Annotated in this window: 92 protein-coding genes and 3 pseudogenes; 51 read left to right on the forward strand and 44 right to left on the reverse strand. The window is 63.8% G+C overall.

The annotated features are described in order from the left end of the window. Nucleotides 1-148: 148 nt before the first annotated feature. Nucleotides 149-933: pseudogene (locus tag MnOB_RS24400) on the reverse strand (SDR family oxidoreductase). A 191-nt stretch (nt 934-1124) separates the two neighbouring features. Continuing rightward, complete coding sequence (locus MnOB_RS24405) at nt 1125-1376, reverse strand: hypothetical protein (RefSeq protein WP_077527058.1); 252 nt, start codon at nt 1374-1376, stop codon at nt 1125-1127. 220 nt (nt 1377-1596) lie between these two features. On the opposite strand from MnOB_RS24405, the gene MnOB_RS24410 reads away from it, so the two are divergent. From MnOB_RS24410 to MnOB_RS24430, 5 genes are all read left to right on the forward strand, one after another. Beyond that, a complete protein-coding gene (locus MnOB_RS24410) occupies nt 1597-2844 on the forward strand; it encodes an MFS transporter (protein ID WP_077527060.1) in 1248 nt (415 codons plus the stop codon). Nucleotides 2845-2983: 139 nt separating this feature from the next. Further along, nucleotides 2984-3967: a helix-turn-helix transcriptional regulator gene (locus MnOB_RS24415; protein WP_077527061.1), complete on the forward strand. Its 984-nt coding sequence runs from the start codon at nt 2984-2986 to the stop codon at nt 3965-3967. Between the two features lie 105 nt (nt 3968-4072). Continuing rightward, nucleotides 4073-4945, forward strand: a complete 873-nt coding sequence (locus MnOB_RS24420) for a transporter (RefSeq protein ID WP_077527062.1) — start codon at nt 4073-4075, stop codon at nt 4943-4945. A gap of 16 nt (nt 4946-4961) precedes the next feature. Beyond that, complete coding sequence (locus MnOB_RS24425) at nt 4962-6119, forward strand: MFS transporter (protein ID WP_077527063.1); 1158 nt, start codon at nt 4962-4964, stop codon at nt 6117-6119. A 16-nt stretch (nt 6120-6135) separates the two neighbouring features. Continuing rightward, a complete protein-coding gene (locus MnOB_RS24430; RefSeq protein WP_077527064.1) occupies nt 6136-7254 on the forward strand; it encodes a class II histone deacetylase in 1119 nt (372 codons plus the stop codon). A gap of 348 nt (nt 7255-7602) precedes the next feature. On the opposite strand, the gene hpaA is transcribed toward MnOB_RS24430, so the two are convergent. Next, nucleotides 7603-8520 (reverse strand): 4-hydroxyphenylacetate catabolism regulatory protein HpaA, encoded by a 918-nt coding sequence (gene hpaA, locus MnOB_RS24435; protein ID WP_077527065.1) that lies wholly within the window; start codon nt 8518-8520, stop codon nt 7603-7605. Nucleotides 8521-8688: 168 nt separating this feature from the next. On the opposite strand from hpaA, the gene MnOB_RS24440 reads away from it, so the two are divergent. The 8 genes from MnOB_RS24440 (at nt 8689) to hpaI (ending at nt 16080) form a co-directional block, all read left to right on the forward strand. Further along, nucleotides 8689-9348, forward strand: coding sequence for a fumarylacetoacetate hydrolase family protein (locus tag MnOB_RS24440; RefSeq protein ID WP_077527066.1), 660 nt, complete (start codon nt 8689-8691; stop codon nt 9346-9348). Between the two features lie 10 nt (nt 9349-9358). After that, nucleotides 9359-10132, forward strand: a complete 774-nt coding sequence (locus MnOB_RS24445; protein ID WP_077527067.1) for a fumarylacetoacetate hydrolase family protein — start codon at nt 9359-9361, stop codon at nt 10130-10132. Between the two features lie 5 nt (nt 10133-10137). Continuing rightward, on the forward strand, nt 10138-11598 hold the full coding sequence (gene hpaE, locus MnOB_RS24450; protein WP_077527184.1) for a 5-carboxymethyl-2-hydroxymuconate semialdehyde dehydrogenase: 1461 nt from the start codon (nt 10138-10140) through the stop codon (nt 11596-11598). Nucleotides 11599-11689: 91 nt separating this feature from the next. Further along, entirely contained in the window at nt 11690-12613 is a 924-nt protein-coding gene (hpaD, locus tag MnOB_RS24455) for a 3,4-dihydroxyphenylacetate 2,3-dioxygenase (protein ID WP_077527068.1), read from the forward strand. 11 nt (nt 12614-12624) lie between these two features. Beyond that, nucleotides 12625-13017: a 5-carboxymethyl-2-hydroxymuconate Delta-isomerase gene (locus MnOB_RS24460; RefSeq protein WP_077527069.1), complete on the forward strand. Its 393-nt coding sequence runs from the start codon at nt 12625-12627 to the stop codon at nt 13015-13017. Between the two features lie 47 nt (nt 13018-13064). After that, nucleotides 13065-14375 (forward strand): MFS transporter, encoded by a 1311-nt coding sequence (locus tag MnOB_RS24465; protein ID WP_077527070.1) that lies wholly within the window; start codon nt 13065-13067, stop codon nt 14373-14375. A gap of 11 nt (nt 14376-14386) precedes the next feature. Beyond that, nucleotides 14387-15190, forward strand: coding sequence for a 2-oxo-hept-4-ene-1,7-dioate hydratase (gene hpaH / locus MnOB_RS24470; RefSeq protein ID WP_077527071.1), 804 nt, complete (start codon nt 14387-14389; stop codon nt 15188-15190). Nucleotides 15191-15276: 86 nt separating this feature from the next. Further along, complete coding sequence (gene hpaI / locus MnOB_RS24475; protein WP_077527073.1) at nt 15277-16080, forward strand: 4-hydroxy-2-oxoheptanedioate aldolase; 804 nt, start codon at nt 15277-15279, stop codon at nt 16078-16080. Between the two features lie 259 nt (nt 16081-16339). Here hpaI and MnOB_RS24480 read toward each other — a convergent pair whose 3' ends face one another. From MnOB_RS24480 to MnOB_RS24500, 5 genes are all read right to left on the reverse strand, one after another. After that, on the reverse strand, nt 16340-17278 hold the full coding sequence (locus MnOB_RS24480; protein ID WP_077527075.1) for a p-hydroxyphenylacetate 3-hydroxylase reductase component: 939 nt from the start codon (nt 17276-17278) through the stop codon (nt 16340-16342). Between the two features lie 86 nt (nt 17279-17364). Continuing rightward, nucleotides 17365-18534: a p-hydroxyphenylacetate 3-hydroxylase oxygenase component gene (locus tag MnOB_RS24485; RefSeq protein WP_077527077.1), complete on the reverse strand. Its 1170-nt coding sequence runs from the start codon at nt 18532-18534 to the stop codon at nt 17365-17367. 233 nt (nt 18535-18767) lie between these two features. Beyond that, complete coding sequence (hpaR, locus tag MnOB_RS24490; RefSeq protein WP_077527079.1) at nt 18768-19190, reverse strand: homoprotocatechuate degradation operon regulator HpaR; 423 nt, start codon at nt 19188-19190, stop codon at nt 18768-18770. Between the two features lie 117 nt (nt 19191-19307). After that, complete coding sequence (locus MnOB_RS24495; RefSeq protein ID WP_077527081.1) at nt 19308-20414, reverse strand: polyamine ABC transporter substrate-binding protein; 1107 nt, start codon at nt 20412-20414, stop codon at nt 19308-19310. Nucleotides 20415-20486: 72 nt separating this feature from the next. Then, a complete protein-coding gene (locus MnOB_RS24500; RefSeq protein WP_077527083.1) occupies nt 20487-21302 on the reverse strand; it encodes a carbon-nitrogen hydrolase family protein in 816 nt (271 codons plus the stop codon). A gap of 132 nt (nt 21303-21434) precedes the next feature. Between MnOB_RS24500 and MnOB_RS24505 the strand changes: the two genes are divergently transcribed. Continuing rightward, nucleotides 21435-22223, forward strand: coding sequence for a helix-turn-helix transcriptional regulator (locus MnOB_RS24505; protein WP_077527084.1), 789 nt, complete (start codon nt 21435-21437; stop codon nt 22221-22223). Nucleotides 22224-22399: 176 nt separating this feature from the next. On the opposite strand, the gene MnOB_RS24510 is transcribed toward MnOB_RS24505, so the two are convergent. From MnOB_RS24510 to MnOB_RS24530, 5 genes are all read right to left on the reverse strand, one after another. Beyond that, nucleotides 22400-22663, reverse strand: a complete 264-nt coding sequence (locus MnOB_RS24510; protein ID WP_077527086.1) for a DUF2790 domain-containing protein — start codon at nt 22661-22663, stop codon at nt 22400-22402. A 179-nt stretch (nt 22664-22842) separates the two neighbouring features. Next, a complete protein-coding gene (locus MnOB_RS24515) occupies nt 22843-23754 on the reverse strand; it encodes an efflux RND transporter periplasmic adaptor subunit (protein ID WP_077527088.1) in 912 nt (303 codons plus the stop codon). A 7-nt stretch (nt 23755-23761) separates the two neighbouring features. Further along, nucleotides 23762-23962 carry a DUF1656 domain-containing protein gene (locus MnOB_RS24520; RefSeq protein WP_077527090.1) on the reverse strand — a complete coding sequence of 67 codons (201 nt, stop codon included), beginning with the start codon at nt 23960-23962 and terminating at the stop codon, nt 23762-23764. Beyond that, nucleotides 23952-26189: an FUSC family protein gene (locus MnOB_RS24525; RefSeq protein WP_077527092.1), complete on the reverse strand. Its 2238-nt coding sequence runs from the start codon at nt 26187-26189 to the stop codon at nt 23952-23954. The genes MnOB_RS24520 and MnOB_RS24525 overlap by 11 nt, the downstream gene beginning before the upstream one ends. Before the next feature lie 9 nt (nt 26190-26198). After that, complete coding sequence (locus MnOB_RS24530; protein WP_077527094.1) at nt 26199-27707, reverse strand: efflux transporter outer membrane subunit; 1509 nt, start codon at nt 27705-27707, stop codon at nt 26199-26201. A gap of 178 nt (nt 27708-27885) precedes the next feature. Here MnOB_RS24530 and MnOB_RS24535 point away from each other — a divergent pair, with 178 nt between their 5' ends. After that, nucleotides 27886-28836 carry a LysR family transcriptional regulator gene (locus tag MnOB_RS24535; protein WP_077527096.1) on the forward strand — a complete coding sequence of 317 codons (951 nt, stop codon included), beginning with the start codon at nt 27886-27888 and terminating at the stop codon, nt 28834-28836. Between the two features lie 329 nt (nt 28837-29165). On the opposite strand, the gene MnOB_RS24540 is transcribed toward MnOB_RS24535, so the two are convergent. From MnOB_RS24540 to fadD2, 7 genes and pseudogenes are all read right to left on the reverse strand, one after another. Continuing rightward, complete coding sequence (locus tag MnOB_RS24540; RefSeq protein ID WP_077527098.1) at nt 29166-29702, reverse strand: DUF3087 domain-containing protein; 537 nt, start codon at nt 29700-29702, stop codon at nt 29166-29168. Further along, entirely contained in the window at nt 29702-33730 is a 4029-nt protein-coding gene (gene hrpA / locus MnOB_RS24545) for an ATP-dependent RNA helicase HrpA (RefSeq protein ID WP_077527100.1), read from the reverse strand. The genes MnOB_RS24540 and hrpA overlap by 1 nt, the downstream gene beginning before the upstream one ends. 146 nt (nt 33731-33876) lie before the next feature. Beyond that, entirely contained in the window at nt 33877-34938 is a 1062-nt protein-coding gene (locus MnOB_RS24550) for an HlyD family secretion protein (protein WP_077527102.1), read from the reverse strand. A gap of 12 nt (nt 34939-34950) precedes the next feature. After that, nucleotides 34951-36483, reverse strand: a complete 1533-nt coding sequence (locus MnOB_RS24555) for an MFS transporter (RefSeq protein WP_077527104.1) — start codon at nt 36481-36483, stop codon at nt 34951-34953. A 151-nt stretch (nt 36484-36634) separates the two neighbouring features. Beyond that, nucleotides 36635-37059 (reverse strand): annotated as a pseudogene (locus tag MnOB_RS29445) (LysR family transcriptional regulator). A 119-nt stretch (nt 37060-37178) separates the two neighbouring features. Continuing rightward, the gene (gene fadD1, locus MnOB_RS24565; RefSeq protein ID WP_077527105.1) at nt 37179-38885 is read right to left on the reverse strand and encodes a long-chain-fatty-acid--CoA ligase FadD1; all 1707 of its coding nucleotides are present in this window, start codon (nt 38883-38885) and stop codon (nt 37179-37181) included. A gap of 356 nt (nt 38886-39241) precedes the next feature. Continuing rightward, a complete protein-coding gene (gene fadD2, locus MnOB_RS24570; RefSeq protein WP_077527106.1) occupies nt 39242-40930 on the reverse strand; it encodes a long-chain-fatty-acid--CoA ligase FadD2 in 1689 nt (562 codons plus the stop codon). Between the two features lie 185 nt (nt 40931-41115). On the opposite strand from fadD2, the gene MnOB_RS24575 reads away from it, so the two are divergent. The 3 genes from MnOB_RS24575 (at nt 41116) to MnOB_RS24585 (ending at nt 43344) form a co-directional block, all read left to right on the forward strand. Then, entirely contained in the window at nt 41116-41853 is a 738-nt protein-coding gene (locus MnOB_RS24575; protein WP_077527107.1) for a substrate-binding periplasmic protein, read from the forward strand. A 64-nt stretch (nt 41854-41917) separates the two neighbouring features. After that, the gene (locus MnOB_RS24580; RefSeq protein WP_077527108.1) at nt 41918-42877 is read left to right on the forward strand and encodes an alpha/beta hydrolase; all 960 of its coding nucleotides are present in this window, start codon (nt 41918-41920) and stop codon (nt 42875-42877) included. Continuing rightward, nucleotides 42874-43344, forward strand: a complete 471-nt coding sequence (locus tag MnOB_RS24585; RefSeq protein ID WP_077527109.1) for a MaoC family dehydratase — start codon at nt 42874-42876, stop codon at nt 43342-43344. Before MnOB_RS24580 ends, MnOB_RS24585 begins: the two co-directional genes overlap by 4 nt. Before the next feature lie 286 nt (nt 43345-43630). Here MnOB_RS24585 and MnOB_RS24590 read toward each other — a convergent pair whose 3' ends face one another. The 3 genes from MnOB_RS24590 to MnOB_RS24600 are packed head-to-tail and all read right to left on the reverse strand — an operon-like array spanning nt 43631 to nt 46678. Beyond that, a complete protein-coding gene (locus tag MnOB_RS24590) occupies nt 43631-44485 on the reverse strand; it encodes an efflux RND transporter periplasmic adaptor subunit (RefSeq protein WP_077527110.1) in 855 nt (284 codons plus the stop codon). Between the two features lie 11 nt (nt 44486-44496). Then, nucleotides 44497-44703, reverse strand: coding sequence for a DUF1656 domain-containing protein (locus tag MnOB_RS24595; RefSeq protein ID WP_077527111.1), 207 nt, complete (start codon nt 44701-44703; stop codon nt 44497-44499). Continuing rightward, the gene (locus MnOB_RS24600) at nt 44690-46678 is read right to left on the reverse strand and encodes an FUSC family protein (protein WP_077527112.1); all 1989 of its coding nucleotides are present in this window, start codon (nt 46676-46678) and stop codon (nt 44690-44692) included. The genes MnOB_RS24595 and MnOB_RS24600 overlap by 14 nt, the downstream gene beginning before the upstream one ends. A gap of 119 nt (nt 46679-46797) precedes the next feature. Between MnOB_RS24600 and MnOB_RS24605 the strand changes: the two genes are divergently transcribed. From MnOB_RS24605 to MnOB_RS24620, 4 genes are read left to right on the forward strand one after another with little or no spacing between them, the layout of a single operon-like run. After that, nucleotides 46798-47445: a TetR/AcrR family transcriptional regulator gene (locus tag MnOB_RS24605; protein ID WP_077527114.1), complete on the forward strand. Its 648-nt coding sequence runs from the start codon at nt 46798-46800 to the stop codon at nt 47443-47445. Next, entirely contained in the window at nt 47442-48401 is a 960-nt protein-coding gene (locus tag MnOB_RS24610; RefSeq protein ID WP_077527116.1) for an HlyD family secretion protein, read from the forward strand. Before MnOB_RS24605 ends, MnOB_RS24610 begins: the two co-directional genes overlap by 4 nt. Beyond that, on the forward strand, nt 48391-49338 hold the full coding sequence (locus tag MnOB_RS24615) for an ABC transporter ATP-binding protein (protein ID WP_199824593.1): 948 nt from the start codon (nt 48391-48393) through the stop codon (nt 49336-49338). Before MnOB_RS24610 ends, MnOB_RS24615 begins: the two co-directional genes overlap by 11 nt. Next, entirely contained in the window at nt 49335-50414 is a 1080-nt protein-coding gene (locus tag MnOB_RS24620; RefSeq protein ID WP_077527117.1) for an ABC transporter permease, read from the forward strand. Before MnOB_RS24615 ends, MnOB_RS24620 begins: the two co-directional genes overlap by 4 nt. A 213-nt stretch (nt 50415-50627) precedes the next feature. On the opposite strand, the gene MnOB_RS24625 is transcribed toward MnOB_RS24620, so the two are convergent. From MnOB_RS24625 to MnOB_RS24650, 6 genes are all read right to left on the reverse strand, one after another. Further along, complete coding sequence (locus tag MnOB_RS24625; protein WP_077527118.1) at nt 50628-51758, reverse strand: TIGR03364 family FAD-dependent oxidoreductase; 1131 nt, start codon at nt 51756-51758, stop codon at nt 50628-50630. A 98-nt stretch (nt 51759-51856) separates the two neighbouring features. Continuing rightward, nucleotides 51857-52876, reverse strand: coding sequence for a putative 2-aminoethylphosphonate ABC transporter substrate-binding protein (locus MnOB_RS24630; RefSeq protein ID WP_077527119.1), 1020 nt, complete (start codon nt 52874-52876; stop codon nt 51857-51859). 41 nt (nt 52877-52917) lie between these two features. Continuing rightward, complete coding sequence (locus tag MnOB_RS24635) at nt 52918-54639, reverse strand: putative 2-aminoethylphosphonate ABC transporter permease subunit (protein ID WP_077527120.1); 1722 nt, start codon at nt 54637-54639, stop codon at nt 52918-52920. Between the two features lies 1 nt (nt 54640). Beyond that, nucleotides 54641-55702: a putative 2-aminoethylphosphonate ABC transporter ATP-binding protein gene (locus MnOB_RS24640; RefSeq protein ID WP_077527121.1), complete on the reverse strand. Its 1062-nt coding sequence runs from the start codon at nt 55700-55702 to the stop codon at nt 54641-54643. A 221-nt stretch (nt 55703-55923) separates the two neighbouring features. Continuing rightward, nucleotides 55924-56784: a LysR family transcriptional regulator gene (locus tag MnOB_RS24645; RefSeq protein WP_077527122.1), complete on the reverse strand. Its 861-nt coding sequence runs from the start codon at nt 56782-56784 to the stop codon at nt 55924-55926. A gap of 114 nt (nt 56785-56898) precedes the next feature. Continuing rightward, nucleotides 56899-57906: a GlxA family transcriptional regulator gene (locus tag MnOB_RS24650; protein ID WP_077527123.1), complete on the reverse strand. Its 1008-nt coding sequence runs from the start codon at nt 57904-57906 to the stop codon at nt 56899-56901. 99 nt (nt 57907-58005) lie between these two features. Here MnOB_RS24650 and MnOB_RS24655 point away from each other — a divergent pair, with 99 nt between their 5' ends. Then, the gene (locus tag MnOB_RS24655; RefSeq protein ID WP_077527124.1) at nt 58006-58617 is read left to right on the forward strand and encodes a LysE family translocator; all 612 of its coding nucleotides are present in this window, start codon (nt 58006-58008) and stop codon (nt 58615-58617) included. 46 nt (nt 58618-58663) lie between these two features. Here the strand turns inward: MnOB_RS24655 and MnOB_RS29400 are convergent, their stop codons facing one another. The 3 genes from MnOB_RS29400 to MnOB_RS24665 all read right to left on the reverse strand — a co-directional run bounded on the left by MnOB_RS29400 (nt 58664) and on the right by MnOB_RS24665 (nt 61358). Further along, a complete protein-coding gene (locus tag MnOB_RS29400; protein ID WP_256873260.1) occupies nt 58664-58798 on the reverse strand; it encodes a hypothetical protein in 135 nt (44 codons plus the stop codon). A 215-nt stretch (nt 58799-59013) separates the two neighbouring features. Then, the gene (locus MnOB_RS24660; RefSeq protein ID WP_077527125.1) at nt 59014-60507 is read right to left on the reverse strand and encodes a Ppx/GppA phosphatase family protein; all 1494 of its coding nucleotides are present in this window, start codon (nt 60505-60507) and stop codon (nt 59014-59016) included. 83 nt (nt 60508-60590) lie between these two features. Further along, nucleotides 60591-61358 carry a CYTH domain-containing protein gene (locus MnOB_RS24665; RefSeq protein ID WP_077527127.1) on the reverse strand — a complete coding sequence of 256 codons (768 nt, stop codon included), beginning with the start codon at nt 61356-61358 and terminating at the stop codon, nt 60591-60593. Nucleotides 61359-61812: 454 nt separating this feature from the next. Here MnOB_RS24665 and MnOB_RS28940 point away from each other — a divergent pair, with 454 nt between their 5' ends. From MnOB_RS28940 to MnOB_RS24675, 3 genes are read left to right on the forward strand one after another with little or no spacing between them, the layout of a single operon-like run. Then, nucleotides 61813-61950, forward strand: coding sequence for a hypothetical protein (locus MnOB_RS28940; protein WP_158713853.1), 138 nt, complete (start codon nt 61813-61815; stop codon nt 61948-61950). A gap of 12 nt (nt 61951-61962) precedes the next feature. Continuing rightward, nucleotides 61963-62172 (forward strand): hypothetical protein, encoded by a 210-nt coding sequence (locus MnOB_RS28945; RefSeq protein ID WP_158713854.1) that lies wholly within the window; start codon nt 61963-61965, stop codon nt 62170-62172. Between the two features lie 44 nt (nt 62173-62216). Beyond that, nucleotides 62217-66269 carry a glycosyl hydrolase family 28-related protein gene (locus MnOB_RS24675; RefSeq protein ID WP_077527130.1) on the forward strand — a complete coding sequence of 1351 codons (4053 nt, stop codon included), beginning with the start codon at nt 62217-62219 and terminating at the stop codon, nt 66267-66269. 76 nt (nt 66270-66345) lie between these two features. Here the strand turns inward: MnOB_RS24675 and MnOB_RS24680 are convergent, their stop codons facing one another. Continuing rightward, nucleotides 66346-66744, reverse strand: coding sequence for a LysR substrate-binding domain-containing protein (locus tag MnOB_RS24680; RefSeq protein WP_371580299.1), 399 nt, complete (start codon nt 66742-66744; stop codon nt 66346-66348). 168 nt (nt 66745-66912) lie between these two features. Here MnOB_RS24680 and MnOB_RS24685 point away from each other — a divergent pair, with 168 nt between their 5' ends. Together MnOB_RS24685 and MnOB_RS24690 are read left to right on the forward strand one after the other, a co-directional pair. Then, the gene (locus MnOB_RS24685) at nt 66913-67893 is read left to right on the forward strand and encodes an IS5 family transposase (RefSeq protein WP_077527132.1); all 981 of its coding nucleotides are present in this window, start codon (nt 66913-66915) and stop codon (nt 67891-67893) included. Between the two features lie 662 nt (nt 67894-68555). Then, complete coding sequence (locus tag MnOB_RS24690; protein ID WP_077527134.1) at nt 68556-69167, forward strand: recombinase family protein; 612 nt, start codon at nt 68556-68558, stop codon at nt 69165-69167. Nucleotides 69168-69282: 115 nt separating this feature from the next. Here the strand turns inward: MnOB_RS24690 and MnOB_RS24695 are convergent, their stop codons facing one another. Both MnOB_RS24695 and MnOB_RS24700 read right to left on the reverse strand, forming a co-directional pair. Further along, nucleotides 69283-69861, reverse strand: a complete 579-nt coding sequence (locus MnOB_RS24695; RefSeq protein WP_077527136.1) for an SCO family protein — start codon at nt 69859-69861, stop codon at nt 69283-69285. A gap of 10 nt (nt 69862-69871) precedes the next feature. Continuing rightward, complete coding sequence (locus MnOB_RS24700) at nt 69872-70381, reverse strand: copper chaperone PCu(A)C (RefSeq protein WP_234358324.1); 510 nt, start codon at nt 70379-70381, stop codon at nt 69872-69874. A gap of 230 nt (nt 70382-70611) precedes the next feature. On the opposite strand from MnOB_RS24700, the gene MnOB_RS24705 reads away from it, so the two are divergent. The 8 genes from MnOB_RS24705 to MnOB_RS24740 all read left to right on the forward strand — a co-directional run bounded on the left by MnOB_RS24705 (nt 70612) and on the right by MnOB_RS24740 (nt 80069). Next, nucleotides 70612-71223 carry a TlpA family protein disulfide reductase gene (locus MnOB_RS24705; RefSeq protein WP_077527138.1) on the forward strand — a complete coding sequence of 204 codons (612 nt, stop codon included), beginning with the start codon at nt 70612-70614 and terminating at the stop codon, nt 71221-71223. A 6-nt stretch (nt 71224-71229) separates the two neighbouring features. After that, nucleotides 71230-71973, forward strand: a complete 744-nt coding sequence (locus MnOB_RS24710; RefSeq protein ID WP_077527140.1) for a cytochrome c biogenesis CcdA family protein — start codon at nt 71230-71232, stop codon at nt 71971-71973. 284 nt (nt 71974-72257) lie between these two features. Beyond that, on the forward strand, nt 72258-72599 hold the full coding sequence (locus tag MnOB_RS24715; RefSeq protein WP_077527142.1) for a hypothetical protein: 342 nt from the start codon (nt 72258-72260) through the stop codon (nt 72597-72599). Between the two features lie 98 nt (nt 72600-72697). Next, complete coding sequence (locus MnOB_RS24720) at nt 72698-73954, forward strand: TolC family protein (RefSeq protein ID WP_077527144.1); 1257 nt, start codon at nt 72698-72700, stop codon at nt 73952-73954. Next, nucleotides 73951-75432: an efflux RND transporter periplasmic adaptor subunit gene (locus MnOB_RS24725; RefSeq protein WP_077527145.1), complete on the forward strand. Its 1482-nt coding sequence runs from the start codon at nt 73951-73953 to the stop codon at nt 75430-75432. Before MnOB_RS24720 ends, MnOB_RS24725 begins: the two co-directional genes overlap by 4 nt. Further along, nucleotides 75429-78587 carry an efflux RND transporter permease subunit gene (locus MnOB_RS24730; RefSeq protein WP_077527146.1) on the forward strand — a complete coding sequence of 1053 codons (3159 nt, stop codon included), beginning with the start codon at nt 75429-75431 and terminating at the stop codon, nt 78585-78587. Before MnOB_RS24725 ends, MnOB_RS24730 begins: the two co-directional genes overlap by 4 nt. Next, nucleotides 78584-78949 (forward strand): copper-binding protein, encoded by a 366-nt coding sequence (locus tag MnOB_RS24735; RefSeq protein ID WP_077527147.1) that lies wholly within the window; start codon nt 78584-78586, stop codon nt 78947-78949. The genes MnOB_RS24730 and MnOB_RS24735 overlap by 4 nt, the downstream gene beginning before the upstream one ends. A gap of 214 nt (nt 78950-79163) precedes the next feature. Beyond that, nucleotides 79164-80069, forward strand: coding sequence for a F510_1955 family glycosylhydrolase (locus tag MnOB_RS24740; protein WP_077527148.1), 906 nt, complete (start codon nt 79164-79166; stop codon nt 80067-80069). 56 nt (nt 80070-80125) lie between these two features. Here MnOB_RS24740 and MnOB_RS24745 read toward each other — a convergent pair whose 3' ends face one another. Further along, nucleotides 80126-80398: a hypothetical protein gene (locus MnOB_RS24745; RefSeq protein WP_077527149.1), complete on the reverse strand. Its 273-nt coding sequence runs from the start codon at nt 80396-80398 to the stop codon at nt 80126-80128. A gap of 277 nt (nt 80399-80675) precedes the next feature. Here MnOB_RS24745 and MnOB_RS24750 point away from each other — a divergent pair, with 277 nt between their 5' ends. Further along, nucleotides 80676-80888 carry a GDCCVxC domain-containing (seleno)protein gene (locus tag MnOB_RS24750; protein ID WP_077527150.1) on the forward strand — a complete coding sequence of 71 codons (213 nt, stop codon included), beginning with the start codon at nt 80676-80678 and terminating at the stop codon, nt 80886-80888. 256 nt (nt 80889-81144) lie between these two features. On the opposite strand, the gene MnOB_RS24755 is transcribed toward MnOB_RS24750, so the two are convergent. Then, a complete protein-coding gene (locus tag MnOB_RS24755) occupies nt 81145-81552 on the reverse strand; it encodes a MerR family transcriptional regulator (protein ID WP_077527151.1) in 408 nt (135 codons plus the stop codon). Nucleotides 81553-81619: 67 nt separating this feature from the next. On the opposite strand from MnOB_RS24755, the gene MnOB_RS24760 reads away from it, so the two are divergent. The 5 genes from MnOB_RS24760 (at nt 81620) to MnOB_RS24780 (ending at nt 85719) form a co-directional block, all read left to right on the forward strand. After that, nucleotides 81620-82414 (forward strand): cation efflux transmembrane domain-containing protein, encoded by a 795-nt coding sequence (locus tag MnOB_RS24760; RefSeq protein WP_077527152.1) that lies wholly within the window; start codon nt 81620-81622, stop codon nt 82412-82414. Between the two features lie 28 nt (nt 82415-82442). After that, nucleotides 82443-82871, forward strand: coding sequence for a copper chaperone PCu(A)C (locus MnOB_RS24765; RefSeq protein ID WP_077527153.1), 429 nt, complete (start codon nt 82443-82445; stop codon nt 82869-82871). A 54-nt stretch (nt 82872-82925) separates the two neighbouring features. Beyond that, complete coding sequence (locus tag MnOB_RS24770; RefSeq protein ID WP_077527154.1) at nt 82926-83597, forward strand: DsbA family protein; 672 nt, start codon at nt 82926-82928, stop codon at nt 83595-83597. Nucleotides 83598-83599: 2 nt separating this feature from the next. After that, entirely contained in the window at nt 83600-84061 is a 462-nt protein-coding gene (locus MnOB_RS24775; RefSeq protein WP_107504126.1) for a methyltransferase family protein, read from the forward strand. Between the two features lie 152 nt (nt 84062-84213). Then, complete coding sequence (locus MnOB_RS24780) at nt 84214-85719, forward strand: sensor histidine kinase (RefSeq protein WP_077527156.1); 1506 nt, start codon at nt 84214-84216, stop codon at nt 85717-85719. Nucleotides 85720-85907: 188 nt separating this feature from the next. Here MnOB_RS24780 and MnOB_RS24785 read toward each other — a convergent pair whose 3' ends face one another. After that, complete coding sequence (locus MnOB_RS24785; protein ID WP_077527157.1) at nt 85908-86180, reverse strand: hypothetical protein; 273 nt, start codon at nt 86178-86180, stop codon at nt 85908-85910. Nucleotides 86181-86435: 255 nt separating this feature from the next. Here MnOB_RS24785 and MnOB_RS24790 point away from each other — a divergent pair, with 255 nt between their 5' ends. From MnOB_RS24790 to arsJ, 8 genes are read left to right on the forward strand one after another with little or no spacing between them, the layout of a single operon-like run. Then, nucleotides 86436-86849, forward strand: coding sequence for an arsenate reductase ArsC (locus tag MnOB_RS24790; RefSeq protein WP_077527159.1), 414 nt, complete (start codon nt 86436-86438; stop codon nt 86847-86849). 7 nt (nt 86850-86856) lie between these two features. Then, nucleotides 86857-87213 (forward strand): metalloregulator ArsR/SmtB family transcription factor, encoded by a 357-nt coding sequence (locus MnOB_RS24795; RefSeq protein ID WP_077527161.1) that lies wholly within the window; start codon nt 86857-86859, stop codon nt 87211-87213. A gap of 42 nt (nt 87214-87255) precedes the next feature. Beyond that, entirely contained in the window at nt 87256-87726 is a 471-nt protein-coding gene (locus tag MnOB_RS24800) for an arsenate reductase ArsC (protein ID WP_077527163.1), read from the forward strand. 16 nt (nt 87727-87742) lie between these two features. Beyond that, the gene (gene arsB, locus MnOB_RS24805; protein ID WP_077527192.1) at nt 87743-88804 is read left to right on the forward strand and encodes an ACR3 family arsenite efflux transporter; all 1062 of its coding nucleotides are present in this window, start codon (nt 87743-87745) and stop codon (nt 88802-88804) included. A gap of 4 nt (nt 88805-88808) precedes the next feature. Next, complete coding sequence (arsH, locus tag MnOB_RS24810; protein ID WP_077527165.1) at nt 88809-89525, forward strand: arsenical resistance protein ArsH; 717 nt, start codon at nt 88809-88811, stop codon at nt 89523-89525. Nucleotides 89526-89543: 18 nt separating this feature from the next. Further along, entirely contained in the window at nt 89544-90044 is a 501-nt protein-coding gene (locus MnOB_RS24815; protein WP_077527166.1) for a cyclin-dependent kinase inhibitor 3 family protein, read from the forward strand. 26 nt (nt 90045-90070) lie between these two features. Beyond that, nucleotides 90071-91075, forward strand: coding sequence for an ArsJ-associated glyceraldehyde-3-phosphate dehydrogenase (locus MnOB_RS24820; protein ID WP_077527168.1), 1005 nt, complete (start codon nt 90071-90073; stop codon nt 91073-91075). Nucleotides 91076-91084: 9 nt separating this feature from the next. Further along, a complete protein-coding gene (gene arsJ, locus MnOB_RS24825; protein ID WP_077527170.1) occupies nt 91085-92308 on the forward strand; it encodes an organoarsenical effux MFS transporter ArsJ in 1224 nt (407 codons plus the stop codon). A 17-nt stretch (nt 92309-92325) separates the two neighbouring features. Here the strand turns inward: arsJ and MnOB_RS24830 are convergent, their stop codons facing one another. The 4 genes from MnOB_RS24830 to arsN2 form a co-directional block, all read right to left on the reverse strand. Beyond that, a complete protein-coding gene (locus MnOB_RS24830) occupies nt 92326-93141 on the reverse strand; it encodes a sterol desaturase family protein (RefSeq protein ID WP_077527172.1) in 816 nt (271 codons plus the stop codon). A gap of 31 nt (nt 93142-93172) precedes the next feature. Beyond that, on the reverse strand, nt 93173-93847 hold the full coding sequence (locus MnOB_RS24835; RefSeq protein ID WP_234358325.1) for an AraC family transcriptional regulator: 675 nt from the start codon (nt 93845-93847) through the stop codon (nt 93173-93175). Between the two features lie 108 nt (nt 93848-93955). Beyond that, nucleotides 93956-94501, reverse strand: coding sequence for an arsinothricin resistance N-acetyltransferase ArsN1 family B (locus MnOB_RS24840; protein WP_077527176.1), 546 nt, complete (start codon nt 94499-94501; stop codon nt 93956-93958). A 19-nt stretch (nt 94502-94520) separates the two neighbouring features. Further along, nucleotides 94521-94991, reverse strand: coding sequence for an arsenic resistance N-acetyltransferase ArsN2 (gene arsN2, locus MnOB_RS29720; RefSeq protein WP_352230898.1), 471 nt, complete (start codon nt 94989-94991; stop codon nt 94521-94523). 254 nt (nt 94992-95245) lie between these two features. Between arsN2 and MnOB_RS24850 the strand changes: the two genes are divergently transcribed. Beyond that, on the forward strand, nt 95246-95749 hold the full coding sequence (locus MnOB_RS24850; protein WP_077527180.1) for a hypothetical protein: 504 nt from the start codon (nt 95246-95248) through the stop codon (nt 95747-95749). Nucleotides 95750-95984: 235 nt separating this feature from the next. Here MnOB_RS24850 and MnOB_RS24855 read toward each other — a convergent pair whose 3' ends face one another. Then, nucleotides 95985-96332, reverse strand: a complete 348-nt coding sequence (locus tag MnOB_RS24855) for a DUF3703 domain-containing protein (protein WP_077527182.1) — start codon at nt 96330-96332, stop codon at nt 95985-95987. Between the two features lie 7 nt (nt 96333-96339). After that, nucleotides 96340-96542: pseudogene (locus MnOB_RS24860) on the reverse strand (heavy metal translocating P-type ATPase); the annotation flags it as partial.

Consider the following 96542-nt stretch of genomic DNA (forward strand, 5'->3'; position numbering starts at 1 on the left):
AAGCTGGCCAGGATTGCCTTTGCCCTGATGACCAGCCAACAGCCGTATCGGCCCCAGGTCGGCATGGCTGATTGACATGGAATCTCCCACAAAGAGTGTGCGGACGCTTCCATCTAAACCGGGCCGCACAGCGGCCCCGGCTTTCGCATCAGGCAATCCCCACCGTTACCTCCGGCAGCGTCGCTCCGCCGTCGACCACAATGGTCTGTCCCGTGATGTACGCCGCCCCATCCGAGGCCAGAAAGCGCATAGCCGCGGCGATATCGCCCGGCTCACCCAGGCGTCCCAGTGGCACGGCTGCGGCAATGCGGGCGTTGAGGGATGCATCGCCGAGATTGTCCATGGCGGGCGTTCGATCATTCCGGGTTCCACGCCGTTCACCCGTACCTTCAATGGCGCCAGCTCCAGGGCCGCTGCGCGGATGAATCCATTCACCCCCGCCTTCGCGGCGGCGTAGTGGGTCAACCCCGGATAGGCCACACGCGGCCCCGTGACCGATGAGGTCACCAGCACGCATCCACTCCCTTGGCGAGTGAATAGCGGCAGTGCGCCTTGGGTCAGCCAGAACAGCGCTGAGAGGTTCACGTCCAGGGTGCGCTGAAGGACCCGCGGGGAGATTTCCGAGAACGGCGTGAGGGGAAAGTAACCCGCGTTGTGCACCAGCACGTCGAGGCGACCATGGGTTGATTCGATCTGCTGCAAGAGGGTTGCGATCGCCTCCGGCTGGGTCAAATCCACTGCGGCGGCACTGACCTGCCATCCTTCTGCGCGCAACGCGGCCGCCAGGTTGGCGGCCTGCTCGCCACGCAGGTCGGCGATCATCACCTGCGCCCCAGCTTCCGCAAACTGCCGGACGATGGCCTGACCGATGCCTTGGGCACCGCCCGTGACCAGCACCACACGACCGTCGAACTCACTGGGAATCGGTGACATGACAAGGGTTCCTCGACTGAAAAACCCAGCTTGCCCTGAGCCTTGCCTGGCGGCTTGACCGAGGCTGCCAGCGGCCTTGTCGAGATGTGCCTGGCGGGCTGGCGCCGAGAGTAGCCAGGCACCATCGATTTCGCCCGCGCAGTAAAAAGCCCGGCATTGGCCGGGCTTTCAGGGATTGTCGCGCGTGGTGATCAGCTTACGCGTTGGGCTTGCGGCAGGCGGTCGGAACCACCTTCGGCGATGCGGTTGGCGCCAGTGCGGTCGGAGCCACCTTCGGCGATACGGTTGGCACCGGTGCGGTCGGAACCGCCTTCGGCAACGCGATCCAGCACCATGTAGCCTTCAGCAATAACCGGCTCGACGGTCTGGGAGGAGGACGGCAGAGCGAAAACAGAGCTGCTCAGGGTAGCGATGAACAGTGCGGCGATGGCTTGAGTTTTCATGATCTGGGCTCCTCGAAGGGGGGCTGGAAACTGGGTACGGAGCCAATCTTACGGATGGGTAGGTGATTAAAAAGTGATCACGCCCGATAGGGAACATCGATGCCATTGATAGCTGGATAAATTCTTTCTGATCAATGGGTTGTCGACCAGGAACTGCCCAGCCAGCGATTACGTTAATATATTAACCTTCATCCACCGCCGACTTACGTATCTGCTCCAGATGCCCGATTCCCATTCCTGGCCCGTCGCCGTCCGCGCCCTGCGCCATCGCAACTTCCGCCTGTACTTTGCCGGTCAGGCGATTTCCACCCTGGGCAGCTGGCTGCAGCAGGTGGCACTTGCGTGGTTGATCTACCGCCTGACCGGCTCCGCCGCGCTGCTGGGCATCACGACCTTCGCGGCGCTGGTGCCGCAACTGCTGGTGGGGCCGCTGGCAGGCGCCTGGATTGACCGGCACGACAAGCGCCGCCTGCTGATCGGCGTCCAGGGCCTGCTCGGTCTCCAGGCCAGCGGCCTTGCCCTCTTGACCGTGACCGGCAACATCGGCCCCGTGCTGATCGTCGCCATGGCCGCGTTACTGGGGGTACTCAATGCCTTCGACACACCGCTGCGGCAATCCCTGCTGAGCCAGTTCGTCAGCGGCAAGCAGGACCTGCCGAACGCGCTGGCACTGAACGCGATGCTCTTCAACAGCTCGCGCTTCATCGGCCCGCCCCTGGCCGGACTGCTGCTGGGGGTCACCAGCGAAGCCGCCTGCTTCGCCCTCAACGCCCTCTCCTACGTTGGCCTGACCGTCGGACTCTGGATTATCCGCATGGCACCGACGCCGCGTGCAACCGGGTCCACCGGAGACGTCTTCCGCGAAGGGCTGGCGTATGTTGCTGGACGGCCAACCATTCGCCTGATGATGCTCAGCGTGCTGGTCGTCAACCTCACCGCATCGAGCTACGCCGTGCTGCTGCCGGTATTCGCCAAGGACATCTTCGCCGGCGATGCGCGTACCCTCGGCTGGCTCTGGGGCGCGGCCGGGCTCGGTTCGTTGCTCGGTACGCTGTTCCTCGCCAATCGCCATGCGCTTGAGGGGCTGGCAAACACCATCATGGTTTGCGCCATGGCCGGTGGGGCCGGCCTGCTGGCCTTCGCGCTCAGCGAACATCTGGTGATCTCGCTGCTGGCCATGGCACTGCTCGGCTTCGCCATCACCAACTGCAACGTCGGCACCAACATCCTCCTGCAGAGCCTCGCCCCGGAGCACCTGCGTGGCCGCGTGGTATCGCTCTATACCTCGACGCGCTTCGGTTTCGACGCCATTGGCGGCTTGTTGGTAGGCGTGCTGGCCGAGCATGTCGGCGCGCCCTGGGCCATGGCCGTCGCCGGTGTACTACTGCTCAGCTACTGCGCCTGGCTGTTGCCGCGCCAGCGTCGGCTGGGCCGGGAGATCGCCGCAAGCAGCGAGAGCGCCCGCTGATCCTATCCTGCATCTGTAGGATGGCGGCTCCCTCATGCGAACCCGATACTCGCTCCAGGCCCTGCCCCGTCGCAAAGACGAAAGGCCATGACTCGAACCTGTGACAGAACAAAAACAACGTCGCACCCGGGGATACCGCATGAGCAGGAATGACCAGGCTGATCGAACGATCACCACCGCATTGCTGGAGGCATTCAGCGACACCGTGCTGGAACTCCAGCGCCTGGCCAGGGACAGGTCCATCGAGCGCTTCCACGCCCTCGCACTGACGCAGCTCCAGCAGCTGCTGCCCTTCGACAAGGCCTGGTGGGGCCGTGCCGCGATGATCGACGGCCTGCCGGAAGAACACAGCTCGCATCTGTTCAACCTGCCGCCGCACTACCTGGAAGACTGGCAGTCGATCCGTCACGAGGACGTGACCGTCGGCCTGGTCAGCGCCGCACCCGACAAGTCGGTGATCGTCGACAGCGCCAACAGCACACCAGGACTGCAGTGGCTGGGGGAGCGCCACGGCTTCCGCGAGTTCCTCTGCGTCATCCATTCCGATCCGCAGACCGGCCTGGTAGACCACCTGACCCTCTACCGCTCGCCGACGTCCGCCCCCTTCAACGACCAGGATCAACTGCTGATGGACCAGTTGATGCGGCACCTCGCCGCCGCCGTCTCGGCCAACCAGATCCGCACCCTGGTGGCCAAGCGGGAAAGCCTGTCCAACCCGCGCAATTTGGCGCTGGCCGTATGCGATGCCCGCGGCACCCTGCATTGTGCCGAGCGAGGCTTCGTCGACCTGCTGCTCACCGAGTGGCCCGACTGGACCGGTCCGCAATTGCCCGAGAGCGTCAACCCCGATGGCTATCAGGGTGAGCGCCTGTTGCTGGAAGTCTCCGCGGTGGGCGACCTGCATCTCCTCGCCGCGCGCAGCCACAGCCCGCTGCAACAGCTCAGCGCGCGCGAGAACGACGTGGCCCTGCGCTTCGGCGAAGGCAAGACCTACAAGGAAATCGCCCGCGACCTGGGCCTGGCGCCCAATACCGTGCGCCACCACATACGCACCATCTATTCCAAGCTCGGCGTGAAGGACAAGGCGAGCATCGCCCACCTCCTCCACTCGCCACCCGACTGATTCCCGCTTTCCCAGCCGCCTGAACTCCGGCTGCCCCACATGGGCGGCAGGGCGGCGCCTTGCCCGAAGAAACCCACCGCACCCAGAAAAAGAGATGCAACGCCCATGACCCGCACCCGCTCCTTCCGTCACGCCCTCCTCGGCAGCGTGCTGTTACCCCTCGCCGCGCAGGCCGCCGACATGAACGCCCGCGACTTCTTCTCCGCCCCCTCGGGCACCCAGCTCGGCGTGCTCTACCTGCCCACCAATCGCGCCAACGACTTCCACGGTCCGGCAGACCGCACCGGCAAGGCGGACCTGGAGGTCAACGCCCTGGCCTACCGCCATGTGCTCTTCACCGACGCCTGCGGCACCCTCTGCACGCCGCAGTTCATCGTGCCCTACGTCGACATCGACGCCCGCCTTCCCGGCGCCACCGGCCACACCAGCGAGCGCGGCATTGGCGACCCGCAGATGGGCGGCACGTTGTTCATCATCAACGACCCGGCCACCCGCACTTACAGCGGCCTGCTGACCCTGGTCACCGTTCCGGTGGGCGAGTACCACGGCAACAACCCGGATGTTTCCCCCGGCGCCAACCGCTGGGGCCTGACCTTCAATTACAACTACACCCAGGGCGTCGGCGAGAAGTGGGTGCTGGAGGCCAACCTCGAAGCCCAGATCTACGGCAAGAACGACGATTACTACGGCATGGACCTGGAGCAGGACCCGCTCTATCGCCTGCAAGCCTTCGCCTCCTATGACTTCACCCCGGCTACCTACGGCGCCCTGCGCCTGGTGCATGCCGACGGCGGTGAACTCAGCCTGAACGACCGCACCCTCGACGACACCCACCAGCGATACACCCAGCTGGGGATCGAACTCGGCCACTGGCTGGACCAGCAGAACCAACTGATGGTCGCCCTCTCCCACAACGTCGACACCGACAACGGCTACCACGGCGCCCAGGCCCTGCTTCGCCTGGCCCACGTGTTCTGATCCAGGAGACACCGCCATGACCTTCCAATCCAGGCAGCCGCTGGCGCTGCAGGCCGCCATCGTCGTGTTCGCCGCCATCACCTCGGTGGTACTGCTCACCGCCCCCGCCATTGCCACCCGCCTCGCCGTCGAGCTGGGCCTGAACCCGGAGCAGATCGGCAACCTGTTCTCCATCGAACTGGGCGCCATGAGCCTTGCCACCCTGCCCTCCTTCTGGTGGCTGAAGCGGGTCGACTGCCGTCGCGCGGCGCTGATCGCCGCCCTGCTGTTCATCGCCGGCAATCTCGCCTCTGCAGCGACGGCGAGCTACCTGCCGCTGGCCGCGCTGCGCTTCGTCACTGCCCTGGCCGGCGGCTCGCTGATGGTGCTCTGTCTGTCCTGCGCGGCCACACTGCCCAATCCGAGCCGCGCCTATGGCTTCTGGGTGTTGGGCCAGCTGGTACTCGGCGCCATCGGTCTGAGCCTGCTGCCACGCCTGTTCGAGGCCTACGGCCTGGGCGTTGTTTACCTGCTGCTGGCCACCCTGACACTGCTCAGCCTGCCCCTTGTACGCGCCTTCCCTGCGGCCCATCGGGCGACCGAACGCCCCGCGCGCAGCGGCTCGGCATCACACTGGAAAGTCGCAGCGGCGATCCTCGGTCTGCTGGGTTTCTACGTCGCCCTCAGCGCGGTCTGGACCTTCATCGGGGCCATCGGCGCCCAGGCCGGCCTGAACGCCCAGGCGAGCGGCGACATCCTCGCCATCGCCACCCTCATGGGCATCGCCGGCGCCGGCTGCGCGACCCTGATCGGCGAGCGCCTGCCGCGCACACCGCTGCTGTGCAGCGGCTTCGGCCTGATGGTGGCCGCCACCCTGCTGCTGCTCGACCAACCCCAACTGGCACGCTTCGCCGTGGCCGTCCTGCTGTTCAAGTTCACCTGGACCTACGTGCTGCCCTTCATCCTCGCCAGCCTGGTGGAACTTGATGAATCCGGCCGCCTGATGAGCCTGAGCAACCTGGTGATCGGCTCCGGTCTGGCCCTGGGCCCAGCCATGGCGGGCCACCTGCTCGGCGACAGCGGCGACTTCCGATCCCTGCTTCTGGCCGCCGGCACCCTGACCACCCTGTCCCTGCTCGCCACCCTCGGCAGCCGCCTGCGCCCCGCTTCCCTCACCACCGCCCAATCCCTGTAAGCCAAGGAGACCCACCATGAGCCGCCGTACTGCCTTCTTCTTCGACGAACTGTCCCTCTGGCACAGCGCCAGCCAGCATGCCCTGATCCTTCCGGTAGGAGGCTGGGTGCAGCCACCCTCGGCTGCCGGCCACGCCGAATCCCCGGAAACCAAGCGCCGCCTGAAGAACCTGATGGATGTCTCCGGCCTCACCACCCGGCTCGATCTGCGCAGCGCCCCGGCCGCCAGCGAGGAGGACCTGCTGCGGGTGCATCCGCAGCACTACCTGAAGCGCTTCAAGGCCCTGAGCGACGCCGGCGGTGGCAATCTCGGCGAGCACGCGCCCATCGGCCCGGGCAGCTACGAGATCGCCAAGCTCTCCGCTGGCCTCGCCATGGCGGCGGTGGATGCCGTGCTCAAAGGCGAAGCCGACAACGCCTATTCCCTGTCGCGCCCGCCGGGTCACCACTGCCTGCCGGACCAGGCCATGGGCTTCTGCTTCCTGGCCAACATTCCGGTGGCCATCGAAGCGGCCAAGGCCCGTCACGGGCTGGGCAAGGTGGCGGTAATCGACTGGGACGTGCACCACGGCAATGGCACACAAGCGGTCTACTACAACCGGCCTGACGTACTGACCATCTCCCTGCACCAGGACGGCTGCTTCCCGCCGGGCTACAGCGGCACGGACGATCGTGGCGAAGGTGCGGGGCTTGGCACCAACATCAACATCCCGCTGCTTGCCGGAAGTGGCCATGAAGCCTACCTCGAAGCCATGGAACGGATCGTGATTCCGGCGCTGGAACGCTTCGAGCCGGAGCTGATCGTGGTCGCCTGCGGCTACGACGCCAACGCCGTGGACCCGCTGGCGCGCATGCTGCTGCACAGCGACAGCTTCCGCGCCATGGCCCGCCTGGTCCGCGAAGCCGCCGAGCGCCTGTGCCAGGGCCGTCTGGTGCTGGTCCACGAAGGCGGTTATGCCGAAGCCTACGTGCCGTTCTGCGGCCTGGCGGTTATGGAGGAACTGTCCGGCATCCGCACTGAGGTACAGGACCCGCTGTGTGAATTCATCGGCCTGCAACAGCCCGGCACAGCGCAACGCTGCCTGCAGAGCGAGTTGATCGGTGGGATGGCGGAGGCATTCGGCCTCGCGCCGTAGGGCGCGAAGGCAGCCCCTTCGCCTGTGGGGGCGATTTCAATCGCGAAGCGGGACGCAGTTCCGCCCAACCCCACGCCACCGGTCAAATCAAATGCTCGCCTGGGGCCGCTTCGCGGCCCTTTTTCGAATGAATTCGAACCTACATGGCTGCAGAGACCTGGGCCGTTCCCGTAGGGGCGAACAAGGTCGAATTCTTTAGCTCGGCCTGGATCGTAGGGTGCGCTATGCGCACCGATTCCGGGATCAGCTTCGGTACCAGGTCAAACCGCTCGTGCGCACGGCGCACCCTACCCGTTCGGCTTCAACCTGCTGGCTTGGGCAAATGAATTCGAATTCAGCTAAGCCCCCTCAGCGCCACGCATCTTCCTTGTCTTCGGCCTTGCGCTGGCGGTATTCGCCGGGAGTCATGCCCGCGTTGCGGGCGAAGAAGCGACTGAAGTAGGCCGGATCCCGGAAGCCCAGCAGGTAGCAGATCTCGTTGGCCGAGCTGCCGGTGAACAGCAGCAGGCGCTTGGCTTCCTGCATCACCCGGTCGTGGATCAGGCGCTTGGACGGCAGGTCGGCGATACGCCGGCAGATGTCATTCAGGCGCGCCTCCGTGACCCCCATTTGCTCCGCGTACTGCCTAAGGGACCAGTGCTCGCGGTAGTGCGCCTCGATCAATCCATTGAAACGGTGGAACACCTGCAAGTCTTCATGCCGCGCCGGCTGCGCCTTGAGCGAACGGGCCGAGAGGCGCAGCAAGCTGATGAAGATCAACCGAGTCAGCGCTGACAGACTGGCCTCGCGCCCCGGCCGGCTGGCGGTGAACTCGCTGCGCAGCTGGTCGAACAGCAGGTCGAGACGCTGCACCTCCTCGCGGTACTCCTGCCCCAGCTCCGAAAAGGCCACGCATACGGGCGCGATCTGCGCGCAATCGGCCAGCCCCTGTTCAGCCTCGAGCAAAGGCCAGACCAACTGCTGACGAACCGTGAGTACGTGGCCGTCGGCGTCCTGCTCGGTAACGAATGCATGAGGGATGGTCGGTGGCGTGAGGAAAAACAGCGGCCCTTCCTGACGGTATTGCTGCTCGTCGAGATAGACCCGCACCGCACCACTTTTCACGTAGTGCACCTGGAAGAAGCGGTCGTGACGGTGCACCGGCATGTTGCGGCCGAAGAAATCCGCGAGCTTGCCCAGGGCCTCGTAGTGCACTTCGGCATCGGCATACCGCTGGTCGTAGACCTGGCCGATGTTGATGTTGGGAATGGGCTGGCGCTCTGCCATGGCGACCTTTCTCCGCTGCCTTCGCACACCTTCGATGACGAAAGGCGAAGACGCAAGGCTTGACGATCATTAACATGTTAAATATAACGTTAACACATTAACGAAATCCTCGTTACGGGTGGTGCTCCTGTCACGGCAACACCCGCTTTTTATCCACAGGAGACGACCATGCGCCCCGCACTCGACCACGTCGCCACCGGCACCCTGTTCGGCGTTGCGCTGAACTACCGGGGCCTGCTGGAAAGCCGTCTGGAGGAATTCCAGCAGCTGCCCTACCAGAAGCCGCCGGTCAAACCGGTGCTGTTCATCAAGACCCCGAACACCCGCAATGGCCACGGCCAGCCGGTGATCTACCCGCAGGGCGTGGAACGCCTGCAACCGGGGCCGGCCCTGGGCGTGGTGATCGGCAAGAGCGCCAGCCGCGTAAGCGCCGCAAACGCCATGGCCCATGTGGCCGGCTACGTGATCGTCAACGAGTTCAGCCTGCCGGAAGAGAGCTATTACCGCCCGGCGGTGAAGGCCAAGTGTCGCGATGGCTTCTGCCCCATCGGCCCGGAATTTGTCCCGGCCGCCGATGTGCAGGACCCTCACGCCCTGACCCTGAAGCTCTTCATCAACGGCGAGCTGCGCCAGGAGAACAGCACCGCCAACCTGGTGCGCGGCATCCCCCAGCTGATCGAGGAGATCAGCGAATTCATGACCCTGCACGAGGGCGACGTGCTGATCACCGGCACCCCGGAAGGCCGCGTCGACGTGCAACCGGGCGATGTCGTGGAAGTGGAAATCACTGGCCTCGGCCGCCTCGCCAACACCGTGGTTGCGGAATAAGGAGCCCGAGATGAAACACGCACGCATCCGTTACCAGGGCGAAGTCCACGCCGTGACCGTGGTAGAAGGCAACGCCGTCCGCCTCGCCGATGGCCGACTGCTGGCCGAGGACCAGGTCCAGTGGCTGCCGCCGGCCACCGGCAGCATGTTCGCCCTGGGGCTGAACTACGCCGACCACGCTGCCGAGCTGGCCTTCAACGCCCCAACCGAGCCGCTGGCCTTCATCAAGTCGCCGGGCACCTACACCGGCCACAACCAGGCCACCTGGCGCCCGGACAACGTCGCCTACATGCACTACGAGTGCGAACTGGTGGCGGTGATTGGCAAGGCCGCGCGCAACGTCAAGCGCGAGGACGCCCTCGCCTACCTCGCCGGCTACACCGTCTGCAACGACTACGCCATCCGCGATTACCTGGAGAACTACTACCGGCCCAACCTGCGGGTGAAGAACCGCGACGCCACCACCCCGGTCGGCCCGTGGATTGTCGACGCGGCTGACGTACCCGATCCCTCGAAGCTCAAGCTGCGCACCTGGATCAACGGCGAGCTGAAACAGGAAGGCACCACTGCGGACATGATCTTCGACATCCCCTACCTGATCGAATACTTCTCCAGCTTCATGACGCTGCAACCGGGCGACATGATCGCCACCGGCACGCCCGAGGGCCTGGCCGACGTGGTGCCGGGCGATGAAGTGGTGGTGGAAGTGGAAGGCGTAGGCCGCTTGGTCAACCGAATCGTCAGCGAAGAGGCCTTCTTCGCTCGCAAGCAACAAGAGGCATGAGCAAGATGATCAAGCACTGGATCAACGGCCAGGAAGTCGAAAGCAAAGAGACTTTCGTCAACTACAACCCGGCCACCATGGACGCCATCGGTGAAGTCGCCAGCGGTGGCGCCGCAGAAATCGCCGCCGCCGTGGCCGCCGCCAAGGAAGCCTTCCCCAAGTGGGCCAATACCCCGGCCAAGGAACGCGCGAAGCTGATGCGCAAGCTGGGTGAACTGATCGACGAGAACGTGCCGCACCTGGCCGAGCTGGAAACCCTGGACACCGGTCTGCCGATCCACCAGACGAAGAACGTGCTGATCCCCCGCGCCTCGCACAACTTCGAGTTCTTCGCCGAGGTCTGCACCCGCATGGACGGCCACAGCTATCCGGTGGACGACCAGATGCTCAACTACACCTTGTACCAGCCGGTGGGCGTGTGCGGGCTGGTGTCGCCGTGGAACGTGCCGTTCATGACCGCCACCTGGAAGACCGCACCCTGCCTGGCCCTGGGCAACACCGCGGTGCTGAAGATGAGCGAGCTGTCGCCGCTGACCGCCAACGAACTGGGCCGTCTGGCCCTGGAAGCCGGCATCCCCAAAGGCGTGCTGAACGTGGTGCAGGGGTACGGCGCCACCGCTGGCGACGCCCTGGTCCGTCACCCGGACGTGCGCGCCATTTCCTTCACCGGCGGCACCGCCACAGGTCGCAAGATCATGCAGACTGCCGGTCTGAAGAAATACTCCATGGAGTTGGGCGGCAAGTCGCCGGTGCTGATCTTCGACGACGCCGACCTCGACCGCGCCCTGGACGCCGCGCTGTTCACCATCTTCTCGCTGAACGGCGAGCGCTGCACCGCGGGCAGCCGGATCTTCATCCAGGAGAGCGTCTACGACCAATTCGTCGCCGAATTCGCCGCGCGAGCCAAGCGCCTGATCGTGGGTGATCCGCAGGACCCGAAAACCCAGGTGGGCTCGATGATTACCCAGGCCCACTACGACAAGGTCACCGGCTACATCCGCATCGGCATCGAGGAAGGCGCCACCCTGCTGGCGGGCGGTCTGGAACGCCCAGCCAACCTCCCTGCGCACCTGACCAAAGGGCAGTTCATCCAGCCCACGGTGTTCGCCAATGTGGATAACCGCATGCGCATCGCCCAGGAAGAAATCTTCGGCCCGGTGGTCTGCCTGATGAAGTTCAAGGACGAAGCCGAAGCCCTGCGCCTGGCCAACGACACCGAGTACGGCCTGGCCTCCTACATCTGGACCCAGGACATCGGCAAGGCCCACCGCCTGGCCCGTGGCATCGAAGCCGGCATGGTGTTCATCAACAGCCAGAACGTGCGCGACCTGCGCCAGCCGTTCGGCGGCGTGAAGGGCTCGGGCACCGGCCGCGAGGGCGGCCAGTACAGCTTCGAAGTCTTCGCCGAGATCAAGAACGTGTGCATTTCCATGGGTAGCCACCACATCCCGCGCTGGGGCCTGTGAGATAACTGCTAATCCATAAAGAGGGGAGTTCGACTCCCCTCCCCGTGCCGGCGTGCAACCGACCGAACAATAAAGATCAGGAGTCAATGTCATGGGCACTGTCGCTCTCGCCGCCAAGATCACCCACGTCCCATCCATGTACCTGTCCGAACTGCCGGGCCCGCGCCAGGGCTTCCGTCAGGCCGCCATCGATGGGCACATCGAGATCAGCCGCCGCTGCCGCGAGCTGAACGTCGACACCATCGTCGTGTTCGACACCCATTGGCTGGTCAACGCCAACTACCACATCAACTGCGCGTCGAACTTCGAAGGCCTTTACACCAGCAACGAGCTGCCGCACTTCATCGCCAACATGGAATACGGCTTCCCGGGTAACCCCGAGCTGGGCCGCCTGCTGGCCGAGGAGTGCAACCGTTTCGGCGTGGAGACCATGGCCCACGACGCCACCACCCTGGCACCGGAGTACGGCACCCTGGTGCCCATGCGTTACATGAACACCGACCGCCACTTCAAGGTGGTCTCGGTTTCCGCGCTGTGCACCTCCCATTACCTGAACGACAGCGCCCGTCTCGGCTGGGCCATGCGCAAGGCCGTGGAAGAACACTACGACGGCACTGTCGCCTTCCTCGCCAGCGGTTCGCTGTCCCACCGTTTCGCCCAGAACGGCCAGGCACCCGAGTTCGCCACGAAAGTGTGGAGCCCCTTCCTGGAAACCCTCGATCACCGCGTGGTGCAGATGTGGGAAGACGGCGAGTGGGAAGACTTCTGCGCCATGCTCCCGGAGTACGCGGTGAAGGGCCACGGCGAAGGCTTCATGCACGACACCGCCATGCTGCTGGGCGCGCTGGGCTGGTCGAAGTACGACGGCAAGGCCGAAGTCGTCACCCCCTACTTCGGCTCCTCCGGCACCGGCCAGATCAACGCCGTGTTCCCGGTCACCCCGCAGGACGGTTCCGCCATTCCCGCCGCCCAGGCGTCGAACCCGGCCGGCGTCGCCTCCACCAGCCGTCTCTGAGGGGCAGCGCCATGCCGCACTTCATCGTCGAATACACCCACAACATCGAGGCCGAGGCTGACCTGCCGGGCCTCTTCGAGAAGGTCCACGCCTGTCTGGGCGCCTCGGGGGTCTTTCCCCTCGGGGGCATCCGCAGCCGTGCCATGCGCCTGGATACCTGGCGCATGGCGGACGGCAAGCACGACTACGCGTTCGTCCACATGACCCTGAAAGTCGGTGCCGGCCGTGATCTGGAGACTCGTCGCCAGGTGGCCGACGAGCTGTTCGAGACGATCTCCCAGCACTTCGCCGGACTCCAGGAGCGCCGCCTGCTGGCCCTCTCCTTCGAGATGACCGAGCTGGATGCCGAGCTCAATTACAAGCTCAACAACGTGCATGCATTCCTGAGGGGCCAGGGCGGCTAAAGCCGCCCCACCTTCCGCCCGCTCTCATTCAGAAAAAGTACAAGACCATGAGCACAATCGATTCCGTTTGCCCTGCTGGCGCCGAACACGCCACCCGCGACGCGACCCATCGCGCCGTCACCTGGCGGCTGATGCCGCTGCTGCTGGTGTGCTACCTGTTCGCCCACCTCGACCGTATCAATATCGGCTTCGCCAAGATGCAGCTGAGCGCTGACCTGCAGTTCAGCGACACCGTCTACGGCCTCGGCGCCGGTCTGTTCTTCATTGCCTACGCCCTGTTTGGCGTGCCCAGCAACCTGGCCCTGGAACGGGTCGGCCCACGCCGCTGGATCGCGTTCCTGATGGTGGTCTGGGGCTTCCTGTCCAGCGGCATGTTCCTGATCCAGGACGCCACCGGCTTCTACGTGCTGCGCTTCCTTCTTGGGGTCGCCGAGGCCGGCTTCTTCCCCGGCATTCTGGTGTACCTCAACCGCTGGTACCCGGCGCGTCGGCGCGCCCAGATCACCGCCCTGTTCGCCATCGCCGTGCCCATGGCCGGGGTTATAGGCGGGCCACTGTCTGGCGCCATACTCGAAGGTTTCCACGACCACCTTGGCCTGCGCGGTTGGCAGTGGATGTTCCTGCTGGAAGGTTCCCCCGTGATCCTCCTTGGCCTGGTGGTGTGGTTCAACCTGCCGGAACGCTTTGATGCGGTTGCATGGTTGAGCGACGAGCAGAAGCGCTGCTTGCGGGAGGACCTGGCGATCGAGGAGCAGCGCAAGCCGATCACCTCCTTCGCCGGGATCTTGCGCGATCGCTGGGTGTGGCTCCTGGTGGCGATCTACTTCGCGGTAATGCTGGCGGTGAATACCCTGGCCTTCTGGATGCCCACCCTGATCCACGGCACCGGCATCGCCCGGGACAGCCAGGTTGGACTGCTCAGCGCCATCCCCTATGTGGCTGGTGTTTGCTTCATGCTGGCCTGCGGCCGTTCCTCGGACCGTCACCGCGAACGTCGCTGGCACCTGTGCGTTCCGCTGTTGATGTGCGCCGCCGGCATTGCCATCAGCGGGATGTTACCCGGCAGCACCGTCCCCGTCCTGGCTGGACTGATCATCGCCGGCATGGGCGCCAGCGCTGCCCTGCCGATGTTCTGGCAGTTGCCGCCGGCCTTCCTCTCCATCCGCACCCAGGCGGCCGGAATCGGTTTGATCAGTTCCTTCGGCAGCGTTGCCGCTTTTCTCGCGCCCTACCTGATCGGCTGGATGCGTGACACCACTCAGAGCGCCAGCCTCGCGCTGTTCGTCTTGGCCGTATTCATCGCCCTCGGCGCCGCACTGGTGCTTCGCACTCCCGCCGAACTCGTCAATCCCCGTTAGAGAGCCCCGTCATGCTCGACCCTACTCTGATCCAACAGGCCGCTGCCCGTCTCGACGCCGCCGAGCGTTCCCGCGAACAGGTGCGTCAGTTCTCCCTCGATTACCCGTCCATCAGCATCGACGACGCTTATGCCATCCAGCGCGCCTGGGTGGCGCAGAAGATCCGTGACGGTCGCAAGCTGGTCGGCCATAAGATCGGCCTCACCTCCCGCGCCATGCAGGTGTCGTCCAATATCACCGAGCCGGATTACGGTGCGCTGCTGGACGACATGCTGTTCGAGGAAGGCAGCGACATCCCGTTCGAGCGCTTCATCGTCCCGCGCGTGGAAGTGGAACTGGCCTTCATCCTCGGCAAGCCCCTGCGCGGCCCGAACTGCACGGTGTTCGACGTGCTCGATGCCACCGAGTGGGTGATTCCCGCGCTGGAGATCATCGACGCCCGCATCCAGCAGGTGGACCCCGATACGAAAGTGACCCGCAAGGTGTTCGACACCATTTCCGATAACGCCGCCAACGCTGGCGTGGTGATGGGCGGTCGCGCCGTGCGGCCGACAGACATCGACCTGCGCCGCGTGCCGGCCATCCTCTACCGCAATGGCGTGATCGAGGAATCCGGTGTGTCTGCTGCCGTACTCAACCATCCGGCCAAGGGTGTGGCGTGGCTGGCCAACAAGCTGGCGCCTTATGACGTCACCCTAGAAGCCGGCCAGATCATTCTCGGCGGCTCCTTCACTCGCCCTGTGGCGGCAAACCCCGGCGATACCTTCCACGTCGACTACGACCAGTTGGGCTCCATCGCCTGCCGCTTCGTCTGACGCGCCCCTGTAGGAGCGAGCTTGCTCGCGAAGCGCTTCGCCAGCAGAGCTGGCTCCTACATTCAATGCCCGCCAAGGAATCCGCCATGGACCTGCCGATCAACCACTTCAAACAGCGCCTCCACTCCGGACAGCCGCAGATCGGCCTCTGGCTCGGCCTTGCCGATGCCTATTGCGCGGAGCTGGCAGCCAACGCCGGCTTCGACTGGTTGCTGCTCGACGGCGAGCACGCGCCCAACGATCTGCGCACCCTGCTGGCCCAATTGCAGGCCATTGCGCCCTACCCGTCCCAGCCGATCATCCGCCCGCCTATCGGTGACGCGGTGCTGATCAAGCAACTGCTGGACATCGGCGCCCAGACCCTGCTCGTGCCCATGGTGGAGTCGGCCGAACAGGCCGCCGAGCTGGTGCGTGCCATGCGCTATCCGCCCTTCGGCATCCGCGGCGTCGGCAGCGCCCTGGCCCGTGCCTCGCGCTGGAACAGCATCCCCGGCTACCTCGACCAGGCTGACGAGCAGATGTGCCTGTTGGTGCAGATCGAGAACCTCGAAGGCCTTGCCAACCTGGACGTGATCGCTGCCGTGGAGGGCGTTGACGGCGTGTTCATCGGACCTGCCGATCTCTCCGCCGCCATGGGCCATCGCGGCAATCCCGGCCACCCGGAAGTCCAGGCCGCCATCGAAGATGCCATCGTCCGCATCCGCAACGCCGGCAAGGCCGCCGGCATCCTCTCCGCCGACCAGGCCCTGGCGCGCCGCTACATCGAACTGGGTGCTGCCTTCGTCGCGGTGGGGGTGGATACCACGGTACTGATGCGTGGACTGCAGAGCCTGGCAAATACGTTCAAGGGCACGGCCGCTCCGGTGAGTGGGGGTGGTGGGGTGTATTGATTGCCCCATGTAATGGAAGAAGCCGGCTCCTTGAGCCGGCTTTTTTGTGTCCGCCGCTCAAACACCTGCCGCCTGGCAAATCCCTGTAGGGGCGAATTCATTCGCCAAGCAGGACGCAGTCCTGCCGTAGGTTGGCGCTGAGGAACGAAGCCCAACGTCCCAGACTCGCCTCTGAATCGTTGGGCTTCGCAAAGCTCAGCCACAACCTACAAAAAATGGCGCCCACATGGGGCGCCATTTTCATTGCAATGCAAGCCATTCAGCCCAACGCAATCACCGCCTTGAGCATGCTCTTGAAAGTTTCCACCTGCTCCTCGCCGAACTGAGCGAACACCTTCTCCTGTTGTTCTCGAGCAATGCGCCAGAGCGCATCAGCCTGCTCCACGCCAGCAGGTGTCAGCACGTAGCGATCCTCCGCGTCGGCAACCATGCCCTTGCGTTTGAGGATGGCCACGGCCTCCTCGATTTCGCGCATGGGCATCGCCACCTCACGCTGCAGATCGCAAAGACTGAGGCCTGCATCGTTCTCCAGCACCATCAGCATGCGCGCCTCGCTGGTGCGCAGGCCGGTGGACAGCTGCTTGGGCTGATAGTCGGTCTGGTAGCCACGTACCGCCTGGGTCATCAGGTAGTAGAGGTTGTTCGACAGGCGCCCTTGAAAGGCACTCGAAGCCGGCTGGCCCTCGGCCTTCTGCGTCATGCGAGTGTGTGGCAGGACCATGGAGTAGGCGCCCTGGTGGTACAGCAGCGGCGAGCGACCGAAGTCGTCGAAGGCCAGCACTTTGCCGATCAGGATGACATGGTCGCCGCCATCCACTTGCTGATGCATCTCGCACTGGAAGCGCGCCGCACAGTCGGAAAACAGAGGGGCGCCGCCAATACCACTCTCGAAGGACACACCTTCGAACTTGTCGTCACGCGGGCGAGCGAACTGGTTGGACAGATCGATCTGGTCGGCGGCGAGGATGTTCACCGCAAAGTGGCCTGCCTGCTGGAACACCTCCAGGCTGCTGGAGCGTTTGTCGATGCTCCAGAGGATCAGCGGCGGCTCCAGGGACACCGAGTTGAAGCTGTTCGCAGTAACGCCCGCACGGGTGCCATCGGGCGCGGTGGCGGTGACGATGGTCACTCCTGTGGCGAAATTGCCCAGGGCACGGCGGAAGGCACGGGAATCGAAGAGGTTCTCTTGGGAGGACATGAGGCAGCTCCTGGCGGCCGCCGTAAAGGGTGGCCGCGCAATTGTTCTTATGAGTGGCACGCAGGTGGGAATGGTGGAGCGTCGGCTCACACCATGGAGGGGTCCGGCTCCAGCCCCATCAGCTCGCGGCCGAGGATCTGCGCGCAGACGTCGTAGTCGGTGTAGGCATGGGCGCCGGTCATGTGGGAGTCGCGGAACAGGCGCTGCATCTCGTTGTTCTCGAACCAGCTGGTGCCACCGGCGGCCTCGAACAGGCGGTCCACAGACTGAATGCACATCTTCACGGCGTAGGCCTGGTTGGTGCGCCAGAACGCCAGAGTCTCGCGGCTCGGATACTGGTGGCGCTCGCCGTGTTCGGCGTGTTCCTGCCAGGTCTTTTCCAGGAAAGCGCGGGCGGCGGCTACCTGGTGGGTGGACTCGGCCAGGCGCATCAGCGCAGGGGTGGCAGTGCCCACATTCACGCCGGTGTAGGCGCGCACGCGGTTCTTCGTCTTTTCCTTATAGGCGTCCAGCATGCGCTCGGCGATACCGAGGCTGATGGCCGCGAAGCCGCTGGCGAAGTAGGGGCGATAAGGGGTGTAGAAGATCTTGCTCTCCGGGTACAGGCCGAAGCCGTCGGAGCGCCCCTCCATCATGTCCTTGGCGGCCTGGATGCGATGGTTCGGGACGAAGGCGTCCTTGATGACCAGCGTCTTGGTGCCGCTGCCCTTCATGCCGGCGGCGTACCAGTCATCACGGATCTCGTAGTCGCTGCGGGGCAGCACCGCGAAGCAGTAGACCGATTCGCCGTCGGCGTTCTTGCGCCGGCATCCGACGATGGCCCATTCGGCATGGTCGCTACCACTGCTCCAGCCCATCTCGCCGCTGAACAGAACCCCACCCTCGACTTCCTCGACCTTGCCGAACGGTGCGATAGAGCTGCTGGCGGTGGCATTGGAGTCCTCGCCCCAGATCTCCTCCTGCAGGCGTGCAGAGAACATCGCCAGCTGATGGCTGTGGGTGCACAACAGACTGAAGGCCCAGGCGGTGCTGGCGCAGGCGCCGGCCAGGGCAACCACGCAATCGGCGAACTCCGGCAGGGAGATTTCCATGCCGCCGTACTTCTTCGGTTGCAGCGCGCGGTGCAGGCCGATGCCCTTGAGCATGGCGATGTTCTCGTCCGGGACCTTGCGCAATTGCTCGGCGTTGGCGGCGTTGGCGGCAATGGCAGGCAGGATCGCCTTGAGATCATCGAGAAGTGGATTTGGCTTTTTCATGTCGAGGCCCTGCTTATTGTTAGTACTTGGAAAAGGCCAGGCAGATGGCTCATCTCGATGCACAAAGGCACGGGAAGCCGGAGCCTGAAACGGGTAACCCAAGTGGGTGCAGGGCGATTATGGGACGGGGGGCAAACCTCAAAAATGGACGTTACGGTCTCTCGATTGCACTTTTCATGGCGCGCCGGAAACGTTGCGCTTCCGGCATCGGACGAGGCTCGCGGCGTGCCCTATCAGGGCTTTATCTGCTTCAGCTCGTTGAGCAATTCGAAGAGCTGCTTGAGCTTGTCTTCGCCGAACTGCTCCTGGATTTTCTGATAGTTGGCTTCCATTCCCGAGCGCATCGAGGCGAAGCACTCCTGGCCCTTTTCGGTCAGATTCACCAGCACGCGGCGCTGGTCCTGCGGAGCCTTGCGCCGCACCACCATGCCATCGCGTTCCAGGCGTGCCAGCACACCGGTCATGCTCGGCTTGAGGATGCAGGCAAGGTCAGCCAGTTGGTAGCTCTCCAGTTCACCGTGCTGGCGCAGAAGACGGATCACCCGCCACTGCTGTTCGGTCAGGTCGTGCTGGTTGAGCAGGGGACGGAAGAAACTCATGGTCGCTTCGCGCGCCTGCAACAGGGTGAGGGTCAGTGAGGGGCGGGTTTCGGGCATGTTGGCTCGGGTCCGGAGTTTATCGTGAAGATTTTAACGAAAATAGCCGTACCACCGCAGCTCCAGCAAGACGAAGGGAGCGAACATTTTGCTGTGCGCCCCCCCACAGCTTGCGCATCAGGACCCTGACTTGACCTTGCTCCAGACGCGGGTCCGGACACGTTCCAGCTTCTGCGCCAGCGGCTCGAGCGTGAACAACTTGTCCATCACCTCCCGTGGCGGATAGACCATCGGGTTGTCGTGCAGCGCCTGGGTGACCAGGCTGTCCGCCGCCTTGTTGGCGTTGGGATAGCCGAGGTAGTTGGAGGTATCGGCGATCACGTCCGGCCGCATCATGTAGTTGATGAAGGCGAGGCCTTCCTGCGGGTGCTGGGCATCCTTGAGCAGGACCAGGTTCTCGAACCAGACCGGCGCGCCCTCTCGCGGGATGCTGTATTCGAGGCGTACCTGGGAGCCGGCGTGCTTCGCCGATTGCTGAGCCTCATAGACGCCGCCGGCCCAACCCACCACAACGCAGATATCGCCATTGGCCAGGTCGGTGATGAACTTCGAGGAGTTGAAGTAGGCGATATGCGGCTTGAGCCTGACCAGCAGTGCTTCCGCCTTCACGTAGTCCTCCTTGCGCGTGCTGTGGGGCGGCAGGCCGAGGTAGTTCAGGGCGATCGGAATGATCTCACCGGGTGCGTCGATCATGGCAACGCCGCACTGGCTGAGCTTCTCGAGGTTCTCCTGCTTGAGCACCAGGTCCCAGGAGTCGACCGGCGCATCGTCACCGAGAATGGCCTTCACCTTGTCCGCGTTGTAGCCGATGCCGGTGGTGCCCCAGAGGTAGGGCACGGCGTAGCGATTCTCCGCGTCGTTGACCTGCAGCTTGGCGAGGATTTCCGGATCGAGATGGGACCAGTTCGGCAATTTTTCGCGATCCAGTGGCTGCAACACACCGGCCTTGATCAGGTTGGGCAACGTGCTGTTGGTCGCGACGACCACGTCGTAGCCGCTGCCGCCGGTCATCAGCTTGCCTTCCATCATCTCGCTGCTGTCGAACACGTCGTAGACGGCCTTGATGCCGGTCTCGCGGCTGAAGTTCTTCACCACATCCGGACCGATATAGTCGTACCAGTTGTAGACATGGACGCGTTGCTCAGGCGTCGCGGCCTGAGCCAGGCCGAGACCCATGGCAAGGATCGAGGCCAGCGCGAACGTCAGGGTGCGGGTTGGTGTCATCAGGGTGCTCCAGGTGGACCGGGTGCGGTTGCAGGCCGCCTCCGTTGGGGAAATGGGCAGGGGCGGTTCGACTCAGGGAATCAGCAGTTCGCGGCGTCCATCGGCATGCTCGATGCGTTCGCCGGGGAGGATCAGGCGGCGGTCGGCGAGGTACTGGTACTCGGAGCGGGCTTCCTGCAGCAGCCGAAAATCCAGCTCGACCACCTGCCGGCACGGCTCGCGGCCGGCCTCGAAAATCAGGCGGCCGAAGGGATCGACCGCGGCGCTTCCACCCGCGAATACCAAGTCGTCATCGCCCTCTCCCACCCGGTTCACCATCAGCGCGAAGGCCTGGTTTTCCTGGGCGCGGGCCATGATCGCGGTGCGGTGCACAGGACCGTAGGGGTCCATGTTGCCGTTGGTGACCAGGATCAGCTCAGCGCCCAGCTGTGCCAGTGCCCGTGCGGTCTCGGGCAGTTCGATGTCGTAGCAGATCAGGATGCCGATGCGCACGCCCTTCCACAGGGCCGTTGCGTAGCGGTCACCGGGCGTGACGAGCCCGCGCTCGGACGGCCAGAGATGGGTCTTGCGGTAATGCAGTGCCACGCCGTCGGGCGTCACCAGTGCCGAGGTGTTGTAGACGGTGCCATCGGCCCGTTCGAGCAGTCCCACCAGCACGGCGACATCCTTCTCGCGGGCGGCACGCTGCACAGCCTGGAGGCTAGGACCATCCAGGGGTTCGGCTACAGCCGCGACAGTATCGGCACTCGGAAACCCCATCAGTTGGGTTTCCGGAAACACCACCAGCTCGGTTTCTGGTGCGCACGCGGCAATGGCCTCCAGGGTGCGTTCGAGGTTGTAGGCGGTGTCGCCGTCACGACCGGCGAGTTGGACGAGTTCTACCTTCATGGATGCTCCTTCTTGTCAGCGGGCGGGCAGGCGTCACAATGCTCGCCACTCGCCCTGGCATGACCGGAGTATGGGGCTCGCCCTGGCCAGGAGTAATTACGCAAGTGTGGTAACCCATCGGGGGTAGCGAACATGAGTCTGACCTTGCAGGACATCGCCTGGCACCAGTCCGTCGGCCGGCTGATCGAACAGCTCGACCGTCCCGGATTCTGGCTGGCCCTGGTGCGCCTGCTGGAGCAATACCTGCCCTTCGACAGCTGGGTGGTGCTGCTCTTCAGCGACGGCCGACCTCAGGTATTCGCCGAGTGCCCGGGTACCGATGGTGGACCCGATTCGCTGTTCCAGGACTACCTGCGCGGGCTCTACCAGCTCGACCCGTTCTACATCGCCAGCCGCGAAAACAACGCCGCCGGCCTGTTCCGCCTGGGCGAGGTCGCGCCGGAATGCTTCGAGCAGACGGATTACTACCAGCGCTATTTCCGCCTCAATGTGGTCGCCGATGAAGTGCAGCTGAACGTGCCGCTGGAGGGCGGGCGGACGCTCTGTCTTTCGCTGGGTTCACGCCAACGCTTCAGCCCGGAGCAGATCGCCTTGCTCGGCCTGATCCAGCCCTGGGTCGCCGGGCTGATGCGCCAGCGCCTGACCTTCGAACAGGAGCTGATGGCCAGCCCACCGCCCCCCGCCCCGGCCTGGCAGGCGCAACTGGAAGCCGCCGGGCAGAAGGTGGAAAGCGCCCTCACCGCCCGCGAACTGGAAGTGGGCCGTTTGATGCTGAGCGGCTGCTCGAGCAAGGAGATCGCGCGCAAGCTGGATATCTCCGCCGAAACGGTGAAGGTCCACCGCAAGCACATCTACAGCAAGCTGGGGATCAAGTCGCAGTCGGAGTTGTTCCGGCTGTTCCTGAAGGCTCAGGAGGGGTAAAGCCTTCATTCGTAGGATGGGTAGAGGAACGAAACCCATCGCGATTGAATTGATGGGTATCGCAAGCTCCACCCATCCTACGAATTCAACATTTCCGCAAAAATGCCATGCACCAGAAACGACAATGCCCGACATCAAATAGCCGGGCATTCCATCGAAACAACTGAAACTTCAAATCAACCGTTACCGCATCCCTGACCGAAAACTACATATTCCAGGCGATGAACTTTGCCTTGGTGATCTTCGTAGGTCATATAAGCCGGAACTACGCCGCAGACATCGGGAATTTCACTTTTAGAAAGAACCTTGGCGATATCAAGTTCCATTCCATAGTGATACTGCTCGATAACGGGTTCCCCGGCGACCGCAGATTCAACCGGCTCTGCGGCCAGGGCGAAGGCAGACGTGCCGGCGAGCGCCAGCAAGGCAAGAGTTTTCATTGGATTGTTTCCCGAGTGCTTGGAGTTTGAAACTTCGACCAGCTCTCCACGAACTGGTCGAAGGTACAGCACAACACCTTGCGGTGATGTTTACGGCAGCAAGTGCCTCATCGTGGGAGGCGGGATAATTTTAAGGGTCGGGAAACCTCACAAACAGCGCCGGATACAACAAGGACTTTTTACTGCGCGAACAACAATCCATCCAGCCAACCGGAAGTTTCCGGCCTGGCGCCCTTCTCCCCGATCACCACCGTGCAGGTCATGCCGGCCGCCAGCAGCACGCCTTCCGGGACCTCGTCGAGATGGATGCGCACCGGCACCCGCTGGGCCAGGCGTACCCAGTTGAAGGTGGGGTTCACGTCGGCGATCAGTTCACGGCTTTCCGGGTTGTCGCGGTCGTAGATGCCCCGGGCGATGCTGTCCACACGCCCGGTGAGGCGCTCGCCGCTCATCAACCTGAGTTCGGCAAGGTCGCCGACCTTGATGTGTGGCAGGCGGGTCTCTTCGAAGTAGCCGTTCACGTAGTAGGACTGGTCATCCACCAGGGCCATGCTGGCCTCGCCGCGCTCGGCGTAGTCGCCCTTATAGACGTTGAGGTTGGTGATATGGCCAGCCACCGGCGCGCGGACTTCGGTTCGCGCCAGATTGAGTTTCGCCGCCTCCAGGGCAGAGACGGCCTCGTGGTATTCGGCCAGGGCGGCGGCGGCCAGGTGGCCGGCGTCTTCACGGCTCTCGCGGGAGACCACCAGGTCGTCCATGTCGGCGCGGCGGTCGGCGTTGACCTTGCGCATCGCCAAGGCCGCCTTGCGGGCCGCTACCAGCGCTTCGGCCTGCTCCACCGCTACCTCGTAATGGGACGGGTCGATACGCAACAGCAGGTCGCCCGCCGCCACCTTCTGGTTGTCGCGTACCGCTACTTCCACCACCAGGCCGGCCACGTCCGGGGCGATGTTGATCACGTCGGCACGCACGCGGCCGTCGCGGGTCCAGGGCGAGTCCATGTAGTGCTGCCAGAGGGTGCGCACCAGCACGACCGCCAGCGCGAGGATGAGCAGGGTCGCGCCGACACTGATGATTCGTTTCAGGGACATGGGAGCCTCAACGGTAGATGGTCAGCGCCAGGGCGCCATACAGGCAGGTGAACAGGCCGACGCGCAGCAGCGCCGGGTGCCAGGCGTGGCGATAGAGGCCGCACCAGGCGAACAGGCGATCCAGCGCCCAGCCGAGCAGGAAGGCCACCAGGAACAGCACGGTCAGGCTCGGCAGATAGACGCCGTGCAGGGCGATTTCACGCGGCATGGAGGGCTCCTTGCGGATGTACGGCCACTGCATCGCCACCCAGCGGGTTCTGCGGGTCCAGCAGCGAGGTACGGATGAAATGCAGGTAGCTCTGCAGGCGCCGCAGGGGCGAGGTTTCGAACTGCGGCGCGCAGGGCTCGGCGGTAGTGCGTACGCTGTCGATGGCCTGTTCCACGGCATGCAGGGCGCGCTGGCGATTGGTTTCCGAAGGCTGGATGAACAGGCGGATCAATGCCCGGCCCATCGCTCGGATGGCGTTACGCCAGGGCATGGATTCGGCGTAGCAAGACAGCGCCGGCAGGCGTGCCTGTTCCAGGCGCATTTCGATCACCGCGTGCCCCACTTCCTGCACCAGGAACATCCAGCGCAGCAGCTGACGTTGCACATCCGGACGCCCGGCGGAATATAGGTAGGCCTGGTTCAGCAGGTCGCGGGTGCCACTCTCGAAACCGGACACCAACCCCTTCATCCGACCGCTCACGGCACGCACCACGCACATGCGCAGGTCGCGCTCCAGGCGTCGCCACAGCCAGGGCCGATTGGGCGGCAGGAGCACGGCAGCGGCGGCAGTCGCCAGCGCCATGGAAATCACCGCGGCCAGGTATTCGTTGAGCACCCGGTGCGGGTCGAACAGGGCCTGGTTGGCCGGCATGGAGTTCATGCTGAACCAGATCAGCAAACCCAAGCCGGCACCGGCCAACTGCGGCCGCGCCAGCAGGTAGGCACCCAGCGCGACCACCGGTGCCAAAGCGCAGCAGAGCAAGGCGAAACCGTCGATCTCCGGCAACACCCGGAAGGTCATGAAGATGCCGAGGCAAGCGCCAGCGGTTGCCCCCAGGGTAAGTAGCAGCGACAGCCGACGGGGATTGGAGGAGGACGACGCCAGCGCCGAGACCATGCCGATGGTGATGGCGAAGGTGCCGCCACTGGGCCAGGCCGTGGCCATCCAGAAAGCGCCGAGCAGCAGGATCAGCAGGCTGCTGCGAAGGCCAGCGACGGCAGCGGCCACGGCATTCGCGCGGGGCCGGAAGCTCTCCTTCCAGTGCTCGCGGGCATGGTGGTCGTCCAGCAGCGAGGCGTGGGTCTGGGCGTAGTTGTGCAGGTCGTCGGCGAAGCGGTAGAGCAACTCGGCGGCGGTGTCGTAATCCAGGGTCTGGGCTTCACTGGGCAGCTGCATGGCGAGTTGCGCGCGGCCATTGCGGATCAACTGCATCAGCTCCTGCTTGCAGGCCTCCAGGCGAATGGCGAGCTGCGCGGCATCGGCCTCGCTGCTGAGGCGATCACGCAGAGGCAGCAACAGCCGCGACACTTCCACGAGACACGGTTGCAGGGCATCCAGCACCGCACCTCCGTAGGAGCCAGCTCTGCTGGCGAACGCGTCCGGCTCCGGGCTTTCGCGAGCAGAGTTCGCTCCTACATCGGGTGCGGGCGCGCTGGCCAGGCGGCGCAGCAACTGGTGCAGGCCGTGGAAGCGCGTGGAGAGCACCATGAACTCGTTGTTCAGGCGCGCCAGCCGCCCGCTGCGCATCCGCATGTGCGGGTCTTCGAAGGCAGTGGCGTTGCGCATGTTTTCCAGGTTGACGGCAGCTGCGGCGAAGCGCGCGTTGCTGGCATCGAAACGAGCGGTATCGAGGCCGCCGGCCAACCCTTCGCAGGCGAAGGCGGCGAAGTCGCGGAAGCGTCCGTGCAGGGTGTTGCGCAGATCGCTACTGGTGCTCTGCGGCAGGATCAGGCCATTGACCAGACCGGTGCAGAGAATGCCGAGGCTGATCTCCAGCACACGCCAGAGGGCCAGCATGAAAGCGTCGTCGGGGTGGCTCGTGGCCGGCAGGCCGATCATCACCGCGGTGTAGCCGGCCAGCACGCAGGCGTAGCCGCGAAAATCGCGATAGCGCGTGGCGCCTGCGGTGCACAAGCCGATCCAGATGGCCAGGCAGAGCATGAACAGCACGCGCTCCTGGTTGAACAAGGCAATCAGCACCACCATCACGGTCAGGCCCAACAGCGTGCCGATGATGCGGTAGAAGCTCTTGGCCAGGACCTGTCCGCTCTGCGGTTGCATGACGATGAACACAGTCACCAGCACGGTTCCCGGTTGCGGCAACTCCAGGCGATAGGCCAGCCAGAGGGAGAGGAAGGCGGTGAGCAGGGTCTTGAAGATGAAGGCCCAGGTCAGGCCGTCACTGCGCGCCCACTCGACCAGCGCGCGGTTGAAGGTTCGAACCATGACGGGTCCTCAGGACTTGGGGAGAAAACGCAGGCGGGGTTCCTGCGGGGCCAGGCTGGCGTCGCTGGGACCAGTCGGTTCGGCGAGCACGCCGCCGCCGAGGGCCAGCAGCAGGTCGGCCTGGGCACCGAGCAGCGCGGCGCGTACCTCCTGTTGCTGGAGCTGGCGCTGGAACAACGTGGGCTGGGTTTCCAGCACCGCGTCGAAGCCGGTGAGGCCGCGTTGCTGGGCCAGCAGCGCGAGATCGCAGGTCTTCTGCGCGGCGGCCACCGCCTCGGCGGCGAGCTTCTGCTGCTCGTGCAGCGACTTGATCCGCACCAGGGCATCGGCCACCTGTTGCAGCGCGCCGATCAGCGTCTGGTTGTATTGCTCCACCGCCACGTCGTAATCGGCGGCGGCAGCGCCCAGCTGGCCACGGCGCAAGCCGCCATCGAACACCGGCAGGCTGAGGGCCGGGCCGAGGTTGTAGGTGAGCTTGTCGTAGCGCAGGAAATCCAGCACGCCGCCCTGGGTGGCGTTGGAGCCGATGCCACCCAGCAAGTTGACGTTGGGGTAGAAGCCCGCCTTGGCGACCTCGATGCCACGCGCCTGTGCCGCCACTTGCCAGCGGCTGGCAACCAGGTCCGGACGGCGGCCAAGCAACTCCAGCGGCAACTCGGCCGGCAGCGCGGGCAGGCGTTGCAAGTCCAGCCTTGGCCGTTGCAGGCGATCGCCCTCCCCCGGCCCCTTGCCCGCCAGGGCAGCCAACTGGTTGCGGGTAAGGGCAATGGATTCGTTCAGGGCGTCAATCTGCCGATGGGTTTCCGGCAATGGCGCCTCGGCGCGGCTGATCTCCAGCCGGGTACCGATACCGTCGCGCAGGCGCTGCTGGGCCAGGGCAAGGATTTGTTCCTGTTGTGCAAGGCTGGCCTCGGCGACGTCCTTCTCTGCGTGTTGCAGCGCCAGGCGGATGTAGCTGCGCACCAGGTTGCCTTGCAACTCCAGCGCGGCGAGGCGTGCTTCGGCCACGGCCACCTGGGTCTGGTCCAGCGCCTGTTGGCTGCGGCTGCGCTCGCGTCCCCAGAGGTCAAGGTCATAGGAAAAACCCAGCAGGCTGGTGTTGTTCCAACTGGTGGTGCGGGCGAGATCGCCAGGGCCGTAGAAGTTGTCCTGCGGCCAGCGCTTGCGCTGCACATTGGCGTCGAGATTGACCTGCGGCTGCTCGGCGGACTCCACCACGCCAGCCAAAGCGCGGGCCTTGCGCACCCGGGCGGCGGCAATGGCCAGGCTGGGACTGCCGGCAATCGCCTGCGCCATCCAGGCGTCCAGCTGCGGGTCGCCATAAGCGCGCCACCATTGGGCACTGGGCCAGGCGGCGTCATGTTCGGCGCGGCGGATGGCCGAGCCGGGGTCCAGTTGGGCGGCGTCCAGGCGCTCGGCCTGGGGGGCTATGCCCTGACTATCGATACAAGCGGAAAGGAGCGAAACGACGGCGAACAGACTGGCGCGGGCGACGCCGGGCCAAGGATTGCGGTGCACTGCGGCATATCCTGAATGCTGGGTAACCAGGGCTGATGCCTGGAACGGCGGCGATTCTAGAACTGGGCACTCTCGGCGATAAGGCGACGGATAGATGAAGGATTGTGTACTGAATCAGCCATAATCCCAGGACATACTTCGTGACAAAATTTGCCTCCCTTCCGGGCCAGGACCCTCCATGGACATCCTCTTCAACATGCGCGCCTTCGTCTGTGTGGCGGAGACCGGTAGCTTCACCGCCGCTGCCCAGCGCATGGACCTCACCACCTCGTACATCTCCCGCGCCGTCGCCACCCTCGAAACCCATCTGCGCACACGCCTGCTGCACCGCACCACCCGCCGCATCGCCTTGACCGAGGCAGGCCAGCGCTATCTGCTGCGCTGCGAGCAGATCCTCGGCTACATCGAGGAAGCCGAGGCCGAGGCCAGCGAGGCCCACGCGCGTCCGGTGGGCAACCTGAAGGTGCATGCCATGACCGGCATCGGCCAGCACTACCTGATCAAGGCCATCGCCGGGTACAGCGAGAAGTACCCGGACGTGAGCTTCGACCTGACCCTGGCCAACCGCACCACCGATATTCTCGACGAGGGTTACGACATTTCCGTCGTGATCGCCCAGGAGCTGCCGGATTCGGGGTTCATCTCCAAACAGCTCGGCACCACCTACAGCGTGCTCTGCGCCTCCCCCGGCTACATCGAGAAGCACGGGGCGCCGCGCATGCCTTCGGAACTGTCGAAGCACCGCTGCCTGCGCCTGGTGAACAACGTGATGTCCCTGGACAAGTGGCTGTTCGAAGGCCCGGACGGCCAGGAGATGGTCAGCGTCAACCAGACGCCGTTCCAGGTGAATACGGCCGATGCGATGACCGAAGCCATCAAGGCAGGGATAGGGGTTGGCGTGGTGCCGGTGTACTCGGCCATCAGCGGTTTGAAGGACGGCAGCCTCGTGCGCGTACTGCCCAACCACAGTCTCTTCCCCCTCGGCATCTACGCGCTCTATCCGTCGAGGCAGTTCCTCGATGCGAAGATCCGTACCTGGGTCGAGTTCCTTCGGGAGTTCCTGCCTGAGCGGGTCGCGGCGGATGAGAAGGCGGTGGTGGAGTACAGCTTGAGGTTGGGGGGGCGGTAGGGATGGCTAATCTGCGCCAGCCTGAGGAAACCCTCTCCCCCGGCCCCCGCTCTGCGCCCCGGCCTGATCGCTTCGCGCTCAGGCGTTCATCGGCACCGGAAGCGGTGCTTCCGAAAGCGTGCCTCTTCACCCCGCACGCGGGCGAGGGGTGACTCGCGCCGGCGCCACCTTGCCCTGGCATGGGCCCTGTAGGGGCGAATTCATTCGCCAAGCAGAACGCAGTTCTGCCGTAGGTTGGTGCTGAGGAACGAAGCCCAACATTTCCACGCCCAGCTCCGTGCCATCAGCCGCTCCCCTGCCCCTCTACCGGAGGTAGAAGGGTGGCGGAACTATTTACCGAATCCCTTCACCGCCTCCAGCCAGGCTGGATCGAGCCTGTTCTGCTCCACATCCAGCCCCTGGGCTTCCATCGCCTCGCGGTGCTGGTCGATCTCATGCACGTGGTGGCTGAGGTCGGCGCTGTTGCCGTCCAGCTGGTGCATCTGGGTCAGGCCCAGGTGGTAGAAGCGCAGCAGCTTCATCGCTGCCGGATCGCGGGCCTCCACCCCTGCCTTGACCTTATGCATGACATTGGTGACGCGCATCAGGCTGCGCTTGAGCCGCCAACCGTAGACGGCTGGTGCCATCCAGGGGCGTGACCAGAACTGGAGGCGCACCATTGCAATGGTGAGAGCCAGGCCGGCGAGGACGCCGATCAGGTTCCAGCGGAAGTTGTCGCCGCCCGGCGTGCCGAACAGCTGCACACAGAAGGTGGACAGCAGCAGCGCCAGGGCAATGAACAGGACCGCGATAATCAGGGTGCTACGGCGGGTCTGCTGGCGATAGAGCTCGGGGCTCATGGGACGGATTTCGAAGGGCTCGCTCATCAGGCTTCCACTTGGCTCCACTGCTTGTTCATACGTTTGTCGGACACCGCCATCTTCGTGCCCAGTTGCTGGGCGAACAGCGAAACGCGGTATTCCTCCAGCATCCAGCGATAGAGCACCAGCTCGGGATCACGTTTACCTTCCTGGGCATGCTTGGCCAGGCGGGCCTTGTACTGCTCCCAGTAGCCGGCCAGCTCGCCGGACCAGACGCGGTCGCGTTGCAGCTGCGCGGCGATCTTGTCGAAACGCTGCTCGATGGCCTTGAGGTAACGCGGCAATTCCTTCAGCCACTCCGCCGGGGTTTCGCGGACGAAGCCTGGATAGACGAGGTTGCCCAGCTGCGCCTTGATGTCGTTGAGCGCCACCGCCTGGGCCAGGTCGATACGACCCTTGAAGCGTTTCTGCAGGGCATGCCAGAGCTTGAGGATTTCCAGGGTCAGGCGCGCCAGGCGCTCGGCATGCTCGGCCCAGGCGCCGCGCTTGTTCTCGGCAAGCGAGGCCAGGGCCGCGCCGTCCCGGGGCAGGCTGGCTTCGCCATCGAGGATGCAGCTGTCCAGGCTGGCGAGGAGGATGTCCTCCACCAGCGCATCGACGCGGCCCATGTCGCGGTACAGCAGGCCAAGTTCAGTGAGGCCCGGCAGCTTGCCACGGAGGAACTTGGCGGTTTCGCCAAGCTGTTGCAGCAGCAGGCGCTGCAAGGCGCGACGATGCTGCCACTCGGCTTCGGCCTGGGTCGGGAAGCGGCTTTCCTTGACGGTACCGCGCTCTCCATCTCCATTCGCGCCGGCGGCCTCCACCAGCGCCGGGTAAACGGTCATGGAGAGGCCGGCGACCTTTTGCTGGGTCTTCTCCGCGACCTGGGCGAAGCCCTTGGCCTCCACCGGCTTCTGTTCCTTGTGCGCCTGTGGAATGGCCAGGGCGGCCTGGCTGGCTTCGGCAAAGCGCGCGGTGATCTCGGCCAGGTCGCGGCCTTCGCCAAGGAACTTGCCGCGGGCGTCCACCACCTCCAGGTTCATCTTGAGGTGGCTTTCCAGCTGGGCGGCCGCCTCGACCCAGGCTTCCTCCGGCACGCGGGCGCCGGTCATGCGCTGCAATTCGCGGCCGAGCGCTTCCGGCAACGAGCCCTGGGCGAACACCAGCTTTGCCAGTGCCGCCTTGACGAAGTCCGGCACCGGCACGAAGTTCTTGCGGATGGCCTTCGGCAGATTGCGCACCAGGGCCACACATTTGGTTTCCAGCAGGCCCGGCACCAGCCATTCAAGGCGATCCGGCGGCAGCTGCGGCAGCAACGGCGCGGGTACGCGCAGGGTCACGCCGTCGCGGACGTGGCCGGGCTCGAAGTGATAGGACAACGGCAGCTCCAGTTCGCCCAGGCGCAGCTTGTCCGGGTATTGCGCGGCGGTGACTTCGCTGGCTTCGCGGGCCAGCACGTCTTCCTCGCGCATGATCAGCAGGTTCGGGTCCTTCGCCCGCTCCCGCTCGTACCAGTTCTCGAAGCTGGCGGTTTGGTAGATGTCTGCCGGCAGGCGCGCCGCGTAATAGGCGAAAAGGGTTTCCTCGTCGGCCAGGATGTCGCGTCGGCGTGCCTTGGCTTCCAGTTCGTCGAGCCGTTCCAGCAGCTGGCGGTTGGCCGTCAGGCACCTCGCCTTGCTGTGGATTTCGCCTCGCACCAAGCCCTCGCGGATGAACAGCTCGCGAGAAACCTCCGGGTCCACGGGGCCATAGTGCACCGCGCGGCGGCCAACGATGATCAGGCCGTAGAGGGTGATCTGCTCGAAAGCCACGACCTGCCCGCGACGCTTCTCCCAATGAGGCTCCAGGTGATTCTTCTTCACCAGGTGGCCAGCCAGGGGTTCCAGCCAGTCCGGTTCGATCTTCGCCACCATGCGCGCGAACAACTTGGTGGTTTCCACTAGTTCGGCGGCCATGATCCACTGCGGACGTTTCTTCGCGATGGCGGTGCCAGGGTGAATCCAGAAGCGCCGCTGGCGGGCACCGAGGTAGTCGCCGTCTTCGGTCTTCTGGCCGATCTGGCTCAGCAGGCCGCAAAGAATCGCCTTGTGCACCTTGCCGTAATCGATGCTGCGTTCGGGAGTTTCACCCTTGTGGGAGCCAGCTTGCTGGCGAACGGCGGAATCCTTCGGCGTCTTGCCAGGTTCGCCAGCAAGCTGGCTCTTACCGGCTTGGGGGAAGAGCTTCAGCTCGCGGCAGATCAGCACCAGCTGGCGGTGGGCATCGCGCCATTCGCGCAGGCGCAGATAATTGAGGAAGTTCTTCCGGCACCAGTTGCGAAGGGCGTTGGAGCCCAGGGCCTGGCGCTGTTCTTCGAAGCCGCGCCAGAGGTTGATCAGCGCGGCGAAATCGGAGTCCACATCCTTCCATTGGGCGTGGGCCTGGTCGGCAGCCTGCTGGCGCTCCATGGGGCGCTCGCGCGGGTCCTGCACCGACAGCGCAGCCGTGATCACCAGCACTTCGTCCAGGCTGCCCTGGCGAACGCCTTCCAGCACCATGCGGCCCAGACGCGGGTCGATGGGCAGGCGCGCCAACTGGCGGCCGATGGGCGTGAGCTGGCTCTCGCGGTTCACCGCCGAGAGTTCCTGCAACAGAGTGAAGCCGTCCTTGATCGCCTTGCCGTCCGGCGGCTCGATGAAGGGGAAGGCCTCGATGTCGCCCAGGCGCAGGTGGAGCATCTGCAAGATCACCGCCGCGAGGTTGGTGCGCAGGATCTCCGGGTCGGTGAAGGCCGGGCGGGAGATGAAGTCCTCCTCGCTGTAGAGACGCACGCAGATGCCCGGCTCGACCCGGCCACAACGGCCCTTGCGCTGGTTGGCGCTGGCCTGGGACACCGCCTCCACCGGCAGGCGCTGGACCTTGGCGCGATAGCTGTAGCGGCTGATACGCGCGGTGCCACTGTCGATCACATAGCGGATGCCCGGCACCGTCAGCGAGGTTTCCGCGACGTTGGTGGAGAGCACGATCTTGCGGCCCGGCATGGGCTGGAAAATCTTCTGCTGCTCGGCGGGCGTCAGGCGCGCATAGAGCGGCAGTACCTCGGTGTGCTTGAGGTTGGCCTTGCGCAGCACGTCGGCGCAGTCGCGGATTTCCCGCTCGCCGGGGAGGAACACCAGCACGTCGCCGGGGCGCTTGCCCACTTCGCGTTCATGGGCGGTGATCTCGTCCAGGGCACGGAGGATGCCCTGGTCCACGGATAGGTCGTCGAACAGTGCCTCGCCGTCTTCGTCCACCTCGGCGGCCAGCGGCCGGTACCAGGTGTCCACCGGGTAGGTACGGCCGGAGACCTCGATGATCGGCGCTTCACCGAAATGCTTCGAAAAGCGCTCCAGGTCGATGGTGGCCGAGGTGATGATCAGTTTGAGGTCGGGACGACGCGGCAGCAGGGTCTTGAGGTAACCGAGCAGGAAGTCGATGTTCAGGCTGCGCTCGTGGGCCTCGTCGACGATGATCGTGTCGTAGCGCTCGAGGAAGCGGTCGTGCTGGGTTTCGGCCAGCAGGATGCCGTCGGTCATCAGCTTGATCAGGCTGCGTTCGTTGGACTGGTCCTCGAAGCGCACCTGGTAGCCCACCAGCTCGCCCAGCGGGCTGCCTATTTCCTCCGCCACGCGTGTCGCCACGCTGCGCGCCGCCAGCCGGCGCGGCTGCGTATGGCCGATCAGACCATGGGTGCCACGGCCGATTTCCAGGCAGATCTTCGGCAACTGGGTGGTCTTGCCCGAGCCGGTTTCGCCGGCAATCACCAGCACCTGGTGCTTTTCCAGCGCCGCCTTGATCTCGTCGCGCTTGGCGGCGATGGGCAGGGCGTCGTCGTAACGCATCGCTGGCACGCTGGCACGCCGCGCCTCGACGCGCGCGATGGAGGCCTGGAAGCGCTCGACCCACTGCGCCAGCTTGGCGTCGTCCGGATGCTTGCGCAGCTCGTGGAGCTGCCGGCGCAGGCGATGGCGGTCAGCGCCCATGGCCTGGTCGATGCGTTTCAGGAGTTGTTCGGCGCTGGGGGATTGCTCGCTCATCGGTTCCGCTGATTCTGCTGTCGTTTTCGGCAAGGGCGGAATTGTCGCAGATTTCCCAGCAGGCTGGCGTCTGTGTAGGAGCGAGCTTGCTCGCGAAAGAGCGGGCTCAGAAGCTTCGCGAGCAAGCTCGCTCCTACAAAGGCAGATCAGTTCACTTCGGCGACGGCCTCAGGCTCGCTGCGCGTATCGATGCTCGCTTCCACCGACATGCCCACCCGGAGCTGGCCGAGCAGGGGCTGGCCGGCATCCAGCACGACTTTCACCGGGATGCGCTGCACCACCTTGGTGAAGTTGCCGGTGGCGTTGTCCGGCGCGATGGCGGCGAAGGTCACGCCGGTGGCCGGCGCAATGCTTTCCACACGGCCGCGCAGGGATTCGCCGGGGAAGGTGTCCACGGCGATCTGCACCTCCTGCCCCGGACGCACGTGGGTGAGCTGGGTTTCCTGGAAGTTGGCCACCACATAGGCACGCTCCAGCGGCACCACCGCCAGCAGCGCATCGCCGGGTTTGACGAAGGCACCGACGCGCACGGCGCGACGGCCGACCATGCCATCGATGGGCGCCTTGAGTTCGGTGTGGGAAAGGTCCAGCTCGGCCTGGCGCAGCGCTGCCATTGCGCTGCCCAGCGCGGCCTGCGCAGCATCGCGTTCGGCGGTGAGTATGTCGGTCTGTTTGCGCGTGGCGAGCAGCGCGGCGCTGTGTTCGGCCTGGCGCGCCACGACGCTGTCGAACCGGCTGCGGGCCAGCTGCGCGGCCTGGAGCGTGCCGGCGCCACGACCGACCAGTTGCTGGTAGCGCTCCAGTTCATGCTGGGCGAAGACACGCTCGGCACGGTCAGCCTCCAGCGTTGCCTGGGCCTGTTCGATCAGCGACGCCTGGCGCTCCAGGGTGGCCCCGGCATTTTCCAGCTGCGCCTGGGCACTGGAGACTCTGGCCCGCGCACCTTCCAGGGCGGCCCGGTAGTCACGGTCATCGATGCGGGCGAGCAGTTGTCCGGCCGTCACCATCTGGTTGTCTTCCACCAGCACCTCGCGGATGAAGCCGGGCACCTTCGGCGCCGCCAGGGTGAAATCGGCGTGGACGAAAGCATCATTGGTGTACTGGTCGGTGCTTTCACCCAGCAAGTGCCAGGTGCCCCAGGCCAGCAGGCCGACGCCCACCAGCAAGGCGGCCGGGAAAGCGGGTTTGAAGGTACGGGGTTGGTTCATGGTCGACTCCGGTCAGGTCGGGGCGCGCGGCGGATAGATGCGCGTGGGCACGAAGGGGATGATGAGGATCAGCGCGACCGCCACGGCGGACATGCAGAGGTAAAGGTCGGCGGATGTCAGCACCACGGCCTGGAGGTGCAGACGACGGGCCAGTTCGACGCCACCTTCCACCAGCGGGTTGTTGCCCAGGCGGTCGACCAGTTGCGTCGAATGAAGATGCAGGCGCAGGGTGGCGAGCGCTTCCAGCACACCGCCCGCGAGCACTGCGGCGAACCCCTTGATGGTGTTGAACCAGGCCGAAGCGAAGGGCCCGTCGGTGGGCTTGATGCTGCCGGTAGACAGCATCAGCAGTGGCAGCACGGCCATCGGCTGACCGAATATCTGCAGCGCCTGCACCAGGTAGAAATCGTCGCGAATCCAGGCCGAGGTCAGCTGCGAACCCAACCAGCAGGAACAGGCGAGCATGGCCAGGCCGCAGGCGAGCACCCAGCGGCAGTCGACCCAGCGCAGGTTGCACAGGGCCGCCACCAGCGGCAGCGCCAGCAACTGCGGCAAGGCCACCACCAGCATCACCGGCGCGGTCTGCAACGGACGGTAGCCCTGCACCTGGGCCAGGTAGCTGGAGGGAATCACCACGGCCGCCAGTAGCACGAACAGCACGCCAGCCAAAGTGAACAGGGCGAAGCTCAGGTTACGCAGCTTGAGCAGCTGCAGCTTGAAGAACGGTAGCGGGTGCTTCCACTCGTTGAGCAGGAACAGCACCAGCAACACGCTGCCGCCACCGAGCAGCGCGCGGATCAGCGACGACTCGAACCAGTCCAGTCGCTCACCCTGCACCAGCCCGACCACGAGCATGAACAGCGCGGGAAAGCCGAGCGCCAACCCCAACCAGTTGAACTGGCGGAAACGCTCCAGGCGCAACGGATCCTGGGGCAACCCCCAGGCCACGGCGGCCATGGCCAGCAGGCTGGTGGGAACGATCTGCCAGAAGGCCCAGCGCCAACCGACGAACTCCACCCAGTAAGCGGCCAGCGGCGTACCCAGGCTGGGGCCGAAGGTAGCGGTGAGGGCATAGCCGGCGAGGCCGTAGATCTTGATATTGGCGGGGAGAAAGCGCAGGGCCACGGTCATCAGGATCGGTGGCAAGGCTCCACCTGCGAGCCCCTGCAGCCCACGCAGCCACAGCAGGCTCTGCAGGTTCGGCGCCAGCGGACTCAACAGCCCGAGCAGCATGAAGGCGGCGATGGCCCAAAGGGTGAAACGGCGCAGGGACAAGGTCACCGCGAACCAGGGCGCGAAGGCCATGGCGCAAACCGAGGGCGCCGCGTAGAGCGCCACCAGCCAGGTACCGTCGTCACGACCGATGCCCATGGCGCCCCGGATATCCGCCAGGGCCACCTTGATCACGTTTTCATTGAAGCCGGAAACCAGCACGGCCAGCAGGACGCCGAGCATTCCGACGACCAGTCGTAGGGTGAAGGGAGTAGCGACTGGCGCCGCCATCGGGCCGGCGGCCGGCAGCGGCAAGGCCAGGGAAGCGTTCATCGGAACGCCTTTTCGCCAGCGCGGGAAGTGAAGAAAACGAACATGAGGAGTTACCGGATTGCGGGCACGAGACTGAGTCTATTTGTGCGCCTGCCATGCCGATAACTGCAATTATGCGAATGAATCAGTGCGTTATACGCACGTATCCCCGCTAGCCGCGCAAGCCCTCTTCGCAGCAACGTTTGATCAGGCGGCGCAGCCAGCGATGGGCTGAGTCGTTGTCGAAGCGCGGATGCCAGGACTGCCGCACCCGCACCTGTTCCAGTGGCAACGGAATCGCGAACGAGCGCAGTGGCAGGCCGAGCCGCTCACAGACCGAAATCACCGGATCGGGCATGGGGAGGATCAGATCGGAATCGTGCAAAGCCAGCACCGCCGAGAAGAAGCTCGGGGAAATCAGCCCCACCCGGCGTGAAAGCCCCAGATCGTCGAGCGCCTGGTCGATGGGCCCACGCGCGCCAGCGTCCGGCTCATGGCCGGCGCACTCAGGTGCATGCGCCGCGCGGCACCCGCCACGCTGCCCTCGTCGAGCAGGACATCCAGGGCCACCAGCAGGTTGAGGTCGGGCAATGACATCGCCGGCTCCAGGGCGAAAGGGAAGATTGCCACTGTAGCGACCGACCTGAACGCCGTCGATGGGACGCCATGAACGACAAGGCCCCGCAATTGCGGGGCCTTGTCGATAGCGATGGGGATCAGGCCTGGGCCTTCTCCTGCTTCGCCTTGAGCTTCTTCAGCTCTTCGTCACGCAGTTCGCGACGCAGGATCTTGCCGACGTTGGTGGTCGGCAGCGCATCGCGGAACTCGATGGCGCGCGGCACCTTGTAGCCGGTGACGTTGCTGCGCATGTGCTCCATCACCTGTTCCTTGGTGAGGCTGACGCCGGGCTTGGCCACCACGAACATCTTGATCGCCTCGCCGGATTTCTCGTCCGGCACGCCGATGGCGGCGCACTGCAGCACGCCCGGCAGGGTCGCCAGCACGTCTTCCAGTTCGTTCGGGTACACGTTGAAGCCGGACACCAGGATCATGTCCTTCTTGCGGTCGACGATGCGCATGAAGCCGTCGTCCTGGATCACCGCAACGTCGCCGGTCTTCAACCAGCCTTCGGCGTCGAGGATTTCGTCGGTGGCTTCCTGGCGCTGCCAGTAGCCCTTCATCACCTGCGGGCCCTTCACGCACAGTTCGCCGGGCGCGCCCAGGCCAACGTCCTTGCCCTCGTCGTCCACCACCTTGCACTGGGTGGAGGGCACCGGAATGCCGATGGTGCCGATCTGGATGCTCTGGAAGGGGTTCACCGATACCACCGGGCTAGTCTCGGTCATGCCGTAGCCTTCGCTGATGGCGCAACCGGTGACCTGCTTCCAGCGCTCGGCAGTGGCCAGTTGCAGGGCCATACCGCCGGACAGGGTCAGCTTCAGCGCGGAGAAGTCCAGGTTGCGGAAGCCCTCGTTGTTGCACAGGGCAACGAACAGGGTGTTCAGGCCGACGAAACCAGTGAACTTGTACTTCGACAGCTCCTTGGTCATGGCCGGCAGGTCGCGCGGGTTGGAAATGAGGATGTTGTGGTTGCCGGTCAGCATCATCGCCATGCAATGGAAGGTGAAGGCGTAGATGTGATAGAGCGGCAGCGGGGTGATGAGGATCTCGCAACCTTCGTTGAGGTTGGCGCCCATCAGCGCCTTGCACTGCAGCATGTTGGCGATCAGGTTGCGGTGGGTCAGCATCGCGCCCTTGGCCACGCCCGTGGTGCCACCGGTGTATTGCAGCACGGCAATGTCGCCGCCCTGCGGGCTGGCTTCATTGACGGCACGGCCACGGCCCTTGGCCAGTGCATCGTTGAGCTCGACCGCCTGCGGCAGGCTGAACGGCGGCACCATCTTCTTCACGTGCTTGATCACGGCATTGACCAGCAGGCGCTTGAAGGTCGGCAGCAGGTCGCCGACTTCAGTGACGAAGACATGCTTCACGCCGGTCCGCGGCAGCACTTCTTCAGCCAGGTGGGCCATGTTGGCCAGGCAGATCAGGGCCTTCGCGCCGGAGTCGTTGAACTGGTGCTCCATTTCCCGCGCGGTGTACAGCGGGTTGGTATTGACCACGATCAGGCCGGCACGCATGGCGCCGAAGACGACTACCGGGTATTGCAGGATGTTCGGCAGCTGCACGGCGATGCGGTCGCCGGGCTTGAGGTCGGTGTGATTCTGCAGGTAGGCGGCGAAGGCGCCGGAAAGTTCGTAGAGCTCACCGTAGGTGAGGGTCTTGCCCAGGTTGCTGAATGCGGGCTTGTCGGCAAAGCGTTGGCAGGACTGCTTCAATACCGCCTGGACGTTGGGGTATTGGTCGGCGTTGATCTCAGCAGGAACACCCGCCGGATATTTGTCCTTCCAGAAGTTTTCGGTCATGGAGGCCCACTCCTAAGCAACAGCTGATTTCACTGTCCTCGAGGGACAGTTGTTTGTTGTGTTCTGTGCGATTGTGCGCCCGTCCGGGCAAAAAAACGCGCCGAGATTATCAGCTTTGCCAGAGCCTCACCAGCACCAAACCAGCCCTAACCAGTCATAAAAGTGACCCAAAACAGTGCCACTGGTCATATTTGGAGTCTGAACTCTAATTCGCCGACAAACGGCGTATTTCGGGGCTTTCACGGGTTCTGAAGGAGGCGACGGGCTGACGGACGAGCCGTCCGAGGGGAAAAGCGGGGAGAAAGTGGGGCGGGAGGAGCGAGGGCAGGACGGTGGACCCGCCCTGCCCTTTTCGGTCAGGCGATATCGCGCAGTTCGCGACGCAGGATCTTGCCTACCGGCGTCATCGGCAGGGCCTCTTTCAGCACGATGTGCTTGGGCACCTTGTAGCCGGTGAAGTTTTCCTTGCAGTAGGCCTTCAGCTCCTCGACGCTGACGCCGCCCTCACGCGGCACCACGAAGAGCTTCACCGCTTCCCCGGACTTGTCGTCCGGCACACCGATGGCCGCACAGTTGGCCACCTTCGGGTGGGCCATCACCACATCCTCGATCTCGTTCGGATAGACGTTGAAGCCGGACACGATGATCAGGTCCTTCTTGCGGTCGACGATGCGTACATAGCCGTCCGGATCGATCACGGCAATGTCGCCGGTCTTCAGCCAGCCTTCGGCATCCAGCACTTCGGCGCTGGCCTCGGGGCGCTGCCAGTAGCCCTTCATCACTTGCGGCCCCTTGATGCACAGCTCGCCACGCTCGCCCAGGGGCAGTTCATTGCCCGCGTCGTCGATGGTCTTGAACGCGGTGCCCGGCACCGGAATGCCCACGGTTCCGAGGCGAGCCAGGCTGCCATAGGGATTGGTGCTGGCCACGGGGGAGGTTTCAGTCAGGCCATAACCCTCGACCACCGAGCAGCCGGTCATGGCCTGCCAGCGCTCGGCAGTGGCCTTGACCAGGGCGGTGCCGCCGGAGTTGGTGACCTTGAGGTTGGAGAAGTCGAGGTGCTTGAACTCGGGGTGGTCCATCAGCGCGACGAACAGGGTGTTCAGGCCCAGCAGCGCGGAGAAGCGCCACTTCTTCAGCTCCTTGATGAAGCCGCCGATGTCGCGCGGGTTGGTGATGAGGATGTTGTGGTTGCCGTTGACCATCATGCACATGCAGTTCGCGGTGAAGGCATAGATGTGGTACAGCGGCAGCGGCGCGATCATGATTTCCTGGCCCTGCTTCATCAGCGGCGCACCGTCCGGGCCATGCTGCGACAGGCAGGCATCTACCTGCTGCATGTTGGCCACCAGGTTGCCGTGGGTCAGCATCGCGCCCTTGGCCACGCCAGTGGTGCCGCCGGTGTACTGCAGCACGGCGATGTCATCCAGACTCACCCGCACCGGCTTTAGCGCATGGCCCTGGCCCTGCTTCAGCGCGTCCTTGAAGGACACCGCCTGGGGCAGGTGATAGTCGGGGACCATCTTCTTCAGCTTCTTCACCACGGTGTTGACCAGCCAGCCCTTGAGGCTCGGCAGCAGGTCACCCATGCGGGCTTCGATCAGGAATTCGATTTCGGTGTCGGGCAGCACCTCTTCGACCAGCTTGCCGAACAGGTTGATGTAGACCAGCGCACGCACCCCGGCGTCCTTGAACTGGTGACGCATCTCGCGGGCGGTGTACAGCGGGTTGGTGTTGACCACGATGAGGCCAGCGCGCAGGGCACCAAACACGGCGATGGGGTACTGCAGGACATTGGGCATCTGCACGGCGATGCGGTCGCCGGGCTTGAGATCGGTGTTCTTCTGGAGGTAGGCGGCGAATGCGGCGGACAGGCGATCCAGCTCCGCATAGGTCAGGGTCACACCCAGGTTACTGAAGGCTGGACGGTCGGCGAATTTCTTGCAGGACCGCTCGAACACCTCGATCACCGACTTGTAGGCGGCCAGATCGATTTGGTTAGGCACACCGGCCGGGCGTTTGTCGCTCCAGAAATCAGGTTGCATTGTTCTTATCCTCGAATCCCTGAAATAGTCTGGCCCGCACTGCGGGGCTGCCCGGAACTTAACAGTTCCGACGCAGCCCGCAAATATGCGACCGAGTGTCATTGACCACGTGAATCTTGCCGATAGTCCAGTTAGATTCGCCTAGCATCAGAACAAGAACATGACATTCGGACTACCTATCACCCATGCGTTTCCCCCTGGCCCTGTGTGCGCTGCTGTCCTGCCTGTTCCTCAGCTGCGGCGTGCGGGCCGACCTTCGTCTTGCCACCCTGGAATATCCGCCTTACTGCTCGCAGTCCCTGCCGCAAGGCGGAAGCATCATCGAGCTCACCACCCGCGCCTTCGCCACCCAGGGCTACAAGGTCCAGGTGGACTTCATGCCCTGGGCGCGCGTGCGCGCCGCCTTGCACAGCGGTCACTACCAGGGCGCGCTTGCTCTCTGGCCGCGTGAAGTGGTGGAGGAGAACCTGCATGCCTCGCGCCCGCTGTTCTACAGCGAGTTGGGTTTCTTCGTGCGCAAGGACACGCCTGTCGATTTCAAGGACTTGTCCGAGCTCATGGGACGCAAAGTGGGCGTGGTCAGGGGCTATGGCTATCCGGCCAGTGTGCTGCGCTCGGGATTCCGCGCCGAAGAGGCGGTGGACGACATCTCCAACCTGCGCAAGCTGGATGCCGGGCGTTTCGACCTGGTGCTGCTGGAGCGCGTCGTGGGCCAGTACCTGGTCGCCACGGACGAGCACCTGCGCGGCAAGCTGCAATGGCAGCCGCCAGCGCTGGAACGCATTCCCCTGCTGGCGGGCTTCACCGCACCGCGCCCCGGACAGCCGGACTGGGCGCAAATCTACGAGCGTGGCCTCAGGGACCTGTTGGCCAGCGGCGAGTACACGCGAATCCTCGAACGCCATAACGTCGCGCCCAACTGAGCAGGCTTTGCGCCACCTTCGCGCCCGTGCACAATGCGCCGAATCCCCGGCATAAGGATCAGCCATGCGCCACGACGCCTTCTGGCTCGACGCGAGCGATAGCACGCCCCTGTACGTCAATCACTGGTCCGGCGAAAGCCCGCCCAGGGCCGTGGTCATGCTGTCTCACGGCATGGCCGAACACGGTGGCCGCTATGCCCGCCTGGGTGCGGCCCTGACAGCCGTCGGCTTCGAACTCTACGCCCTCGACCAGCGCGGCCATGGCCGCAGCGCCGAGCATGGCGTCCTCGGCCAGTACGCGGCGGACGACGGCTGGAACAAGGTTATCGGCGACCTGGCCAGCCTCAATCACCACATCCGCCAGCAGCACCCGCAAGCGCCGATCTTCCTCCTCGGCCACAGCATGGGCAGCTACATCGGCCAGGCCTACCTGATGCAGCACAGCTGCAGCCTGCAGGGCGCCATCCTCTCCGGTTCCAACTACCAGCCCGTCGCGCTGTACAGGGTGGCTGCCCTGATCGCCCGCTTCGAGCGTTGGCGTCGAGGCAAGGAAGGCCGGAGTGCGCTGATCGAGTTCCTCTCCTTCGGCTCCTTCAACAAGGCCTTCAAGCCCAACCGCACGACCTTCGACTGGCTCAGCCGCGACCCGGCGGAAGTGGACAAGTACGTCGTGGACCCGCTCTGCGGTTTCCGTTGCACCAACCAGTTGTGGCTCGACCTGCTCGGCGGGCTTCAGAGCATCACCCCACCGAAACACCTGGCACAGGTCGACCCCGACCTGCCGCTGCTGGTGATCGGTGGCGAACGCGACCCGGTCAGCGAAGGCCGGCGCCTGCAGGATCTGGCCGCGGCATTGCGCCGGGCCGGCATCAGGGACGTGCAGCTGAACATCTACCCCGACGCCCGTCATGAGCTGCTCAACGAGAGCAACCGCGACGAAGTGACCGAAGACTTGATCGACTGGCTGGAGCGCGCCCTCGCCCACAGTCGGCACCACCCAACGCAAGCCAAGGAGACCGCATGAGCCAGGTAACCAACTTCACCTACGACGCCCTGGAAGTCGGCCAGAAAGCCACCTTCTCCACCACCGTGGAAGAGCGTCATGTCCAGCTGTTCGCCGCCGTCTCCGGCGACCGTAACCCGGTGCACCTGGACGCTGAGTACGCCGCCGGTACCATGTTCAAGGAGCGCATCGCCCACGGCATGTTCACCGGCGCCCTGATCAGCGCCGCCATCGCCTGCGAAATGCCTGGCCCGGGCAGCATCTACCTCGGCCAGCAACTCAAGTTCACCCGCCCGGTGAAACTGGGCGACACCCTGACCGTCGAGCTGGAAATCCTCGAGAAACTGCCGAAGAACCGCGTGCGCATCGCCACCCGCGTGTTCAACCAGAACTCAGACCAGGTCGTGGACGGCGAAGCCGAAGTGCTGGCACCCAAGCAGCAGCTTTCGGTGGAACTGCCGGAACTGCCGCCGATCACCATTGGCTGATTGCGCTGGATACGAAAAAGCCCGGATGAGTCCGGGCTTTTTTATTGGGCATTTTTCTGCCCTCTCCCCAACCCTCTCCCGCAAGCGGGAGAGGGAGCTGTCCGTGCGGAGCCGGGCAGTCCTCCGCTTTTCCTGTAGGGGCGAATTCATTCGCCAAGCAGGACGCAGTCCTGCCCTGTAGGAGCGAATTCATTCGCGAAAAGGGAGCTGCACCGAGCTGGCCTGACTTTTCCCTCACCCCAACCCTCTCCCAGAGGGAGAGGGGGCTGTCCTTACCCGCCCCGCCCTACTCCGCCACCGTCACACTCGCCGTCATCCCAGCGCTCAGGGTCACGTCGTCCGGCACCTTGTCCAGCTTGATCCGCACCGGAATCCGCTGCGCCAGGCGCACCCAGTTGAAAGTGGGTTCGACATTCGCCAACAACTGGGTATCGGGAATGGCATTGCGGTCGGTGATGCCGCGGCTGATGCTTTCCACCTTGCCGGTCAACGGCTCCCCCGCACTCATCAGCCAGACCTTCACCGGCGCACCGACCTTGATGCGCGGCAGCTTGGTTTCCTCGAAATAGGCCTGGACGTAGAAGGAGCCGTCGTCCACCAGCGCCATCACCGGCTGCCCTGCCCCGACATAGTTGCCCTGGGCCAGGCGCAGGTTGGTTACCTGGCCATTGCGCGGTGCCCGCAATTCGCTGCGGGCGAGGTTGATTTCGGCCACCTTCACCTCCGCCTGGGCTTCGCGGAATTCGGCGCGCGCCACCTGTGCGGTGATCAATGCGTTCTCGCGCAGCTCCGCACTGATGGCCTGCGGCCCGAGGTGCTCACGACGGGACGCCTCATGCTCATGCAAGCGCAGCTGATGCTGGCGGGTCTCGGCCACGGCGCGGGCCTTTTCCAGGGCCGCCTGGTAACGCTCACGGTCGATACTCAGGAGCAGGTCTCCGGCCTTGACCTGCTGGTTGTCCTGAACCTTCAGTTCCATCACCCAGCCGGACACGTCGGGCGATATCACCACCACGTCTGCGCGCACCCGCGCGTCGCGCGTCCAGGGAGCGAGCATGTAGTGCTGCCAGAGGCCATAGCCGGCCACGATGGCCACCACGACCAGGGCAAGGGTTACCAGTACGCGCAGCGTGGAACGCATCGTCATCTCCTTCACCAGTGCCCGGTCAGCGCGACCAGCGCCGCCAGCACACAGACATACAGGGCACAGTCGAACAGCGCTTCGTGCCAGATCCAGCGCGCCAACCCGACTCGCGCCAGGCCGATGCGCAGCGCGCCAGTCACCAGCAGTGCCAGCAGCGCGTAGAGCAGAAAGGGGCTGAGCAGCACACCGCCCAGGGACCACTCACGCAAGCCCATGGCTCGCCTCCTGTTGTTCACACCATTGCCGCCAACTCTGCTGCAACTGCAACAGTGCCGCCTGGGCGAGACGACGGTCGATAGTCCGTCCGGCACCACGCAGGGCTTTCAGCAAATCCTCGACCGGCTCGTCGAGCGCCTGGGCGCGGCCTGGCGCCGGGCCCTGCAGCACCACACGTTCCAAGTGCCGCAGGAAGCGGTCCTCCGATGCGCCCAGCGGCTTGTCGGCTGCGGCCAGACAACGCCGCAGGTGCAGCAGCTCGTCGCCCACATCCAGGCTGGCGATGCCATCGTCCCAGCGACTTCGGCTCTGTTCCGGCAGCACCGGGTAGAGCCGCGCCAGTTGCAGCAGGCGATCCGCCATGCGCCCGCCGAACCAGTTCTCCGCTCCGGCCAGGCGCACGCCGGTCAGTCGCGCCAGATCGTTCAGGCTCGCCTTGAGCAGGCGGCGGCCGTGCCACACTGGATTGCGCAGGGGAATGAGGCGGAACGCCCACACCGCGAAGCCCACGCCGAGGAGCATGGAAATCGCCTCATTGAAGAACAGCCCGACATCGAAGCGCATGAGGTTCTGCGGCGCACAGAGCACGATGAAATGCAGGCAGAACGAAGTGGCCGTGGCGCCCAGCGCAGGCTTGGCCATGCCCAGCGCACCGAAGAACAGCGGCACACCGAGGGCCATGCAGAGCATCGCGAAGCCGCTGAGCTGGGGCAGGAACAGTTGGCCGACCACAAAGGCCACAGGCAGCGCATAAAGGATTCCGCGCAGGAACATCATGCCGATCTGCTCGGCATTCTCGCGGCTGGCGAACAGGCCGCAGATCACGCAGGTCAGGGTCAACGCGCCAACCGCCGCGGTCCAGGCGGTGGCAAGCCAGAAGGCCGACAGGCCGAGGAAGGCCAGGGCGCTGCGCAGGCCGTAGATGGCGGCAGTCGGCACGTCGCGATGCGCGGACAAGGGCTGCGGTGCATCCTCCGGCGCTTCTCCCCGCTCCACCGCATGCATGGCATCGACCGCCTCCGAGGCCTGGCGCATCACCACCGCCATGCGCCCTAGGCAGTATTGCTGGACGGTGGACAGGGTCTCGTCCTCGGAAGCCAGCAGCAGCCGATCGCGCAATGCATCCAGGCGCGCCACATCGGGTTCAGCCAGGGTCTGCTCCACTTCCTCCCTCCACGGCCGCAGCCCTTCCGCTTCGTCTTCCCCCAGCTGGCGCCACTGGCGCGCCACGCCGCGCGCCAGGCGCAACAGGCTGAGCAGGTCGCGACTGAGCACCTGCAGCGCCAGCGCACGTTGGCGCCCCAGGTTGCCTTCGAACCAGGCGTGCTCGCGCTGCGCATCCACCGCCACGATGCGCCCCAGCACACCAAGCAGGCCCTGGCGCTCCTGCCGCTCGCCCTTCAAGGCGGAGATCGACGCCTGGATGCCGCACTGCCAGGCGTCCCGTGCCTGGCGCGCCAACTGGCGTTCCACCCGCTGCGGCCAGAGCAGTGCACTGGTGAGAGTGGCGCAGAGGATGCCGAGGCAGATCTCCGTGGAGCGCGCCACGGCCTGGTCGAACACCGCCAGCGGGTGGGTGATGGCGGGCAGGCCAATGATGGCGACCGTGTAACCGGCCAGCACGAAGGAATAAGACCAGGCACTGCGCAGCATGGTCGAGGCGGCGGTACAGATGCCCAGCCAGGTGGCCAGGGCCAGCAGGAACAACCAGGGCGTCTGCGCGAAGAGACCGACGATGGTCACCGACATGACCGTGCCCACCAGGGTGCCGAGCAGCCGCGCGAGGCCCTTCTGCACCACCATTCCGGACAGCGGCTGGGCCACGATGAACGCGGTCATCAGCGCCCACTGCGGTTGCTGGAGGTCGAACCGAAAGGCGCACCAGAGGGCGATGCCGCCGCCCAGCAGGGTCTTGATCGCGAATTGCAGCGCCGGAATGTCAGGCGCCAGGAAAGCACGCAAGGCGTCGCGCACGGGCTAGCTCCAAGGCTGATCCGTAGAAATTGAAGATAGCCCGCATTTCGCGTTCGTCGGCTGCTTGTTGTTAATTAATTAAATGAATATTTAAATAAATCATCCTTACCCGTCCGGAGATGCTTACCGTGACCCGCCCCCGTTCTCCCGGCCGCCCCACAGGCGATTCCCAGCTCCAACGCGAACGCCTGCTGGACGCTGCCACCAATGCCTTCGCCCATATCGGCGTGCATGCGGCCAGCCTGCGCAGCATCGCCCAGCAGGCCGGCGTAACCCCCGCACTGGTGAATTACTACTTCGGCAACAAGGAGCGCCTGGTGGAGGCCATGGTCGAGGAGCGCCTGCTGCCTCTGTTCCAGGGCATGGGCGAACGCCTGCAACAAGTCGGTGACGATCCGCTAGAGCTGGTCGGCGCCTTCGTTCGCGGCATGAGCGCCAACCTCAGCCGGAATCCCTGGCTGCCACCGCTCTGGGTCCGCGAAGTGCTCTGCGAAGGCGGCGCGCTACGCGAAATGCTCACATCCCGCTTCGCCCCGATGGTGCCCTTGCTGCTGGCCCAGCGCTTCGCCGCAGCGCAGGCCGGAGGACGCCTCAACCCCGATATCGACCCACGCCTACTGGTGGTTTCCCTGGTCGGCCTAGTAATGCTGCCCTACGCCGCCGGGCAGATCTGGCGCGGCATCTTCGCCACACCGGAGCTGGGCGACGAAGCCATGGTGAAACACATCATGGCCCTGCTCGAACGCGGCCTGGAGGTGAAGCCATGAAACGCCTGCTTCCCTGCCTGTTGGCGTTCGCCCTGCTCAGCGGCTGCGAAGACCCCGCGCAACAGCCACTGCTCGGCACGCTTGAATGGGATCGCATCGGACTGCCCGCCGAAGCCTCGGAAACCATCCTCGCCTGGCGTGTGGCCGAAGGCGATCAGGTGCAACAGGGCCAACTGCTGCTGGAACTCGACCCTCGCCGCCTCGATGCGCGTCTCAAGGAAGCGCAAGGCGACGTCGCCCAGGCCAAGGCGCGGCTCGACGAACTCAGCAACGGCGCCCGCAGCGAAACCGTGGACGCCGCCCGCGCCACCCTCACGCGCAATCGCGCGGAGCTGACCGATGCCGAGCGCACCTTCCAGCGCATCGCCGCCCTCTATCAGCGCCGCCAGGTCGCCATTGCCGAGCTGGACCGCGCCCGCGCCGCCCGCGACCAGGCCAACGCCGCGGTGAAGAATGCCGATGCCCAGTTGCGCGAACTCACAAACGGCACGCGCCCGGAACAGATCGAACAGGCCACCGCCCTGCTCCACGCCGCACAGGGTCGGCATGCGCAGTTGCAGGTCACCCGCGAGCACCTCAGCCTGCGCGCCCCTCGCGACGGCCGGGTCGACGCGCTGCCCTTCAAACCGGGCGACCAGCCACCGCTGAACGCCGAGCTGGTCAGCCTGCTGGTGGGCGATGCGCCTTACGCGCGGGTTTACGTGCCGGCCTCCGTGCGGCCGAACATCGCCATCGGCGATTCCCTGAAGGTGAAGGTTGAAGGCGTGCCCGAACCCTTCGATGCCACCGTGCGCAGCATCGCCAGCGAATCCAGCTTCACCCCCTACTTCGCCCTGACCGGCGACGATGCCAGTCGCCTGGTGTATCGCGCCGAACTGGTGCTGCAAGGCGAGGCTGCGCGCAAGCTGCCCGCCGGCCTGCCGGTGCAAGCGGAGCGAGTGAGCCATGAGCAGTGATGAAGCGGTGATCCGCGCAAGCGGCCTGACCAAGCGCTTCGGCCAACTCACCGCTGTCGATGGGCTGAACCTGCATGTCAATCGCGCCGAGGTGTTCGGTTTCCTCGGCCCCAACGGCTGCGGCAAATCCACCACCATCCGCATGCTCTGTGGCCTGCTGCTGCCCAGCGCCGGCGAGATCGAAGTGCTCGGCTGCCGCATCCCCCAGGACGCCGAAGAACTGAAACGCCGCATCGGCTACATGACCCAGAAGTTCTCCCTGTACGAAGACCTCACGGTGGGCGAGAACCTGGAGTTCCTCGCCACCGTCCAGGGACTGGACCGCCGCGAAGCCCGCCAGCGCATCGACGAATTACTGGAGCGCTATTGGCTGGCGGATCGTCGCAAGCAGCTCGCCGGCACCATGAGCGGCGGCCAGAAACAGCGCCTGGCGCTGGCCGGCGCGGTGCTGCACAAGCCCGACCTGCTGCTGCTCGACGAACCCACCAGCGCCGTGGACCCGCAGTCGCGCCGGGAATTCTGGGACTCGCTGTTCGAACTGGCCGAAGCCGGCACCACCCTGCTGGTGTCCACCCACTACATGGACGAAGCTGAGCGCTGCACGCGCCTGGGCATCCTCGATGCCGGCCGTCTGGTGGCCGACGGCAGCCCCGCCGAGCTGATGGCGGCCCTGCCCGGCCGTCCGCTGCTGGTGGAATGCGCCCAGCCGCGCCAAGCCCAGCGCGCCCTGCAAGGGGCGGAGGAAGTCATCGCCATGGCCCAGATCGGCGCCACGCTACGCGTGCTCAGCGCTGTCGATGATGCCCACGATCGCATCGCCCGGCGCCTTGCCAATCAGGGCGTCGAGGCCGAGGTGAAACCCACCGACGCCAACCTCGAAGACGTCTTCGTCGCCGTCACCCACCGCCCGCTGGAACGGGCCGGAGCCTCGTCATGAACCTGCGCCGCCTGGGCGCCATCGTCCTCAAGGAACTGCGCCAGCTGCGCCGCGACCGCCTGACCTTCGCCATGATCGTCGGCATCCCGATCATGCAGCTGGTGCTCTTCGGCTACGCCATCAACATGGATGTGCGCGGCCTGCACGCCGCCGTGCTGGACCAGGCCGACACCGCCCGCTCCCGCGAAGTGGTCGCCGAACTCGGCGCCAGCCAGGTGCTGGACTTCCGCTACCAGCTCGCCACGCCGCAGGAACTGGACAAACTGCTGCGCGAAGGCAGCATCAGCGCCGCCCTGGTGGTGCCGCCGGACTTCGAGGCGCGCCTGCAACGCAAGGACCGCCCGCCGCTGCAACTGGTGGTGGATGGCTCCGACCAGGTCGTGCAGGCCTCCGCGCGACAGCTGGCGGCCTACCCGCTGCCCGGCTGGCCGAACCTGACCGGCGTGCAGGTGGTGAACTTCTACAACCCGGAACGCCTGGCACCGCTGAACACGGTGCCGGGGCTGATCGGGGTGATCCTGACCATGACAATGGTGCTGTTCACCGCCATCGCCCTGGTGCGCGAGCGGGAGCGCGGCAACATGGAGCTGCTGATCACCACGCCAGTTTCCCCTTGGGAACTGACCCTGGGCAAAGTGCTGCCGTTCGTCGGCATCGGCCTGGTGCAGGTGACGGTGATCCTGCTGGTGGGGCTGTGGCTGTTCGAGGTGCCGGTGCGCGGTTCGCTGCTGGAGCTCTATGGCGCATCCCTGGTGTTCATCTTCGCCAGCCTGACCCTGGGGGTGTTCATCTCCACCCTGGCGCGCAGCCAGTTCCAGGCGATGCAGATGGCCTTCTTCACCTTCCTGCCGCAGATCCTGCTCTCCGGCTTCATGTTTCCCTTCGCCGGCATGCCCGTGGCAGCGCAGTGGATCGCCGAGATTCTGCCGCTGACTCATTTCCTGCGCCTGACCCGCGGCATCATGCTGCGCGGCGCCGGCCTCGCCGATCTCTGGCTGGAACTGGTGGTGCTGGTGGTGTTCACCCTGGTGATGCTCACCGTCGCGGTGATGCGGGTGCACAAGCGGTTGGATTGAGAAATGCCCAGTTGGGGGCGCTTCTCTGTAGGGGCGAATTCATTCGCCAAGCAGGCCGAAGGTCTGCCCAGAATCACTCAGGGGGCAGCTACGCCGCCCTTGGCGAATGAATTCGCCCCTACAAGGTTTCCCGGGAATTCAGGTTCACAACCTTGCCCCTTTTTGTTGGGCCTCGTTCCTCGGACCAACCTACGGTCTCTCACCCCCACAGGTTCAAGCCAACAATCCCGCCATCGTCCGCTCGCCCAGCGCCGGGCCGACGCTCATGCCGACGCCGCTGTGCATCAGCACCGCCGTTACGCCAGGAGCGGCCTTAAGCACCGAGAAGGGGCCGGGGCCACGGGCGCCGTAGACACCCCGCCAGCGCTCCACCACCGTCAGGCGAGTGCCCAGGGTGTGCTCGGCCAGATCCAGCATGATGTCGTCCACTGCTTCGGCGTTGAAGGGCGACGCATCGCTGCCGTAGTGGTGGGAATCGCCGACGATCAGCTCGCCATAGGGCGTCGGGCTGACCAGCAGGTGGATGCCGTTTTCCTCCAGCTCCGGCTGCTCATTTTGGATCTGCTCGCGGATGGCCTCGGATTCCGGCAGGTCGGCGAAGGCGCCGTAGTGCACGCAGCTCAGGCCCGTGAGCACCGCCTGGTTCAGCCCGAAGTCGCGCTCCGGGCGCACCCGCAGCATCTGCAGGCGGCAGACCTGGGGTTGTAGCGGAGCGATCTGCTCGGCCAGCAGCGTCTGGTAGTCGTGCCCCGAGCAAACCACGATCTGCTCAGCGCGGCAGCTGCCTTTCGTGCTGTGGATAACCCCCGGCTCGACGTCGCGCACCAGGGTGGAGAAGTGGAACTGGACGCCATGCTCGCGACGCAGGTAGTCCACCAACGCGGGAATGGCCTCGCGGGAATAGATCTGCTGATCGTCCAGCCCCAGCAGCGCGGCGCGGTGGTGGCTGAACTGGCCCCGGTAGAGGTCGTGCAGGCGCTCGCCACGCAGCAGTTCCACGTGATAGCCGTGCTCAGGGGCGCGCACTTCACAGAAGGCTTCCAGCAGCTCTTCTTCGGCGCGGGTGCGGGCGAACAGCAGGGAACCGTTACGGCGGATATTGAAGCCGGCGGCTTCGGCCCAGCCGGCCCAGATTTCCCGGCTATCGCGGGCCAGCGCGTGCATGGGGCCCGGCGGCTGACCGGTGACCAGTGCCTGGCCGAAGTTGCGCACCGACGCGCCCAGCGGCGTGGCGCTGCGCTCGAAGACGCTGACGCGCAGGCCGCGACGGGCGGCGGCGTAGGCGTGGGAAAGGCCGAGGATGCCGGCGCCGACGATGGCGATATCGGTGTCTTGCAGGGGCATGAGTGACTCCTTGGATTCGAGCGGGGCCCAGCTTCCCTCACCCCAACCCCTCTCCCAGAGGGAGAGGGGCTATCCAAGCAAGGGACCTAGCGCGTGACTTACTGCGGCAGCTTCTCGGACTTGCCGTCGTAGCGCTTGCGCCATTCGGCCAGGATCTGGTCGCGGTTCTGCGAGGCCCAGGCGAAGTCGTTCTTGATCAGGCGCTGTTCGTAGTCAGCCGGCAGTTCGGTTTGCGGCTTGGCGATGCCGGGAGCGGCGAGCACGGCGAAGTTTTCCTTGTACAGCTCCATGGCGGCCGGGCTGGCGGAGAAGTCGGCGAGCTTCTTCGCGGCTTCAAGCTGGTCGGTGCCCTTCACGATACCGGTGGCTTCGATCTCCCAGCCGAGACCTTCTTTCGGCAGGACGATGTCCAGCGGAGCGCCCTGGCGCTTGAGCTGCACGGCCGGATATTCGAAGGAGATGCCGATGGGGAACTCGCCGGCGGCGGCCAGCTTGCACGGCTTGGAGCCGGAGTGGACGTACTGGCCGATGTTCTGGTGCAAGCCATCCATGTAGGTCCAGCCTTGCTTCTCGCCGAAGGTCTGCAGCCAGGCGCTGACGTCGAGGAAGCCGGTACCGGAGGACGCCGGGTTCGGCATCACGATCTTGCCCTTGTACTCGGGCTTGGTCAGGTCTTCCCAGCTGTTGGGCTTGCTCAGGCCCTGCTTCTCGGCTTCCACGGTGTTGAAGCAGATGGTCGCGGCCCATACGTCCATGCCCACCCAGGCCGGCGGGTTGGCGGCGTCGCGATAGTTGGCGCCGATGGTGTCCAGGTGCTTGGGTGCGTACTTCTCCAACATGCCCTGCGAATCGAGGATGGCCAGACTGGATGCGGCCAGGCCCCACACGGCGTCGGCCTGCGGGCGATCCTTCTCCGCCAGCAGCTTGGCGGTGATGATGCCGGTGGAGTCACGCACCCACTTGATCTCGATGTCCGGGTTCTGCGCTTCGAAGGCCTTCTTGTAGGCCGACAGCTGTTCGGCTTCCAGGGCGGTATAAACGGTCAGCTCAGTGGCGGCCTGGGCGTGGAGGCTGAAGCCGGCCACAGCGGCGGCGGCGAGTGCGAGGCGTTTGAACATGGAAAGCTCCTTGTCGGGGTTGGCTTGCGGTTTGTGGTTGTTCAGGGGGTGGCCGGCGCGCCTTGGCGCCAGGCCTGGGACCGGCGCAGCAGGCCACGCGAGGCCCAGGCCAGCAGCAGGGACACGCCAGCCGAGGTGAGCAGGATCAGGGTGGACATGGCAGCCGCGCCGCCGACGTTGCCGGCGTCATCCATGTTCAACACGGCCACGGCGGCGAGGATGCTGTCCGGGCTGTAGAGGAAGATGGCAGCGGACACCGTGGTCATGGCCGACACGAACAAGTAGCGGATGATGTCCAGCAGCGCCGGCAGGCAGATCGGTACTGTCACCCGCAGGTAGTGGCGCCAGAGCGGGGCCTTGAGCGACAGCGCGGCGGCTTCGAACTCGCCATCCAGCTGGCGCAGCGCAGTAGTGGCGGTCATCTGCGCCGTGGTGAGGAAGTGCGCGACGGAGCAGATCACCAGCAGGGTCATGCTGCCGTAGAGGGCGTGCAGCGGGTTGCCTGGCAGGTTGAAGAAGAACACGTAGCCAAGGCCCAGCACGAGGCCGGGTACGGCCATGGGCACGAAGCTGAGCAGGCGCAGCGTCTGGTTCAGCCAGCGCTGGCCACGGGTCTTCTCCATCAGGTAGGCGCCGGTGAAGATCAGCGCGCTGCCGAAGATGGCCGTGCAAGTAGCCAGGGTCAGGCTGTTGCGGTAGGCCAGCCAGCCGCCGCCCGCGGTTTCTTCGAAGGCGTAGTGACGCAGTGACAGCGACAGGTTGTAGGGCCAGAACTTCACCAGCGACGAATACACCGCCATGCCCAGCACCAGCAGGAGAATCGCGCAGACCACCAGCACCAGCGCCAGGAAGCAGGCATCGCGAACCTTCGACGGTGCCGGGTGAAAGACCTGGGCGCGACCGCTCATGGCGTCGCCCTGGCGGCGGCGCAGCCAGGCATCGACGCCGAAACTGAGCAGCGCGGGCAACAGCAGCACCATGCCGATCAGGGCGCCCCGGCCGAACTGCTGCTGGCCGACCACCGCCTTGTAGGCCTCCAGCGCCAGCACCTGGTAGTCGCCGCCAACGACCACGGGCACGCCGAAGTCGGTGATGGTCAGGGTGAACACCAGACAGAAGGCCGCGAACACAGCCTGGCGGGTGGCCGGCCAGGTGATGCTGCGGAAGGCCTTCCAGGGGCCGGCACCCATGCTGGCGGCGGCGTCGAACAGGCGTGCGTCAGCCATCGAGAGTGCCGAGAGCAGCACCATCAGCGCATGGGGGAAGGTGTAGATGGCTTCACCCAGGACGATGCCCCAGAAGCCATAGATATTGTCCGGCAGCCAGTCGCGCAGCAGGCCCTGATTGCCGAACAGGTAGATCAACGCAATGCCCGGCAGCATCGACGGCGCCAGCAGCGGCAGCAGGGAAATCCCGCGCCACAGCCCCTTGGCCGGAATCAGCGTGCGTTGCAAGGCATAGGCGAACAGGTAGGCCGTGGGCACCACGATGGCGGCGACGCTGAGGGACACCTTCAGGCTGTTGCCCAGCAGCCAGTGGAAGTTGGCGCTGGCGAACAGCTCACGGGCCGCGACGAAGCCGCCGCCCTGCCCCGCCTCGCCGCTGAAGCCGCGCCAGAAGATCGCCAGCAGCGGCAGCAGCACCGCGAGAATCAGCAGGCCGAGGAACAGGTACTTGCCGCCAGTCACGAAGAGGCGGTCGCCGAGGTCGCCGCGCGCGGCGTGCCTGGCCGGAATTTTATCCAGCTTGATCACAGCATCCATCTCAGGCGAACACCTGCAGGCTGCGGGACGGCAGGGCCACCCAGATATCCGGGGTGCCGAGGCGCGGCAGGCTTTCAGGGTCCAGTTCCGCCAGCAGCGAATGGCCCGGCAGCTGCTCCAGCTCGAAGCTCATGCGGCAACGGTTGCCGAGGAAAGTGATCTCCCGCACCTGGGCGCGAAAGCGGTTGTCCTGCTGCTCGGAGGGGTTGATGGCGATAGCTTCAGGGCGGCAGAACAGACGGCCGCGGTCAGCACTTGCGGCGGTTTCAGGCAGGCGCAGGTGCATGCTGCCGACACGGGCGTGGCCGCCCTGGCGCGAGTCGAAGGGCAGCCAATTGCCCTGACCGACGAACTCGGCGACGAAGGGCGTCGCCGGCTGGCGGTAGATGTCCTGGGGCGTGCCGTACTGTTCGACCCGGCCCTGGTTCATCACTGCGATTCGGTCGGCCATCAGCATGGCCTCGTCCTGGTTGTGGGTCACCATCAGCGTGGTGATGCCCAGGCTCTTCTGCAGCTGGCGCAGCTCGGTGCACAGATGCTCGCGGACACGGGCGTCCAGCGCCGACATCGGCTCGTCCAGTAACAGCAGCGACGGTGCGGGAGCCAGGGCACGGGCCAGGGCCACGCGCTGCTGCTGGCCACCGGAAAGCTGGCCGGGGAACTTCTTCTCGCTGCCGGCGAGACCTACCAGCTCCAGCATCTCGGCGACGCGGGCACGCACTTGATCACGGCTGCTGCCGGACAGGCCGTAGGCGATGTTCTGTTCCACTGTCAGGTTGGGGAACAGCGCGTAGGACTGGAACAGGATGCCGTAGTCACGGGCCTGGGGCGGCAGGCGCGAGATATCCCGCGAGCCGATGTGGAGCGTGCCGCTGTCCTGTTGTTCCAGGCCAGCGATGCAGCGCAGCAGCGTGGTCTTGCCACAACCGGACGGGCCCAGCAGGCACACCAGTTCGCCTTCGGCGATATCCAGGGACACACCGCCCAACGCGGTGAAATGGCCGAAACGCTTGTGGATATCTCGCACCCGCATATGGGTGGCGTGGTGATCGGCTGGGTTCATGGCGGTACCTCGTTAAGCAGTTGGCGTGCACGGGTGCACGGCTCGACGAGGGTGATGCTAGGGAGGCAATGCGAACGCCAGATGGCGGTTGGGCAAATTACGCCGATAGTGTCATTGGTGGATTTGGGATAGGCCGGGAGACGTCGGTTATCTCCAGTAGGGTGTGCCGTGCGCACCATGGCTGTCTCGCGGTGCGCATGGCACACCCTACGGCACAGCTGCTACTCCGTGCGTTCCCGCGCCACAGCCAGGAACGCCGCTGGAAGCCGCGCCTGGCGCCGTTCCTTGAGGCAATAGAGGTATTCGTCGATCTGCGGCGCGCCCTTGAGTTCTATCACCCGCAGCTCCGGATTATCCGGCACTTCGTGGCGGGCGATGATGCTGATGCCGAGGTTGCGGATCACTGCTTCGCGAATGGATTCACGGCTGCCGATCTCCAGCAGCGGGCCGATGGCGATGCCGGCGTCCTTGAGCATGTCCTCGGTGAGCTGGCGGGTGGTGGAGCCCGGTTCACGCATCAGCAGGCAATGGCCCTTGAGGTCCGGCAGACTGACGGACTTGCGCCGGGCCAGCGGGTGCTGGCGATGCACGGCCAGCACCAGCGGGTCGCTGCCCAGCACCATGCGAACCAGGCGCGCGTCGTCGAGCTTCTGCGAGGACGCGGCCAGATCGACGCGGTATTCCTCCAGCGCCTCGATCACTTGCTGGGAATTGCCGATATCCAGGGAAACGTCGATCTGCGGAAAGCGTTCGCGGAAGCTGCGCACCAGGTCGAGGATGTAGTACGGCGCGGTGGCGCCAATGCGCAGGGTGCCCTGCATCTGTCCACAGTTGCGCAGGAAGAACTCGATGTCGGCCTCCTGCTGCAGCAGCACCTTGACCATGGGCAGCAGCTTCGCCCCTTCCTCGCTCACCGTCAGACGGCGGCCGCCACGATGGAACAGCTCGACGCCGTACTGGCCTTCCAGGTTGCGGATCTGCGTGGTCACCGTGGGCTGGCTGAGGCCGAGCTTCTTCGCCGCCTGGGTGATGCTGCCCAGGCGGGCAACCATGTAGAAGGCCTTGAGCTCAGCGCTGAGCATGGCGACGGAACCTCGGAACGGGGAAGTGCGGGCATTCTGCCCGTGGCCGGGTGAGCTGCACAGTGGCGGAGGAAACCTGTGGGAGCGAATTCATTCGCGATGCTGGACGCGGTCCTACTCGTCTACGCGTTCCACCCGTGCCCTTTCCTGCTGCCGGAAGGCGGCAGGTGAGACGCCGAAGCGCGTGCGAAACAACCTGGCCAGATGGCTGGTGTCCGCTGCACCGATTTCGTCGGCGATCAGCGCCAGGCTGTGATCGGAATTCAACAGCCGCCATTTCGCATGGTTCAGGCGCATCTCGGTCCAGTAGGCCTTTACCGTCACGCCGTGGCTGGCCTGGAACAATCGATCCAGCTGACGGCGACTGACGCCCACCACTTCCGACAGCGCGTCGGCACCGGTTGCGGACGCCATCCATTGCCGCATCAGCGCGATGGCGCGATCGACGTGCCGCCCGTGAACCGTCGCGGCCTCTCGTGAGCGCAGCAGGTGTTCGCTGCTTCGGCTTTCATCCACCAGCATGTCGGCCAGGCCCTTGAGCGCCTTGGTTCGGCCACAGGCGCGAGACAGCAGTTCCACCGCCAGGTCGATGGCCGCAGCACCGCCTGCACAGGAAATGCGGTTGCCGTCGAGGCAGTAGAGCCGCTCGCGCTGTAGCGGGATGCGCGGATAGGAGGCGCGGAACTCGGCTTCATGCCGCCAGTGCACCACCACCTTGTGGCCGGTCAGCAAGCCGCAGGCAGCGAAGAGGAAGCAGGCGTTATCGATGCACACCAGCTTCACGCCTTGCGCAGCGGCCTTGCGCAGGAGCGGCCGGTAAAGGGGGGCGAGGGCCTCGGTCGCGCCGGCACGCCGTCCACCGAACACGACCAGGTAGTCGTAGTCGGCCAGCGCAACCTGCTCCGGGCTGGCATCCACCTGGACGGCCGCCCCACTGCTGGACACGACGTGCCCGTGTTCGAGGCCGAGAATCATCCAGCTGCAGTAGCGCTGCCGACTGTAGTCTTCGTCATCGCCCGTGAAACGCAGCTTGTCCAGGAAGCCACCGAATGGCAGCAGGCTGAACTCGGGAAGCGGCAACAGCAGGAAGCGAACATCGGGTTGGCTGGCGTCTGCGTGCATGACGGCATGTCCAGAAACTACCAAAGGATGTCCAGAAAATACCTCATGCACCCACTCGCCGTCCCTAGACTGGCCACAGGTTTTCATGAGGACTGACAGATGGCTCCGGATACCTGGCTGATCTACTTCATCGCCACCATCGGCCTGGCGCTCACGCCCGGCCCCAACAGCCTGCTAGCCCTCACCCACGGGGCGCTGCATGGCTCGAAGCGCGCGCTGTTCACCATCACCGGCAGCGTCTCCGGCTTCAGTCTGCTGATCGCGCTGGCGATGTTCGGGCTGGGCGCCCTCCTGGAGGCTTCGTCCGCTGCGCTGACGGTGCTCAAGTGGGTGGGTGGCGCCTATCTGGTGTGGCTGGGCCTGCAGCTCTGGCGAGCCCCCGCCCTGCACTTGAATCCGCCGACCGGCGCAGGCACACCGCCGCCGTCGAACCTGTTCCGCCAGGGGTTCCTGTCGGCTCTGGCCAATCCCAAGGTGCTGCTCTTCTACGGTGCTTTCCTGCCCCAGTTCATCGACCTGCAGCGTTCACTGGTCAGCCAGTTCATCGTGATGGCAGCGACCTTCGCGGCAGTGGAGTTCCTGGTGGAGTACCTCCTGGCGCGCCTGGCGTTCAGGATCCGGCCGTGGCTGGAGCGCGGCGGCAAGGGCTTCAACCGTGGTTGCGGCACGCTGTTCGCACTGGTCGGCGCAGCCCTGCCGCTGACGCGCTGATGGCGCAACGACGAAAAAGCCCCGCACCGGGCGGGGCTCGTTCGCGTTAGTAACCTCCACTACCGCCCATGGGCTCGCTTTGCTGCGAACCTCCGCCACCATCACCACCGCCGTTGCAGGACGAGCCACTGATCGCAATGAACAGCGCCACCATGACCAAGGGGAGCAAGCGTCTGAGCATCTGAGTTCTCCCGTAAGGTGAGCCCCCATCATTCAGTCAAGCGTGGTGCACAGGAGGCCGCAAGCGCAGGTGGCCAGCGGTCGAAACGGTCGTGAGGCCACCCGTTGACACTAAAACCCCCGAAAGCCTCAGCAGTTTCGGGGGTTTTTCGACTACCGAGATCCACGCCCGAGACTCGAGGAGCTCGCCAGCCATCCGCGCCGAGTCGGGACAGGTCAATTGCCAAAGCGCTCGACGAGCAGGCCATGCCGCAAGCCGCGATCGCTGACCCGCAGTGCGTTCTGGCCGAGCTTGTCCATCACGGTCCTGACGATGCAGGCACCAGCCAAGATGACATCTGCGCGTTTCGGTTGAAGGCCGACGATCGTACGACGCTCCGCCGCACTGCGGGAGCGGTACAGTTCGATCTGGCGATCGATCTCGGCGCGATCGAGGACAGTGCCCTGCACGACATCAGGGTCGTAGGTCGTCAGCGCGTGCTTCACTGCCGCGAGGTTGGTGATCGCGCCACCCATCGCCACGAGCAGGTCGGGCGCCGGCCGCCCCTCGATTCGCGCCAGATCCGCGGCGATGGCGGCAAGTGCGTCACCGAGCACCTCGGGGGAGACGACGTTGTCGAGCCCGAAGCGTTCGGTGTAACGAACTGCTCCCACGTCGACGCTGAAGCGCTCGTCGACGCGCGCCCCACGGCCGAAAGTGAACTGCGAACTGCCACCGCCGGTGTCGAACACGACCAGCGAGCCCTCGGGGAGCTCCAGCCCAGCCTTTACGGCAAGATAGGCCAGGCGACCTTCCTCCTCACCGGAGATGACTTCGATCGCTACCCCGGTGCGCGCGCGGATCGTCGCGATCACGGCGGCCCCGTTGCGCGCCATGCGCAAACCGGCCGTGCCCACTGCCGCGATCGCCAGGGCGCCGTTCTGCTTCGCCTCCTCAACCATCTTCTCAATCGCTTTCACGGTTCGCTCGATTGCGTCGTGCCCGATCTCGCCACGTTCCTCGAGCCCCTCACCGAGGCGCGTCATTTCAGCCCGATCGACCACCGTGCACATGCTGCCGTCGGCAGCACGCTCGGCGATGTGGAACTTGATCGAGTTCGTGCCTGCGTCGATCACCGCATAGCGCTCTGGCGCCGCATCCAGCAAGGCCCGCAAGCCGCGGGGATAGCTCATGTTGCAGTAATCGGCTAGACCGACCGATGCGACCGCCGCGATGACCGCGGCGGCATCCTCCGACTCGATTGCAATCGACCGCGTGGCCCTGCCCTCCGCCGTGATCTCGGTGACTTCCGCAGTACAGCCGCCGACCTTATAGCGCACCCGGTGCTTGTGGACGGTCAGCGGGCGCAGCGCGCCGCTTGGCACGACCAGCTCGGCGAGGAACTGGTCGAGCGTATAGGCATCCCGCTTGAGCGGGGGCGCTGGCAGATTGAGTGCGGCGATCACGTTTCGCATGTCGGCCGCCGCCAGCGGGAAGCCCTGCTTCATCACCGGCTCCCAGCGTTCCAGACCATCCGGGGCGACCTCGCGCAGCACCTTGATGTCCATCAAGGCGTCCCGGATCTTGACGTTGTCGGCGCTGCCGGCGAGCAGATAAAGCTCGTCGCTGTCCTGGACAGCCGTCGGTTGCAGTCCGGCGAACCGGGTTTCCGCAATGCCGAACCGGCGACCGAAAGTTCGCCACTCCCAGCGTGGAATGATCGTGGTCATTGTAGAGTCCTGCTCTCAAGTCCTGGTCCTGTCGCTACGCGGCGGATGCGCGGCTCGTCACGAGGTGCGCGCTACCATTTCGCTTAGCCCTGCGCCTTGGCAAAGTAGTTCAGGGCAGTGCGCGTCTTGGTCTCCTGCGCCCCCATCGGATCGAGGCCGAGTTCGCGCAAGTGCTGCTCGAAGGCCATCCTGGCCTGGAGTGCCTCTCCCGGCGGCGTCTTGATCGAAACCTCGACAAGATCCTCGCCATTCGGGAGCCGCCATTCCTCGAGTGTCAATTCGTAGGCAAAGCCCTTTTCCTTGAGCTTCCAACGCAACACGCGAATCGGACCGAGAACGCGCAGAGCACCGAAGTCAACTGTGCCTTTATAGAGTTCGCCGAGGAGCCGTTCCTGCTCCTTAGAGAAGAGCTTCTCGATCGGCCGCTTGCCCTTCGCGACAGCATCTATTTCGTCACGTTTCTGCCGAACCGTAAGCGATGCCGAGCAGACCACCCGGTCGCCGACACAATCGGCCTCCAGTTTGAAGCCCGGCTGTTGCTTCCAGTACTCAGCGATGCTCGTGGCCTCCACCTCCCGGAACTTGACGGTGGAATCATCGTCGTCCCCCTTGACGAGGCGGGTGCGCAACGCAACCCCGGCGTCGAACAGATCGAGCTGGGGGGTATCGTAAAAGTAAAGCTCTCGGACTTCCGCAGTGTCTTCGTTGAGTGCCATCGCCCGCTCCGCGAGCAGTTCCTGATCGGGACGGATCGTGACCTTGATCTCGACCGCATCCATGTCGGCCATCGCATGCGCGAACCGTTGGTGGTTGGTGGGCATCACGTCTTTTCCTCCTTGCATCGCGGCCATTGCTGCCTCCGGGGAAGCGGACTGGATGCAGCGGAGGCGACGGCTACCTATGCAGGCTGCAAGCTGGGATCCGTATACGGAGGCCCCCGGAGGGGTCAAGGCAGTATAGTCCTCGCGCCAGGATGACACTTAGGGCGGGGCCCGGGTGCCGCAGGTCATTCCGCTCGACGAGCCACCCGATCTGGGGCGGGTGCGCCAACTGGAGCGCCTGGGCGTGATCCTCGACTACAGCCTGCGCAAGCGCCGCCGCGATAGGGCGCACTACCGCGCCCCGAGCGAAGCCTGGCGGGGCTATCCCCATACGCCTGCGGACAGGGGAAGTGCACCAGTTCCAGGTCGAGGTCCAGTTCATTGGCGATGATCTGGACGGCTTCGGAGCAAGTCTGATCGGCGATAAAGAGTTTCATGTGCGTCACCTTTCCTGTGCTGCACCGCCTATGGCGCCATCCGTTTGATGATCGCCCGACTGGCAGGTGATCACTCCTACGGCTGGTTGGACTTCCTGCAGATCTTCGTGATCGGTGCAGCAGCCGGCGCCGCCATGGCTGTCGTCGCTCCGTGGGCCTGGAAGGCGCTCGGCGGCACCATCTGAGGATGGCTGCCCATGGCTGACGAGAAACGGCGCTACCAGACCTGGAACGGGATGGATCGGCCAGCGAACTTCAGGGGCGTACCCATCCTGCCCTTTGTTGGATTGTTGGTTGGCGGCCTGATCACGACAGGTTTGACGTTGGCGATCACTGGTCCTTGGGGAGGGCTATGCGGTCAAAACTTTTGCGCTCCGTTGGGCCATAAAACAGTAGTTGTCGATTGAATATTGGCACTACCGAGGTTTTCGGCCGATACGGAGATAAACTCATGATTTTTAATGTACAAAATTTTGGCGCCAAAGGAGATGGCATCACTGACGACACGGCGGCAATACGAAATGCAATTGATGCGGCGGCCGCTGCAGGCGGGGGGCAGGTGTACATGCCGACCGGAACTTATATCGTTTCGGGAGGTGAGGAACCCTCCGACGGCTGCCTGATGCTCAAGAGCAATGTCTACCTGTATGGCGACGGCATGGGCGCAACCACCGTCAAGGTGGCTGACGGCTCCGACACCAAGATCACCGGAGTCATCCGCTCCGCCTATGGCGAGCAAACCCACGACTTCGGCGTCAGCAACCTCACCATCGACGGCAACCGTGACAACACCACGGGCAAGATCGACGGTTGGTTCAACGGCTACATTCCCGGCGAAGCGGGCTACGACTCCAACGTCACCCTCGACAGCGTCGAGATCAAGGATTGCTCCGGATACGGTTTCGACCCCCACGAGCAGACCGTGAACATGATCATCAAGAACAGCGTGTCCCACGGCAACGGCCTGGACGGCTTCGTTGCCGACTTTCTCAGTGACAGCACTTTCGAAAACAACGTCGCCTACGACAACGACCGGCACGGTTTCAACATCGTTACCAGCACCCACGACTTCACGCTCACCAACAACGTTGCCTACAACAACGGCGGCACTGGCATGGTGGTGCAGCGCGGCAGCGAGGACATCCCCTCCCCCAGCAACATCACCATCACCGGTGGCGAGGTGTACGGCAACGGCGCCGAAGGGGTGCTGATCAAACTGTCTAGCGAGGTGACCGTCAGCGACGTAGACATTCACGACAACGCCAGCGCAGGGGTGCGCATCTACGGCAGCAACCACGTCGAGATCATCGACAACACGCTAAACAACAATTCCCTGGGCAGCCCCGTCCCGGAGATCATCATCCAATCCTACGACGATACCCTGGGCGTGTCCGGCAAGTACTTCAACGGCAGTGATAACACCATCCAGGGCAACATCATCAGCGGCAGCAACCTGTCGACCTACGGCGTTGCAGAGCGCAATGAAGACGGCACCGATCGCAATGCCATCATCGGCAACACCATCAGTCACACCAGCAACGGCGCCACGCTGATCTATGGCGACGGCAGCTACGTCAGCGCCACGGTGCTGATGACCATCGTGCAAGGTACGGCCGGCAACGACACCCTGCTGGGCAGCGCCGCCAGCGAGATTTTCTACGGCGTTGCCGGCAACGACACCCTCAATGGCGGGGCCGGTGGCGACATTCTGGTGGGTGGTGCAGGCATCGACAAACTCACCGGCAGCACCGGCGCCGATACGTTCCGTTTCACCGTTCAGTCCGACAGTTACCGCAACGCAACCACAAGCTTCGATGACACCATCACCGACTTCGACGTCACGCAGGACAAGATCGATCTCGCCGGCCTCGGTTTCACAGGACTGGGCAATGGCCGTGGCGGCACCCTGCAGGTCAGCTACAGCGCCAGCAGCGACCGCACCTACATCAAGGACTACGATGCCGATGCCAGTGGCAATCGCTTCGAGCTGATTCTCTCGGGCAACCTCACCGGCACCCTGACCGCCAGCCACTTCATCTTCAATCGTGTGATCACCGGCACCAGCGCCAGTGACTCGCTGCTGGGTAGCGATTCGGTCGACACCCTGCTCGGCCTGGCGGGTAACGACAGCCTCAGTGGCGGCGCGGGCGACGACAAGCTCGACGGCGGCGCCGGACGCGACTCGCTGTACGGCGGCGCCGGTGCCGACACCTTCCGCTACAGCAACTTGCTCGACAGTTACCGCGACTACGACACCGGTGGTATCACGGCCAGCGACACGATTTATGACTTCACCGTGGGTGTCGACAAGATCGATGTTTCGGGCCTGGGCTTTCTTGGCCTCGGCGATGGCCACAATGGCACGTTGTACATCACCCTCAACGCGGCCCGCGACAAGACCTACATCAAGTCCGCCGAAGCGGATGCCGATGACAATCGTTTTGAAATCGCCCTCAACGGCAACTACCTCAATACTCTGACCGCCAGCGACTTTGTGTTCGGCGAGCGCGTCCAGCAGGACATCCTCTACCTGCCCACCCTCGGCCAATCCAATGCGCGCCTGCTGCGCATGACCGAGGACGACGGTCAGTCCGGCACCTCTATGCTGGTCAACGACCTGGACCGCTACACCCCCTATGACGTGCGCAGCCAGTTCACCGATGCCAATGGCAACGGCATCGACATTGCAGTGGGCGGCAGCACGGTCACCGGCCTGTCGACGCTCAGCGCCGGGGAACTCGAGTTGTGCTGGTGGCTGACCGACACCAACCAACCCGGGGCCGCGTTGTTGCGCGCCGTAACGCTACTGCGGGACCAGCTCAGCGAACTGCAATCGATCAATAACGTCACCATGGGCATCATTTGGGGGCAGGGCGAGGAAGCCGCCCAGGAGATCGCCCGCGCCACGGACAAAGCAGCGGCAGCAGCGGCGTACAAGGTCGCGACCCTGAAGGTGTTTGATTACCTGCATGCCCAGTTCGGCAACTTCAGCGTGTACATGATGGAAACCGGTCACTACGATCAGGATGCGGCGCGTGCCCGTGGTTATTCGCAAGAGAAGATTGCCTCCATCGTCGAGGGGGTTGGCTATGTCCGCGCGGCCCAGGAAGCCATCGCCGCCGAGCGCGCCGACGTCAAGCTGGCGGTGGATTACACCGACCTCCCCTTGCGCCACGATGTCGATCCGCTGGCGTATCCCGACGACGTCTGGCATCTGCACGAAGAATCAGCGGAGATCGTCGGCCAGCGTTTGGCCGACTACATTGCCGATGACCTCGGCTTCCAGGGCAACCCCAACGACAACAACAGCGTGCAGGACATTTTCGACAACGCCCGGAACATGATTTCCGGCACCCACCAGGCCGATACCCTGGTGGGCAGTTCGGGCAACGACACACTGGATGGATCCCTTGGCGCCGACACCATGACCGGTGGCAATGGCAACGACATCTATGTGGTCGACAACGCGTTCGACCGCGTGGTGGAAACCAGTACATCGACCTCGCAGATCGATACGGTGCAGGCCTCCGTCAGCTGGACACTGGGCGCCAATCTCGAGAACCTGGTGCTCACCGGCGTCTCGGACATCAACGGCACCGGCAATGAGCGGCACAACTTCATCACCGGCAATGCCGCCAATAACCTGCTCGACGGTGCCGCCGGGGCCGACAGCATGAGCGGCGGTGATGGCAACGACACCTACTATGTCGACAACGCCGATGACACCGTGATCGAGACCAACAGCAGTGCGGCGCCTGGAGGAATCGACAGTGTGCACAGCAGCCTGGCGGCCTATACCCTCGGCAACAACGTCGAGCATCTGTATATCGATAGCGCTGGCGCCGCCAATGGCACGGGCAACGCGCTGAGCAACACGCTGTTCGCCGGAGCCGGCAACAACGTGCTCGACGGGCGCGATGGCATTGACACGGTGTCCTTCGAGCGTGCCCTGTCCGGCGTTACCGTAAACCTGTCGACGTCAGCGCAACAAAACACCACGGGTTCCGGGCTCGACACCTTGAAATTCTGCGAAAACCTGACGGGAAGCGCCTACGCCGACAGTCTGTCGGGCAACAGCGCCGCAAACGTTCTGAACGGTGGTGCAGGCAACGATACGTTGGTTGGTGGTTCGGGCAATGACCGGCTGATCGGCGGTGCCGGCAGCGACAACCTCTCCGGTGGCACTGGCACGGATGTCTTCGCGTTCAGTGCGCTGTCGGACATGGGCGTCGGGGCTTTGCGCGATGTGATCAACGGTTTCAAGAGCACCGAGGGCGATCATCTGGATTTCACCGGCCTGGACGCCAACCCGCTGACCGCAACTGTCGACGCCTTCACCTTCATCGGCAGCAACGCCTTCGACCCTGCCAACGCCACCGGTCAACTGCGCTTTGCCAATGGCATTCTCCAGGGCAGTGTCAACGCCGACGCCACCCCCGAGTTCGAAATCCAACTGGTGGGCGTCCAGGATCTGCACGCCAGCGATTTCACAGCCTTGGGTTAAGCCCACACCCTGCGGGAGCGAGCTCGCCCTGATGCCGGTCAGTCAAGGGGGATACTGAACCTGCTGGCGTAAGCGATCAGATGCGCAGGTGCGCGCTCATGTAGTCAATGAAAACGCGCAACTTGGGCGAGGCAAAACGGCTGGATGGCCACAGCATCCAGAAGGCGACCTGACGGTCAATGTAATCGTCCAGCACTGTGACCAGTTGGCCGCTTTCCAGCGCTTCGCGCACCAGGAAGGTTGGTAGAAAGGCGATGCCCCTGCCCCGGACTGCGGCATAGGCAAGAGGCTCGATCGTGTTCGATATCATCGTGTCGGGCAGCACCAGCTCAGCCTCGGAGGTCTCGAGCCGCAGCGGCCAGCGCTCCAGCTTTCCCGTCGCGGGGAATTTGTGCTGCAGGCATGGTTCGCTGGCGACTGGGAGGACAATCCCAGGGAGTCTTCTACAGACAGATTGGAGGCCCCTCATGAACATAAATCTGTGTACATGTGACTTCTTACACCCGCCGAAAACCCACTAGTAATCAGGTATCGATTGTTCATGAACAGTAAGCATCGCCCACAAGTTAAACGACTAGGGAAACGCTGAAGAAGACTTCCCGTTTCTGGTGAAATACGCCGATCCTGTTGCCCGAGTTTTTCGATGAAGCAGTTGACCTTCGCCGACGCCGAGTACGCCGGCAAGCGTAAGCAGACCCGCAAGGAGTTGTTCCTGATCGAGATGGATCAGGTGGTGCCGTGGAAGGGATTAGTGGCCCTGATCGAACCGCACTACCCGAAGGGCGAAGGGGGCCGTCCGGCCTACCCGTTGATGGCCATGCTGCGCGTGCATCTGATGCAGAACTGGTTCGGCTACAGCGATCCGGCGATGGCGGAAACGCTCTACGAGACTACCATCCTGCGCCAGTTTGCCGGGCTGAGCCTGGAGCGTATTCCAGACGAAACCACGATCCTCAACTTCCGTCGCCTGCTGGAAAAACATGAACTGGCAGCCGGCATCTTGGGCGTGATCAATGGCTACCTGGGGGATCGCGGGCTGTCGCTGCGTCAGGGCACCATCGTCGACGCCACGCTGATCCATGCGCCCAGCTCGACCAAGAACCAGGACGGCAAGCGTGACCCGGAAATGCACCAAACCAAGAAAGGCAATCAGTACTACTTCGGCATGAAGGCGCATATCGGAGTGGATGACGAGTCTGGTCTGGTGCACAGCGTGGTGGGTACGGCGGCCAACGTTGCAGACGTTACCCAGGTCGACAAACTGCTGCACGGCGCGGAGAACGCCGTCTGTGCTGATGCCGGCTATACCGGGGTCGAGAAGCGTGAAGAGCACGCTGGGCGCCAGGTCATCTGGCAGATCGCGGCCCGGCGCAGCACCTACAAGAAACATGGCAAGCGCAGTGCCTTGTACAAAGCGATCTGCAAAATTGAGAAGGCCAAGGCCCAGATCCGCGCCAAGGTCGAACACCCGTTCCGCGTGATCAAACGGCAGTTTGGCTACACCAAGGTACGTTTCCGTGGGCTGATGAAGAACACCGCACAACTGGTGACGCTGTTCGCGCTGTCGAACCTGTGGATGGCGCGCCGGCATGTGCTGGCCACCACAAGCGAGGTGCGTCTGTAATGCGGAAGCTGGCCGTCGCGAGATGCCCGCGGCGGCGAAAAAGATAGGGAAGCGCTGATGATCTGAGTGTTTTGATCGATTGGCCGCTTTCAAAAATCGGCGGGCGCTGAAGTCAGCCAGGAATACTTGGCTATTTCAGACCATCCCTAGCGGCACTTGGGGAGTTGATGGAAAAGTATGGACGACTGTCTTCACGGCGAAGAACCTAGGTTTGGAAGAAAGTCGCATACATCGAATGGCGGCAGCAGTTGCCATGCGTCCGCGTCTCGACGTTGAGATTCAAGCCAAGACCTGAATCTCGAGCTTAATCCTAGAATCACAATCTGGAATAACGGGCGACTGGATCCTCGCGTGAGGATTGGTCGCCCTTTTCACATGTTCCGATCGTCGGCCCAAACATCAACAATCCTATCGCAAGAAGTGACGATGGAAAGCTAGCAGCTCTCGCTCGCACATTCGGGTACCTCTCACCATCGAGCTGAAGTAAGTCTGCGGCGCGTATCAGTCACCGTTACGGAGATGGTGACTGATACGTCGGCGTACGGGCGTACCTAAACAGAAACAGGATGAAAGGAACCTTTCTGCGCGGATTCGTTGAAAAGTAACACCCAAAGTGCAACATTAATTAAAAAGCACCTCAAGTGATACGGGAGCAAGGAATCATGTTCGTTCGCGCCTACCTTCGCGCCTCCACTATCGAGCAGGATGCCAGCCGCGCCCGCGAATCCTTGGAGAAGTTCGCCGCCAGCCATGGTCAGGTCATTGCATCCGAGTACATGGAAAACGCCAGCGGCGCCAAGGCCGACCGCCCCGAGCTGCTGCGATTGCTGAAGGACGCGCGCAAGGGTGACGTGTTACTGGTGGAGTCCATCGACCGCCTCTCCCGTCTGCCAGCCGAGGATTGGCAGAAGATGAAAGCTGCCATAGACTCCAAGGGTCTGCGCATTGTCGCGCTCGATCTGCCTACCAGCCACCAGGGTATCGCCAACACCAAGAGTGACGAGTTCACCAGGCGCATGCTCGACGCCATCAATTCGATGCTGGTGGAGATGATGGCCGCCATCGCCCGCAAGGACTACGAGCAGCGCCGCGAGCGCCAGGCGCAGGGCATTAAGAAGGCCAAGGATGAAGGAAAATACAAGGGGCGCCCCGTTGACGCCGATCTGCACAAGCGGGTCGCTGAGCTTTTGAGGGCGGGTCTAGGCATTAGATCTACGGCGCGGCATGCCGACTGCTCTACAACTACCGTCCTGCGTGTCAAACGAGAAATGTAGGGCGATTCAAACTCCAGCGCTGCATGCCTCACAACCTTCAAAGTCGGCGTTCTGACCCGGCATCCACACGGCGGAATCCACCGAAAGTGACCTATCGGTGATCGGCAATACTCCCCTAGCGGTCTGCCGAAAGGTGGCGCAGATCCGCCGTCACCGCGTCCACCGGATCGCCTTCACGAAATAGAAAGCGTGCCTCGCCCTTGCGATTGAAGGCGAACACGGCCGTGGAGTGCATCACGTCATAATTGCCCGCTGCGTCCTTGGCACCGTATTCGTAGAGGCTGTAGTAGCGGCGAGTCAGCGCATCGAGCGCGGCCTTATCCCCGGTCAGCCCGATAAACTGCGGCCCAAAAGCGTCGGTGTAGCTGCGCAGCGCCTGCGGATCATCGCGCGCTGGATCGACCGACACGAACAAGACCTGCAAGTCCTCCCGGGCCTCACCGTCGAGCTGCTTGGAAACCGCCGCGAGATAGGCAAGTGTCGATGGGCAAACATCAGGGCAGTGCGTGAACCCGAAGAACAACAGGGTGGGCTTGCCAAGGTAGTCCTTGGCGCTCACTTGGCGCCCGTTCTCGTCGGTAAGCTTGAATTCAAGCGCGGGCATCGAGCCTGAGATGTCCTTGGAATGCCAGCTCGGTTCACCACAGCCGGTGAGTAATAGCGCAGTCAGCAAAAGCAGAAGCCACTGGCGCATACTCCACCTCCTACTGTGACGTCGGTGAGACCACCAGGAATGTCACCGGTAAATGCGCCCCATCCGCGAAGAGCAGGGTTACGTTCACCTTTTCGCCGATGGCGAGCGGAGCGAGGTGCTTCATGAACATAAGGTGATAGCCGCCCGGCGCGAAGTTGAGCGTTTCGCCAGGCGCCACCTCCAGCCGCAGCACGTGCTCCATGCCGGCCATGCCATCCTTCTCGGTGCTCCGATGCATCATCACGCGCTCGAAAGCTGCGCTCTCAGCACCCACCAAGACGACGGACTGCTTGCTGGCATTACTCAGACTGAAGTATCCCCCCGCCGGCAGGTCGCCAGGCAGAAGCCGCAGTCGCGCGTCCTTCACCTCAAGGTCGGCTGCCCCAACCGCAGTAGAAAAGATAAGCAGGAGGAGTCCGTCTATCCGGCATGGACCCACTCGCCAGAATTTCTTCTCCATGCGCTTCATAAACACCCCGCTCAGCATTGGAACTGGCTGGGAGACCATCTTGAACTCCATGCATTCAGTATCGCACCGTTCCAATTGGCCGCTCACGTTGCCGTACGTGCGCCCCCTCAGCTTTTGAAGGGCTTGGTTGGGTAGCTAGTTGGCAGCATCCTGACAACACTGTGAGCTCAATGGTGTCGGCCGATACAGCGGTTGCCCTTGGAGGCTGTGGACTACGATTACTACAAGGCCCCGAGAGGCCCCACCTGGCTTGGAGGCTGGGGTTGACGGAGGTGCCCTCCATGGAACCACATGGCGTCAGCCCATCGCGGCGGACAACGCCCATTGGCGGTGCGAAAGGCACTTTGCTCTGGGCCTGGGGATTGGCGCTCGCGGGACTTCTCACCCTTGCGCTGCCGGCCATCAGCCAGGCCGCCGAGACTGATACCAGCGCCGGCTTGACGATCTGGCCCGAGCCAAGGCCGGTGGCAGAGGTCCAGTTCGTCGATGGCGAAGGCAAACCGCATACCTTGGCCGACTTCAAGGGCAAGATCGTGCTGCTCAACCTCTGGGCTACCTGGTGCGCCCCCTGCCGTCAGGAAATGCCGACCCTCGATCGCCTGCAGGGGCAGCTTGGCGGCCCCGATTTTCAGGTCCTGGCGCTGTCCATCGACCTGGACGGGGTGCGGGTCGTACGCGACTTCTATCGCGAGGTCGGCATCCGGCACCTGGGCATCTATATCGATGAGAATGCAGCGGCGATTTCAGCACTTGGTGCGTTTGGCCTGCCGGCCACCCTGCTGCTGGACCGCGAGGGCCGGGAATTGGGGCGCAAGCTCGGCGAGGCGACCTGGGATAGCCCGGAGGTCGTCGCGTACCTGCGGGAAGTGATTGCGTCGAGCAGGAGGAAATAGGCGGTCATGAGCCTGGGTGGCATCGGTATCCTCAGCGCGTTCGCGGCGGGCATGATCTCCTTCCTGTCTCCCTGTGTGCTGCCGCTGGTACCTGGTTACCTGTCCTATGTCGCCGGTCGCTCAGTCGACGAGCTGCAGGAGCTGGAGGGTCGGCGCGAGCGGCTGGCAGTGCTGGGCATGAGCCTGAGTTTCGTCCTCGGCTTCGCCACAGTCTTCATCGCGCTGGGAGCCAGCGCCACGGCCATCAGCCAGTTGCTGTTGGCTTACCGGCAGGAAGCCAACCTGGTCGGCGGACTGGTCGTGATCGTCTTCGGACTGTTCATCACCGGCCTGATTCACCCGCGCTGGCTACAGATGGATGTGCGCTTCGTCCATCAGCTGAAGTCCACTGGCGGGCCACTGGCGGCCTATGTGCTCGGCGTCGCCTTTGCCTTCGGCTGGACACCCTGCATCGGCCCGATCCTGGGCAGCATCCTGACCCTGAGCGCCTCCCGGGGCTCCACCGGTGCCAACGGCATCACCCTGCTGTCCATCTACTCGCTGGGCCTGGGCCTGCCGTTCCTGCTGACCGCGCTGTTCACCAACCATTTCCTGGCCCACCTGAAACGACTTCGGCAGTGGAGCCGGACCATTCATCTGGCCGCCGGAATTGTATTGATCCTCATGGGCCTGGCGATGGTCACTGGTCAGCTCACAGCCTTCGCCTACTGGCTGCTGGAGCTGTTCCCGGCGCTCGGCGGAATTGGCTGATCCCGGGGCGACGGTCAGCGTCCGCCCCACGCTTATGGCTGGAACCCGGGGCCATCACTCTCCAGTACCCCGCTCTATAGATCGTCTGCGTAACCTCATCACTGAACTCAGCAAGCACTTGACCTTGCCCCGGCGGCAAGGTCCACCTTGGTAGCTGATTCTGTGCTCGTGCAAAATTGACCGTTTATAAAGGCCAGTTCAGTTATGACATCCATGTACAAACAGTACGTCTCCTTACAGAGCGGTAATTGTGCGGCCAGTTGCCAGCGACTAGACTGCCTCGCATGAAACGCTACCTGCGGCTGTGTCTGCTCCTCCTGATCAGCTTCACGCTTCCCCTTAGCGGGATGGCGGGGGTGCAGTCGCCTTCGGAGCCTTGCCCGATGAAGACGGCAGGCATGGCGAAGATGGTCGACATGGACCAGGACTGCTGCGACGACATGGGCGCACTGTCCGACCATGGCAAGCCCTGCAAATCGGGCCTGGAATGCAAATCCGTCAGCGTCCTGCAGGTGACGTACGTGAAACCTGCAAGCAATCTTGCTTCCCCCATCGTGGCAACTGTCGCCAGCGACTTCCTGCCTGAATCCACCCCCTCGGCGGTTTGGCGCCCCCCCTGCGCCTGATTCCTGTTCCCCGTTGACTGCCGTTCCGCTTGTGCGGAGCGGTCGACCTGCGTGCGCGCTTGTGCGCGGCGCAGCGGAAAACTACAGGATTCGTGACGATGAACCCCACACGCTATTTCACCGGCGGGCCCATTGTGGCCGCCCTGGTGGCGTCGGTGCTGGCTTTGCCGAGCCTGGCCGCCGACCTGACCCTCGATGAAGCCCTGCGCTTGGCCGAGGACAATGCCCCGTCGCTGACGGCCCAGACGGCCAAATTGCAGGCTGCCAGTAGCGCCGCCATTCCCGCCGGAGAGCTGCCCGATCCGAAGCTGCTGCTCGGCGTGCAGAACTACCCCGTGGGCGGTCCCGACCGTTGGACCATCGATCAGGACTTCATGACCATGCAGATGGTCGGGGTCATGCAGGAAGTGCCCAACCGTGACAAGCGCCGGGCCCGCACAGAGGTGGCCGAAGCCGCCGTCGAGCGCGCCGAGGCCGAACGCCGCGTCGTACGTCTGAAGGTTCGCCAGGCCACGGCGCTGGCCTGGATCAGCCGCCATACCGTGGAGCGCAAGCAGTCGCTGTTCGAGACGTTTTTCCGGGAGAACCGACTGCTGGCTGCCAGCGTGCGGGCGCAGATCGCCGGAGGACGGGCACCGGCCGCAGATGCGGTCACCGCCAAGCAGGAGGCGGCCGACCTGACTGAGCGCCAAGATGAATTGGCCAGTCAGCAAGCCACAGCCCGTGCCGCCCTGCGCCGCTGGATAGGCCCGGCCGCCGACGAGCCGCTGGCCGGCGACCTGCCAAGCTGGCCGATCGCCGCCGCAGGCTATGCCCACAAGCTGCAAGTGCATCCCGAACTGACGGCCTTCGCACCCATCACCCGCGAGGCGGAGGCCAAGGTTCGCGAGGCCGAGGCGGAGAAGAAGTCGGATTGGAGTTGGGAAATCGACTACCAGCACCGTGGCCGCGAGTTCGGCGACATGGTGAGCGTGGAGTTCACCTTCGACCTGCCGCTGTTTCCCGGCTCCCGGCAGAACCCCAAGATCGCCGCCCGCCATGCCGAGCTGAACCAGGTGGAAGCCGAGCGTGAAGCGCTCACCCGTGAGCATGCCGAGCAACTGGAAGCGGACTTGGCCGAGTACCAGCGCCTGGACCGTGCCGTCCGTCGCAGCCAGGACAGCCTGCTACCCCTGGCCCAGGAAAAAGTCGACCTGACCACGGCCAGTTACCGCGCCGGTACCGGAGAGCTGGCCTCTGTGATCGCCGCCCGCCGCGAACAGATCGAGGCGCGCCTCAAGCAGATCGACCTCGAAGGCCAGCGTGCCCTGACCAGCGCCAAGCTCCACTTCACTTACGGGGAGACTCACCCATGACCACGCGTATCTGGACTGGATTGGCAGTGGCAGGTCTATCCCTGGCCATAGGGGCTGCCGGTGGTCACTGGTTCGCGCGACGCCCCATGACCGCGATGCCGGCCGCCAGCGCCGAAGCCGAATCCGCGCCGCAGGACGAGCGCAAGGTGCTGTACTGGTACGACCCCATGTACCCGCAGCAGAAGTTCGACAAACCGGGCAAGTCACCCTTCATGGACATGGAGTTGGTGCCGCAGTATGCCGGCGGCGCTGCGGACAGCGCGACTATCAGCATCGACCCCAGTCTGACCCAGAACCTCGGCCTGCGCCTGGCCTCCGTCAGCCGTGGACCGTTGGCAAACAGCCTAGATGTGGTTGGTGTGCTGGCCTTCAACGAACGCGAGGTCGCCGTGGTGCAGGCCCGTGCCGCCGGCTTCGTCGAGCGGGTCTATGCTCGGGCTCCCGGCGATGTGCTCCAGGCCGGGGCGCCTCTGGTCGATTTGCTGATCCCGGACTGGGCCGCTGCTCAGGAAGAGTTCCTCGCCCTGAAGCAGAGCGGTGATGCCGGGCTGCTGGCCGCGGCCCGCCAACGTCTGCGTCTGCTCGGTATGCCGGCGGCGCTGATCCACCAGGTGGAACGCAGCGGCAAGGCGCAAGCGGTCCTGACCCTGGGCAGCCCCATCGGTGGTGTGGTGCAGGAACTGGACGTGCGCACTGGCATGACGGTGGCCGAAGGCGCCACCCTGGCCCGGGTCAATGGCCTGGGCAGCGTCTGGCTCAGCCTGGCGGTTCCGGAAGCCGAAGCCGGGGCCATTGCCCAAGGCCAGGCAGTCGAGGCGCGGTTGCCCGCATTCCCGGGGGAGGTACTTGCGGGAACGGTCGACGCCATCCTGCCGGAAACCAATCCGGACAGCCGCACGCTGCGGGTGCGGGTCGAACTGCCCAATCCGGACAGCCGCCTGCGGCCCGGTATGACGGCGCAGGTCAGCCTGAACCGGTCGACGTCGCAGAGCGTCCTTTGGCTGCCCAGCGAAGCCGTCATTCGCACCGGCCGGCGTGCCTTGGTGATGGTCGCCGAAGACGGTGGGCGCTACCGGCCGGTGGAAGTCCGACTCGGGCCGGAAAGCGCCGGCAAGACGGTGGTCACCCAAGGGCTCACAGAGGGCCAACAGGTGGTCGCCTCCGGGCAGTTCTTGCTGGATTCCGAAGCCAGCCTCAAAGGGCTGACCGCTGCTGAGATCGAGACGCCAACGACTGAGGCGCCAGTCAGTCTGCATGAAGCCGAAGGGCAGGTCATGTCCATCGACAACGCCGGGGTAACCCTGGCCCACGGACCCTTCAAGACGCTGGGTATGCCGGGTATGACCATGACCTTCCCGCTGGCCGACCCGGCCCTGATGGTCGGCATCAAGGCCGGCGACAAAGTGCGCGTGGGGGTACGCCAGACCGATGCTGGCCTGTTGGTCGAGCGCCTGGAGAAGCTTGGAGGCCAGCCATGATCGCCGCATTGATACGCTGGTCGGTGGCCAACCGTTTTTTGGTCATACTGGCCACCCTGTTCGCAACTGCCTGGGGCGTCTGGTCCGTGCAGAGCACGCCAATCGACGCGTTGCCGGACCTCTCCGACGTCCAGGTGATTATTCGCACGCCCTATCCGGGCCAAGCCCCGCAGATCGTCGAGAATCAGGTCACCTATCCGTTGGCTACCACCATGCTCTCGGTCCCGGGAGCGAAGACGGTGCGAGGCTATTCCTTCTTCGGTGACAGCTTCGTCTACGTGATCTTCGAGGACGGCACCGACCTCTACTGGGCCCGCTCGCGGGTGCTGGAGTACCTCAGCCAAGTCCAGGGGCGCCTGCCGGCCACCGCTAAGCCGGCTCTTGGGCCGGATGCCACCGGGGTCGGCTGGATCTTCCAGTACGCCCTGGTGGACCGCAGTGGCGGGCACGACCTGGCGCAACTGCGTGCCCTGCAGGACTGGTTCCTCAAGTTCGAGCTGAAGACCCTCCCCAATGTCGCCGAGGTGGCGACCGTGGGGGGCATGGTCAAGCAGTACCAGGTGCAGCTCGATCCAGTACGGCTGGCCAGCCTAGGCATCACTCAGGACGCGGTGATCGAGGCCATCGGCAAGGCCAACCAGGAAACCGGCGGCGCCGTGATCACCCTGGCCGAGGCCGAGTTCATGGTGCGCGCCTCGGGTTATCTGAAGACCCTGGACGACTTCCGTTCCGTGCCGCTCAAGCTCGGCGTCGGCGGCGTGCCGGTCACCCTCGGCGATGTGGCCACCATCCAACAGGGGCCGGAGATGCGCCGCGGCATCAGCGAGCTGGACGGGGATGGCGAGACGGTGGGCGGCGTGGTGATCCTACGCAGTGGCAAGAATGCCCGCGAAACCATCGCCGCGGTCAAGGCCAAGCTGGGCGAACTGCAGAAAAGCCTGCCGACCGGGGTGGAGCTGGTCACCACCTACGACCGCAGCCAGCTCATCGATCGCGCCGTGGAAAACCTCAGCCACAAGCTGTTGGAGGAGTTCATCGTGGTCGCCCTGGTCTGCGCGGTGTTCCTTTGGCACCTGCGCTCCTCGCTGGTGGCAATCATCTCCCTGCCGATCGGTGTGCTGATCGCCTTCATTGTCATGCGCTACCAGGGGATCAACGCCAACATCATGTCCCTGGGCGGGATCGCCATCGCCATCGGCGCCATGGTGGACGCCGCCGTGGTGATGATCGAGAACGCCCACAAGAAGATCGAGGCATGGCATCGGACCCACCCCGGCGAGCCGCTGAAGGGTGAGCACCACTGGCACGTGATGACCGAGGCTGCTGCCGAAGTCGGGCCAGCGCTGTTTTTCTGCCTGCTGATCATCACCCTGTCGTTCATCCCCGTCTTCACCTTGGAGGCCCAGGAGGGCCGGCTGTTCGGCCCGCTGGCCTTCACCAAGACCTATGCCATGGCGGCAGCCGCCGGGCTGTCGGTGACCCTCGTGCCGGTGCTGATGGGCTACTGGATTCGCGGGCATATCCCCAAGGAGGAGCAGAACCCGCTGAACCGTTGGCTGATCCGGCTCTACCAGCCCGCCCTCGATGGGGTGCTGCGCCATCCCAAGCTCACCCTGGCGGCCGCGACCCTGATCTTCCTGAGCGTCCTGTGGCCGATCTCGCGGCTGGGCGGCGAGTTCCTCCCGCCGCTAGACGAAGGCGACCTGCTCTACATGCCTTCGGCGCTGCCGGGTCTGTCGGCACAAAAGGCCAGCCAGCTGCTGCAAATCACCGATCGGCTGATCAAGACGGTACCGGAAGTCGAGCACGTCTTCGGCAAGGCCGGGCGCGCCGAAACTGCCACCGACCCGGCACCGCTGGAGATGTTCGAGACCACCATCCAGTTCAAGTCGCGCGAGCAGTGGCGGCCCGGCATGACCCCGGAAAAGCTGGTGGAGGAACTGGACCGGGTAGTGAAGGTGCCGGGGCTGACCAATATCTGGATTCCGCCTATCCGCAACCGCATCGACATGCTCGCCACTGGCATCAAGAGCCCGATTGGGGTCAAGGTCGCCGGCGCCAATCTCGCCGACATCGATGCCGCCACCCAGGCGGTCGAGCGTGTCGCCAAAACCGTCCCGGGCGTGAGTTCTGCGTTGGCCGAACGCCTGACCGGCGGGCGCTACATTGACGTCGACATCGACCGTCAGGATGCCGCGCGCTACGGATTGAACATCGCCGATGTGCAGTCCATCGTGGCCAGCGCCATTGGCGGCGAGACCATTGGCGAAACCGTCGAGGGCCTGGCGCGCTTCCCGATCAGCGTGCGCTACCCCCGGGAATGGCGCGATTCGCCCGGCGCCCTGGAGCAATTGCCGATCTACACACCGCAGGGCAGCCAGATCACCCTGGGCACCGTAGCGCGCATTCGGGTCAGTGAAGGCCCCCCCATGCTGAAAAGCGAGAACGCGCGGCCGTCCGGCTGGGTCTACATCGACGTGCGTGGCCGGGATATCGCCTCGGTGGTGGCCGACCTGCGCCAGGTCGTCAGCGAGCAGGTCAAGCTACAGCCGGGAATGAGCCTCGCCTACTCGGGGCAGTTCGAATTCCTTGAACGGGCCAACGCGCGGCTTAAGTTGGTGGTGCCGGCCACGCTGCTGATCATCTTCGTGCTGCTCTACCTGACCTTCGCCCGTTTCGACGAGGCCTTCCTGATCATGGCCACGCTGCCCTTTGCCCTCACCGGCGGAGTGTGGTTCCTCTACCTGCTCGGCTACAACCTGTCGGTAGCCACCGGCGTCGGCTTCATCGCGCTCGCCGGGGTGGCCGCCGAGTTCGGCGTAATCATGCTGCTCTACCTGAAGAATGCCTGGGCCGAACGCGAAGACAACGGCGACGCCACCGAGCGCGGTCTGGTGGCCGCGATACGCGAAGGCGCTGTGCAGCGCGTGCGACCCAAGGCGATGACGGTGGCGGTGATCATCGCCGGCCTGCTGCCAATCCTCTGGGGCAGCGGTACCGGCAGCGAAATCATGAGCCGTATCGCCGCGCCCATGGTCGGTGGCATGGTCACCGCGCCCCTGCTGTCCCTGTTCGTCCTGCCGGCGGCCTACCGTCTGATGCGCCGCCGGCACCTCCGTTCCGTAACCCCCATCCAGCAAGGAAAAACTGTATGAAGAATTCCCTGATCGCCATCACCGGTGTTGTGGCTGTGCTGTCCGTTCCGGCGTTCGCCGAAGACATGCCGGCCATGAAGATGGAGGCCAAGACCATGGCGGGCATGCCAATGAAACAGGCGGCGGAGCAGGCGCCCACTGCCCAGGCCACCGGTACGGTCAAAGCCATCGACAGCCAGAAACAGGTGGTGACCCTCGCACACGGTGCTGTACCGGCCCTGCAGTGGCCGCCGATGACCATGGGCTTCAAGGCCACTGCTGAACAACTCAAGGGAGTGAAGGTCGGCGACCACGTGGCGTTCGAGTTCCGCGCCGATGGCATGGACGCGACCATTGTGTCGATCGCGCCGATGCAGCAATAGCGGCAGGAAGGGGGCGCGATATGCCGCAGGGGATATAGCGCCGGCCCTTCAACTGATGGATGCACGTTGCGGACGTGCGTCCGTCAGGTCTTTGAGCAGGTGATGTGCACGCCCGCCTCCTGCGCTTTTCCTTTGGTCTGGAGGTTGACTCCCTCGGCGCCTGAAACAGGCGCCTCTTTTGACTCGGCTAGCTGACGAAAAAGGAGGACTGACGATGCCACTGAATCAGACGCTCCGCCGAGCGCTTCCGCTCGGCCTTCTGGCCGCTTTCACGCTACTCGCCGCCTGCGGTGACGCGGCAATCACCCTGATGCATGTGCACGGGCTGGCCTTCAGTCCGGACGGTCAGCGGCTGTCCATTCCCAGCCACCATGGGCTGGCCATCTACAGTGCCGGACACTGGAGCAAGGCCACCGGACCGGAACACGACTACATGGGCTATGCCGTGACCCGCCGGGCAATCTACAGCAGTGGCCATCCGGCCGAGGGCACCGGCCTGACCAACCCCTTCGGCCTGATCAAGAGCAGCGATGACGGACATACCTGGCAGCAACTGGGCCTGCAGGGCGAGTCGGACTTTCACCTGCTGGCCAGTGGATTCGAGAACGGCGCCATCTATGTCTTCAACAGCCACCCGAACTCGCGCATGAACGCCCCCGGCTTGTACTTCAGCCTGAACGAGGGCGTCGACTGGCAACGCGCAAGCGCGCAGGGGATCACGGAGGAGCCCGTCGCGCTGGCCGTGCATCCGACCGACAGCAAGACGGTCGCATTGACGACCAACGCCGGTCTATACCTGTCGCGGGATGCTGGCGAGCATTTCCGGGCCCTCAGCCGGAGCGAAGAAGCCTTGGGGCTCGCCTTCAGCATGGACGGCAATAGCTTGTGGTTCGGCAGCTACGGCAACGCGGCGAAGTTGTCGAAAGTGGAGTTGGCGACTGGCAAGGTCACCTCACTGGGCATGCCCGAGCTGCAAGAGGATGGCATCGCCTACCTGGCGCAGAACCCGACTCAACTGCAGGAGTGGGCGATCGCTACCTTCAAGCGCGACGTCTACCTGTCGCAGGATGGCGGCAAGTCTTGGAGCGCAATTGCCAAGGCCGGCCAGACGCTGGAATGACGCCGCAATTGTCCCGCGCGGTACCCGCGCGCTGCCGAGACGGCAGGCTCAGGCCGCTATTGCACCTTGCTGCCGTCCTTGGGAGCCTCCTGGCCCATCTGCTTGTTCATCTGCTCCATCATGGCGTTGCAGTTTTTCATCATGGTGGACATCTCCTGCATCATGTCCATCATCGGCATCTGCTTGCCGTCCATCATGTGCGTGCCTTCACCCTTGGTGGTGGCGGAGCCGCTCTCGGCGGGAGTCTTGGCCTGGTCGGCGTATCCCACAGAAGTGGTTGCCAAGGCTATGAAGGCAGCAAGGGCAGTGTAGGTAATGGCGTTACGCATGGCGGCACTCCTGTTCCTATACCTTGCTTTCTGGCGGGCTGCGGGCAAACGACCGTTGATTGGTCATTGGGAGGGTCGACAGGTTTCGCGACCCGATCGCACAGTCACACTCCCGTTTGCTACACCCAGTTCTGAGGGAGAGGTAACGGCGACAGCACCTTGGTTACGACTCACTGCTGACCATATCTCTCTTCTCTGAGGATGGACCTTGCCATTGGGGCAAGGTCAAGCATCAGCTTTTTCCCCGATCCATCCACTTGGCGGAAGTGAGGCTTCGATGAATGCTGTCGTTCTTGAGTCGGTGCTGACTTGCCCGCACTGCGGCTTCGCAAAGCAGGAAACCATGCCCACGGAATCCTGCCAGTACTACTACGAGTGCACCAACTGCAAGGCGCTGTTGCGTCCAATGGCGGGTGACTGCTGCGTGTTCTGCTCGTTCGGATCGGTGAAATGCCCGGCAGTCCAGCAGCAGCGTGGGCGCTGCAATTAGCCTCGTGACAAGAAGAGCTTGCGAAGGGCCCACAGGGCGATGAGGGTCAAAACCAGCAGCACGGAAGCCTCGCTGGGAAACTCGCTAAGCGCCGCTATCAGACTTACCTTGACGAATGCGCCTTCCACAAAGGGTTTCCTCGATCAGTGACCTTAACAGATGGATCTTATCGCCGACACTCACTTCACGGCGACGTCATCTGGTCGCCGAAATGGACGACGGGACCATGTGACTGGTGCTTCGTCTAGGGCGACGCTCAATGGCGTTCCGTCAGTGACTCAATGATCCGGCACTGCTCGATCACGCCGCCCTGGCAGCAATCAATCAGACGCTGCAGCTCCTGCTCCAATCCCTGGAGGTCGCGTATCCGCAACCTGACCTGGACCAGTTGTTCCGCAATCTTTGCGTCCACCGCCGCGCAGGATGCCTGCCGGTGGTCAGAAAAGCTCAATAATTCCCGAATGTCGTCAAGGCTGAAGCCCAGGGCACGGCTGCGCCGGATGAAGACCAGGCGATCCCGGTCTTGCGCCGAATACAGACGATAGCCTGACGAATTGCGCTGGGCGGCCGGCAGCAGTCCCAGGCTCTCGTAATAGCGGATGGTGACCGCCTTGGTATCGGTGGCCGTGGCCAGTTGTCCTACCGTGAGTTTCGGCTCGATCATGGGCTTGACCTTATAGTTGCTATAACCCTCATTCTACGAACATTGCACTTGAATGAGGTTTCGGATCGTGGACAGCTGCTGCGAAAACAAGGCCGGAGAATTGGCTCAGCTGCGAGCCCGGCAAAGCCGCGTGCTGTATATCGTCCTGGCCATCAATGCCCTGATGTTCCTCCTGGAGTTCAGTGCGGGCTGGATTGCCGGCTCGACGGCCTTGCTGGGCGACTCGCTGGACATGTTCGGCGACGCCTCGGTTTATGCGCTGACCCTGTTCGTGCTGCATCGCAGCGCCCGCGCGCGGGCAGGTGCCGCACTGGTCAAGGGCGGTTTCATGCTCCTGTTCGGCCTGGTGGTGATCGCCGACGCCGCACACAAGATATTGCTGAACGAGGTTCCTGCCGCCGACTGGATGGGCGTCGTGGGCGTGATCGCCTTGCTGGCCAATGGGGTGTGTTTCGCCTTGCTCTATGCGCATCGCAGCGATGACTTGAACATGCGCTCCACCTGGCTCTGCTCACGTAATGACCTGCTGGCTAACAGCAGTGTCATTGTCGCAGCGGGCCTGGTTGCGCTCACCAGCAGTCTCTGGCCGGACGTTGTGGTTGGACTGGCGATTGCCATTTTGTTCCTGCACTCGGCCTGGCAGGTTATCGGCGAAGCCTGGGCCGAATGGCGAAGCGCTCCCGCTGCCCCACCTTCCCTACCGATGGACACCACGACTATCAGTTGCTGCGGCAGCAACCCGGTGGCCCAGCAGGATTCCGGTTGCACCCCCACGGCCACGGCGATTATTGCTGAGCCAGGGTGCTCCCCGTCCAAGTCCGCCCCTGGGAAGGGCTGCTGCGGCCCGAAAGAAAGGCACTGAGCACTTCAAGCACCCAAGGAGAAAATCGATGCTGCGATTCCGATACCTCAGCCTGGCGCTGTTGCTGGCCGTCTCGACTGGCGCGCTGGCTGACCTGGAGGCCAAAGATGCCCGGCTACGCCTGCTGCCCGGCAACCTGCCGGCTGCCGGTTACTTCAGCCTCACCAACACAGGTAGCCAGCCCATTGTGCTAATCGGCGCACAGAGCCCGGCTTACGCCGAGGTGATGATGCATCGCAGTGCCGTGGAGAACGGTACCGCGAGCATGCAGCACGTCGAGCAGGTGGAAGTGGCGCCAGGTGCCACAGTGAACTTCGCATCAGGCGGCTATCACTTGATGCTGATGCAACGCCAGCAACCGGTGGCGCTCGGCGATCAGGTGGAAGTCACCTTGCAATTCGCAGATGGCCAGAGCTTGCCGGTTACCTTCACGGCAGTGTCGCCGACCACGCAATGAAACCGAGCCAAAGTATTCACTCAACCCCCTAGCCATTCCCTGGAGATCCACCCTATGAGCCGACGTTTCGTCGTACTCGAAATCGTGTTTGTCGCCTTAATCGCAATTGCTGCGGCGGTGCTCTACTTCGACCGCCAGGTTTCAGAAGAAGAGGCTTCTACTGTTTCCACTGTGTCCACAGCGTCCGCCACTGAAGACCCTGCCACACTCGTGCGCTTCCATTCGCCGACCTTCGGTCCATCCAACGCATCCGTGACCATAGTCGAATTCTTCGACCCCTCCTGCGAATCCTGCCGGGCCATGTATCCCTTCGTTAAGAAAATACTCGAAGAGAATCCCAATGACGTCCGCCTGGTAATGCGCTACGTGCTGTTCCACAAGGGCTCAGAAGAAGTCGCCCGCCTTCTCGAAACCTCGCGCAAGCAGAATCTGTTCCCACAGGTACTGGAAGCGGTGCTGGCTGCACAGCCGGAATGGCATGACGATCCGCAGGTGCTGAAGGCCTGGGACGCCGCCGCAAGCGCCGGACTGGATGTGGAAAAGGCGCGTGCCGAGATGAACTCCCCCAACATCAATGCCGTTCTCAAGCGTGATATGGACGATGCCAAGAAGATTGGTATTCGTGGCACGCCGACCTTCTACGTCAACGCTCAGCCCCTGGTGGAACTCGGTCCGGAGCCGCTGCGCAATCTCGTGCTGTCCGAAATCAAGCGAGCTGGGAATTAGGTGTGAACTGGCTGGAGCATCGAGTACCGCCGCCGCTGGTCGCAACCTTTTTCGGGGGTCTGATGTGGTTGCTTGCACCCCTAGCTCCAGGCCTTGTGGCGACCGCGGGATGGCATGTGTGGGGTTCGGTTGCCGTGCTGTTGTTGGGCGTAGCGGTATGTCTTGCCGGCGTGCTGTCGTTCCGTCTTGCCAGGACCACCGTTAACCCGTTGAGGCCGGAAACGGCGACCGCTCTGGTCGATTCAGGCATCTACCGTCATACGCGAAATCCCATGTACTTGGGTTTCGCCATGATCCTGGTGGCCTGGGCACTCTATTTGGATTCTCCATTTACGTTACTGGGCGTGGTCGGTTTCGTGCTCTACATGAACCGTTTCCAGATCATCCCCGAGGAACGAGCACTCCAGGCCTTATTCGGAGAGCAGTTCTCGTCCTACCGGGCGCGTGTGCGCAGGTGGTTATAAGGGTAAGGAAACTTCGCGTGGACTTGCCGACCAGTGCTTGCCCTGACGGAACCGGTGTCCAACGAGTCCTCGTTTTAGACCGATAGGCTGGTACGCCCATCGGTCACCGACCAGCACTGCTATAACGCGCGAAGGGTCAGGGGAGGATTCACATGAACGCGGCCATATGGGAAGCCTTTGGGGACACGAAAGAAGAACGCGAAATTGCACCCACGCAGCCATTCAACCTGCTGCGCTGGTTCTCGGCTATCAGCCTGGTCATCATCGCGACGGTGGCCTTTGCCATCGGCACCATCTCAACGCATTTCCTTGTCAGCGAGAGTCTGGAGCGGGATGCCATGCTCTCCGCCCAGTTCATCCAGACTTTGGCGAAGGGCGAGACTCGCCACCACGGCCTGCGAGGCATGCAGATGGGGGATATTCTGCTACCTGACCAGTACTGGATATTCACTCACGAGGCGCGCCAAAACCGAGAGCGCGCTCGCTCGGAATTCCTTGATCACCTTTCTCACTTGCCGGATTCACTGTTGGCGACCATCTACGGGCCAGATCGGACGGTGGTCTGGTCGACCAATCCGGCGTTGATCGGCCTGCAGATGGCCGCAGATGACGCCCTGGAAGCCGCCTACGAATCCGGCGGTCAGGTGTCCGCCAGGTACAACGAAGTGGATGAAGGCCGCGTCGAGCAGAAGTTTCTCCGTGCGCCCAACATGTTCTTCATCGAGAACTACATCCCGCTGATTGATGACGATGGCAAGGTCCTGGCCATCGTTGAACTCTACAAGGAACCAGTGGATCTCCTCGAACGCGTCAAGCGCGGCAACCGTTTGATCTGGACCGCGACCGTGCTGGGCGGGCTGCTGATCTATCTGGGCCTCTTCTGGATTGTGAAGCGAGCCTCCAACCTGTTGGCCTCGCAGCAGAACCAACTGGTGGCCAACAGGACCTATGTGGGCTTGGGCGAGATGTCCAGCGCAGTGGCTCACAGCCTGCGCAACCCGCTGGCTTCCATACGCTCCAGCGCTGAACTGGCACAGGAAATGGAAGGCCCACAGATACAGAAATGCATTGCCGACATCATCAGCCAGGTTGACCGCATGTCGAACTGGGTGCGCGATCTGCTGCTCTGCCTGCGGCCTCTCCATGGAGAGTCGGAGCAAGTCGAGCCCATTGAAGTGGTGAAGGAAACCTTGCACAACTTCGATCAGCAGCTCACCAAGGCCAAGATTCACGTCTCGTTGGTCGACAAGCCTGCCCCGCTGGTTACGAGCCACAAGCTGCTACTTTCGCAGGTTCTCAACAGCGTCATCGCCAACGCCATTGAGGCCATGCCCGGAGGCGGCCAACTCTCAATTCAGGCGTTTCCAGACGCGAGCGGCCAGTGGATGGACTTGATGATCAGTGATTCGGGGAAAGGCATGTCCCGGCAGCAGGAATTGATGGCCTTCAAATCCTTCTACACCACCAAGCAGGGTGGCCTGGGCATCGGTCTGATTATGGTCAAGCAGATCATGGAGCGATTTGGCGGGAAGGTGAGTCTGACCAGCCGGGAGAAGGAAGGTACCAGTGTCCGGCTGAGTTTCATGATCGCCGAACTCAAGGAGACAAGCTCGGAGCTGACACACGGCCCCGCCAACCAGGCGGAGTGCGTGGCCTGACGGGCTGCGCCGTATTGCATTTGTGCCGATAGTTTTCAGCTCGGAATGACCATGGGCTTCAAGGCCACAGTAGACCAGCTAAACCGCGGGCGTGATGAGCCGCAAGGGATGTCGCGCCCGGGGTTCGAAGCAGCATTCGCACTTTCGCTGCCCGCTGAATTTACTCGGCGGGAAGCTATGTACCAAGCTTACTGCTTGATCGCCTGGAGGTAGTCCTTCAGGGTTTTCTCGTCGGCAGCCTTCACCGTCATGCCCTCCGGGCCGGTGCCCACATCGGTGAACTGCTTGGCCGGCTCACCGTTTTCTTTGAAGGCCTTCAGTTCCGGGGAGCCTTCGCGAAACACCCAGAGGCGACCATCTTCCACTTCGGTGACGAAACCAGGCTTGTCGAACTGGCTGGCGAAGGCGGTGGCGGCAAACAGGCTGGTCAGCACCAGTGCACCCAAGGTCAGTTTTTTCATCGTACAGCTCCTGTGTGGGTTGAGGTGCGACTGAAACCAAGGCGACTGTCATGACAGGTTCATGACGATATTCGAATATGCGCGTAACCGGATGTTTCTGGTCGGCATTGACGATGGAGCGTGCCTAGCTTGAGGCTCGCAGACATTACTGCCACCTATCACAAGCTGATTTCCCTTGCGCTTCGTCCAGTCGGCTTTACCTGATATACGAAAAATCATATATTCGAAAAACCATATCTATCCAAGAGCATGGCCATGACCTCCAAGACCCGCGTGCTGTTCGTTTGCACCGCCAACGCCGCCCGATCCCAGTTCGCTGAAGCTCTGCTTCGGCACATCGATTCCGAGCACTTCGAAGCTTTCAGCGCGGGCACCGCCCCAGGGGGGATCGACCCACGCACCCTGGCCGAGCTACAGCACCTGGGTATCAGTACCGAGGGCCTACACAGCAAGTCCGTCGACGAGTTTGCCGGTGAGCGCTTCGACTTTGTAATCACCCTCTGCGACAAGGCGGCGCTGGAATGCCACGCATTGCCCGGTGCCGGCGAGGTGCTGGCCTGGCACTTCGAAGACCCGGTTGTCAGCACCAAGCCAGATGCCTTTAGGCACGCCGCCCAGGAAATTGCCGAACGCATCAAGATGTTCGTTCTGGTGAAAACCAAACGTTGAGAGCGCTATGACCGACCATCTGACCCCGACCACCGTTTTCAAATGCCTGGCGGACGAGACCCGCGTTCGCCTGATGCTGCTCATCACCCGCGAGGAGGAGCTGTGCGTCTGCGAACTCACCTGCGCCCTGGATGAGAGCCAGCCGAAGATTTCCCGCCACCTGGCGCAGTTGCGCACCTGTGGCTTGCTGGCGGATCGCCGGCAGGGGCAATGGGTGTACTACCGCCTGCATCCCAACCTGCCTGATTGGGTACACAGCGTGCTGACGACGGTGTTGGAGGCCAACAAGCATTGGCTGAGTCCCGATTCGAAGCGGCTCGATGGCATGGGCGACCGTCCCGAACGCGCCGCCGCCTGCTGCTGAGCGCAAGCCCGAGTCCCCCGATTGGCCGATATGGATAGCCCGATGAAAGTCCTGTTTCTCTGCACCGCCAATAGCTGCCGCAGCATTCTTTCCGAAGCTGTGTTCAACCATCTGGCACCGGCTGGCATGCAGGGCTATAGCGCCGGCAGCCAACCGAAAGGGATGGTGCACCCCATGAGCATCTCGACCTTGGAGAAGGCCGGCATCACGACGGACGGGCTGAGCAGCAAGTCGAGCGATGCCCACCAGTATCTCGCCCCGGATTTCGTCATCACCGTGTGCGACAAAGCCGCTGGCGAGGCCTGTCCGGTGTTCTTCGGCCCGGCCATGAAGGCGCACTGGGGGCTGGCTGACCCCTCCGAATACACCGGCAGCCCCGACGAGATCGAAGCGGCCTTCGACGCCACGCTGGAGCGGATCAAGACCCGTGTCCAGGCCTTCCTGGCGCTGCCGTTGAAGCAGATGAGCAGCGAGCAGCTCAAGGCGGAGCTGGCCTTGATCGGCACCTTCTGACAGCGGAGACATGACCATGCGCAAAAGCCGTCTCGCCTTCCTGGATCGTTACCTGACGGTCTGGATCTTTCTCGCCATGGCTATAGGCGTAGGACTTGGCAGCCTGTTCGACGGGCTGCCGGCCTGGCTGAACAGCCTGTCCGTGGGCTCGACCAATATCCCCATCGCCATCGGCCTGATCGTGATGATGTACCCGCCGCTGGCCAAGGTGCGTTACGAGGAACTGCCGCAGGTGTTCAAGGACAAACGCATCCTTGCCCTGTCCCTGGTGCAGAACTGGGTCATCGGGCCGGTGCTGATGTTCGTGCTGGCGGTGGTGTTCCTAGCGGATAAGCCCGAATACATGACCGGCCTGATCCTGATCGGCCTGGCCCGTTGCATCGCCATGGTGCTGGTGTGGAACCAGATCGCCGGGGGCAACAACCAGTACGTCGCTGGGCTGGTGGCCTTCAACAGCATCTTCCAGATCCTGTTCTTCAGCGTGTATGCCTGGATTTTCCTGGGCCTGCTGCCGCCGCTGTTCGGTCTGGAGAGCAGCGTCATCCAGACCAGCTTCCTCGACATCGCCGAGTCGGTGCTGATCTACCTGGGCATCCCGTTCCTGGCCGGCTTCCTGACCCGCAAGCTGTTGATCAATCGGAAAGGCGAGACCTGGTACCGCGAGCGCTTCATCCCCCGGATCAGCCCGCTGACGTTGGTGGCGCTGCTGCTGACCATCGTTGCGATGTTCAGCCTGAAAGGCGACATGGTGCTGCAACTGCCGCTGGATGTCCTGCGCATCGCCATCCCGCTGACCATCTACTTCGTGGTGATGTTCTTCCTCAGCTTCTGGATGGGCAAGCTGCTGGAGGCCGACTACCCACGCACCACTGCGCTGGCCTTTACCGCTGCCAGCAACAATTTCGAACTGGCCATTGCGGTGGCCATCGCGACCTTCGGCCTGGCGTCCCCGGTGGCCTTCGCCACCGTGATCGGGCCGCTGGTGGAAGTACCCGTACTGATTTCGCTGGTGGGCGTGGCCTGGTGGCTGAAGCGCCGCTGGTTCGATCAGCCGAAGGGCGCGCTTGCTGAGGAGTAGAACCATGACCGACGACCACATTCCCAACCTCGATGCCGACCTGGTCGACTTGCCCACCCTGGACAAGTTAGGCAGTCCGCTGTCGGCCACTCACAAGCCACGCATTCTGCTGCTCTACGGATCGACCCGCGAGCGTTCGTTCAGCCGCCTGCTGACCCATGAAGCCGCCCGCCTGCTGGAGCATTTCGGCGCGGAAACGCGGATCTTCGATCCCTCCGGGCTGCCGCTGCCGGACGACGTTCCCGACAGCCACCCGAAGGTGCAGGAGCTGCGCGAACTGGTGCTCTGGTCAGAAGGCCAGGTCTGGTGCTCGCCCGAGCGCCACGGCGCCATGACCGGGGTATTCAAGGCGCAGATAGACTGGATTCCACTGGCCATGGGCGCGGTGCGTCCGACCCAGGGCAAGACCCTGGCAGTGATGCAGGTCTGCGGTGGCTCCCAATCGTTCAACGTGGTCAATCAGTTGCGCGTGCTGGGTCGCTGGATGCGCATGTTCACCATCCCCAACCAGTCCTCGGTACCCAAGGCCTACCTGGAGTTCGATGAAGCCGGGCGCATGAAACCGTCCTCCTTCTACGACCGTGTGGTGGATGTCATGGAGGAGTTGGTGAAATTCACCCTGCTGCTGCGCGAGCGTTCGGACTACCTGGTCGACCGCTACTCCGAACGCAAGGAATCGGCGGAAGAACTCTCCAAACGCGTCAATCAACGTTCCATCTGATCACAGGATTCACCTGACATGTCTCATCCCTACGATGTACTGAGCATTCCTGGTCGCCAGGGCAAGCTGATCTTTACCCCTTGTCCGGGCACCAAGGACACCACCCTCGATGAGGCACTGGTTACCCTCCAGCAGGCTGGGGCTTCGGCGGTTATCACCCTGATGCCGTCGAGCGAACTCGCCGCCAACGGCGCTGAGGCCATCGCCCAGCAGTGCCAGCGGTTGGGCCTGGATTGGTTTCAGCTGCCGGTGGCGGATGAACAGGTGCCGCTCGATGACTTCGACCAGGCCTGGGGCCAGTCGAAGCAGCAGATTCTCAGCCTGCTGGGTGGTGGCAAGCACCTCGCCATCCACTGCAAGGGCGGCTCGGGCCGCACCGGGCTGATCGCCGCGCGCATCCTGATCGAGGCTGGGGTGCCTCGCACGGATGCCATTGCCCAGGTACAGGCCCTGCGTCCCAAGGCCATCCAGCATCCGGCCCACGTCAACTGGATCAGCCAGTTCGACGCAAGCCTCTGATTTCAGACTCTCCAGAGAACACCAGCATGAGCATCAAAGTCGGTATCAACGGTTTCGGTCGTATCGGTCGCCTGGCGCTGCGCGCTGCCTGGGACTGGCCTGAGCTGGAGTTCGTCCACATCAACGACCCGGCGGGTGATGCCGCCACCCACGCCCACCTGCTGAACTTCGATTCGGTGCACGGGCGCTGGCAGCATGAGGCCAGCGCCGAGGGCGACTGCGTGGTGATCGGCGGCAAGCGCATCCAGGTCACCGCCAACAAGGCCATCGCCGATACCGATTGGAGTGGCTGCGACCTGGTGATCGAGGCCAGCGGCAAGATGAAGACGGTCGCCGTGCTCCAGGCTTATCTGGATCAGGGCGTAAAGCGCGTGGTCGTCTGCGCGCCGGTCAAGGAAAAGGGGGCGCTGAACGTCGTCATGGGCGTCAACCAGCACCTGTTCGATCCGGCGCAGCACCGCATTGTCACCGCGGCCTCCTGCACAACCAACTGCCTCGCCCCGGTGGTCAAGGTGATTCACGAGAATCTGGGCATTCGCCACGGCTCGATCACCACCATCCACGACCTGACCAACACGCAGAGCATCCTCGATACACCCCATAAAGACCTGCGTCGCGCCCGCGCCTCGGGGATGAGCCTGATTCCCACCACCACAGGTTCGGCCACCGCCATTGCCGAGATATTCCCCGAGCTGCGCGGCAAGCTGAATGGCCACGCGGTGCGCGTACCGCTGGCCAATGCCTCGCTGACCGACTGCGTGTTCGAGGTGGAGCGCGCCACGACGGTGGAAGAGGTCAATGCACTGCTCAAGGCGGCCGCCGATGGTCCGTTGAAGGACATCCTCGGCTATGAAGAGCGACCGCTGGTGTCCATCGACTACCGCACCGACCCGCGCTCGTCGATCATCGACGCGCTGTCCACCATGGTGGTCAATGGCACCCAGGTGAAGCTCTATGCCTGGTACGACAACGAGTGGGGCTATGCCAATCGTGCGGCGGAGCTAGCCCGTCTGGTCGGCGCGGCGGAGTAATCAGAGATCATGCAGGCGTTGTCAGCCCTGCCCACGGAAGTGCGCCAGTACCTGCTGGTCACGGGCAACTACTGGGCCTTCACCCTCACTGACGGCGCGCTGCGCATGTTGGTGGTGCTGCACTTCCATACGCTGGGCTACACGCCGCTGCAGATCGCCGCGCTGTTCCTCTTTTACGAGATCTTTGGCGTCATCACCAACCTGGTGGGCGGCTACCTCGGTGCGCGCCTGGGGCTGAACCACACCATGAACATCGGTCTCGGGATGCAGGTCGTCGCGTTGCTGATGCTCACCGTACCGGCCGCCTGGCTCACCGTGCCCTGGGTGATGGGAGCCCAGGCGTTGTCTGGTATCGCCAAGGATCTCAACAAAATGAGTGCCAAGAGCTCGATCAAGCTCCTGGTACCGGACAGCCAGCAGGGCACGCTGTACCGGTGGGTGGCGATCCTCACCGGTTCGAAGAATGCGCTCAAGGGCGTCGGTTTCTTCCTCGGTGGAGCGCTGCTCGCCTTGCTCGGTTTCACTGGGGCCGTGCTGATGATGGCGGCGGTGTTGGCACTGATCTGGCTGGGTAGCCTGGTGCTGCTGAAGAAGGACTTGGGCAAAGCCAAGGCCAAACCGAAGTTCCGCGACATGCTCTCCAAGAGCCGGGCGATCAATATCCTCTCGGCGGCGCGGCTGTTTCTCTTTGGTGCTCGCGACGTGTGGTTCGTGGTGGCGCTGCCGGTGTACCTGAGCACCGTATTCGGCTGGGACTTCTGGCTGGTCGGCGGCTTCCTCGCCGCCTGGATCATCGGCTACGGCATCGTGCAGTCCTTCGCCCCGCACATCACCGGCAAGCAGCGTGGCCATGTGCCGGACGGCCGCGCCGCCTTCACCTGGGCCCTGGCCTTGGCCGGGCTTCCCGCGCTGATCGCCCTGGGGCTCGCCTCGGGCTGGTCGGCACAGGCGGTATTGCTCGGCGGGTTGATGCTGTTCGGCGTGCTGTTCGCGGTGAATTCGTCGCTGCACAGCTACCTGATCGTCAGCTATGCCAAGGAAGACGGGGTGTCCCTGGACGTGGGTTTCTACTACATGTCCAACGCCCTGGGCCGTCTGCTCGGCACGTTGCTCTCGGGCTGGGTGTTCCAGCAGTACGGACTTGAAGCCTGCCTCTGGGTTTCCAGTGGCTTCTTGCTGCTGGCGGCGCTGATTTCCATCGCGCTGCCTCGGCACCAGACGCCAGCCTCGTAAGGCTGGCGTCTCGGCGGTCAGTTGTAGTCGCTACCTGGTTTTCTTGATCGGCAGAATGGCCACCACAACTGGGCGCACCAAGGATCACCGGGGTCGTCGGGGATGCCGTAGCGCTCTGGGTAGCGGTCGCGGGTGAAGTTGGCCGTACCAAACAGCGTGTCCCAGATGTACAGCAACTGGCCGAAGTTGTGGTGCGGTGGATTGCCCTGTTCGTCCAGCTCGGCGTGGTGGGCTCGGTGGGTGCTCGGGAGCTGCACGAAGCGCTCCAGCAGCCATGCCAAAGGAGAAAGCCAGCGTATCCGATACAGGCCTTTGTCCCAGGCGAAGGCACTGTGTACCAGCACGTTGGCGCAGCCAAATATCAGATGGCTGATCAACACGGCGTCACCCAGGCCCAGGTAGACCATCACCCCCGCGTACCAGATGTCTGGCATGAACATGAACCACCGCCAGTTCTCCCGGTAGGCCACGCTGATGCTCATAGCGGTCGCCGTATGGTGGGTGCGGTGCATGTGCCACATGAAGGGCAGCGTGTGGCCCAGGCGGTGATACCAGTAATGCAGAAGGTCCGCCGGAATGATCACCAGCAGAACGGCTTGCCAAAACGGTAGCGAGGCCAGGCTGCCCGCCCAGCCAGGCGTCCATTGGGTGAGAGCTAGCGCGGCAACGGCGATAATCACCGGTTTGATCAGCAAGGCGAACTGAGCAAGGCTGACGACATCGATCGCGAGCTCACCGGATTGCCGCCGATTCAGCATGCGCCCAGCAAGAAGCTCCATGCTTCCCAGCAGTATCAACAGGGTACTGACGACCCAGGTATCGAGATGTGGCATGACACGTTCCTCAAATGCGAGGACGCCAGTGTCAGTAATCCGGGAAGCGGTTTACTTGAAGGATTTTGTGGTCGTTAGCTTGCGACGGTCGAAGGCCGAAGGTGCGCAGGCAGATACGAGACAGGTGGGCCGAATCGGCGAAGCCGGCAGCATGGGCCACCTCGGTCGCCCCCTGGGCGCTACTCAACGCCTCCAGGGCGCGGCGCAGTTTCTGCCAGAGCAGCAGCTTGCGCAGCGGAATGCCGATGCTGTCCTGGAGCCAATGCGAGCAATGGGCCTGTGTACTCGGATAGCGCAAGCGAAAGGACTGCCAGATCTGTTCTGCCGAGGTTTCGATGTCAGCGTCCTTCACCAGAGCCAACAGGTAGTCCAGGCGCGGGTTCGGGGCGGCTGACGGTTGGTGATTCCGAGTCAGCAAGCGATCCAGCCAGACATCGAACGCCTGTTGTGCTGCCACCTCGACAAGAAGGGCCCGATCCGCAACAGCCACTTCGAAGCGATGCGCCGCACTTGGGCTCATACGAGCCCAGTGCAGTAGCCGCGCATACGCAGGGTGGCTCGGCTCGACAGTGATGCTGACATGCGCCTGGGGACGGACGAATCGCCGCCGAATCTCAGGGGCCAGCAGCCAGGCATCTGCCGTAACAACGGACTCGCCATTTATTTCCAGCTCCAGCGGTTCTTCGTCCGCGAGCAGCAGGGTCATCCCTGGGCGTTGGTTGTAGCCGTTCGGCAGTGACCCGGCCCTGACGATGAAGCAGGCTCGGCCGATCAGTAGATGGTTTGTTGCCATGGATGCTCGCTGCCGACCCGGTCAATGACCAAGGATCGCAAAACGGACGGGCTCTTCAGGAGGTGTCGACAGTTCGCGCAAGGGGAGCCGCCAGTAACCCACGTCATGCCACTTCCCGAGCTTATAGCCGACCTGCGGGAATGTCCCGATGTGCTGGAAGCCCATTCGCTCATGTAGTCCCACGCTACCCGCATTAGGCTGCGTGATGCCCGCGTAGGCAGAGCTGTAGCCCTGACGAGCCAGGATCGGCAGCAGGGTTTCGTAGAGCCGTTGGCCAATGCCACCGCGACGCGCGGTCTCGGCGATGTAGACAGTGACGTCCACTGCCCAACGATAGGCATTCCGTGCTCGATGCTGGCTGGCGTATGCATACCCCAGCACCTGGCCATCACGTACCGCCACCAGATAGGGGTAGGTCTCAAGCGTCGCCGTTATTCGTCGGCGCATCTCTTCAACCGAGGGTGGAACCTCCTCGAAGGAAATGGTGGTATCGGCTACCACAGGGGCATAGATGGCTTGGATGGCTTCGGCATCCGTTGGGCGAGCCACCCGAACTTCAATGGACATGAATTTCCCCGTGTAGTGACTAGTGATGACCACACTGCGGCATGGACCCAAGATCTTTTCTGAGGTAGCCAGCCGAGGACGGACAGAGTGATTTGAACTGCGCTGTGCCAGCTATGTCAGGCGGTGCCACCTGACGCGGAGTGAGCACGTAGCCGATCCGCTCAAAGAATGGTGCCTGATTCGTGGTTAGAAGGTGCAGGGTTTCAATCCCGGCCTGGCGTGCGAGCTTTTCCATCTCGCTAACCACCAGGCTACCGAGTCCCCGCTTCCGGTGCCGAGGATCAATCAGGACAGAGCGCAGCAGTGCATTAGGTCCATACACCTCCAGCCCCGCATATCCAACTTGCTGCCCTTCCAGTTGGAAGGCGTAGAAGACCCTGCCGGGAAGGGCTACGTCGTCATCTGGTAGGCCTGCCTCTCGAAGCACTTTCACGAGAGCCGGCAGGTCTTCCGGCGAGACAACCGCGAACTGGAGAGAGTTGGCTATCACGTTCTTCAACCCTTAGGAACTGGGTGTATTTTGAGCGGTTTCGTCAGATCGGGAAATGGCTACTTCTGGCCGGAAACAGCCGGTGGCAAAGGGCAGCCGCCGACCAAATGCGGTCATGAACGTCCCACTGCATTGCGTGTATTGAGGCGCCAGGGTCAGCCTTTGACTCACATCAGTTTGCGCCCTTAACCGAGGCATATATTGGATAGCGGGAATCCATTCCCTGCCTACCATCCCCTGCAAGGATCTGAATTATGAAAGCATCCAAACTCGCCGCCCTGGCTTTGGCGGCTGTGCTTTTCCCCGTCCTAGCTTTTGCGCAGCAGGACGCTAACGCCGCCAAGCCGAATCAGCAGCCGATGAGCATCGAGCAATTTGACCAGGAGATGGCGAAGGCGCAGGAAAACCTGAAGAACATGCAGGAGCAGATGACCCTAATCCAGAAAACGACCGATCCTGCGCAGCGCCAGAGATTGATGCAACAGCACCAAGTCATGATGCAGCACGGAATGCAAATGATGCACGGGATGTGGGGCGACGGAATGATGGGTTGCTGCGGAGGCGGCAAGATGGGCGGGCATATGATGGGGGGCGGCCATATGATGGGCTGGAGCCAAATGGGCAGCCACTACTCCCAAATGACGCCTGAACAGATGAGGCAACATCAGTACATGATGGATAGGTACATGGGCATGCAACAGATGATGATGGATCAGATGATGCAGCATCAGCAGCACATGGACACACCGCCTCGCTAAGCCCTAACGGTTGTTCCACGGGAAGCGCCCTATTTCCACTGTTTAGCGTCTGCCTAACTCTCCTAGCGTGAGTTAGGCAGACCCCTACCGATACGGCAGCAATGGCTTGATCTCACTCGCCCGCTGCGTTGACAGCCGCATCAGCACAACTTTCAAGTAGGCAATTACTGCCACCGCAGCTGCAGTTCCCCATCACAACCCCACCGTTCGGCAGCGAGGAGCCTCGGGGGGGCCCTCATCGACGATCGCCCTGCAGCAGTTGCTGCAACTCCTCTGAGATCGGCATGGGCTGAAAGGCGCTGACTCTTGCTCGTCCAGTATTGCCCTCTGGAACCCAGACCTTGGAGAACAGCACGGCAGCAAAAATGCGCGGTACCTGGCCAAGCATCTCCCGGTAGTCGCGCGCCACCCAGCCCGCCTGAAGCATCAGCCAGTGGCTGTAGGCATGGAGCAGTGGCCTTTTCTGGGTAAGGATGTGGGCTCGCTCCAGCCAGGGGTAAGCCTGTAGCGGGGATTTCACCCCCAGGGCCTGCCGGGCATTCAGAAGGGATTCATCGACAGCGGCGCGCAGATCACGGTTCATTTCGCCCTCACTTGCGCAGCAAACGCAGGCCGTTCAGGACGACCAACAGGCTCACTCCCATGTCGGCGAATACCGCCATCCACATCGTGGCATGTCCGGTCAGGGTGACCACCAGGAAGATGGCCTTGATCCCCAGGGCGAGCCCGATGTTTTGCGTGAGCACCGCGGCGGTATGCCGGGATAGGCGAATGAACGCCGGAATCTTGCGCA

It is taken from the genome of Metapseudomonas resinovorans, from assembly GCF_002003485.1.
In the GTDB taxonomy this organism is placed as follows: domain Bacteria; phylum Pseudomonadota; class Gammaproteobacteria; order Pseudomonadales; family Pseudomonadaceae; genus Metapseudomonas; species Metapseudomonas resinovorans_D.

What these genes read in the sequence shown, in the direction of transcription:
- MnOB_RS24820 (WP_077527168.1), top strand. Translation starts at nt 90,071, where the DNA reads ATGAGCATCAAAGTCGGTATCAACGGTTTCGGTCGTATCGGTCGCCTG.
- MnOB_RS24615 (WP_199824593.1), top strand. Translation starts at nt 48,391, where the DNA reads ATGAGCAGTGATGAAGCGGTGATCCGCGCAAGCGGCCTGACCAAGCGC.
- hrpA (WP_077527100.1), bottom strand. Translation starts at nt 33,730, where the DNA reads ATGAGCGAGCAATCCCCCAGCGCCGAACAACTCCTGAAACGCATCGAC.
- MnOB_RS24705 (WP_077527138.1), top strand. Translation starts at nt 70,612, where the DNA reads ATGGAACCACATGGCGTCAGCCCATCGCGGCGGACAACGCCCATTGGC.
- MnOB_RS24830 (WP_077527172.1), bottom strand. Translation starts at nt 93,141, where the DNA reads ATGCCACATCTCGATACCTGGGTCGTCAGTACCCTGTTGATACTGCTG.
- MnOB_RS24855 (WP_077527182.1), bottom strand. Translation starts at nt 96,332, where the DNA reads ATGAACCGTGATCTGCGCGCCGCTGTCGATGAATCCCTTCTGAATGCC.
- hpaR (WP_077527079.1), bottom strand. Translation starts at nt 19,190, where the DNA reads ATGCCCGAAACCCGCCCCTCACTGACCCTCACCCTGTTGCAGGCGCGC.
- MnOB_RS24750 (WP_077527150.1), top strand. Translation starts at nt 80,676, where the DNA reads ATGAATGCTGTCGTTCTTGAGTCGGTGCTGACTTGCCCGCACTGCGGC.
- MnOB_RS24550 (WP_077527102.1), bottom strand. Translation starts at nt 34,938, where the DNA reads ATGAACCAACCCCGTACCTTCAAACCCGCTTTCCCGGCCGCCTTGCTG.
- MnOB_RS24430 (WP_077527064.1), top strand. Translation starts at nt 6,136, where the DNA reads ATGAGCCGCCGTACTGCCTTCTTCTTCGACGAACTGTCCCTCTGGCAC.
- MnOB_RS24625 (WP_077527118.1), bottom strand. Translation starts at nt 51,758, where the DNA reads ATGCCCCTGCAAGACACCGATATCGCCATCGTCGGCGCCGGCATCCTC.
- MnOB_RS24690 (WP_077527134.1), top strand. Translation starts at nt 68,556, where the DNA reads ATGTTCGTTCGCGCCTACCTTCGCGCCTCCACTATCGAGCAGGATGCC.
- MnOB_RS24640 (WP_077527121.1), bottom strand. Translation starts at nt 55,702, where the DNA reads ATGAACCCAGCCGATCACCACGCCACCCATATGCGGGTGCGAGATATC.
- MnOB_RS24730 (WP_077527146.1), top strand. Translation starts at nt 75,429, where the DNA reads ATGATCGCCGCATTGATACGCTGGTCGGTGGCCAACCGTTTTTTGGTC.
- arsH (WP_077527165.1), top strand. Translation starts at nt 88,809, where the DNA reads ATGACCGACGACCACATTCCCAACCTCGATGCCGACCTGGTCGACTTG.
- MnOB_RS24510 (WP_077527086.1), bottom strand. Translation starts at nt 22,663, where the DNA reads ATGAAAACTCTTGCCTTGCTGGCGCTCGCCGGCACGTCTGCCTTCGCC.
- MnOB_RS24500 (WP_077527083.1), bottom strand. Translation starts at nt 21,302, where the DNA reads ATGAAGGTAGAACTCGTCCAACTCGCCGGTCGTGACGGCGACACCGCC.
- MnOB_RS24835 (WP_234358325.1), bottom strand. Translation starts at nt 93,847, where the DNA reads ATGACCCTGCTGCTCGCGGACGAAGAACCGCTGGAGCTGGAAATAAAT.
- MnOB_RS24780 (WP_077527156.1), top strand. Translation starts at nt 84,214, where the DNA reads ATGAACGCGGCCATATGGGAAGCCTTTGGGGACACGAAAGAAGAACGC.
- MnOB_RS24695 (WP_077527136.1), bottom strand. Translation starts at nt 69,861, where the DNA reads ATGCGCCAGTGGCTTCTGCTTTTGCTGACTGCGCTATTACTCACCGGC.
- arsJ (WP_077527170.1), top strand. Translation starts at nt 91,085, where the DNA reads ATGCAGGCGTTGTCAGCCCTGCCCACGGAAGTGCGCCAGTACCTGCTG.
- MnOB_RS24660 (WP_077527125.1), bottom strand. Translation starts at nt 60,507, where the DNA reads ATGACCACGATCATTCCACGCTGGGAGTGGCGAACTTTCGGTCGCCGG.
- MnOB_RS24630 (WP_077527119.1), bottom strand. Translation starts at nt 52,876, where the DNA reads ATGTTCAAACGCCTCGCACTCGCCGCCGCCGCTGTGGCCGGCTTCAGC.
- arsB (WP_077527192.1), top strand. Translation starts at nt 87,743, where the DNA reads ATGCGCAAAAGCCGTCTCGCCTTCCTGGATCGTTACCTGACGGTCTGG.
- MnOB_RS24620 (WP_077527117.1), top strand. Translation starts at nt 49,335, where the DNA reads ATGAACCTGCGCCGCCTGGGCGCCATCGTCCTCAAGGAACTGCGCCAG.
- MnOB_RS24735 (WP_077527147.1), top strand. Translation starts at nt 78,584, where the DNA reads ATGAAGAATTCCCTGATCGCCATCACCGGTGTTGTGGCTGTGCTGTCC.
- MnOB_RS28940 (WP_158713853.1), top strand. Translation starts at nt 61,813, where the DNA reads ATGATCGCCCGACTGGCAGGTGATCACTCCTACGGCTGGTTGGACTTC.
- MnOB_RS24725 (WP_077527145.1), top strand. Translation starts at nt 73,951, where the DNA reads ATGACCACGCGTATCTGGACTGGATTGGCAGTGGCAGGTCTATCCCTG.
- MnOB_RS24505 (WP_077527084.1), top strand. Translation starts at nt 21,435, where the DNA reads ATGAGTCTGACCTTGCAGGACATCGCCTGGCACCAGTCCGTCGGCCGG.
- MnOB_RS24440 (WP_077527066.1), top strand. Translation starts at nt 8,689, where the DNA reads ATGCGCCCCGCACTCGACCACGTCGCCACCGGCACCCTGTTCGGCGTT.
- MnOB_RS24790 (WP_077527159.1), top strand. Translation starts at nt 86,436, where the DNA reads ATGACCTCCAAGACCCGCGTGCTGTTCGTTTGCACCGCCAACGCCGCC.
- MnOB_RS24850 (WP_077527180.1), top strand. Translation starts at nt 95,246, where the DNA reads ATGAAAGCATCCAAACTCGCCGCCCTGGCTTTGGCGGCTGTGCTTTTC.
- hpaA (WP_077527065.1), bottom strand. Translation starts at nt 8,520, where the DNA reads ATGGCAGAGCGCCAGCCCATTCCCAACATCAACATCGGCCAGGTCTAC.
- MnOB_RS24610 (WP_077527116.1), top strand. Translation starts at nt 47,442, where the DNA reads ATGAAACGCCTGCTTCCCTGCCTGTTGGCGTTCGCCCTGCTCAGCGGC.
- MnOB_RS24420 (WP_077527062.1), top strand. Translation starts at nt 4,073, where the DNA reads ATGACCCGCACCCGCTCCTTCCGTCACGCCCTCCTCGGCAGCGTGCTG.
- MnOB_RS24655 (WP_077527124.1), top strand. Translation starts at nt 58,006, where the DNA reads ATGGCTCCGGATACCTGGCTGATCTACTTCATCGCCACCATCGGCCTG.
- MnOB_RS24815 (WP_077527166.1), top strand. Translation starts at nt 89,544, where the DNA reads ATGTCTCATCCCTACGATGTACTGAGCATTCCTGGTCGCCAGGGCAAG.
- MnOB_RS24755 (WP_077527151.1), bottom strand. Translation starts at nt 81,552, where the DNA reads ATGATCGAGCCGAAACTCACGGTAGGACAACTGGCCACGGCCACCGAT.
- MnOB_RS24580 (WP_077527108.1), top strand. Translation starts at nt 41,918, where the DNA reads ATGCGCCACGACGCCTTCTGGCTCGACGCGAGCGATAGCACGCCCCTG.
- MnOB_RS24525 (WP_077527092.1), bottom strand. Translation starts at nt 26,189, where the DNA reads ATGGTTCGAACCTTCAACCGCGCGCTGGTCGAGTGGGCGCGCAGTGAC.
- MnOB_RS24840 (WP_077527176.1), bottom strand. Translation starts at nt 94,501, where the DNA reads ATGTCCATTGAAGTTCGGGTGGCTCGCCCAACGGATGCCGAAGCCATC.
- MnOB_RS24770 (WP_077527154.1), top strand. Translation starts at nt 82,926, where the DNA reads ATGAGCCGACGTTTCGTCGTACTCGAAATCGTGTTTGTCGCCTTAATC.
- MnOB_RS24795 (WP_077527161.1), top strand. Translation starts at nt 86,857, where the DNA reads ATGACCGACCATCTGACCCCGACCACCGTTTTCAAATGCCTGGCGGAC.
- MnOB_RS24685 (WP_077527132.1), top strand. Translation starts at nt 66,913, where the DNA reads ATGAAGCAGTTGACCTTCGCCGACGCCGAGTACGCCGGCAAGCGTAAG.
- MnOB_RS24645 (WP_077527122.1), bottom strand. Translation starts at nt 56,784, where the DNA reads ATGCTCAGCGCTGAGCTCAAGGCCTTCTACATGGTTGCCCGCCTGGGC.
- MnOB_RS24635 (WP_077527120.1), bottom strand. Translation starts at nt 54,639, where the DNA reads ATGGATGCTGTGATCAAGCTGGATAAAATTCCGGCCAGGCACGCCGCG.
- MnOB_RS29400 (WP_256873260.1), bottom strand. Translation starts at nt 58,798, where the DNA reads ATGCTCAGACGCTTGCTCCCCTTGGTCATGGTGGCGCTGTTCATTGCG.
- MnOB_RS24680 (WP_371580299.1), bottom strand. Translation starts at nt 66,744, where the DNA reads ATGTTCATGAGGGGCCTCCAATCTGTCTGTAGAAGACTCCCTGGGATT.
- MnOB_RS24410 (WP_077527060.1), top strand. Translation starts at nt 1,597, where the DNA reads ATGCCCGATTCCCATTCCTGGCCCGTCGCCGTCCGCGCCCTGCGCCAT.
- MnOB_RS24415 (WP_077527061.1), top strand. Translation starts at nt 2,984, where the DNA reads ATGAGCAGGAATGACCAGGCTGATCGAACGATCACCACCGCATTGCTG.
- MnOB_RS24590 (WP_077527110.1), bottom strand. Translation starts at nt 44,485, where the DNA reads ATGCGTTCCACGCTGCGCGTACTGGTAACCCTTGCCCTGGTCGTGGTG.
- MnOB_RS24520 (WP_077527090.1), bottom strand. Translation starts at nt 23,962, where the DNA reads ATGCCGCGTGAAATCGCCCTGCACGGCGTCTATCTGCCGAGCCTGACC.
- hpaH (WP_077527071.1), top strand. Translation starts at nt 14,387, where the DNA reads ATGCTCGACCCTACTCTGATCCAACAGGCCGCTGCCCGTCTCGACGCC.
- MnOB_RS24715 (WP_077527142.1), top strand. Translation starts at nt 72,258, where the DNA reads ATGAAACGCTACCTGCGGCTGTGTCTGCTCCTCCTGATCAGCTTCACG.
- MnOB_RS24445 (WP_077527067.1), top strand. Translation starts at nt 9,359, where the DNA reads ATGAAACACGCACGCATCCGTTACCAGGGCGAAGTCCACGCCGTGACC.
- MnOB_RS24665 (WP_077527127.1), bottom strand. Translation starts at nt 61,358, where the DNA reads ATGGCCGCGATGCAAGGAGGAAAAGACGTGATGCCCACCAACCACCAA.
- MnOB_RS24495 (WP_077527081.1), bottom strand. Translation starts at nt 20,414, where the DNA reads ATGACACCAACCCGCACCCTGACGTTCGCGCTGGCCTCGATCCTTGCC.
- MnOB_RS24460 (WP_077527069.1), top strand. Translation starts at nt 12,625, where the DNA reads ATGCCGCACTTCATCGTCGAATACACCCACAACATCGAGGCCGAGGCT.
- MnOB_RS24700 (WP_234358324.1), bottom strand. Translation starts at nt 70,381, where the DNA reads ATGGAGTTCAAGATGGTCTCCCAGCCAGTTCCAATGCTGAGCGGGGTG.
- MnOB_RS24785 (WP_077527157.1), bottom strand. Translation starts at nt 86,180, where the DNA reads ATGAAAAAACTGACCTTGGGTGCACTGGTGCTGACCAGCCTGTTTGCC.
- MnOB_RS24540 (WP_077527098.1), bottom strand. Translation starts at nt 29,702, where the DNA reads ATGAGCGAGCCCTTCGAAATCCGTCCCATGAGCCCCGAGCTCTATCGC.
- MnOB_RS24595 (WP_077527111.1), bottom strand. Translation starts at nt 44,703, where the DNA reads ATGGGCTTGCGTGAGTGGTCCCTGGGCGGTGTGCTGCTCAGCCCCTTT.
- hpaD (WP_077527068.1), top strand. Translation starts at nt 11,690, where the DNA reads ATGGGCACTGTCGCTCTCGCCGCCAAGATCACCCACGTCCCATCCATG.
- MnOB_RS24745 (WP_077527149.1), bottom strand. Translation starts at nt 80,398, where the DNA reads ATGCGTAACGCCATTACCTACACTGCCCTTGCTGCCTTCATAGCCTTG.
- MnOB_RS24675 (WP_077527130.1), top strand. Translation starts at nt 62,217, where the DNA reads ATGATTTTTAATGTACAAAATTTTGGCGCCAAAGGAGATGGCATCACT.
- MnOB_RS24605 (WP_077527114.1), top strand. Translation starts at nt 46,798, where the DNA reads ATGCTTACCGTGACCCGCCCCCGTTCTCCCGGCCGCCCCACAGGCGAT.
- MnOB_RS24800 (WP_077527163.1), top strand. Translation starts at nt 87,256, where the DNA reads ATGAAAGTCCTGTTTCTCTGCACCGCCAATAGCTGCCGCAGCATTCTT.
- hpaE (WP_077527184.1), top strand. Translation starts at nt 10,138, where the DNA reads ATGATCAAGCACTGGATCAACGGCCAGGAAGTCGAAAGCAAAGAGACT.
- MnOB_RS24480 (WP_077527075.1), bottom strand. Translation starts at nt 17,278, where the DNA reads ATGTCCTCCCAAGAGAACCTCTTCGATTCCCGTGCCTTCCGCCGTGCC.
- fadD1 (WP_077527105.1), bottom strand. Translation starts at nt 38,885, where the DNA reads ATGACCGAAAACTTCTGGAAGGACAAATATCCGGCGGGTGTTCCTGCT.
- MnOB_RS24710 (WP_077527140.1), top strand. Translation starts at nt 71,230, where the DNA reads ATGAGCCTGGGTGGCATCGGTATCCTCAGCGCGTTCGCGGCGGGCATG.
- MnOB_RS24585 (WP_077527109.1), top strand. Translation starts at nt 42,874, where the DNA reads ATGAGCCAGGTAACCAACTTCACCTACGACGCCCTGGAAGTCGGCCAG.
- MnOB_RS24575 (WP_077527107.1), top strand. Translation starts at nt 41,116, where the DNA reads ATGCGTTTCCCCCTGGCCCTGTGTGCGCTGCTGTCCTGCCTGTTCCTC.
- MnOB_RS24405 (WP_077527058.1), bottom strand. Translation starts at nt 1,376, where the DNA reads ATGAAAACTCAAGCCATCGCCGCACTGTTCATCGCTACCCTGAGCAGC.
- MnOB_RS24740 (WP_077527148.1), top strand. Translation starts at nt 79,164, where the DNA reads ATGCCACTGAATCAGACGCTCCGCCGAGCGCTTCCGCTCGGCCTTCTG.
- MnOB_RS24485 (WP_077527077.1), bottom strand. Translation starts at nt 18,534, where the DNA reads ATGAAAAAGCCAAATCCACTTCTCGATGATCTCAAGGCGATCCTGCCT.
- MnOB_RS24720 (WP_077527144.1), top strand. Translation starts at nt 72,698, where the DNA reads ATGAACCCCACACGCTATTTCACCGGCGGGCCCATTGTGGCCGCCCTG.
- fadD2 (WP_077527106.1), bottom strand. Translation starts at nt 40,930, where the DNA reads ATGCAACCTGATTTCTGGAGCGACAAACGCCCGGCCGGTGTGCCTAAC.
- MnOB_RS24765 (WP_077527153.1), top strand. Translation starts at nt 82,443, where the DNA reads ATGCTGCGATTCCGATACCTCAGCCTGGCGCTGTTGCTGGCCGTCTCG.
- MnOB_RS24535 (WP_077527096.1), top strand. Translation starts at nt 27,886, where the DNA reads ATGGACATCCTCTTCAACATGCGCGCCTTCGTCTGTGTGGCGGAGACC.
- MnOB_RS24555 (WP_077527104.1), bottom strand. Translation starts at nt 36,483, where the DNA reads ATGAACGCTTCCCTGGCCTTGCCGCTGCCGGCCGCCGGCCCGATGGCG.
- MnOB_RS24465 (WP_077527070.1), top strand. Translation starts at nt 13,065, where the DNA reads ATGAGCACAATCGATTCCGTTTGCCCTGCTGGCGCCGAACACGCCACC.
- MnOB_RS28945 (WP_158713854.1), top strand. Translation starts at nt 61,963, where the DNA reads ATGGCTGACGAGAAACGGCGCTACCAGACCTGGAACGGGATGGATCGG.
- MnOB_RS24425 (WP_077527063.1), top strand. Translation starts at nt 4,962, where the DNA reads ATGACCTTCCAATCCAGGCAGCCGCTGGCGCTGCAGGCCGCCATCGTC.
- MnOB_RS24650 (WP_077527123.1), bottom strand. Translation starts at nt 57,906, where the DNA reads ATGCACGCAGACGCCAGCCAACCCGATGTTCGCTTCCTGCTGTTGCCG.
- hpaI (WP_077527073.1), top strand. Translation starts at nt 15,277, where the DNA reads ATGGACCTGCCGATCAACCACTTCAAACAGCGCCTCCACTCCGGACAG.
- MnOB_RS24515 (WP_077527088.1), bottom strand. Translation starts at nt 23,754, where the DNA reads ATGTCCCTGAAACGAATCATCAGTGTCGGCGCGACCCTGCTCATCCTC.